The organism is Pseudomonas sp. C 49-2 (assembly GCF_003970195.1).
Taxonomy (GTDB): Bacteria; Pseudomonadota; Gammaproteobacteria; order Pseudomonadales; family Pseudomonadaceae; genus Aquipseudomonas; species Aquipseudomonas canadensis.
Genome location: NZ_RXYG01000002.1, coordinates 345,660 through 461,002 on the forward strand (window position 1 = coordinate 345,660; position 115,343 = coordinate 461,002).

The following is a 115,343-nucleotide window of genomic DNA, read 5'->3' on the forward strand; positions in this document are numbered from 1 at the left end:
TTGCCGGTGAGGCGCTTGTGGTAGGCCGCGATCATGTCGTGGCGCTCTTCCGGCGGGATCGGCGCGAGGTAGTCCTGCCAGTAATCAGGGAACAGGCGGCTTGCCCCTTCCTGATAGAACCAGTGAATGTCCTGCGGACGTGCCAGGAAAATGCCGCGCACAATCAGGCCGAGCACCCGCTCCGGATGGGTTTGCGCGTAGGCCAGGGCCAGGGTCGAGCCCCAGGAGCCGCCGAACAGTACCCACTTGTCGATGCCCAGGTGCTCGCGGATGCGCTCTAGGTCGGCGACCAGGTCCCAGGTGGTGTTGTTTTCCAGGCTGGCGCGCGGGGTGGAGCGCCCGCAACCACGCTGGTCGAAAGTAACGATGCGGTACAGGTTCGGGTCGAAATAGCAGCGGCTCTGGGCATCACAACCGGCACCAGGGCCACCATGGATGAAGACAACGGGCAAACCTTCTGGGGAGCCACTTTCGTCGACGTACAGCGTGTGGGTGTCATCGACAGCCAGATCGTGCCGGGCGTGGGGTTTGATCTGCGGGAACCAAGTCTGCATTGCGCGCTCCGTAAGGGGTCGGGTTCATCCCTGGGGGGACGTCTTTTATTTTGCCGTCTGGCACTATAAACCCGAATTGTGCAATGAGCATGTCCTAGAGCACTTAGACCTGTGTCAGCCCTTCGCCCCCCAGGTAATCCAGCAGGTAATCGTAGAGCCGGTCCACTTCCGGCACCTGCCGCCGCGCCCGCAGGCAGCCGTGCACCAGGCCTTTGCCGGGATACAGCACGGTGGCTACGCCCGCCGCTTGCAGGCGTTCAGCGTAAAGCATGCCGTCGTCGCGCAGCGGGTCGAACTGGGCCACGGCGATGAACGCCTTGGGCAAACCGCTGAAGTCTGCGGCCAGCAGCGGCATGGCGTAGGGCGACGGTTTGCCGCTGCCCTGCAGGTACAGCACCAAGTAGCAGTCGGTGTCGGCGCTGCTGAGCAGGGGCGCGTCCATGCAGTCACGCCGCGATGGCAGGTCGGAGGGGCCGCCCAACCCCGGATATATCAAGACCTGGGCTCGCGGCAACGGTTGCCCGTCGTCACGCAATCCCGTACACAATGCTGCCGCCAAGTTGCCGCCCGCACTGTCGCCCATGACCACCAAACGCTGCACGTCGATGGCATAGGGCGCCTGCCCCGCCTGGATTGCCTGCCACACGGCACGACAATCCTCGTAGGCGGCCGGGAACGGGTGTTCAGGCGCCAGCCGATAATCAATGGCGATCACCAAGACTTGCAAGGCCGTGGCCAGTTCGAAGCAGATGAAATCGTGGGAATCCAGGTCGCCGACCACCCAGCCGCCGCCGTGCATATAAAGGAGGCATGGCCAGCCGTCAGGAGGCATCGGCGCGGCCGGCAGATAACTGCGCACGCCTACGCCGGCCAAGGCGAAGTCCTCGACCTGCAAGCTTTCTGGTTTCGGCGGGGTAAACGCCTGACACATGCGGTCGTAATTTTGACGTAAGCCTGCCAGCGAAGAGTCGTCGCTGGTGAAGGACTCCGTCTTATCCACGAACGCTGCCAACTCAGGCGAAATAGGGTATCGACTCATTTCAAACTCGCCTGGACCGCCGTGGCACCGTCGCTGCCATCAAACGCCTTGACCCCAGCCAGCCAGCGCTGCAAATCCTCGGGATGGTCACGCAACCATTGCTTGGCCACATCCTGCGGCGACTTTCGCTCCATGATCGGCACCATCAACTGGCTTTCCTGGGCGGCGGTGAAGGTGAGGTTCTCCAACAAGCGATTGGCGTTGGGGCAGCGCTCGGCAAAATCCGGCGCGGTGACGGTGGAGACGGTGGCGCGGCCTTCGTCGGGGCCGAACACGTCCTCACTGCCGGTGAGGTACGCCATCTTCATATTGATGTTCATCGGGTGCGGGGTCCAACCGACGAACACTACAAACTCCTTGCGATTCACCGCCCGCTGCACCGCCGCCAGCATTCCGGCTTCACCGGAAGCCACCAGCTTGAAGCCGCCGAGGCCAAAGTGGTTGGTGTCGATCATTTTCTGGATATCGGTATTGGCGCCGCTGCCTGGCTCGATCCCATAGATCTTGCCGCCCAGCTTGTCCTTGAAGCGGGCGATGTCGGCGAAAGTCTTCAAGCCTGCGTCGGCCACGTATTGCGGCACGGCCAGGGTGGCCTGGGCGTCGGCGAGGCTGGGCGTATCGAACACCTTGACCTGCTTGGCCGCCAGGAACGGCGCGATGTTGTTGTCCATCGCCGGCTTCCAGTAACCGAGGAAAATATCCAGGCGCTTGTCGCGGATGCCGGCAAAGATGATCTGCTGCACGGCGCTGGTCTGTTTGCTGTCGTAGCCGAGGCCATTGAGCAACACGTCGGCCATACCGGAGGTGGCGACCACGTCAGTCCAGCTGACCACGCCCATGCGGATGTTCTTGCAGGAGGCCGGCTCAGCGGCCATGGCGTGTGCACTGAACAGTGCGGCGCCGATAAGGCTCAACAAGGTTTTTTGCATGGGGGGTGGTCTCACTTGGCTGTTGTTATTCCACAACCTTAACCAGTGGAGCCTGAGTCAACACGAACTGGGGCGACGGGCAGTTGCACTGGGGCGACTGTGCGGCCGTCATCGCGGGCAAGCCCGCTCCCACATTTTGACCGTGTGAACCCGATTCATTGTGGGAGCTGGCTTGCCTGCGATAGCTATTTCAGCCGTAACGCTGTTGCCCCCAGGCTAACAACCCGTCGAGCAATTGCTTGAGCACCACCCGCGTCGGCTCGGCCAGATCCGGTCGATAACGGAACGGTTCGAACTCTTCCATATAGGCGCTCTGGCACAACTCCAGCTGCACCGCATGGATATCCTGCGCCGGGTCACCGTAATGCCGGGTGATATGGCCGCCCTTGAAACGCCCGTTCAGCACATGGGTGTATTGCGGATGCGCCGCGCAAATGGCCTCCAGTTGGCTGGCCAGCTCCGGATCACAGGCGGCGCCATTGAAAGTGCCGAGGTTGAAGTCCGGCAGCTTGCCTTCGAACAGGTGCGGGATGACCGAACGGATCGAGTGCGCATCGAACAGCAAGGCGTAGCCGAACTCGGCCTTGAGCCGTGCCAGCTCTTCCTGCAGCGTGCGGTGATACGGGCCCCAGACCTTTTGCAGGTAGCTGGCACGTTCGGTCTCGCTGGGTTCCAGGCCTTCCTGGAACAACGGCACGCCGTCGAACAGCGTGGCCGGGTACAGGCCGGTGGTGGCGCCCGCGTACAGCGGCTTGTCGTCGGAGGGACGGTTAAGGTCGATGACGAAGCGCGAGTACTCGGCCGCCAAGGTGCTGGCGCCCAGTTCTTCGGCAAAGTCATACAATGCGGGGATGTGCCAATCGGTGTCCGGCAGGCTTTGCGCCTCGGGGATCAACCCCGCCTCGACAGCAGGCGTCAGGCGCAGACCGGCGTGGGGCATGCTGATCAGCAGCGGCACACGGCCTTGTTTGAAGTTCAGAACCTTATCCACGAGCAGCACTCCTCAAACAGTGACGTCGACGCCATGGCGTACGACGCGTTTATCCAACTCGCCGCCCAGCCAATAGGCCAGGTCGGCGGGACGATCGATCTGCCAGGCGACGAAGTCCGCCACCTTGCCGACTTCCAGGGAGCCGTGGGTGTCGCCCATGCCCAACGCAGTGGCGGCATGTTGCGTGGCGCCGGCCAGGGCTTCTTCCGGGGTCATGCGGAACAGAGTGCAGGCCATGTTCAGCATCAGGCGCACCGACAGCGCTGGCGAGGTGCCGGGGTTGAGGTCGCTGGCGATGGCGATCTTCACGCCGTGCTTGCGCAGGGCGTCCATCGGCGGCAACTGGGTTTCGCGCAGGAAGTAGAACGCGCCCGGCAGCAAGACCGCGACGGTGCCGGAAGCGGCCATGGCGATGGCGTCTTCTTCAGTCATGAACTCCAGGTGGTCCGCCGACAGCGCCTGGTAACGCGCGGCGAGGCTGGAGCCGTGCAGCGACGAGAGTTGCTCGGCATGCAGCTTCACCGGCAGGCCGAGTTGCTGGGCAACTTTGAACACGCGCTCCACCTGCTCGGTGGAAAACGCCAGGTATTCACAAAACGCATCCACCGCGTCCACCAGCCCTTCCGCCGCCAAGGCTGGCAGCATTTCGGCGCAGATGTGCTCGATGTAGTCGTCGGCGCGGTCCTTGTATTCCGGCGGCAACGCGTGGGCCGCCAGGCACGTGGCGCGCACGCTGACCGGCAGCGCTTCACCGAGACGACGGGCTACGCGGAGCATTTTGCGTTCATTGGCCAGGTCCAGGCCGTAGCCGGACTTGATCTCTACGGTGGTCACGCCGTCCCGTAGCAGACTGCGCAGACGCTTTTCAGCGCTGGCAAACAGTTCATCTTCCGTCGCCGCACGGGTGGCACGCACAGTGCTGGCAATACCGCCGCCCTTGGCCGCGATCTCGGCGTAGCTCACGCCTTCGAGGCGCTGCTCGAACTCGCCGCTGCGGTTACCGCCAAACACCGTATGGGTGTGGCAGTCGATCAGGCCGGGGGTCACCCACGCGCCTTGCAGGTCATGCACCTGGGCGTAATCCGCCGTGGGTGCCTGGCTGCGGGGGCCGATCCACTCGATGAGCGAACCGACGGTCACCATGGCGGCATCCTCGATGATCGAGTATTTGCCCTGTGCCATGGTTGCGACGTGGCAGTGTTGCCAAAGCGTTTTCATCAACGCCTCCCTAGATTAACGATGAGACAAAGCCGGATCGTAATGGACCTTGGCCGCTTGCCCGGCAGCGGGCTTGACCCACAGCAGGTAAGCCACTACCAGCAGCACGATCCACACAGCACCGACCAGCAAAGCGGCCTGGGTGTCCGGGAAGTAACCCAGCACGCCAAACACGAACAGCATGAACACAATGGCGGCCGCCGGCGCATAGGGCCAGAACGGCACGGGGAATTTCAGTTCGGCCACCTGCTCTTTAGTCATCGAACGGCGCATGGCGACCTGGGTGAACAGGATCATCAGCCACACCCACACGGTGGCGAAGGTGGCAATCGAGGCGATCAGCAGGAACACGTTTTCCGGGATCAGGTAGTTGAGCACTACGCCGCCGAGCAGCGCTGCGCCCATCACCAGCACGGTCATCCACGGCACGCCGTGTTTGGACAATTGCGCGAAGCCCTTGGGCGCCTGCCCTTGCTGGGCCAAGCCGTACATCATGCGGCCAGCGCCGAAGATGTCGCTGTTGATGGCCGAAACGGCCGCCGAGATCACCACGATATTGAGAATAGTCGCCGCCGAGCCGATGCCCAAGTTGCTAAAGATCTGCACAAACGGGCTGCCTTGGCTGCCGATCTGCGGCCATGGATAGATGGCCATCAGCACAAACAAAGTCAGTACGTAGAACAGCAGGATACGCAGCGGCACCGCGTTGATCGCCTTGGGGATCACGCGTTGCGGGTCCTTGGCTTCGCCGGCGGTGATGCCAATGATTTCGATGCCGCCAAAGGCAAACATCACCACTGCGAACGAGGCGATCAGGCCGCCGACACCATTAGGCATGAAGCCGCCGTGGGCCCACAGGTTGCTAAGGCCGCTGGCCTGGGTTTCACCGGCAGAATGAATACCGAACAGCATGATGCCGAAACCGCCGAGGATCATCGCCACGATGGCGCCTACCTTGAGCAGCGACAGCCAGAACTCCATTTCGCCAAACACTTTGACGTTGCACAGGTTCAGGCCGCCGATCAAAAACACAATGCCGAGCACCCAGACCCAACGCGCGACTTCGGGAAACCAGAAGCCCATGTAGATACCGAAGGCGGTCACATCAGCCAGGCAGACGATGATCATTTCAAACGCGTAGGTCCACCCAAGAATAAACCCGGCCATGGGGCCCAGGTAGGTGCTGGCGTACTGGCCAAAAGAACCAGCCACCGGGTTGTGCACGGCCATTTCGCCGAGGGCACGCATCACCATGAACACGGCGGCGCCGCCGATCAGGTAGGCCAGCAGCACGGCGGGGCCGGCCATCTGGATGGCGGAGGCAGAGCCGTAGAACAGCCCGGTGCCAATCGCAGAACCGAGTGCCATGAAGCGAATATGTCGGGCGCTGAGCCCGCGTTTCAAACCTTTCTCTTGCTGGTGCATTTCTCTTCCCTAGTTATTTTTATCCCGAGAAAAATCCGAATCTGTCACCTGACAACTGTAGTGAGCGGGCTTGCCCCGCGCCGGGCTGCGAAGCGGCCCTGAAGTTGCCACCGCATTTCTTCAGGCGGAACGCGGCGGCAGTTTTTGGGGCTGCTGCGCAGCCCAGCGCGGGGCAAGCCCGCTCACTACAGAATGTTGCGGTCACAGGCTCGGCAGCAACTTGGCCGGCACCAGCTCATTCAGGCAGCGGCTGGCCAACAGCTCGCTGGCGGCGTTGATGTCTGGTGCGAAGAAACGGTCCTTCTCATAGAACGCCACTTTGTCACGCAGAATCCCACGTGCCTTTTCAAGCGCAGGCGAAGTTTTCAGGCCGTCGCGCAGGTCCAGGCCCTGGCACGCGGCCAGCCATTCCACGGCGAGAACGCCACGGGTGTTTTCAGCCATTTCCCACAGGCGCTTGCCCGCAGCCGGGGCCATGGACACATGGTCTTCCTGGTTGGCCGAGGTCGGCAGGCTGTCGACGCTATGGGGATGGGCCAGCGCCTTGTTTTCGCTGGCGAGCGCGGCGGCGGTAACTTGGGCGATCATGAAGCCGGAGTTCACGCCACCATTGCCCACCAGGAACGGCGGCAGTTGCGACATGTGCTTGTCCATCATCAACGAGATACGGCGTTCGCTGAGGGAACCGATTTCAGCGATGGCCAGCGCCATGTTGTCGGCGGCCATGGCCACCGGTTCGGCGTGGAAGTTACCACCGGAAATCACGTCACCTTCGGCGGCAAAGACCAGCGGGTTATCCGACACGGCGTTGGCCTCTACCACCAGCACCTCGGCGGCCTGGCGGAACTGGGTCAGGCACGCGCCCATGACTTGCGGCTGGCAACGCAGGGAGTATGGGTCCTGCACCTTGTCGCAGTTCTGGTGCGACTGGGACACCTGACTGCTTTCACCCAGCAGGTGACGATAGGCCGCTGCCGAATCGATCTGCCCACGCTGGCCGCGTGCGGCATGAATGCGTGCGTCGAAGGGTGAGCGCGAACCCAGCACCGCTTCCACGGTGAGTGCGCCACACGCCAGGGCGCCGGCGAACAGGTCTTCACCTTCGAACAGGCCACGCAGGGCGTACGCGGTGGACACCTGGGTGCCGTTGAGCAGCGCCAGGCCTTCTTTGGCGGCGAGGGTCAACGGCGTGAGGCCGGCGACCTTCAGCGCTTCGGTGGCTTCCAGCCATTCGCCCTTGTAGCGTGCCTTGCCTTCGCCCAGCAGCACCAAAGACATGTGCGCCAAGGGCGCCAAGTCGCCGGAGGCACCGACCGAGCCCTTCAACGGAATATGCGGGTACACCTCGGCGTTGATCAGCGCGATCAGCGCGTCGATCACCTGGCGGCGGATCCCGGAGAACCCACGGCTGAGGCTGTTGACCTTGAGCACCATGACCAGCCGCACCAGCGCATCGCTGATCGGCTCACCTACACCGGCAGCATGGGACAGCACCAGGGAACGCTGGAGGTTTTCCAGGTCTTCGCTGGCGATGCGGGTCGAGGCCAACAGGCCAAAACCGGTGTTGATGCCATAGGCGGTGCGGTTCTCGGCGAGAATCTGCTCCACGCAGGCGACACTGGCTTCGATCTGCGCCGTGGCGCTGTCATCCAGACTGAGGGTTACCGGCTGCTGGTAGATGGCTCGCAGTTGGGCAAGGCTCAGTTGGCCTGGAATCAGGTTTAGCGCAGTCACATTCATACTCCTTTTGAATTGTTCTTTTGAATAAGTCTTCAGTGGAAATTCGGTAAGTCGGTGTCTTTGAGCAGCTGGGCGGTGGCCGCAATGTCCGGCGCCAGCCAGCGATCCTGCTCGTAGGCCGGCACTACTTCACGCAGCAAGCGCCAGGCGCGGCCGGTGCCGGCGCCAAAGCGTTGTTCTTTGAGAAACTCGAACGCCTGGGCCGCCAGCAAGTACTCGATGGCGAGGATCTGCGTCACGTTGGCCAACACCTGGTGCAGCTTGAGCGCGGCATTGGTGCCCATGCTCAGGTGGTCTTCCTGCAGGCCCGAGGTGACGAAGTTGTCGAGCACCGCCGGTTGCGCCAACTGGCGGTTTTGCCCACACAGCGAGGCGGCGACGTACTGCACGATCATCATCCCGGAGTTGACCCCGGGGTTGCTCACCAGGAACGCCGGCAAGCCGCTGACGTGCGGGTTGATCAGGCGATCCAGGCGACGTTCGGCCACCGAGCCGATTTCGGCCATGGCAATCGCGAGCATGTCCGCCGCCAATGCCACGGATTGTCCGTGGGGGTTGGCCTGGGACACTACGCGGTAATTGTCTGGCGTACCGAGTACCAGCGGGTTATCGGTGGCGCTGTTGAGTTCGGTCTCGATCTGGCGGGTGGCGTGTTCTACCTGGTCGCGAGCCGCGCCATGGATCTGCGGGATCGAGCGAATGCTTAACGCATCCTGTGTGCGAATGCCCTTGCTGCTGGCGATCACTTCGCTGCCATCAAGCAGGGCGCGCAGGTTGATACCCACTTGCTGCATGCCGGGGTGCGGCTTGAGGGCGATGATCTCTTCGTCAAACGCGTCGATCTGGCCGCGCTGGGCTTCGAAACTCATGGCTCCAATCACGTCGGCCCATTGCAGCAGGTGATGCGCATCGGCCAGGGCCAGGCAGCTCAGGCCGGTCATGCACGGCGTGCCGTTGACCAGGCACAGCCCGTCCTTGGCGCCGAGCACTACCGGGTGCAAACCTTCAGCGCTTAAGGCCTCTTGAGCCGGAACGATGCGGCCTCGGTAACTCACATTGCCCACGCCCAACAAGGCCACGCCCACATGGGCCATATGGGTCAGGTAACCCACCGAACCCTGGGACGGCACTTGCGGTGTGATGCCGTGGTTGAGCAGCGCCAGCAACGAATGCACCACCTGCGGATGCAGGCCGGATTTGCCGTGGCTGTAGTTGATGATCGCCGCGCAGATGATCGCGCGGGTCTGCTCGTCGCTCAGCGCCGGGCCGACGCCGCAGGCATGGCTCAGCAAGGTGTTGCGCGACAGTTGGCTGAGTTGTTCGCCCTTGAGCGACACATTGCACAGCGCACCCAGGCCGGTGTTCACGCCATACGCGCGCTCACCGCTGGTGACGATGCGTTGCACGATGGCCTGGGCATTGTCGATGCGCGCCCAGGCCTGGCCCGAGAGTTCAAGCACCGCGCCGTGGCGGGCCACGGCGACAACGTCCTGCCAGCGCAGCGGGGCGTTGGCGATGATGATTTTTGTTGGCTGGGACATCTTCATACCTTCTTCAATTCTTGTGCAGCCTTGCCGGCCTCATCGCGGGCAAGCCCGGCTCCCACATTTGAGCTGTGTGAACTCGATCAAATGTGGGAGCTGGCTTGTCGAATCGTCGCACCGCTGCGATAGCGCCAGCCGGTTCACCACATAATCCGGGTCAGACCACCGCCGCCCGCCGCTGAACAAACCGATCCACATATTCATCCGCCGGCGAATGCAGGATCTCCCGAGGGGTGCCGACTTGGATCAGCTTGCCATCCTTGAGGATCGCAATGCGGTTGCCGATGCGCACGGCCTCGTCGAGGTCGTGGGTGATGAACACGATGGTTTTGTGCAGGGTCTTTTGCAGCTCCAGCAACTGGTCCTGCATCTCGGCGCGGATCAGTGGGTCGAGAGCACTGAAAGCCTCGTCCATCAGGATGATGTCGGTGTCCGCCGCCAAGGCACGGGCCAGGCCGACGCGCTGGCGCATGCCACCGGAGAGCTGGTGCGGGTATTTGTTTTCGTAGCCCTTGAGGCCCACGGTTTCGATCCAGTGCAGGGCGCGTTCGGCGCAGACCTGCTTGGTTTCGCCACGTACCTTCAGGCCGTAGGCGACGTTGTCGAGCACGCTCTTGTGGGGCAGCAGGCCGAAGCTCTGGAACACCATGCTGATCTTGTGCCGACGGAATTGGCGCAGGGCTTCCATGTCCAGTTGCAGGATGTCTTCGCCGTCCACCAGGATCGCACCGCTGGTGGGGTCGATCAGGCGGTTGAAGTGACGCACCAACGTGGACTTGCCAGAACCCGACAGGCCCATGATCACGAAGATCTCGCCGGTGCCGATGCTCAGGGACAAGTCGTTCACGCCGACCACGCAGCCGGTCTCGGCCAGCACCTGGTCCTTGGTCTTGCCCTGGCCGATCAGCGACAGCGCGTCCTTGGAGCGCGCGCCGAAGATCTTGAAGACGTTTTTAACTTCGATTTTGCTGACAGTAGTCATTTGCTCGCCTCATGCCGTGGACGACCATAGGCCTGGGTAATGCGGTCGATGACCACTGCGAGAATCACGATCGCCAGTCCGGCTTCGAGGCCACGGCCGACGTTGAGGGTCTGGATGCCGACGAGGACGTCTTCACCCAAGCCACGGGCGCCGATCATCGAGGCGATCACCACCATCGACAGCGCCATCATGGTGGTCTGGTTGATACCGGCCATGATGCTCGGCAACGCCAGCGGCAGTTGCACGCCGAACAGTTGCTGCCAGCGGTTGGCACCAAAGGCGTTGATGGCTTCCATGACTTCGCCGTCGACCTGGCGAATGCCTAGGTCAGTGAGACGGATCAGCGGTGGCGCGGCGTAGATCACCGTGGCGAAAATCGCCGGGACCTTGCCCAGGCCGAACAGCATCAGCACCGGAATCAGGTACACGAAGCTCGGCATGGTCTGCATGATGTCGAGCAGCGGCATCAGCACCGAACGCAGGCGATTGCTGCGTGCGGACAGAATGCCCAGCGGAATACCGATCAGCACCGAGATCACCGTGGCGACCATCATCAAGGCCAGGGTCTGCATCAGCTTGTCCCACAGGCCAACCGCGCCTACCAGGAACAGCAAACCGACGATCACCGCCGTGGTCACCACCTTGCGGGTGGCATGCCAGGCGACGCCGCCGACGATGGCCAGCATCAGCCACCAGGGCGCTGCGCGCAGCAACCCTTCCAGGTTGACGATGGCCCATAGCAGGGTGTCGGAAATGTGTCGGAACACATCGCCGTAGTTGGTGACCAGTGAATCCACCCAACCGTTGACCCAGTCGGCGATGGAAAACGTAAAACTCTCAGGAAACATATCGTGCTCTCGATCCAGTGGGTTGTGGCTGGGCGTCCGGTTGCCGGTGAAGGCAACCGGAAACGCTCAACCTACAAGGCCGCGTCGATTTTCTTGGCTGCGTCGTCGCTCACCCATGCGTGCCAGACTTCAGGATGTTCCTTGAGGAAGATTTTCGCCAGTTTTGGCGACTCAATTCGCTCCTTGGCCATGCGACCCAGGTTCTGGTTCAGCAGGTCGATCGGCAGGTTGACCTTTTCCAGCACGGCCACCAGTTCCGGGGCTTGTTCGTGGAAGGTCTTGGACAGGCCGACCTTGATGCTCACGCTTTTATCCACACCGGGCTTCTCTTCCAGCTTGACCAGGTCGACCTGGCCCATCAGCGGGGTTGGCGACCAGTAGTAGAACAGGATCGGCTCGCCACGCTTGTAGCTCGACAGCACCGCCGCATCCAGCGCCGGGCCGGTGCCTGGGCGGAAGTTGGTGTAGGCATTTTCCAGGCCGTAGCTTTTCAGCATTTCGCTGTTGTCCAGCTCACAGGTCCAGCCAGCCGGGCAGTTGTAGAAACGGCCCTTGGAGGGCTCTTCCTGGTCCTTGAACACCGCGGCGTACTTGGCCAGGTCAGCGATATTTTTCAGGTCGGGTGCCTTGGCTTCCAGCTTGCGTTTGGCATCGCCTTCGATCACATAACGCGGCACGTACCAGCCTTCGATGGCACCCACCACCGGGGCGCCGACGCCGACGACTTTGCCGGCCTTCTCGGCCTTGTTCCAGACCTCACTGCGACCGACCCACTCTTCGGCAAACACTTGGATGTCGTTGCTGCTCAGGGCATTTTCCATGGTGATGGAGTTGCCCGGCAGGCTGTCGGTTTTGCAGTCGTAGCCTTTTTCCAGCACGATTTGCAGGATGTCGGTGAGCAGCATGCCGCTTTCCCAGTTCAGGCCTGCGAATTTCACCGGCTTGCCGGATTCGCACCAGCCGGCAGCCTGGGCGCCGACGCTCGCCAGCAAGCCCGCAGAGAACAGTGTGGCCATCAGGGTCTTATGCATTTTCATTGTTGTGACGCTCCCAATCTTGAAATGGATTACGGCAGTCAGTAGGCATCCTGCCCTGTCCACGTCCCATCAGGCTTGTGCAGCCAGCCCGTTTGTTCTTGGTATAGCGCCCTGCTCTGTTGGCAGGATCAGTCGATCGGGCACCGTGCCGTGCCATTTTTTCGCACATAGGTAGTACAGCGCTGCCGGCAGGACCAGACCGATGATCCAGGAAATGTCGACATCACCCAGCGCAGCTACCAAAGGGCCGGTGTAGAACTTGGTGGAGATGAACGGCAATTGCACCAACACGCCGAAGACGTACACGCTGATCCCCAGCAGGTTCCAGCGACCGTAGCGACCGTTCGGATCGGCCAGCGCCGGCACGTCATAGCGGTCGCGGGTGATGCAGTAGTAATCCACCAGGTTGATCGCGCTCCAGGGCGTGAAGAACGCCAGCAGGAACAGGATGAAAGACTTGAACGCGCCGAGGAACGAATGCTGGCCGAGCAAGGCGATCAAAGTCGCGGTGCCGACAATCACCAGCACGAACACCAAGCGTTGCAAGCGCGTGACCTCCAGGCGGCCACGGAAGCCGCTGATGATGGTCGCGATGCACATGAAGCTGCCGTAGGAGTTGAGCGTAGAGATGGTGACCTTGCCGAACGCGATGCTGAAGTACAGCAGCGCGGCGGTAGCCCCCGTGCCACTCAAGCCCACGATATAGGCCACTTCGTGACCGGCGAATTGCCCGTTGGACATGGCCGCGGCAAACACGCCGAGGACCATCGCCACCTGGGCGCCAATCACCGAACCTGCGCCAGCGGCGAGGAAGGTTTTCACCGACGAGGTGTTGCTCGGCAAGTAACGTGAGTAGTCCGCCACGTACGGGCCGAAAGCGATCTGCCAAGAGGCCGCGAGCGACACCGCCAGCAGGAAGCTGCTCCAGCTGAAGTGGCGGATCTGCAGGAGTGCGCCAACGTCGGTCTGGCTCATCAAGCGGCTGAACAGGTAGACAAAGGCGATCACGCCAATGACGCTGGCGACACGACCGATGAAGTGGATCACCCGATAACCGAGCACCGTGACCAGCACGATGACACTGGCGAAGATCAGGATGCCGACGCTATCGCTGACCCCGAACAACTGGCCCAGCGCCTGACCGGACAATACCGTGCCGGTGGCGGTGAAGCCGAGGTACATCAGGCACACCAGCACGATAGGAATGGCCGCGCCATACACCCCGAACTGCACCCGGCTGGAGATCATCTGCGGCAGGCCCAGCTTGGGCCCTTGCGCCGCATGCAACGCCATGACGCCGCCGCCCAACAGTTGGCCGATAAACAGGCCGATCAACGACCAGAACACATCACCGCCCAGCACCACGGCCAGGGCCCCGGTGACAATCGCGGTGATCTGCAGGTTGGCCCCCATCCACAGGGTGAACTGGCTCAATAGACGACCGTGTCTTTCCGCTTCCGGGATGTAGTCGATCGAACGCCTTTCGATCAACGGGGTGGTGTCATTTGCAGCCATGTCGGTTCAACCTCTGATGGATTGCTCATAAAGCCTGTGTAAAACCGCTTTTCTGTGGGAGCTGGCTTGCCTGCGATGCGGGCGACTCGGTCTATCAGTAGAACCGAGGGGATGCCATCGCAGGCAAGCCAGCTCCCACATGGGTTATTTGATCATCGGGAGATTGAGGCCCTGCTCCTTGGCGCAGTCGATCGCGATCTGGTAACCGGCGTCTGCGTGACGCATCACACCGGTGGCCGGGTCATTGTGCAGTACACGGGCAATTCGCTCAGCCGCTTCGTCGGTGCCGTCGCAGACGATCACCATGCCGGAGTGCTGGGAGAAGCCCATGCCCACACCGCCGCCGTGGTGCAGCGAAACCCAGGTCGCGCCGCTGGCGGTGTTGAGCAAGGCGTTGAGCAGTGGCCAGTCGGACACGGCGTCGGAACCGTCCTGCATGGCTTCGGTTTCGCGGTTCGGGCTGGATACCGAGCCGGAGTCCAGATGGTCACGGCCAATCACCACCGGCGCCGACAGCTCGCCGCTGCGTACCATTTCGTTGAATGCCAGACCGAGCTTGGCGCGCTGGCCCAGGCCCACCCAGCAGATACGCGCCGGCAGGCCCTGGAAGCTGATGCGCTCGCGCGCCATGTCCAACCAGTTGTGCAGGTGGGCGTCGTCCGGGATCAGCTCTTTGACTTTGGCGTCGGTCTTGTAGATGTCTTGCGGGTCGCCCGACAGTGCCGCCCAGCGGAACGGGCCAATGCCACGGCAGAACAGTGGGCGGATGTAGGCCGGTACGAAACCCGGGAAGTCGAAGGCGTTTTCCACGCCTTCTTCCTGGGCCATCTGGCGGATGTTGTTGCCGTAGTCGAAGGTCGGGATGCCTTGTTTCTGGAATTCCAGCATGGCTTTGACGTGCACGGCCATCGACTGCTTGGCCGCCTTGATCACGGCAGCCGGCTCGGTCTTGGCGCGGGCGCGGTATTCGTCCCAGGTCCAGCCGGCTGGCAGGTAGCCGTTGAGCGGGTCGTGGGCGCTGGTCTGGTCGGTGACCATGTCTGGGCGCACGCCGCGCTTGACCAGTTCCGGCAGGATTTCCGCCGCGTTACCCAGCAGGGCAATGGAGATAGCCTTGCCTTCCTTGGTGTACTTGGCGATGCGCGCCAAGGCGTCGTCGAGGTCGGTGGCTTGTTCGTCGACATAGCGGCTGTTCAGACGGAAGTCGATGCTGACTTGTTGGCATTCAATGTTCAGCGAGCAGGCACCGGCCAGGGTTGCGGCCAAAGGTTGCGCGCCGCCCATGCCGCCGAGACCGGCGGTGAGCACCCAACGGCCAGTCAGGTCACTGTTGTAATGCTGGCGACCCGCTTCGACGAAGGTTTCGTAGGTGCCTTGGACGATGCCCTGGCTGCCGATGTAGATCCAGCTGCCGGCGGTCATCTGGCCGTACATGGCAAGGCCCTTGGCATCCAGTTCGTTGAAGTGTTCCCAGCTGGCCCAGTGCGGCACCAGGTTGGAGTTGGCGATCAATACACGTGGGGCGTTGCTGTGGGTCTTGAATACGCCCACCGGCTTGCCGGATTGCACCAGCAGGGTTTCGTCGTCATTCAGGTTAGTGAGGCTCTCGACGATCTGGTCGTAGCACTCCCAGTTGCGCGCCGCACGGCCGATACCGCCGTACACCACCAATTCTTTCGGGTTCTCGGCCACTTGCGGGTCGAGGTTGTTCATCAGCATGCGCAACGGCGCTTCAGTCAGCCAGCTTTTGGCGGTGAGCTTGTTACCGTGGGCGGCACGGATTTCGACGTCACGGTATTTTGTAGGCCTGGCTTTAGAAAAATCGGTCACGACTGGACTCCTCGGCATGATGCGCGAACATGGATGGTGCGAAGGAGAGTCTTACGCACACATCTTTACTTGTACATACAAGCATATGCAATCAAGCGGCCAACTTGCTGAGGGTGCTGTTGAGATTTTTTCGGAAAGGACGCGCAAGCCTTGGAAATTAAGGCTTGGAGACTTAATGAAATTTCTTACGGAGGATTTTTACAGCAAGGGAGGTTTGGCGCGATGGCGTGGTTTTGCGCCACGTTGGGGCATTCGGTAACAAAGTGGTGCGAGGGTTGGAAACAGTTCTGTTGCTCACCACAAAACAAATGTGGGAGCGGGCTTGCCCGCGAATGCAGTGGGTCAGCCAGCCTCTCTGGTACTGATACACCGCATTCGCGGGCAAGCCCGCTCCCACAGTTTTTAATCGCGAGCAGTCAGTTCGATAATGCAGCTGCGGCCGCTGACGGAGATATCCAGCAGGCCAGTGTTACCGTCCACTTGCAGGCAGTCGTGATGCCCCAGCTTGTGGTCCAGCACTTTCACTTCATCGGCCACACTGAAGACCAGCACCGTCTGCGCCGTGCTGAAAAAGCGCTGCTCACCATCAATCCATTGCAGCCGCGCGTGGTAACGCTGGGGCGAGTAGATCAGGTTGAAGTCGCGAATCGGCCCAGTGATCAAACGGCATGAAACCTGGCTGTCACCCTTGAACGCAAAGGCTTGCAGCGGTAACAACCCGCGCTGTTCCTCGCCGTCTACGGTCAACGCCATGCCGGCGCCCTGGATCACGGTGATCACGCGCTGGTAGCCGGCGAAGGTGGAAAACCCGCCCGACTCTGCGATATCCGCAATCGACAAACGCCAGCCAAAGCCGTCCAGCCCTGCGCCGGCATCTCGGGTGATTTCTTCAGTGCTTCCGCCGCCGTTTTTCCACGGCATGCGGACGTACTCAGCGGCGCGCCAGACTTTTACGCTACTCATTTACTGAAACGTCCTTCAAGGCTGTGACGGGAACCGGGGTGGATCAAACGCGCAGCGGTCACCGGCTGGCGGCCCGACCAGGTGCGTCGGCGAATCAACAAGCACGGCTCGGTAGGTTCGATCTGCAGCAGCTTGCACTCGGCAGCGTCGGCAAGAATGGCTTCGACCACGTGCTCGCCTTCGGTCAGCGGCGCCACCTGGTTCAGGTAGGCATACGGCGTTTGCTGGGTGAAATCCTGCTGCAGGTATTCCGGCGCGACCAGGGCATTGACGAAGCGGTCTTCGATTTGCACGGGAATGTCGTTTTCGAAGTGCACGATCAACGAATGGAAAACACGCCCGCCTTCACGCATCTCCAACGCGACAGCACGCTCGGAACCGGCGGCCTCTTCGCCGAGGTGGATGACCTGGCAGGTATGTCGATGACCGCGCGAGGCGATCTCATCGGCAATGTTGTGCACTTCGAACAGGGCCGACTGGCTCTTGGGCTCGGCGACAAAGGTGCCGACGCCTTGCATGCGAACCAGCAACCCTTCGGCGGTGAGTTCACGCAGGGCGCGGTTGATGGTCATGCGGCTGAAACCCAGCTGGCTGACCAGTTCGCTCTCGGACGGCACGCGGTAATGGGGTGGCCAGTTGCCGTTGAGAATCTGCTGGCTGATCATCTGTTTGACGCGGGCATACAAGGGCGCCGGACTTTCGTCCATGTGGGCAGCCAGCGAAGACTTGGCAGGCGGAGTCGGCACAGGGAATCCTTGCAGGGGGAAAAGATGCATAGATTGCCGGAGTTTACCGAGCAGGCAAACGTCTGTATATGTATATACAAATAAACACACGACCGGGGTGCCTTGATCATGTCCGCTTTCTTTGCCGAACGCGCGCTGCTGCCTAATGGATGGGCCAATGATGTACGTCTTGAAGTCAGCGCTGAGGGCCTGCTGACAAAGGTTGAGGCCAATACCAGCGCAGAGGGTGCCGAACGGCTGAGAGGCCCGGTATTGGCGGGCATGCCGAACCTGCACTCCCATGCATTCCAGCGCGCCATGGCCGGTTTGGCCGAAGTGGCGGGCAATCCGAATGACAGCTTCTGGACCTGGCGCGACCTGATGTACCGCATGGTCGGCAAGATCAGCCCGGAACAATTGCAGGTGATCGCGCAACAGCTGTATATCGAGATGCTCAAGGCCGGCTACACCTCAGTGGCCGAATTTCACTATGTGCATCACGACGTCAGCGGCCAGCCGTATGCCGATCGCACGGAACTGTCACGGCAGATCAGCCAGGCGGCGGCCAGCAGCGGGATTGGCCTGACACTGCTGCCTGTGCTTTACACCCACTCCGGTTTTGGCGGCCAGGCGCCGAATGAAGGCCAGCGGCGGTTTATCAACAGCACCGAGCAATACCTAGACCTGCAGGCGCAGCTCAAACCCATCCTCGCCGCACAAACGGCGCAGCAGTTGGGGCTGTGTTTCCACTCGTTGCGCGCGGTGACGCCACAGCAAATCAATGACGTGCTGGCCGCCAGCGACAAGGCGTGCCCGGTGCATATCCACATCGCCGAACAGCAGAAGGAAGTCGAAGACTGCCTGGCCTGGAGCGGCAAACGCCCGCTGCAATGGCTGTATGACAACGTTGAAGTGGATGAGCGCTGGTGCCTGGTGCATGCCACTCATGCCGATGCGGATGAAGTCGCACGCATGGCCAAGAGCCGCGCGATTGCCGGCTTGTGCCTGACCACCGAGGCTAACCTGGGTGATGGGATTTTCCCGGCGGTGGATTTTCTGGCCCAAGGCGGACGCATGGGCATCGGGTCCGACAGCCATGTGTCATTGAGCGTGGTGGAGGAGTTGCGTTGGTTGGAATATGGCCAGCGCCTGCGCGATCAGCGGCGTAATCGTTTGTATCGCAGTGATCAGCCGATGGTCGGCCGTACGCTGTTTGATGCCGCGCTGGACGGCGGCGCCCAAGCGTTGGGGCAACCGATTGGTCGGCTGGAAGTGGGCAAGCGTGCGGATTGGATTGTGCTGGATGGCAATGATCCATACCTGGCGACGGCAACAGAGGATGGGATTCTGAATCGCTGGCTGTTTGCGGGTGGGGATCGGCAGGTGCGGGATGTGCTGGTGAATGGAAAGTGGGTGGTGCGCGATGGGCATCATGCCGGCGAAGAAGAAAGCAGCCGGGCGTTCACGCAAGTCTTGAGAGCGCTACTGGGCTAACACGCGACACATAATAAATGTGGGAGCTGGCTTGCCTGCGATACAAGCACCAAGGTGTATCAGTTACACCGTGGCGATGCTATCGCAGGCAAGCCAGCTCCCACATTTTTTGATCGGCGGTGGCCCAGGGTTATTGTGAGGTCTTTGCCATCTGCTTGTCGGACGTACGCCAGATCAATCGCGTGGTGTCATACCCCTGCTGCCGCGCCCTGCTCAACAGGTCTTCGCGGGTGTCCGCACTGACCGTCGGTGTGCGCGACAGGATCCACATATAACGCCGGCTCGGGCTGCCCACAATCGCGGTCTTGTAGTCATCGCTGACATACAACACCCAGTAATCGCCCTTGGCGACGCCCGGCAACAGCGCGGTGAACCAGTTATTGAATTCCACCCAGAGCTTGTCGGTTTTGCCCGGCACTTGCGGGGTGGCGGTGCCCTTGGCTTCTTCCCACTTCCATTCGGTCGTCAGGCAGCGGTTGAACACCGACATGTCGCCATCGGGCAACAGGGTGTAGCGGGCTTCGGACTGCGCGCAGTTGCGCTGGAAGTACATCGGCAATCGGGCCAACTCATACCAGGTGCCCTGGTAACGCTTGAGGTTGACGTTGCTCGCTGTCTTGGGTTGCAGATCATCGCCAGAATGGCTGGCGCAGCCCGCCAAAAACAGGCTGGCACAAAGGAACAAAACAAAACGCATCATTCTTCTTCTCCCGCAGGCTCTCGCCCCGGTTTACTTCAGGCCTTGCCCGGAAAACATCAGAACTTTGTCACCGGCATATTGAACGCTGATAAAGCTGGTTTTATCGCCCCAGGTGCAACTGGACATACCCAGCGCGCCGGAACAATCGGTCGGCTTACCCAGCAACGACTCCACTTCAGCCTTGGCCATGCCAGCCGACAACTTCGCGTAGTTTTCTTGATTGACCTTGCTGCAAGCGCCCAACAACACGCAAAAAGCCAGCAAAGCGAGACGGCGTAACGACATGGAAAAACTCCTGGAGGGACTAAGCAGCGTGGGTATCTGCCAGAAGCTTAGAAGGGAAAAGAGGTGTCTGGTTCCCGATGAGCGAAAACAAAAAAGCCCCGAAAACGCTGAAACGTTTCGGGGCTTCTTCAAGGGTGAACCGGCTCACAACAACGCCGCTCACTTATCGCATCAACTTACTTCTTGTGATACGCCGTCACACGCTCAACTTCTTCCTTCGAACCCAGGAACACCGCCACACGCTGGTGCAGGCCTTCAGGCTGGATGTCGAGGATACGCTGGTGGCCGTCGGTGGACGCGCCGCCCGCTTGCTCAACCAGGAAGGACATCGGGTTGGCTTCGTACATCAGGCGCAGTTTGCCTGGCTTGGACGGCTCGCGGCTGTCGCGTGGGTACATGAACAGGCCACCACGGGTCAGGATACGGTGCACGTCGGCAACCATTGCGGCCACCCAGCGCATGTTGAAGTTTTTCTTCAACGGGCCTTCTTCGCCGGCCATCAACTCGCCCACGTAGCGGGTCACAGGTTCTTCCCAGTGACGCTGGTTGGACATGTTGATCGCAAATTCCTGGGTGGACGCAGGAATGGTGATGTCTTCGTGGGTCAGTACGAAGCTGCCCATCTCGCGATCCAGGGTGAAGCCTTTGACGCCGTCGCCCAGGGTCAGCACCAGCATGGTCTGTGGGCCGTAGATGGCGTAACCGGCAGCAACCTGCTCGGTGCCCGGCTGCAGGAAGGCCTTTTCGTTCAGGGCTTCGTTCTGGCTCAGGTATTCGTTCGGGCAACGCAGTACCGAGAAGATGGTGCCGACCGGGGCGTTGATGTCGATGTTGGACGAACCGTCCAGTGGGTCGAACACCAGCAGGTAGGCGCCTTTCGGGTATTTACCGGGGATCTGGTAGGCATTGTCCATTTCTTCGGACGCCATGCCGGCCAGGTGACCGCCCCATTCGTTGGCTTCGAGCAGAATCTCGTTGGAGATCACGTCGAGTTTCTTCTGCACTTCGCCCTGCACGTTTTCAGTGCCCATGCTGCCCAGGACACCACCCAGTGCGCCTTTGGACACGGCGTGGCTGATTTCCTTGCAAGCACGCGCCACCACTTCGATAAGGAAGCGCAGATCGGCAGGCGTGTTGTTGCTGCGGGTCTGCTCAATCAAATAGCGACTCAAGGTAACGCGGGACATGTAAGGCTCCGGAAAATGGGGGGCTTGAAAACCCGCGCAGTTTAACGCGAGTCGGGGCGTATTTCCTCCTATCAGAGGATTTAAACCCAATAGAGTTCATGGACTTTATTCAACGTGCCACCGGCGGCTTGCGCAGCAGACTGTAGGCCATGGCACCCAGTGCCGCTACGCCGAGCAGCAACACGGCCCACAGGCCGAGTTTCTTCCAGTCGGTGCCGTCTTCGGGCAAGGCGGCAATCGCAGGCGGTTTGACCGCGATTTCTCCCACCAAGGTAGCCTGGCCCAGCGCCTTCAAACGCTCGGGACTGTAATCGGGAATCAGCGTCGAGAGTGGCAAGCTCGCGGTTTTCACGGATGCGTTCCCCAGCGCCAGGCTGAAGGGCGGCTCACCCCGCGCCAGGAACACCAGTTGCGTGGCACGCACGGCCACGCGTAAGGCGGGGGCTTCAACGCCCAGTCCACCGCCCCGCTCGTCCACTTGCAACTTCAACTGGGCAACCGTCTGGCCCGGCAACTGCAATTCATCCTGCACCACGTCCTTGCCGTTCTGGGTCAGGCGGTACAGCAGGCCATTGCTCAACGGCTGCCAGGTCTGCTTGGCGTCACTTCGACCCGACAACGTCACCGGCGCCAGCGTATTGGGCTGCTTCAACTCGACCCGCAAGCGCTCGACATTCAGCCCCGTCGGCAATTGCCAACTGTACTCTCCCGCCTTGAGCCGCTCCCCTGGAAAGGCCTGCGACCACACCAACGGCATCGGCAAGGTGCTGCTGGTGGCGCTCTCCAGCTTGGCCGACGTCAACAACGGCGCCGCCTGGCCTTGCCACACCAGCCGCAAATAACGCGCCGATTGCCCCGGCAAGTTCACGTCATGCTGCTCGACCCGGTCATCGGCAAATGACAAGCGCGCCACTTGCCCATCGCCCCAGGCTTTCCAGTGCTGCAAATCATCACTGGCTTCAATACTGAAACGCTGGAAGCCCTCCTGCTCGCGACTCCAGTCCAGGCTCAATTGCTGCAGGGGCGCCTTGATTGCACTGGCGTCCAATACCCAGCCCCGCAGCACTTGCTTGCCGGGCTTGGGGGCTGTGGACGGTTTGATTTCCACCAGGGTGCCGGAAGTGGTGGCCTTCATTACCACGTCTGGCAGGGCTTGCTGGGTATCGGCGGCGTACAGCGGGAACCACTTCACCGCCGTAACGTTGCGACTTTCGCTGCGCTGCGAGGCCTGACGCGATAACGCATAGGCCTGCGGCTCGCCGGCGGCGTTGAACACGCGCACATCGCCAAGATCGGCCTGGCGCGCGTTCAATTGAACCGCCAGCGGCAGTTCCAGGCGGTACCAAGGGCCGCTGCCGCTGACGTTCAGCGGCACGTGGGAGGTGAAGTCGGCCGGCGTTTCCTGCGCCCACACAGACAAGGTCGTACACAGGCCCAGCACGGCCACGCTCAACTTACCGATCAAGAGGATGCTCCTTCAGTGTCCGACACCGGTTCGGCGCGCTTGGGTGGCAGCGGTGCGAAGTAACCCACCACCAGCAACAGCCCACCCACACCTATAAACGACACGATCCGCGCCAGACCGCCGCGGTTGCTCAGTTCGACAAAGAACAACTTGGCGACCACCACCGCAATCAACACTGCACCGATCAGCCACACCTCGCGGCGATGGCGCAGGTGGCCGCCGATCATCAGGCCGAGAGCGATCAGGGTCCAGACAATCGACAGGCCGGCCTGTACCAGCATGGATTCGAGCAACGCATCCAGTTGAAACGGCACGCCGCCCCAATGGTGGGCAGTGCGCATCACCAGCGCAGTGAAGAAGGCAAACAGCGAAACACCCACGACACCTTGGGCGACAAGCTCGGTACGCGGCCCCCGTAGCGGCGCGACACTTCGCGCGCACCAATACACACCCAGCAGCGCAAAGAGCAGGCCCAGGTCCAGCGGGTTGACCAGCGGCACATAGGGCAGCGGTTTGGCCGTGCCGTCGCTGAAGCTGTTCGCCAGCCAGAACCAGCCAAGCATCAGCACCGCCAATGGCACGGCCGCCAACACCCGATATTCCCTTGGATACGCCGCCACCGGCCATGGCCAACGACGTGGCGAAGCGGCCAGCACGAGATAGAGACTTGGCAGGATCGCCCAGCCCAGCCAGCGCCAGGCGTTGTACTCGGCAGTAAACCTCAGAAGACCGTAGCGCAACTCCAGCGCCAATATGCCGATCAGCATCCAGCAGCCGAGTACGTGGGCCACGCTCAACGCCTTGGCGGGCACAATCACCGCCAGGCGTCGCAGCGAGATGAAATGCACCACAAATACCGCCGACCACGCCAGCCAGCCGTACTCCGCCGCGGGGTGGTAATAAGTATGCCCGTACACCAGCAACACCAAGCCCACCGCTGGCATCAGCAGGGTGGACAACACCCCCAGCGACACCCACTTCAGGCGCGCAGCCAGCAGCATCCAGATCGCGACGCTGATTGCCGCGCACCCCAGCAGGAATGCCCCCTGCAATTCCTGTGGAATAAACCGCAACACTTCGCCGATCAGCGCCAACGTCCACCAAGCCGCGCCCCAGACCAACAGCAAGTCGCAAAGGCGTTGCAGCTTCAACACGGCAAACACCGGCGCATGGGGTTCGCGCTGCAAGCGCCAGGCGCCGACCAGCGCAGCCAGGCCCAGCACCATCGGCGTCCAGAAACCGCTGTGGGCCAACGGACGCAGCCCCTCGCTGGTCAGTGGCCCGAGCAACTCCGGTACCGCCAGCAGGAAAGAACCGCCCCCCACCAATTGCAGCAGCAAGCCGAACACAAAACTGACCCGCTGTTGCAGGTACAGGCTCAGCCAGATGACCAACAGGCCACTGGCCGCCCACACGCCACTGGCACTTTCCCACGGCAGCACGAACAGCACCGCAAGGTTGATCAATACGAGGCCCGCCAACAGCACCACCGACAACCCGCGCAGCAGCCGCACATCGCTGCGCACGATGTCGTCACGCGCCGCCAACAACATGCCGCCGATCAAGGCCAAGCCAATCAACGACGCCGTGAGCAAACCGCTCCAACCGGCATTGAACACCGCTGCGCCGTCGCCACCTTGCAATCGCAGCAGGAACACCGCGCCACCCAGCAATTGCACAGCGAATGCAGTGAACAGGAAGGTACGCGAGCCGATGCGCAGGCCTATAAGCAGCGTCACCAGGCCAGCGATTGCCCAACTCACAGCGGTGCCTTGGGTATCCAGCAACAAGGGCGCGAGCAGGTACAAAAAGCTCAAGCCAAGGCTCGCCAACACCGGGAGGCCTTTGCGCTCCCAGTCTGAGGACTGCTCCTCGGATGCCTTGCGCAACTGGTCAAAGCTGAACAATAACGCAGCGCCCAGCAGCAGCGCGCCCAGCGGCGCGCCACTGAGCAAGGTGTGCTCACCGGAACGCAATTCACTGAGGAACGCCAGCGCCGAACCCACTTGCAGCAACAGGCCAAATGCGCGCGCCAACGGCCGATGCTGACGCAAGCCGAGCCAGAAAATGCCGGCGCCTTCCACCGCCCAGGCCGCCGCCGTCCAACGCGCGTCGAGGCCCAGGGGGATGGCCAGGCTGGCAAAGATCACCCCCAAGGCCAGGCAGGTTTCCGCCAGCAGCAAGGCGCGCCCACCGCTCAGCAGTCGTGCCAGGCCCATGTAGACGATGCCCAGGCCCAAGGCGCTGAACGCTGCGGCAAACTCCAGGTGCTGCACCAGCGCAAACTGCAAGCCGAAACCCACCAGCGGCGGGCCGAACAGCATGCTGCCGTCGACATAATCACCTTTGGCCGCCGACCAGCGCAGCAGTGCGCCACGGCTGTCATCCTCGGGCGCGTCGCGCATCTCCAGCAATTTACGCCGGGCGAACAGCAGGCCGATAGCCAGGTACATCAGGAAAAACAGCATCAGGAACGGTTCGGTACTCCACAGCAATTCCGGCGTGTAGGAGCGCATGCCCCAGGCGAAGCCGATCCCAAAGGTGCCGACAAAACCGATCAGGTTGAGCAGGCGCCAGGCCTTGAACCAGGCGATGGCGAGAATGCCCGCGTTGAGCAAGGCAAAGTAACTGAATAGCGCCACATGGTTGCCGGCGCCGGTGGACGTGAGGATCGGCGCCGCAAAACCGCCGAGCGCCGCTGCACAGGCCAGTCCCAGCGCATCCTGGGTGATTGCCAGGATCGCCGAAAACACCGTGACCGCCACCAGCAAGCCCAGGGCCGCACCGGGATCGATCAACGGGTGCAGGCGCATCGCGGCAAACACCGTGAGGTACAGCACCGCGATCCCGGTGCCTTGCAGCATCAGACCATAGTTGCTGTTGCGCAGCCGCAGCCACCAGCCCAACCCCAGCAGGCCCAATGCAGCAGCAGCCACCCCGGCGTAACGTAATTCGATCGGCACCACCATGCCTTCGGTGGCATAGCGCAACAGGAACGCCAGACCGAGGAACAACAGCACCACGCCGACACGCAGCACGGTGTTGCCGCCGAACAACCAATTGCGCGCGCCACTAATGGCGCGCTCGATCAAGTTGGGGCCACGGGGGATGGCAGGTTCTTTAGGTTCTGTTATCGGGACGGGCGCCCATACATCAGCCGGCAGCGGCTGGCTTGGTTCGGCAACGATGGCAACCGGCGCCAATTCGGCCGGCAGCTCCCAAACCAGATCGGGCGCTTTGGCAACAGGTGTGGGTTCAGGGATTGGGGCTTCGCCGTCGATATTGCTCGGCGGCGTGGGCACTTCCATCTGCCGCAGACGATCACCCAGCGCAATCAGCGCCTTCTGCGTGGTTTCCAACTGACGCGCCTGTTGGTCCGCCTGAGTCGCCAGCTTTGACAGGCGAATCGCCTGGCCAATGCCCAAGCCCAACAGCGCACCGATGCCCGCGTCACTGAACGACTCATCGAGCGTCCAGCCGAGCACCAGGCCAATCAGCATGAAAATCCATTGCATGGTCGATATCCCTAAGCAGCCCGAGGCAGGCAAACTGGCGCCTAGTATATCGACGCAGACCCCATGTGGAAGCAAGCTTATGTGGGGACCGGGCTTGCCCGCGATGTAGACACCTCGGTGTATCTGTCACACCGAGGTGATGCTATCGCAGGCAAGCCAGCTCCCACATAAGCCCGCACACATGTGCAGGCCAGCGATGTTTAGTCGAGGGCTTTCCAGATCTCTGTCGCGTACTCCCTGATGGTCCGGTCCGAACTGAACCAGCCCATGCGCGAGGTATTCAGCACCGCCGAACGCCACCACGCCTTGGAGTCATGCCAATGCGCCTCGACCCGCGCCTGAGCGTCCCAGTACGAATCGAAGTCGGCACACACCAGGAAACGGTCGTAGTCGATCAGCCCATCGATCAGCCCCACGTACCGGCCCGGATCATCCGGCGAGAACACCCCGCCCCGAATCGCTTGCAGCACATCATTCAACCGATGGGACGCTGCAATGTCGGCCCCGGCGTTGAATTCACCGGCGTGTTTGCGCGCTTCCACCTGCTGCGCACTGAGGCCAAAGATAAACATATGCTCGGCACCGACGCGTTCGTGCATCTCGACGTTGGCGCCGTCCATGGTGCCGATGGTCAGCGCGCCATTGAGGCCGAACTTCATGTTGCTGGTGCCCGAGGCTTCAAAGCCGGCGGTGGAGATTTGCTCCGACAAGTCCGCTGCCGGGATGATGCTTTCCGCCAGGCTCACGTTGTAGTTGGGCAGAAACACCACCTTGAGCAATCCGCGCACCGTCGGGTCGTTATTGACCGTGCGGGCGATGTCGTTGGTCAGCTTGATGATCAGTTTGGCCTGGTGATAACTGGCCGCCGCCTTGCCCGAGAAGATTTTCACACGCGGCACCCAATCGGTGCCCGGCTCGGCGCGGATCGCCTGGTACAGCGCCACGGTGTGCAGAAGGTTGAGCAACTGGCGCTTGTATTCGTGGATGCGCTTGACCTGCACGTCGAACATCGCCGCCGGGTTGACTGCAATGCCCAGGCGCTCATGAATGATGTCCGCCAGCGCACGCTTACTGTGCAGACGCTGCTCGGCGAATGCCTTGCGGAACGTCTGTTTTTCGGCAAACGGCTCAAGCTCCACCAGCCGCTCTTCGGGCTTGTCGAGAATATCCCGGCCGAGCGCTTCCACCAGCATGGACGTGAGCTTGGGGTTGGCCTGGTACAACCAGCGACGGAAGGTAATACCGTTGGTTTTGTTATTGATGCGCTCCGGGTACAGCTTGTGCAGCTCGGAGAACACTGTGCTGCGCATCAACTGGGTGTGCAGGCCGGACACGCCATTGACGCTGTGAGAGCCAAGGAACGCCAGGTTGCCCATGCGCACGCGGCGGCCGTTGTCTTCTTCGATCAGCGACACGGCGCGTAGTACGTCAAAGTCGTGGATACCTTTGGCGCGCAGCGAATCGATGTGCTGGGCGTTGATCAGATAGATGATCTGCATGTGCCGGGGCAGCATGCGTTCCATCAAGCCGACCGGCCAGGTTTCCAATGCCTCGGGCAACAGCGTGTGGTTGGTGTACGACAGGGTTTCGACCGTCACATCCCACGCGGCTTCCCACGGAATGTCATGCAGGTCGACCAACTGACGCATCAACTCGGCCACGGCGATGGACGGGTGGGTGTCGTTGAGTTGGATCGCCGCGTGTTCGCCCAGGCTGAGTACCGAGCCATGCATGTTCTTGTGGCGACGCAGCAGGTCTTGCAGGGAGGCGGCGACGAAGAAGTATTCCTGGCGCAGGCGCAATTCCTGCCCCGCTTCGGTGCTGTCGGCCGGGTAAAGCACTCGGGAGATGCTTTCGGCACGTGCTACTTCGGCGACGGCGCCCAGGTGATCACCGGCGTTGAAACGTTCCAGGTGCAAGTCTTCCACTGCGCGAGCACGCCACAGGCGCAAGGTGTTGACGCTGGCGCCGCGCCAGCCGACGACCGGAGTGTCATAGGCAATGGCGCGCACAGTTTCGTTCGGCGTCCACCGCTGAATCATCTTGCCGGTGCCGTCATCCAGGGTTTCAACACTGCCACCGAAGCCGATCGGGTAAACCACTTCAGGGCGTTCGAATTCCCAGGGGTTGCCGAAATCCAGCCAGTGTTCGGTCTGCTCCTGCTGCCAACCATCGACAATCGCCTGGCGGAACAGGCCGTGTTCATAACGGATGCCATAGCCATGGCCGGCAATGCCCAACGTCGACATGCTTTCCATAAAGCACGCCGCCAGGCGGCCCAGACCACCGTTGCCCAGCGCCGCATCGGGCTCCAGCAGGCGGATGCGCTCCAGGTCGACGCCCAGCTCCGACAGCGCTTCGCGCGCAATCTCCAGCACGCCCAGGTTGCTCAGGCTGTCATAGAGCAAGCGGCCGATGAGGAACTCCAGGGAAAGGTAATAAACCCGCTTCTGGCCTTTGCGGTAGATGCGCCGCGTGTGGTCCATCCAGTGATCGACCATCTGGTCGCGTGCGGCCAGGGCAATGGCTTCGAACCAGTCGTGGTCGAAGGCGTGATCCGGGTCCTTGCCCACCGCGTAGGTGAGTTTGGTCAAGACGGCATCGCGGAATGCGGCTACCTCTGCTTCTCGTGCAAGTGGTTCCTGAGACATCAATTGCGACCTCGGGCGAGATAGAAGGAGTTGCTAGAGCCTAGACGGTCTGACAGACGGTAGACGCTCTGGTTCGGCAGTTTTTTAACGCATTTACCTTTGCAGGGTTTTGATGCATTGGCCGTGCCTGCTTTTGGCAAACGCGCACCTTCTGGCCGAAACCCACAAAATATTGTTCAAAAAATCACCAATCCCGGTATGATCGCGCGCCCGGATACAGCCCCACCTTTTGGAACCCTGATGAAGCCTCAATTGATCGCCGCCGCGGAACTCGACCGTCTCGAAACGTGGCAGAAATATTCCGCGCACATGTGCGGTGGTTGCGTGTCCAGCTGCTGCACGCTGCCGGTCGAAGTGAAGATCAAGGACCTGATCCGCATCGGTATCGTCGATGAGTTCGAGCGCGGCGACCCGCCGAAGAACATCGCCAAGCGGCTGCAAAAAGAAGGCATCGTCGAGCGCTTCAATTCCAAATCCGAGATTTTTACCCTGCAGCGCATGAGCAACAACGATTGCCTGTACCTGGATCGTAAGACGCGCTTCTGCACTATTTATGACAAGCGCCCGGATACTTGCCGCAACCACCCGAAAATCGGGCCGCGGCCAGGGTATTGCGCGTACAAGCCGAAGGAAGTGGTGCGCGAGACCAAGTTCAAGACGCTCGATAAGTTCTGATCCAGATTTTTGCAGGGTTCTTGAGGGCCCTATCGCAGGCAAGCCAGCTCCCACAGTTGGAATGCATTCCAATGTGGGAGCCGGGCTTGCCCGCGATGAGGCCAGCACAGTAAACGCAAAATCCCAGGCATAAAAAAACGCCCCCGGTCTTTCGACCGGGGGCGTTTTTCATTCAGCCTGAGTTAACTCAGTTCTTGGCTTTCTTGGCAGCGCGGGTACGCTCGCCTTCGTCCAGGATCTTCTTACGCAGGCGGATCGACTTAGGCGTGACTTCGCACAGCTCGTCGTCCTGGATGAATTCCAGGGCCTGTTCCAGGGTGAAGCGAACAGGTGGGACCAGAGCGATGGTTTCGTCTTTGCCCGAAGCACGCATGTTGTCGAGCTTCTTGCCTTTGGTTGGGTTGACGCCCATGTCGTTGTCACGGCTGTTCAGACCAACGATCTGACCGTTGTAGATCTCTTGACCGTGTTCAACGAACAGCTTGCCACGCGCCTGGAGGGTTTCCAGGGAGTAGGTCAGTGCCTTGCCGGTTTCTACCGATACCAGAACACCGTTCTGACGGCCGGACATGTCGCCGGACTTCATGGTGTCGTAGCGATCGAAGATCGAGGTCAGGATGCCAGCACCGTTGGTCAGGGTCAGGAACTGGTTACGGAAACCGATCAGACCACGCGCAGGGATGTTGTATTCCAGACGCACACGGCCTTTGCCATCCGGCACCATGTTGGTCAGGTCGCCTTTACGCAGACCCATCTCTTCCATCACCTTGCCCTGGGATTCTTCCGGGGTGTCGATGGTGACGTTTTCGAACGGTTCCTGCTTCACGCCGTCAACCTGACGGATGATCACTTCTGGACGACCAACGCCCATTTCGAAGCCTTCGCGACGCATGGTTTCGATCAGTACCGAGAGGTGCAGCTCACCACGGCCGGATACCTTGAACTTGTCAGCCGAGTCGCCTTCTTCAACGCGCAGTGCAACGTTGTACAGCAGCTCTTTGTCCAGACGTTCCTTGATGTTACGGGAAGTCACGAACTTGCCTTCTTTACCGCAGAAAGGCGAGTCGTTTACCTGGAAGGTCATGGAAACGGTTGGCTCGTCAACGGTCAGAGGCTTCATCGCCTCGACGTTGTCTGGCTGGCACAGGGTGTCGGAGATGAACAGCGAGTCCATACCGCTTACGCACACGATGTCGCCGGCGAAAGCTTCTTCAACGTCGATACGGTGCAGACCGTGGTGACCCATCAGCTTCAGGATACGACCGTTACGCTTCTTGCCGTCGGCGCCGATTGCAACAACCGGGGTGTTCGGCTTGACGCTACCACGAGCGATACGGCCAACGCCGATAACACCCAGGAAGCTGTTGTAGTCCAGTGCCGAGATTTGCATCTGGAACGGGCCATCACGGTCAACTTTTGGAGCCGGTACGTTGTCGACGATCGACTGGTACAGCGGGGTCATGTCTTCAGCCATGTCGGTGTGTTCCAGACCGGCAATGCCGTTCAGGGCCGAGGCGTAGACGACTTTGAAGTCCAGCTGTTCTTCGGTAGCACCCAGGTTGTCGAACAGGTCGAAGATCTGGTCCAGAACCCAGTCCGGACGCGCGCCTGGACGGTCAACCTTGTTGATGCACACGATCGGACGCAGGCCGGCTTCGAAAGCCTTCTTGGTCACGAAACGGGTTTGCGGCATAGGGCCGTCTTGAGCGTCAACCAGCAGCAGAACGGAGTCAACCATCGACATTACGCGTTCTACTTCGCCGCCGAAGTCGGCGTGGCCCGGGGTATCCACGATGTTGATGTGGTAGCCGTTCCAGTTGATAGCGGTGTTTTTAGCCAGGATGGTAATACCGCGCTCTTTTTCCTGGTCGTTGGAGTCCATCACGCGCTCGTCGTTGAGCTCGTTGCGCTCCAGGGTGCCGGATTGACGCAGGAGTTTGTCTACCAGGGTGGTTTTACCATGGTCAACGTGAGCAATGATGGCGATGTTACGTAGATTTTCGATCACTTGTGTATCTCGATCAGAGGATTCGGTGTGCTGACAGGTCGTGGCAGCGATTAACAGTAGAGTCAGGCCTTGCCGTTACAGCTTGACGGCAGAGTCGGGGGGCCGGTGACGCAGGCCACAGGCAAACAGCCCCGGGCTCTTAGCTCGGTCGATAAACGCGCACATTGGCATGCCCCTCACTGAGCAAATGGTGGGCATGCAGGCGACTCATCACGCCTTTGTCGCAATACAGCAGGTACTGACGGCTGTTATCCAGTTCCTTGAAACGCGCGTTCAATGCATAAAACGGCAGCGTTTGTACGTCGATGCCAGGAATTTCCAGCGGCTCATCTTCAGCGGCATCCGGGTGACGGATGTCGACGACGATCTGGCCGGCCAGGGCTTCGCTGACTTCTTCGATCTTCACATCCTGGCCCAGTTCGTCGATCACGCGATCGATCGGGACCAGTTTGGCATTCTCGAGCGCACGCTCCAGAATCGCCATGTCGAATTCTTTCTCTTCATGCTCCACGCGATGACGCTTGGCGTGGGTCTTGGGGTTCACCGAGATGACCCCGCAGTACTCAGGCATGTGCTTGGCGAAGTCGGCGGTGCCGATTTCTTCTGCCAGGTCGATGATGTCCTGCTTGTGGCTGGCGATCAGTGGGCGCAACACCAGCTTCTCGGTGACGCAGTCGATGATCGACAGGTTCGGCAGCGTCTGGCTGGACACCTGGGAGATCGCCTCGCCGGTCACCAGCGCGTCGATCTGCAAGCGGTCGGCAATCTGCGACGCGGCGCGCAACATCATACGCTTCAATACCACGCCCATATGACCGTTATCGACTTTGCCGAGAATTTCGCCCAGCACTTCTTCGAACGGCACACTCACAAATAGCACGCGTTGGGAGCTGCCGTACTTCTTCCAGATAAAGTGCGCAACTTCCATCACGCCCAATTCGTGTGCACGTCCACCCAGGTTAAAGAAGCAGAAGTGGCTCATCAGGCCACGGCGCATGATCTGGTAAGCGGCAACCGTGGAATCGAAACCACCGGACATCAAGACCAGGGTCTGTTCCAGGGCGCCCAACGGGTAGCCGCCGATACTGTTGTGCTGGCTGTGGATCACAAACAACCGTTGGTCGCGAATTTCCATGCGCACTTCAATTTGCGGCGCTTTCAGGGAAATTCCAGCTGCGCCGCACTCGCGACGCAGCTTGCTGCCGACGTATTTCTCGACATCCATGGAGCTGAAAGTGTGCTTGCCGGCACGCTTGCAGCGCACCGAAAAGATCTTGCCTTCAAGCTCACTGCCGTAGTGCTGTTTGCACTTCTCGGTGATGTCGTCGAAGTCGCCCAGCGGGTACTCATCCACCTGCAGGAAATGCGCGATGCCCGGCATGCAGCTCAGGCGCTCGGTCATGTCCTTCAAGGCTTTGGGCTCGGTGACACGGGTTTCCAGCTCGAGGTTGTCCCACACGCCGCTCACCACCACAGCCGGGTCCAGATCGCGGAGCACGGCACGGATGTTCTTGGCCAACTGACGGATGAAACGCGTCCGTACCGGTCGGCTCTTGATGGTGATCTCGGGGAAGACTTTAACGATTAATTTCATGGAAACAGCGCGCGCCGGGCCTGCTGAAAAAGGGGGGCGCGGATTATAGCGGAAATCGCTCAAGGTTTAACCAGTTAATATGCATCGCAAGCGCAACGCACTAAGGAGGTGCATTTATGCGCCTTTGCGCTACATTGCGGTGCGCTATTTTTGGGCGTTTGTCGCAATGCACCTTTATAGGGGCGTTTTTGGAGCAGAAAACCCATGTTGGCGCACTGGCATGCAATTTGCTCTCTTGTGAGGCAGGTTGCCATGGCGGACTATCCGCGCCGGCATCACCCACATTCTAAGGGCTAACTCCACTACCCCAGCCCGAAGCCACCCGGAGGACACTATGTCGAAGTCGGTTCAACTCATCAAAGATCATGACGTTAAATGGATTGATCTGCGCTTCACGGACACCAAAGGCACTCAGCACCACGTGACCATGCCGGCTCGCGACGCGCTGGATGAAGCTTTCTTCGAAGAAGGCAAAATGTTCGACGGTTCCTCCATCGCTGGCTGGAAAGGCATCGAAGCCTCCGACATGATCCTGATGCCGGACGACAGCACTGCCGTACTCGACCCGTTCACCGAAGAGCCGACCCTGATCCTGGTCTGCGACGTGATCGAGCCTTCGACCATGCAAGGCTACGACCGCGACCCACGTGCGATCGCCAAGCGTGCCGAGGAATACCTGAAGTCCACCGGTATCGGTGACACCGTATTCGTAGGCCCAGAGCCAGAATTCTTCATCTTCGACCAAGTGAAGTTCAAGTCCGACATCTCCGGCTCCATGTTCAAGATCTACTCCGAACAAGGCTCCTGGATGTCCGACCAAGACGTGGAAGGCGGCAACCATGGCCACCGTCCAGGTATCAAAGGTGGCTACTTCCCAGTTCCGCCGTTCGACCACGACCACGAAATCCGTACCTCCATGTGCAACGCCATGGAAGACATGGGCCTGGTCATCGAAGTGCACCACCACGAAGTGGCCACTGCCGGTCAGAACGAAATCGGTGTGAAGTTCAACACCCTGGTTGCCAAGGCTGACGAAGTACAGACCCTGAAGTACTGCGTACACAACACTGCAGTCGCTTACGGCCGTACCGCTACCTTCATGCCTAAGCCACTGTACGGCGATAACGGTTCGGGTATGCACGTTCACCTGTCCATCGCCAAAGATGGCAAGAACACCTTCGCTGGCGAAGGTTATGCCGGCCTGTCCGACACTGCCCTGTACTTCATCGGCGGTATCATCAAGCACGGTAAGGCCCTGAACGGCTTCACCAACCCGTCGACCAACTCCTACAAGCGTCTGGTCCCAGGTTTCGAAGCACCGGTCATGCTGGCCTACTCGGCGCGCAACCGTTCCGCTTCGATCCGTATTCCTTACGTGTCCAGCCCTCGCGCTCGTCGTATCGAAGCCCGCTTCCCGGATCCAGCAGCCAACCCGTACCTGGCCTTCGCTGCCCTGGTAATGGCCGGCCTGGACGGTATCCAGAACAAGATCCACCCAGGCGACGCCGCCGACAAAAACTTGTACGACCTGCCGCCTGAAGAGGCCAAAGAGATCCCACAAGTGTGCGGCAGCCTGAAAGAAGCCCTGGAAGAGCTGGACAAGGGCCGTGCGTTCCTGACCAAAGGCGGCGTGTTCAGCGACGACTTCATCGACGCTTACATCGGCCTGAAAAGCGAAGAAGAAATCAAGGTTCGCACCTTCGTACACCCACTGGAATACGAGCTGTACTACAGCTGCTGATCCGGTAGCGCTGCTTCCTTGAGAGCGGCGTGACGAAAAAGACCTCCTTCGGGAGGTCTTTTTTTTGCCTGACATAAAAGCCTGGCACCTTCACTATTGAGGCCTCGCCCAACCGCCCGACAAGGAAACCGACCTTGAACCTCCGAATCGCCTTTGCCCTGCTATTGATCAGCACCAACGCCTCTGCGGCGCCCGCCACGCTCGCCCCGCTGCTCAACAGCATCGCCGAACGCCTGGAGATCGCCGACCAGGTAGCCCTGAGCAAATGGGACAGCCACAAGCCGGTAGAGGACAAAAAGCGCGAACAGGAAGTGATCGCCAGCGTCGTCGCCCAGGCACCGAGCTACAAATTGGCGCCTGCCGCCGTCGAGCAGTTTTTCTCGGCGCAGATCGAGGCGAACAAACTGGTGCAGTACACCCATCTGTCAGACTGGCAGTTCCAGGGCAAGGCACCTGACGATCCGCGCCCGGACCTAGTGAAACAGATCCGCCCGCAGTTGGACGAATTGCAAAAACGCCTGCTGCAGCAATTGGCTGACTTCACCCCGCAGCGCACCGATCCACAGTGCACACAATGGCTGGCCGAAGCCGTGCATGAGCCGCTGAACGATCCGCTGCGTCAACTGGCGATGATCCGTGCCACGGCCGAGCTCTGCGTTCGACCTACCTGATTTGAGGAACCGTCCTGCATCGTCACCTGGGCCGACAGCCATAGCCTGAGCGTTCACTCAATGAACAGGATGGAACCATGGACACCTTCAAGGGCTTGATTGCTGCTGCGGTAGGTTTGTCGTTGCTGGGCTGCGGCACGCAGGCAAAGGATGCGGCACAGATCGAGAAAGAGGTTTTGCTTGAACGCAGCGAGTCGTGGGATGGCACACCCTACAAAGCCTACCCCTCCGGCCCGCCGCAGCTCACGCTGATTCGCCTGAAGATCCCTGCGCGCACGCAACTGCCATGGCACACCCACCCCATGCCCAACGCCGCCTATATCGTTTCGGGTGAGTTGACCGTCGAGGCCCGCAGCAGTGGGGCTACGCGCACCTTGAGGCAAGGCCAACCCCTGGCCGAGATGGTGGGCACCGAGCATCGCGGCGTCACCGGAGACACCCCGGTGGAGCTTCTGGTGTTTTATGCGGGCACACCGGGCATGCCGCTGTCAGAGCAACACTGACCCCCACGGACCGTTTTCACCCGCTTTGAAAACGGTCCGCTTACTACTTCCTGAACAACCTTCACAAAACCGCACTATATTGGTGCGACAGACTGCACCCTACCCACCTTCCCAGCCCATTTTGGTTCGAAACTTCCCGAGCGAGCCGGCAGAACGCCACAGTTTCGCGCCTAAAACCCCCATTTCAGGGCTTGGACGCTTCTTTTCGGAGCCTTGGTTTGGTTTTTGCATTTTCCTTGTATCAGCGTGTGCCTCAAGCCCGCGCCTTGCTCCAAAAGAGGTCCTGATGACCATCAGCGATGCACTGCACCGATTGCTTCTCGACAACCTGACCACCGCGACCATCCTGCTCAATGACGACCTGCGTCTTGAGTACATGAACCCGGCGGCGGAGATGCTCCTGGCCATCAGCGGCCAGCGCAGCCATGGGCAGTTCATCAGCGAATTGTTCACCGAGTCGGCCGAAGCCTTGAGTTCGTTGCGCCAGGCGGTGGAGCAGGCGCACCCGTTCACCAAGCGCGAAGCGATGCTCACGGCGCTTACGGGCCAGACGCTGACCGTCGATTACGCCGTGACCCCGATCCTGAGCAACGGCGCCACCCTGCTGTTGCTGGAAGTGCATCCCCGCGACCGCCTGCTGCGCATCACCAAGGAGGAAGCGCAGCTGTCCAAGCAGGAGACCAGCAAGATGCTGGTGCGCGGGCTGGCCCATGAGATCAAGAACCCACTCGGCGGCATCCGTGGCGCGGCCCAATTGCTGGCCCGCGAGCTGCCGGACGAGAATCTCAAGGACTACACCAACGTCATCATCGAAGAGGCCGACCGCCTGCGTAACTTGGTGGACCGCATGCTCGGCTCCAACAAGCTGCCGTCGCTGGCGATGACCAACGTGCACGAAGTGCTGGAGCGTGTCTGCCAACTGGTCGAGGCGGAAAGCCAAGGCTGCATCACCTTGGTGCGCGACTACGACCCAAGCATTCCCGATGTATTGATCGACCGCGAACAGATGATCCAGGCGGTACTCAATATCGTGCGCAACGCCATGCAGGCCATCAGCAGCCAGAACGAGCTGCGTCTGGGCCGCATCAGCCTGCGCACCCGCGCCCTGCGCCAGTTCACCATTGGCCACGTGCGCCATCGCCTGGTGACCAAGGTCGAGATCATCGACAACGGTCCGGGCATTCCTGCGGAACTCCAGGAAACCATTTTCTTTCCCATGGTCAGTGGCCGCCCGGACGGTACCGGGCTGGGCCTGGCCATTACCCAGAACATCATCAGCCAGCATCAGGGCCTGATCGAATGTGAGAGCCATCCTGGCCACACCACCTTCTCGATCTTTCTGCCACTGGAACAAGGAGCCCCATCGACATGAGCCGTAGTGAAACTGTCTGGATCGTCGATGACGACCGTTCTATCCGCTGGGTCCTCGAGAAAGCCTTGCAACAGGAAGGCATGACCACCCAGAGTTTCGACAGCGCCGACGGCGTGATGAGCCGCCTGGCGCGCCAGCAGCCCGACGTGATCATCTCCGACATCCGCATGCCCGGCGCCAGTGGCCTGGACCTGCTGGCGCGCATCCGCGAACAGCACCCGCGCCTGCCGGTGATCATCATGACCGCGCACTCGGACCTGGACAGCGCTGTCGCGTCCTATCAGGGCGGTGCCTTTGAATACCTGCCCAAGCCGTTCGACGTGGACGAGGCGGTGGCGCTGGTCAAGCGCGCCAACCAGCACGCCCAGGAACAGCAGAACCAGGAAGCCCCGCCGGCCCTGACCCGTACCCCGGAAATCATCGGCGAAGCGCCGGCGATGCAGGAAGTGTTTCGCGCCATCGGGCGCTTGAGCCATTCCAACATCACCGTGCTGATCAACGGCGAATCGGGCACCGGTAAAGAACTGGTCGCCCATGCACTGCACCGCCACAGCCCACGGGCGGCCTCGCCGTTCATTGCGCTGAACATGGCGGCGATTCCCAAGGACCTGATGGAGTCCGAGCTGTTCGGCCATGAAAAAGGCGCGTTCACTGGCGCAGCCAACCTGCGCCGCGGCCGCTTTGAACAGGCGGACGGCGGCACGCTTTTCCTCGATGAAATCGGCGACATGCCGGCCGACACCCAAACCCGCTTGCTGCGGGTGCTGGCGGACGGTGAGTTCTATCGCGTGGGCGGGCACACGCCGGTCAAGGTGGATGTGCGCATCATTGCGGCGACCCACCAGAATCTGGAAACCCTGGTCCACGCGGGTAAATTCCGTGAGGACTTGTTCCATCGCCTCAACGTAATCCGCATTCACATTCCACGGATGTCAGACCGTCGCGAAGACATTCCGACCCTGGCCCGCCATTTCCTCAGCCGCGCTGCCCAGGAGCTGGCGGTCGAGCCGAAACTGCTGAAAAGCGAGACCGAGGAATACCTGAAGAACCTGCCGTGGCCGGGCAACGTGCGCCAACTGGAGAACACCTGCCGCTGGATCACGGTGATGGCGTCCGGGCGCGAAGTGCACATCAGCGACCTGCCGCCGGAGCTGCTGAGCCTGCCGCAGGACTCCGCCCCTGTGACCAACTGGGAGCAGGCTTTGCGCCAATGGGCCGACCAGGCACTGGCACGCGGTCAGTCGAACCTGCTAGACAGCGCCGTGCCGGCGTTCGAGCGGATCATGATCGAAACCGCCCTCAAGCACACCGCTGGCCGCCGTCGCGACGCCGCCGTGCTGCTGGGCTGGGGCCGCAATACCTTGACCCGCAAGATCAAGGAATTGGGGATGAAGGTCGACGGTGGTGATGACGACGAAGGTGATGAGGGCTAAACCCAACTTCTGAATCGCTGAAAATCTAATGTGGGAGCCGGGCTTGCCCGCGATGGCGGAGCGTCAGTCACCGAAAAGGTTGGCTGATACACCGCCATCGCAGGCAAGCCAGCTCCCACATTTGTTTTGTGCTGAGCCAAAGACTGTGCACTGCTTCAATGCACCATGAACCGGCATTGGGCATGGATCCAATGCTCGAAACCTCAGACGCACAGATATAAAGATAAACACCGAAAACACCAAAACCCCGTATTCCGGGGCTTTGCGCTTTCTGTATAAATTTTTTGGCACACTTTGGCGACTCTGGCACGCGCCCTGCAACAACCCTTGCACTACCCAGTTTCGGGGACCTTGGTACAGGCAGGCCGAGAATCCCCTCTTTACACCCGGGGTGCTTGATGCGAACAGCGTCGCGCTCCACACCGTTTTGGGGAACCTCGGTACAGGCAGGCCGGGGATTCCCTCTTTAACACTGAAGCCCTCAAGGCTTCACCCCGTTTTGGGAGCCCTGGTACAGGCAGGCCGGGAACTCCCTCTTTTATTGCTCTTGGAGATGGATCTCCAGCCGCCAGCGGCCGTCAGCCTCCTCTCCTTTCCATTCCCCACGCAACGGCCGAGCCGCCACCAGGTTTAACAACAGGCCGCCGTCGGTCTTGCGCACGCGCCAGTTCACATCCTTTTCATTGACCTTGAGTTGCCCACTGGCTGCCTTGCCTTGCGCGTCGAACAGCAGCGCCACGGTGCCGTCGATATGCTCGCCGTGCAGCTTGGGTTCGCTGTTGAACCACACCACCACGCCGTCCGCCGCGGTCTCGACCAGTTGCAATTCGACCGGGTCCGGGGTGGTCAGTCGGCCGATCATCAGGCCCACCATCAAGCCAACAATTGCCAAAGAGCCCATGACCCGCGGCATAAGCTTCGGCCTTGGGTCCTCTTCGGGGGTAGAATGCAGCGCATCTTTGCCTTCGGAGCCGTGCATGTTTCACGTCATCCTTTTTCAACCAGAAATTCCGCCGAATACCGGCAACGTTATCAGGCTGTGCGCCAACAGTGGCTGCCACCTGCATTTGATCGAGCCTTTGGGCTTCGACATGGACGACAAGCGCCTGCGCCGTGCCGGTTTGGACTACCACGAGTACGCCACGCTCAAGCGCCACGCCGACCTGGCCAGCTGCCTGGAAAGCCTGGGGCACCCGCGGCTGTTCGCGTTCACCACCAAGGGCTCGCAGCCGTTCCATGATGTCAGCTTTGCCGAAGGCGACGCCTTCCTGTTCGGCCCGGAAAGCCGGGGCCTGCCGGCCGAGGTGCTTGACGCCCTGCCCGATGGCCATCGCCTGCGTTTGCCGATGCGCGAGGGCTGCCGCAGCCTGAACCTGTCCAACACCGTGGCCGTTGCCGTCTACGAAGGCTGGCGCCAACTCGGCTTCAAATAACACACATAACAAATGTGGGAGGGGGCTTGCCCCCGATGACGGAGTGCCAGTCGACATCTATGTGACTGATACGCCGCTATCGGGGGCAAGCCCCCTCCCACATTTTTACCACGTCGACTTATTGAACCGTCGACGAACCTTCCTGTTGCATGCGCTGCAGCTCTTGGGCGTACAGGGCATCGAAGTTCACCGGAGCCAGCATCAGCGCAGGGAACGAGCCACGGGTGACCAGGCTGTCCAGGGTCTCACGGGCATACGGGAACAGGATGTTCGGGCAGAACGCGCCCAGGGTGTGGCTCATGGACGCTTCGTCCAGGCCCTGGATCAGGAAGATACCGGCCTGTTGCACTTCAGCGATGAAGGCCACTTCTTCGCCGTTCTTGACGGTCACAGACAGGGTCAGCACCACTTCGTGGAAGTCGCCTTCCAGGGCTTTTTGGCGGGTGTTCAGGTCCAACGCAACGCTTGGGGTCCATTCCTGGCGGAAGATGGCCGGGCTTTTCGGCGCTTCGAACGACAGGTCACGCACGTAGATGCGCTGCAGCGAGAACTGTGGCGCTTGGGCTTCTGCAGCTTCGGTGTTCTGTTGGTCAGTCATCGCAGATCCTTGTGATCTTGGGGTCTTTTAGGGTTTAGGAGTCAGACGAGCAGCAGCGCATCGAGTTTACCGGCGCGCTCAAGGGCGAACAGGTCGTCGCAACCACCGATGTGCTTGGCGCCGATCCAGATCTGCGGCACGGACGTGCGCCCCGCCTTCTGGGCCATTTCGGCGCGCACCTGGGGTTTGCCGTCGACCTTGATTTCTTCGAAGGCAACGCCCTTTTTCTCAAGCAGGGCCTTGGCCCGCATGCAGTAAGGGCACCAATCGCTGGAATACACGACAACCTGGGTCATATCACTTCACCAGCGGCAGGTTATCGGCGCGCCAGCTGCTGATGCCACCGGACAGCTTGGCAGCGGTGAAACCGGTCTTGAGCATTTCGCGGGCGTGGGTGCCGGCGTGCTGGCCTTGGGCATCGACCAGGATGATGGTCTTGGCCTTGTGCTTTTCCAGCTCGGCCAGGCGCGCGATCAGCTTGTCCTGCGGAATGTTCAGGGCACCGACGATGTGGCCGGCGGCGAAATCCTTGGCTGGGCGGATGTCCACGACAACGGCCTCGTCCTTGTTGACCAGCGCGGTCAGCTCCGCCGTGCTCAGGCTGCGGCCACCGCGGCTCAATTCGTGAGCGATCAGCAGCGCCAGCAGGATGACGAAGGCACCCACAAGCAGATAGTGGGCAGTGGCAAATGCAATCAGGTGATCAACCATCAAGGAGGTTCCAGGGCGTTAAAATGGCGGTAAGTATACACAGCCGTCAGGGGGGGCCAACCCCCGTAAAGCGGTGACGTGGTCGGAACTTCGCTTTAAACTGCCACTCCCTTTTCAATTGTCTTCCTTTATTACCGCCGCGAGAGGATCTATGACTACTACGCCTAAACCTTTGGTCCTGATAATTCTCGATGGCTTCGGACACAGTGAAAGCCACCACGACAACGCGGTATACGCGGCCAAGAAGCCGGTACTCGACCGCCTGACCGCCACCGTACCCAACGGCCTGATCTCCGGCTCGGGCATGGATGTGGGCTTGCCGGACGGCCAGATGGGCAACTCGGAAGTCGGCCACATGAACCTCGGCGCCGGACGAGTGGTATATCAAGACTTCACCCGTGTGACCAAAGCGATCCGCGATGGCGAGTTCTTCGAGAACCCAACCATCTGCGCCGCGGTAGATAAAGCAGTAGCCGCTGGCAAGGCCGTGCACTTCATGGGCTTGCTGTCCGATGGCGGCGTCCACAGCCACCAGGATCACTTGGTCGCCATGGCCGAACTGGCCTTCAAGCGCGGCGCCGACAAGATCTACCTGCACGCCTTCCTCGACGGCCGTGACACCCCGCCAAAAAGCGCGCAGTCGTCCATCGAACTGCTCGATGCCACTTTCGCCGCCCTCGGCAAAGGCCGCATCGCCAGCCTGGTGGGCCGTTACTTCGCCATGGACCGCGACAACCGCTGGGACCGCGTCGCCCAGGCCTACAACCTGATCGTCGACGGCCAGGCCGAATTCCACGCCGCCACCGCCCAGGAAGGCCTGGAAGCCGCCTACGCCCGTGGCGAGAGCGATGAATTCGTCAAAGCCACCACCATTGGTGAGCCGGTGAAAGTAGAAGACGGTGACGCCGTAGTGTTCATGAACTTCCGCGCCGACCGCGCCCGCGAGCTGAGCCGCGTGTTTGTCGAAGACGGTTTCAAGGAGTTCGAACGCGCCCGCCAGCCGAAAGTGCAGTACGTGGGCCTGACCCAGTACGCCGCCAGCATCCCGGCCCCCGCCGCCTTTGCAGCAGGCACCTTGGATAACGTGCTGGGCGACTACCTGGCAAAAAACGGCAAGACCCAGCTGCGCATTGCCGAAACCGAAAAATACGCCCACGTGACCTTCTTCTTCTCCGGCGGCCGCGAAGAGCCGTTCCCGGGCGAAGAACGCATCCTGATCCCATCGCCAAAGGTCGCCACCTACGACCTGCAGCCGGAAATGAGCGCACCGGAAGTCACCGACAAGATCGTCGACGCCATCGAACACCAGCGTTACGACGTGATCGTGGTCAACTACGCCAACGGCGACATGGTCGGCCACAGCGGCAACCTGGAAGCCGCAACCAAGGCCGTGGAATGCCTGGACCTGTGCGTCGGCCGCATCGTCGATGCCCTGGAAAAGGTCGGCGGCGAAGCACTGATCACTGCAGACCACGGCAACTGCGAGCAGATGTCCGACGAATCCACCGGCCAGGCTCACACCGCTCACACTACCGAACCGGTACCGTTCATCTATGTCGGCAAGCGTGATTTCAAGGTGCGTGATGGCGGCGTGCTGGCGGATGTGGCGCCGACCATGCTGAAACTGATGGGGCTGGAGAAACCGGTGGAGATGACGGGGACTTCGATATTGGTTTAAACCTCTAAACCAACCGATTAAATCGCCCTAAACGGCTTTTTATGACGAACGCCTCAAAGCAGTTGGCTTTGAGGCGTTTTTTTTGCTGCGCTTGGCGGGCATACTAGGCCGTCCATTTCCCTGGTGTCGCCCGCCTCTATGCTTCGCGCCTTGATTAACCTTGCTCTTGTCTGCCTGCTCCAACCGGCGTTTGCCGATGAGCGCGCACAAACCCAACAACAGTTGGACGCTACGCGTCAGGACATTACCGAGCTGAAAAAACTGCTCGGCAAGCTCCAGGAAGAGAAATCCGGGGTGCAGAAAGACCTGCGCGGCACGGAAACCGAGATGGGCAAGCTGGAAAAGCAGGTCCAGGAGTTGCAAAAAGAATTAAAGAAGAGCGAGTCGGAACTGGAGCGACTCGACGCTGAGAAAAAAAAACTCCAGAGCGCACGCGTTGAACAGCAACGCCTGATCGCGATCCAGGCCCGTGCTGCCTACCAGAACGGCCGCCAGGAATACCTCAAGCTGCTGCTCAACCAGCAGAATCCTGAGAAATTCGCGCGCACCCTGACCTACTACGACTACCTGAGCAAGGCCCGCCTGGAGCAACTGAAAAGCTTCAATGAGACCCTGCGCCAGTTGGTCAACGTCGAACAGGAAATCGGCAACCAGCAATCCCAGCTGCAAGACCAGAAAGTCGCCCTCGACACCCAGCGCAACGAATTGGACAAGGTCCGCAAGGAACGCCAACTGGCCTTGGCCAAACTCAATGACGACGTAAAGGCCCGTGACGCCAAGCTGCAGGCCCGCGAGCAGGACCAGGCCGACCTGGCCAAAGTGCTCAAGACCATCGAAGAAACCCTGGCCCGCCAGGCACGCGAGGCCGAAGAAGCGCGGCAGAAAGCGCTGATCGCCCAGCAGGAAGCCGAAAAAAAGCGTCAGCGTGAAGCTGAGCTGGCTGCCAGCTCGGACGCTCCGGCCCCGCGTAAACCGGCACATGCAGCCCCTGGCCCGCTGGTTTCCAGCGCCGGTGAGAACTTCGGCGGCCCTTTTGCTTCAGCTCGCGGCAAACTTCCATGGCCCGTTGATGGTCGATTACTGGCACGCTTTGGGGAAACCCGCGGCGATGACACCCGCGCGAAGTGGGATGGCGTGATGATCAGCGCCTCCGCCGGCAGCCAGGTGCACGCCGTCCACGGTGGGCGCGTGGTGTTTGCCGATTGGCTGCGCGGCGCCGGTTTGTTGGTGATTCTTGACCACGGTAATGGCTATTTGAGCCTTTACGGCCACAATCAGACTTTACTCAAGTCGGCAGGTGACGTTGTAAAAGCCGGTGAATCCATCTCCACTGTCGGTAACAGTGGTGGCCAGGACACGCCGGCGCTGTACTTCGCTATTCGTCAGCAGGGTCGCCCGAGCGATCCTGCACAATGGTGCCGTTCCCAAGGATAGGGCTGCATCTACATTAGGAGTTCGTTCGACATGCTGCATTTGTCCCGCCTCACTTCGCTGGCCCTGACGATCGCCCTGGTGATCGGCGCGCCTCTGGCATTTGCCGACCAGGCTGCACCCGCCACAGCCGCGACCTCTGCCGCAACCACTAAGGCGCCGTTGCCGCTGGACGAGCTGCGCACCTTTGCCGAGGTCATGGACCGGATCAAAGCCGCCTATGTCGAACCCGTAGATGACAAGACCCTGCTGGAAAATGCCATCAAGGGCATGCTCAGCAACCTCGACCCGCACTCCGCCTACCTGGGCCCGGAAGATTTCGCCGAGCTGCAGGAAAGCACCAGCGGTGAGTTCGGCGGGCTGGGTATTGAAGTCGGTTCCGAAGACGGCAACGTCAAGGTGGTCTCGCCGATCGATGACACTCCGGCGTCCAAGGCCGGCATCCAGGCCGGCGACTTCATCGTGAAGATCAACGGCCAGCCGACCCGTGGCCAGACCATGACCGAAGCCGTCGACAAGATGCGCGGCAAGATCGGCCAGAAAATCACCCTGACCCTGGTACGCGACGGCGGCAACCCGTTCGACGTGACGTTGACCCGCGCGACCATTGTGGTCAAGAGCGTGAAGAGCCAGCTGCTGGAGTCGGGCTACGGTTACATCCGCATCACCCAGTTCCAGGTCAAGACCGGCGACGAAGTGGCCAAGGCCCTGGCCAAGCTGCGCAAGGATAACGGCAAGAAGCTCAACGGCATCGTGCTCGACCTGCGTAACAACCCAGGCGGCGTATTGCAGTCGGCGGTGGAAGTGGTCGACCACTTCATCACCAAGGGCCTGATCGTCTACACCAAGGGCCGTATTGCCAACTCCGAACTGCGCTTCTCGGCTACCGGCAACGACCTCAGCGAAAACGTGCCATTGGCCGTGCTGATCAACGGCGGCAGCGCCTCGGCCTCGGAGATCGTCGCCGGCGCCCTGCAAGACCAGAAACGCGGTGTATTGATGGGTACCACCAGCTTCGGCAAGGGCTCGGTACAAACCGTGCTGCCGCTGAACAACGAGCGCGCGCTGAAAATCACCACCGCACTGTACTACACGCCGAACGGTCGCTCGATCCAGGCCCAGGGCATCGTGCCGGACATCGAGGTGCGCAAGGCCAAGATCACCAACGAGATCGACAGCGAGTACTACAAAGAGGCAGACCTGCAAGGTCACTTGGGCAATGGCAACGGTGGCGCCGACCAGCCAACCGGCAGCAGCAAGAAAGCCAAGCCGATGCCGCAGGATGACGACTACCAATTGGCCCAGGCGTTGAGCCTGCTCAAAGGCCTGAGCATCACACGCAGCCGTTGATATGCGCTTTGCCCTGATCATCGCTGTGCTGTGCAGCCTGGCCGGGGTCGCCCAAGCGACCTCAGCCGGCGAGCCTCACAAAGCCTACCTGACGCTCATCATCGACGACCTCGGGCAAAACCTGCCCCGGGACCGTCGCGTGCTGGCCCTGCCTGGGCCTGTCACGACGGCGATCATGCCCGACACGCCCCACGCCGCCGAATTTGCCCGCGAAGCTCACAAGGCCGGCAAGATCGTGATCCTGCACATGCCCATGGACCCAGCCACCGGTCCGTTCGCCTGGCACCCCGAGTTGACCATCGAAGAACTGGGCAAGCGCCTGGACGCCGCTTTCAAGGCAGTGCCCTACACCGCCGGTATCAACAACCACATGGGCAGCCGCATGACCGCACAACCGGCTGCCATGGCCTGGCTGATGGCCGAGCTGCAACGGCGCAACAAGTTCTTTGTCGACAGCCGCACCAGCGCACAGACCGTCGCGGCGGCCGAAGCGCAGAAGATCGGCCTGGCCCACGTCTCGCGGGATGTGTTCCTGGATGACGAGCGCACCGAAGCAGCGATCACTACGCAATTGCAGACCGCAATCAAACTGGCGCACAAGCAGGGTTCAGCGGTGATGATCGGCCACCCTTATCCACAAACCCTGGCGGTGCTGGAGCGCGAGCTGCCCAAGCTCAAGGCCCAGGGCGTCGACTGGATTGATATCAAGTTGATGATCAGCGTGCGCAGCAATCGCGCCATGGCCGGTCACGGCAAAGATGGCATCTATCGCTAGATAGTTACCACTCACGCAGTTCCATATTCCCGAATAGTGCGCGTACATGTGGCAAGAACGCCACGTCACGACAGTGCACTTTTGGCATCGGGAAAACCTATGGAACCGCTTAAGTACAAAGACCTGCTGATCAGCTTCACCACGGAATTCACCCAACTTTGGAATGACAAAGGCACTCGCGCCAAGCAGGCCGTGACCTTTTGGCGACCGAGCACGAGCACCGACCACCTGACCGCGTTTTATTCCCTGGGCGACGTGGCGGTGGGTGACTACCAAAATATCAACCAGCACAAAATCGTCGCGGTAGTCAGCGAAGTGGACAAGGACAACGGCACGGCACTGCGCATGCCCGATGATTTCGAGTTGGTCTGGAAGCATTCGGGGCCAAGGGTAACGACTGCCTGCTCGGTCTGGCGGCCGATTGCACCCAATGGGTATGTGGCGATGGGGCTGGTGTGCGGTGTTGGCAATGACAAGCCGCCGCGCAGCACCCTGCGCTGTATCCGCGAAGATCTCGTGGTCGAATCCCAGGCTGATGCCTTGATCTGGAACGACAAGGGCAGTGGCGCTCTCACATCCTTCAGCGCCTGGACGGTTGCTCCCCCGCTGGCCTCTCCCGGAGAGGCGCTGCTTGCCCCCGGCACCTTTGCCGGGGCAGGTTCCTATACAAAACCGCGTTTACAACCAACGGCTTACGCCCTACGTATTGCGCTGACACTGCATTATCCCGCCTTACCGCCGGAGCCGGCACACTGGCGTCCAGGGCCGGAGAGTGCACCCAGCGCTTATGAACTGCCATGGTTTACGGTAAAGGACGCTGAACTGAGCCCCGTGGAGCAACTGCAAAGCTCCCCGATCTACCGGCTGGAGAGGACCGACCAGCATGCCTTATTCGCCAGCGAGCGCAACGAAACAGACAGCAGCAAAATCGTCAATTGGCAGAGCCCAAAGGGGGAAAACTATAATTATTCATTGCAACTCAAGACCCTGACCGGTATCGAGATATCCGGTGAATGGGCCGCGAATACCCCAGCATCCGCACTGAGTTTCTCTGCAAGGCTCGACAGCGAGTTCACCCACGGGTCATCGACTCACGGCTGGGGAAATCTGACCATAGCGGAGGTCATCGTCCATGTGCCCGCCAACCAATATGTCGATGCCTACATCACCAAGAGCAACTACACGTTGCTACGAAAGGACGGTAGCCAGTCAGGCCCCGAGCTGGGCTACTTCAGCGAGGTGAAGCTGCACTTTCACGAGCCTGCCGAACAGGTGCCCGCCGAGACTGTGGAGCCCGAGGCCTTGCCACCTGCCGCTGAAACCACCTTAGAGGTAGCGGCCCATGATGTCAGCGACAACACCCTCGTCCCGTAACTGATCCAGGGCCGCCTGTAGCTTGGCCACCAGTTCATCCGACACGTTCTTGTTCAGTGCCAGGTAAAGCTCGGCACTGTTGAAGCGCAGCACGGTCTTGAGCCCGGTCACGCCCACCTGGCGCGCCAGGTAGCGGCCCGCGGGATCTCCGGTAGCCCAGAGGTCGATCTGGCCATCCAGCAGTTTTTGCGCGTTGTCTTGATCGCGCAGAACCACCATTGGCTTGAGACCCTGTTTTTCAAGGGTCTCGGCAATGGCATCGCCTTTGTAGGCGCCGATCTTGTAGCGGCGCGCCTGTTCGAGGTCGTCGAGCTGGATCTTGCTGTCAGCCTTGGCCAGCAGCACCCAATCGTCCGGGCCGATGGGGCCGACCCATTTGAACAGGGCTTCACGGTCCGGTAGGCGGGCCATCACGAACACGCCATAACCCGGTTTTTCCAGGGCGAGCTTGTAGATGCGCTCCCAAGGAAATCGCAGGGTGAGGTTGTAGGAAATGCCGGCGCGCTTGAAGGTTTCGCGCACGATGTCCACGGCGATGCCTTCGATGTTGTCTTCCTTGGCGAAGTTCTTGCCGTTTTTCGCCATGTTGTACGGCGGGAAGTTTTCCGTCAGCAACACCAGGGAAGTGTCAGACAGTTCCTCGGCGTGGGCTGGGCCCGCCAAAAGGATGGACGTACTGGCGAGGGCAAGCAGAAGATGTCTGAACATGAAGGGCTACCGGAATCCATGGCAAGCGCAAAGAGTGCCGCGCACTTGCCATGGTGTCCAGCAGCATTCAGCGAACGACGATACCGCGCGCAGCCATGTAGGCTTTTGCCTCGGGAACGGTGTATTCGCCAAAGTGGAAAATACTCGCCGCCAGCACCGCGCTGGCGTGGCCTTCGATCACGCCATCGGCCAAATGCTGCAGGTTGCCGACGCCACCGGAGGCGATCACTGGGATGCCCAAGGCGTCGCTGATAGCGCGGGTTACACCCAAGTCGAAGCCGTTTTTCATGCCGTCCTGGTCCATGCTGGTCAGCAGGATTTCACCCGCGCCCAGGCCTTCCATCTTCATCGCCCACTCCACCGCATCCAGGCCGGTCGGCTTGCGCCCGCCGTGGGTGAAGATCTCCCAACGCGGGGTTTCGCCCGGGCCAGAGACTTTCTTGGCGTCGATGGCAACCACGATGCATTGCGAACCGAAGTGTTGCGCGGCTTCGCCGACAAACTCCGGGTTGAACACGGCGGCGGTATTGATCGAGACCTTGTCCGCGCCGGCATTGAGCAGGTTGCGGATGTCTTGCACGCTACGCACGCCACCGCCCACGGTCAGCGGGATGAACACCTGGCTGGCCATGCGCTCGACGGTATGCAGCGTGGTGTCACGGCCGTCGACGCTGGCGGTGATGTCGAGAAAGGTAATCTCGTCGGCACCTTGCTCATCGTAGCGACGGGCAATTTCCACCGGGTCGCCGGCGTCGCGGATGTTCTCGAACTTGACGCCCTTGACCACGCGACCGTTGTCGACGTCCAGGCAAGGGATGATGCGTTTGGCCAGCGCCATGGTCAGTCCTCAGCCGTTGTAGGCGTCGCAGTAAGCCTGGGCTTCGGCAACGTCCAGGGTCCCTTCGTAGATCGCACGGCCAGTGATTGCGCCGATGATACCGGGGGCCTTGGCGTCCAGCAGCGACTTGATGTCGCCCAGGTTGTGGATACCACCGGAAGCGATCACCGGGATCTTGGTCGCAGCAGCCAGCGCGGCGGTAAACGGCACGTTGCAGCCCTGCATCATGCCGTCTTTGGCGATGTCGGTATAAACGATGGCAGAAACACCGTCAGCTTCGAACTGCTTGGCCAGGTCGATGACCTGCACGGTGCTGATCTCAGCCCAGCCGTCGGTGGCGACGAAGCCATCCTTGGCGTCCAGGCCCACGATCACTTTGCCAGGGAATGCGCGGCAGGCTTCGGCAACGAACGCAGGGTCCTTCACGGCCTTGGTGCCAATGATCACGTAGCTCACGCCGGCCTTGACGTAGTGCTCGATGGTTTCCAGTGAGCGGATTCCGCCGCCGATCTGGATCGGCAGGTTCGGGTAGCGCTTGGCGATCGCGGTGACCACTTCGCCATTGACCGGCTGACCTTCGAAGGCGCCGTTCAAGTCCACCAGATGCAGACGACGGCAGCCCCCTTCTACCCATTTGGCAGCCATGCTCACCGGGTCATCGGAGAACACGGTGGAGTCTTCCATGCGGCCTTGGCGCAGACGGACGCAGGCGCCGTCCTTGAGATCGATAGCGGGGATAATCAGCATCTGGCAAACCTTATTCGATATTCAGCAATGCTTGGGAAATCAGGGTTTCTCAAGCGACCACAGGTCGCTTTCGATGCTTTCGAACCTTTCTTTAAGGAGCGTCTGCGTATCGAAAATCGCCCTGTTGTAATAGTGCGGAGCCACTTCGGTGGTGAACAGCTCAAGAATCTCGGCGACCTCGAACGAGCCCAATTTAAGCTCGAAGCGGTCCTCCATGAAGCGCTTGATCTTGAGGGTGGCCTCACTCTCCTGCTCGGGCGTGAGGTTCAAGATCGGCGGCTTCGGCTTCCTGGCCATTTACCAGCGCCCGTCCCAAGCGGCGAAGTTCTGCAGCAATTGCAGGCCATGGGTATGGCTCTTCTCCGGGTGGAACTGCACGGCAAAGCGCGAACCTTCGGCCAGCGCGGCGGCGAAGTCGACGCCGTAGTGCCCGCCACCCACCACCTGGCCCGGCTTACCGGCAGCGATGTAGTAGCTGTGCACGAAGTAGAAGCGCGCCATGTCCGGCACTTCGTGCCACAGCGGGTGATCCACGGTCTGGCGGACTTCGTTCCAGCCCATGTGCGGGACTTTCAGGTGTTCGCCGTCTTCATGCAGGTCTTTGCCGAAGAACTTCACCTGGCCCGGGAACAGACCGATGCAGTCGACGCCGTCGTTCTCTTCACTGCTGTCGAGCAAGGCTTGCATGCCCACGCAGATGCCGAGAAACGGACGATCCTGGCTGACTTCGCGCACCAGGCTGTCAAAGCCCAGGCGGCGGATTTCGGCCATGCAATCGCGAATCGCACCGACACCGGGAAACACCACCCGGTCAGCTTCGCGAATCACGCTGGCATCGCTGGTGATCAGCACCTTGCCGGCCCCTACGTGCTCGAGGGCCTTGGCCACCGAGTGCAGGTTACCCATGCCGTAATCGATAACCGCGACCGTCTGCATTACAGGACGCCCTTGGTCGAGGGCATTTGCCCGGCCATGCGGTCGTCCAGCTCCACGGCCATGCGCAGCGCGCGGCCAAAAGCCTTGAACACGGTTTCGATCTGGTGGTGGGTATTGGTGCCGCGCAGATTGTCGATGTGCAGGCTGACGAGTGCGTGGTTGACGAAACCCTGGAAGAATTCCTGGAACAGGTCGACGTCAAAGCCGCGGCCCACATTGGCACGGGTGTACGGCACATGCATCTGCAAGCCTGGGCGGCCGGAGAAGTCGATCACCACGCGCGACAGCGCTTCGTCCAGCGGGACATAGGCGTGGCCGTAGCGACGGATGCCTTTTTTGTCGCCGATGGCCTTGGCAAATGCCTGGCCGAGGGTGATGCCCACGTCTTCCACCATGTGGTGGTCGTCGATGTGCAGGTCGCCCTTGCCTTCGATATCCAGGTCGATCAGCCCGTGACGGGCGATCTGGTCCAGCATGTGCTCAAGAAAAGGTACACCGATATCAAATCGGGCCTTTCCGGTGCCATCCAGGTTGATCGAGGCTTTGATCTGGGTTTCCAGAGTGTCGCGCTCGACGGACGCCTTACGTTCGGCCATCACCAGCTCCGCAAAATCATTGGGCGAAAAAGGCAGCCATTATAGGGGCGCGGGCGCTAAACAGAAACATCGAAGGGGATAAGACTGATGGAGTGTCGGGGATAGACATGTGCATACATGTGAGAACCAGCTTTTGTGGAGCTGGCTTGCCTGCGATGCAGGCACCTCGGCTTTTCAGTTGCACCGAGGTGATGCCATCGCGGGCAAGCCCGGCTCCCACAGGAACCGCGCCCACAAAATTTTTGCGGTGTTAGTGGAACAGGACTGCGGTCTTCTGCAGGGTCACCCACACACCCCACGCCAACGGAATACCCACCACCAGCCAGGCGGCAATCGCCAACGGCACGGTGCCAGGAGCAGCTTTCCACTCCAGGGAAGTAGTCGCGTCCGCGCCTTTGTCGTGGCCCAGCGCCTGTTCGGCGGCCAATTCAGCGTCGGTCATGAAGTACTTGTCGGCCACCGGACGAACCAGCAGGTTGCAGATGAAACCCAACACCAGCAGGCCGGCGAGGATGTACAACGTGATGTCGTAGGCCGCGGCGCGTTCAACGCCGATGCTCAGCTGGTATTCGCGAAGGTAGTTCACCAGTACCGGGCCCAGCACGCCAGCTGCAGCCCAGGCGGTCAGCAGGCGACCATGGATTGCACCGACCATTTGCGTACCGAACAGGTCGGCCAGGTAGGCCGGAACGGTCGCAAAACCACCGCCGTACATCGACAGGATGATGCAGAACGCCGCCACGAACAGCGCCACGTTGCCCAGGTGACCCAGGTTCGGGATCAGCGCGTACAGGGCAAAGCCCAGCGCGAAGAACACGAAGTAGGTGTTTTTACGGCCCAGATAGTCGGAGAACGACGCCCAGAAGAACCGGCCACCGATGTTGAACAGGCTCAACAGACCGGTGAAACCCGCCGCAATGGCTGCGATTGAAGCCAATTGGCCCGCATCCAGTTGGCCGAACGGCACATCCACACCCAGCAGCTTGCCGCCGAACACTTCCTGCAGCAGTGGCGAAGCCATGCCGAGGATGCCGATACCGGCGGATACGTTCAGGCACAGCACCAGCCAGACCAAGCGGAATTGCGGGGTTTTCCACGCCACGTTCACGTGCACGTGACGGTGAGTGATCATCGCGTTGCTGGCCTTTTTCGCCGGCGCGGTCCAACCCTCAGGCTTCCAGCCGGTAGGCGGAACGCGGTAGGACAAGGCGCCGCCGATCATGAACACGAAGTAGATCGCAGCCATTACCAGGAAGCTCTGCCACACGCCCACGCTGTCGGGCGTGGCAAAGTGGCCCATCAAGGCTGCTGCCAACGGAGCGCCGACCATCGCGCCGCCGCCGAAGCCCATGATCGCCATGCCGGTCGCCATGCCGCGCTTGTCCGGGAACCACTTGATCAGGGTCGACACGGGCGAGATATAGCCCAGGCCCAGACCGATACCGCCAATGACCCCGGAGCCGATCCACATCAGCCAGATCTGGTGCGTATAGATACCCAACGCCGAGATCAGCAGACCACCGCACCAGCACAATGCCGATACAACACCGGCCTTACGTGGCCCGGCGTGTTCCAGCCAGCCGCCCCAGATCGCTGCCGAGCAGCCCAGGAAGATGAAGAACAGGGTGTAGATCCAGCCCAGCATGGAGATGGGCCAGTCGCATTGGGACGAGAAGACTTGGGTGATGAAGCTCATGTCCGGCGCGCAGGCGACCGGCTTGGTGATGCCCAGTGCCTTGGACAATGGCAGCCAGAACACCGAGAACCCGTAGGCCATGCCGATGCACAGGTGGATGGCCAGGGCGGCCGGTGGAACCAACCAGCGGTTGAAGCCGGGCTTGGCGATGATACGTTCCTTGGACAGGAACGCAGGCTGTGCGGCAGTTGAACCTGCCACAGTGCTAGTGCTCATTGGTGTTTCCCCCAGTTGTTAGTATGTGTCCGTCAGGCGCTCTCTCCCTCGGCCTTGCACGCAAAGCGTTGGCCGTTGTTGTTGAGTAAAGCTCCATTTGAGCGCGACGCTATGTCGCAGAAGGCAGACGAACCTGCGCAGATTAGCACCTGTGGATGACAGAAAAACCAAACTGATATCACCTTTTTCAGGAAATCTGTTTTGTTTGACGCCAAAAACCCGTTTCCCCGTCCCTGGATACAATGTAACGATCGGGGCACTGACGCAGGCCGTCGGGCGTTATACTCTGCGGCTAAATTTTGAAATCGACATACAAGGACTCGCCCATGAAAGCGTTCGGCAAAATCCTGGGTCTGGTACTTCTCGGGCTGTTGCTGATCATTGTGGCTCTAGGCTTTGCCCTGACCCATCTCTTCGATCCCAACGACTATAAAGACGAGATTCGCCAGATTGCCCGCGACAAGGCCCACATCGAGCTGACGCTCAATGGCGATATCGGCTGGAGCCTGTTCCCCTGGCTCGGCCTGGAACTGCACGAAGCCAGCGTGGCGACCCTGACCGCGCCGACCCAGCCATTCGCCGACCTGCAGATGCTCGGTCTCTCTGTACGCGTGCTGCCGCTGCTGCGCCGCGAAGTACAGATGAGCGATGTGCGCGTCGAAGGCCTCAACCTGCGCCTCAACCGTGACAAGCAAGGCCACGGCAACTGGGAAGACATCGGCAAGAACGTGACCGAGGCGACCGTCGGCAGCCCAGGCTCGACCGAGAAACCCTCCGAACCCGAACCGGAAAAACCTTCGAAGCCCATTCGCCTGGACATCGACAGCCTGACGGTCAACAACGCTCGCGTCGAATACAACGACGAGCAGACCGGCAAGCAGTTCAGCGCCGAAAGCATCCAACTGAGCGCCGGTGCCGTGCACGAAGGCGCCAGCATTCCGGTGAAGCTCACTGCGTTCTTCGGCAGCAACCAGCCGGTGATGCGCGTCAAGACCGAACTCAACGGCAACCTGCGCATCCAGCGTGCGCTCAAGCGCTATCAGCTTGAAGACATGAAGATCAGCGGCGAAGCCACGGGCGAGCCGCTGCAAGGCAAGACCGTGACGTTCTCCACCCAGGGCCAATTGCTGGTGGACCAGGCGGCCAATATCGCCGAATGGACCAATATGAAGTTGTCGGCCAATCAACTGCGCGCACTGGGCGAGCTGAAGGTCAACGATCTGGACAAGACTCCGCAGCTCAGCGGCGCGCTGTCCATTGCCCAGTTTGACCTGGCCAAGTTTCTCGACGGTGTTGGCCACCCGCTGCCGCCCATGGCCGAGGGCAGCCTGAGCAAGGTCGAACTGGTCAGCCGCCTCAAGGGCACGCCGAGCAGCCTGGCCCTGGAAGACCTGAACCTGAAACTCGACGGCAGCACCTTCACCGGCCGCCTCGCCGTGGAGGATTTTGCCAAGCAATCCCTGCGCGTCCAGCTCAAGGGCGATACCTTCAACGCCGACAACTACCTGCCGGCCAAGTCTGAATCCGCCAAGGGTGCAGCCGCAGCCCGCCAGGCCGAAGTACAGAACAGCGAAGCCGGTGCCATGGCCGCCGGCGGCACCACACCGCTGCCCGACGCACCGACCAAAGGTGCCTGGAGTACCGACAAACTGCTGCCGCTGGCGCGTCTGCGCACGCTGGATGTGAACGCCGACCTGGCCTTCGGCCAACTGACCTTGAGCAAGCTGCCAATCCAGAATGCGGCGCTCAAGGCGTCGGGCGTCGATGGTCAACTCAAGCTCGATACCCTGAGCGGTGGCCTCTACAACGGTACTTTCCAAGCCAACGGCAGCCTCGATGTGCGCCAGGATATTCCGGTGCTGGCGCTGCAAAGCCATATCAAGCAAGTGCCGGTCGAACGCATCCTGCAAGCCCAAGGGCAAAACCCACCGGTGAAGGGCCAGATCACCCTCGACAGCAACCTCACGGGCCGTGGCAATAGCCAGAAAGCCCTGATCGACAGCCTCAACGGCACCGCCAGCTTTGTGATCAACAACGGCGTGTTGCTCAACGCCAACCTTGAACAGCAACTGTGCACCGGTATTGCCCTGCTCAACCGCAAGACCTTGAGCAGCACACCGCAAGGCAAGGACACGCCGTTCCAGGAGTTGAAGGGCAACCTGACCTTCCGTAACGGCGTAGCCAGCAACCCTGACCTGAAAGTGCGCATCCCCGGCCTGACCGTCAATGGCAACGGCGACATCGACCTGCGTGTGCTGGGCATGGATTACCGCGTAGGCATCATTGTCGAAGGCGACCAGCGTGCAACGCCGGACCCGGCCTGTCAGGTGGGCTCGAACTTCCAGGGTATCGAAGTACCGCTGCGCTGCCGTGGCCCACTGGAGCTGGGCGCCAAGGCCTGCCGCCTGGACAAGGACGGCCTGGGCCAGGTCGCCATCAAGGCGGCTGGCAACCGCCTGAACGAAAAGCTGGAAGAGAAGCTCGACAAGGTTAATCCACAACTCAAAGACGCTTTGAAAGGCCTGTTCAAACGATGAGAAACGAGCAGTTTTCAACGGCGGTGTTGGACTGGTACGACCGCCACGGTCGCCACGATCTGCCCTGGCAACAGGGCATCACGCCTTATCGGGTGTGGGTCTCGGAGATCATGCTGCAGCAGACCCAGGTGAGCACCGTGCTCAACTATTTCGACCGTTTCATGGCTTCGCTGCCAACGGTCGAGGCCTTGGCTGCCGCGCCGGAAGATGAAGTGCTGCATTTGTGGACCGGCCTGGGTTACTACACCCGGGCGCGCAACCTGCAAAAGACCGCGAAGATTGTCGTGGCCGAGTACGGCGGCGAGTTTCCCAAGGATGTCGAGAAGCTCACCGAGCTGCCCGGCATCGGTTTGTCCACGGCCGGTGCGATCGCCAGCCTGAGCATGGGCCTGCGTGCACCGATCCTCGACGGCAACGTCAAACGCGTGCTGGCACGCTTTACCGCGCAAGAGGGCTACCCAGGCGAGCCCAAGGTGGCCAAGCAGCTGTGGGCCACCGCAGAACGCTTCACGCCTCATGATCGGGTCAACGCCTACACCCAGGCGATGATGGACATGGGCGCCACGCTCTGCACCCGCAGCAAACCCAGCTGCCTGCTGTGCCCACTGGAAAAAGGCTGCGAAGCCCACATGCTCGGCCTGGAGACGCGCTACCCAATCCCCAAGCCGCGCAAGACTATCCCGCAGAAGCGCACGCTGATGCCGTTGCTGGCCAATGCAGAGGGCGCGATCCTGCTTTATCGCCGCCCCTCTACAGGTCTGTGGGGCGGCCTGTGGAGTTTGCCGGAGCTGGATGACCTGCAAGACCTGGAACACCTGGCCCACCAGCACGCGCTGGAGCTGGGCAAGCAACAGGCGCTGCCAGGGCTGATCCACACCTTCAGCCACTTCCAACTCGCCATCGAACCCTGGCTGGTCCAGGTCGAGGAATCCGCCCATCACGTGGCCGAGGCAGACTGGCTCTGGTATAACCTCGCCACCCCGCCGCGCCTGGGCCTTGCCGCCCCGGTAAAAAAACTGCTGAAGCGCGCGGCCGACGTATTGAATGCAGGAGTTCCGTCATGACCCGCACCATCATGTGCCGCAAGTACAAAAAAGAATTGCCAGGCCTCGAGCGCCCTCCGTACCCAGGCGCCAAGGGCCAGGACATTTTCGAGCACGTCTCTGCCAAAGCCTGGGCCGACTGGCTGAAACACCAGACCCTGCTGATCAACGAAAAGCGCCTGAACATGATGAACGCCGAAGACCGTAAATACCTGGCAGGCGAGATGGACAAGTTCTTTTCCGGCGAGGAATACGCCAAGGCTGACGGCTACGTGCCGCCTGCTCAATAATTGATCAAAAACCGGGGTCTGCACGTAAGCGACGGTAATAATTAAATATTTTTTGAAAACTTGCTTGACGACCCCCTGAAAAACCCGTTTAATGCGCCCCGTTGCCCAGATAGCTCAGTCGGTAGAGCAGGGGATTGAAAATCCCCGTGTCGGCGGTTCGATTCCGTCTCTGGGCACCACTATTCAGTTTCAGGTGGTGCAAACGTCATCTGAAACACACAAAAAACCCGCCTAGTGCGGGTTTTTTGTTGCCTGGAAGTTGCCTGGAATTTATCGGCCTAGCCTGAGGCGATTCAGCATCACCCCAGAAGACCTTTCACTTTTCATCCCACATCAACGTAAACACCGCCACCCGCTCCTGATCGGAGATCTGAAAGCCCCGCTCCTCGACTCGATCAATCCAACCCTGCGCCGACAGCTTCTCGCCAAACCGCACCAGGCGCCCATAGCGCTTGAAGACAGCTCTCAGCACATTGATCATCGCAGGGTAGCTGCAGCCGCCGTCGAAGCAGATGCTCAACCAGCCAATTCGCGAACGGCCGATCACGTGGCCACAGTCAGGCCGCTTAAAGTCCTTTTTCGTCATATCCATGAGGCTTCCAGTACGGCAATTCCAAAAAACAGCTCAATTGAATGACTGATCGGTCATCCAGTTGGCGAACATACAGCAACTTGCTGAGTCATTTCAGCAAAAACACCATCAGTGGATTGTCGTTCAGCCGCCCCTCAAAGGTCGGCGCCTGACACTCAAGCGGCGTCCCCTGCAGCAGCGCGGTCTCCTTGCGCGACACAATTACCCAGGCGGGCCGAGGCAAGCCCTCCAGCCCCTCGATCTGTTGACCGCCGACAAACAGCGGTTGCTCATCATGGTCCAGGTTCATCATGTAGCGCACCGCCCAGGTGTCTCGCCCCAGATTGATAAACACCAGCGGTCCAGGCGTCTCTGCACGCAGTGCTTCTACCTGACCGACAAACTTGCGGGTATCGAACTGCATATCCTTGGACGGCTCCACCACCGTCACCAACAACAACCATTGCGCCAGCAATGCGATCAGGCTGAGCCACACCAACCGCCCCGCTCGCCGCCAGGCGATCAGCGCCGCCACTTGCAAGACCCCTAACACGCCAATCAGCAACGGCAGCGAAACGTCAGGCCAGTAACCATGCTTTTGCCACGCATGTCGACAGACGAAGACTACAAGCACGCACAACGCCGGTAGTGCCACGACCAGCCCTTCGTAGCATCGGCGCACGCCCGAGAGCCAACTCGGCGCCTGAAGCAGCCCATAGGCCGCGACAGCCGCAAACATCGGTACCATCGGCAGGATGTAATAGGCGCGCTTGAAGTGCGGCACCGACAGCCCGAGCAAGATCATCAAGCCGCAGGCGCCGAGTCGCACCACCAGTTGCATGTCGCCTTCGAACCGCTCGGACCAGCGATGACGCAGCGCAATCAGGGTGGCCAGCGCCAACGGCACCACCGGGAAGTAGCGGTAGAGGCTCAACTGGAAGTAGAAATAAAACGGTTCTCCAGTTTCATCGAGACGACCGCCCACCTGCATCCTGAACACCTCGTCTGCAAAGGCGTCGCCCCCACTGATGCGCGCCAACTTCATCAGCAACCACCAACAGATTGCCAGCAGCACCAGGCCAACAGCGCCGTGAATCAGCACCTGTTTCACTCGCTCCCCTGGACTGCCCAACGCCCAGTACACACAGACCACGCCACAGACTTCGATCAACCCCAGCGGCCCGCGTATCGCAAAGCCCAGGATGAACAACGCAAACACCGCAAGCCGCCTCCAGCGCCCGCCACTGTGCAACAGGTAAAAACTTCCTACACACAACAACGCCACCATCTGATCCAGGCAGACAGAGCGGGATTTTTCGAGCAGCTGGGTGGTAAGCAAGGTCAACAGCACAGTGAGCAGCGCCCACTGGCGATTCGACGGGGCCAGCAAGCGGTAGATCAAGGCAACTACGCCAGCAGAAGCCAGAGCGGTGGGCAGCACATTGGCCAGATGATTGGGCGCACCAAACAGTCGGGCAAACACAAAGCTGAAAAAGGTCGCGGTTCCAGGGTAATCCGCGTAGGGCTGACCATAGGTGGTCGGGAAAAGACTCGCGCCATGGCGAAACATTTCTTGCAGGAACAGCGCCCAGCGTCCGTCAAATCCTTGGGGCTGCTGATCCCAGATCCCCAGGGTGAACAGCAGCAGGGCAAACAGGAAAATGCCCAGGGATTCCAGGCGAAAACGGTTGCGGTGATCCATCGGTTGACCTGTCAGGTAAGGGGCGCCGACTTATGGTGCCGACTGCCCTGCTGAATAGCGCCTGAACAGACCTGAACATTCCCGCGTTTACCGACCTGCGGACCACACCCATTTCGGGATCAACCGAACGTAAATCAGCTCACCAACGAGCTCGACCAGGGTTTGCAGGATCACTGCCGTCGCCGCCAACCCGCGCACGTCCTCAGGCAGCGCCAGCGCCAAGGGCAGTACCACCAGCGAATTGCGCGTCGATGCGCTGAACGTCACCGCCCTGGCCGTAACCGCAGGCAGCGCAAACAGCCGCGATGCCAGCGCGCCCATCAACGGCGCCATCAACAGGAAACCGACGTACACCGGGATCACCGGCAGCAACAGGTTGATATCCCGCACCACCGACGTGATCTGCGAACCGATCACCACAAATAGTACCAATGCCATCGCCGGCACCGGTATCCACGCCCAGCCGCCGTTCCAAGCACTGACGAGTGATGATCGCCGCGCCACTGAAGCCGTGAGAACAGCCAGAACCATGGGCAGCACGATCAACCAGAGGAATGCCTCGATAAACGGCTGCGCCTCAACAACCACTTCGGACTGCGCCCCTAGCATCACGCCCAGATAGATCGGCAAGAGCGCCAACTGCAGCAACAACAGCACCGGCGTCGCCGCCAGCATCAACCGCGAATCACCCTTGCCGATATGAGTAAACACCACCACGTAGTCGATGCACGGGGTCAGTAATACCAGCAACGCCCCTACCAGCAGTGCCGGGCGTCCTGCGAGGCCTTGGGTCAATGCCCACACCAGTAACGGAATGAGGATGAAGTTGGCGAACAGTAACGCTGACAGGAAGCGCTTGTTGGTCAGGCTTTGACGTAGGTCCAGAAAGGGTATTTGCAGGAACATTGCATACATCAGCACTGCGATGGCGGGTGTGATCAGTGTGCTGAGGTGGTGGGCGAATGAGGGGGCGAGCAGACCGAAACCGGCAGCCAGAAGCACGACTACGAAGTACAAAGGGACCTGGTTGCGTTCGAGGGTATCGCGGGTCATGAAAACGCCTTGGTGGATCGCAAAGGTGTAAGCCTATGTATCTATTGGCGCAAGGTCGAGTGGAGCGGAACCAACGGTCATAGCTGGCAGCCTGCTCTTCAGTTTCAAACTCTGAAACGATGGGAGATAGCGGGATGCTCATAGAGACCTCCTCAATGGATGCCTGCCAGACGCGGTGCAACTACTGGCAAACTGGTGAACTGTTACTAAAAAATAAGAAACCTATAAAGGCCGAGAACCCAATGAATTTAAACGACGCCTCTTTGCGATTGCCCTCGGCCTCACCTGCGCGCGACCACCGCGAATCCTTCAAGGAGACCGCCGCCGACGGTCACCTCATCGGCGGCTTCACCTGGCGACACATCAGAACCGATCCAACGCGGCCCGTGGTGATCATCAACGCCGCCACCTCCGTCCGCTGCCGCCACTACGCCCGCTTTGCCGACTACCTGTTCGCCCACGGCGTTGACGTCATCACCTACGACTACCGTGGCATCGGCGAATCTCGCAGCGGCTCGTTACGTGGCTTCAAGGCCTCATGGTCGGATTGGGGCGTGCTGGATTTCGAGGCAATGCTGAAGCGCGCGCAACGGGAGTTTCCGGGGCAGCCGATTGATGTCGTCGGCCATAGCTTCGGTGGCTGCGCGGCAGGGCTCGGGGCGTCGGGCGCGGTCATTCGGCGAATGGTGACCGTAGGCGCACAGTTTGCGTACTGGCGCGACTACGCAGCGAGTGTGCGCTGGCGGATGTTTGCCAAGTGGCATGTGGCAATGCCGTTGCTGACGGCACTGTGCGGGTACTTCCCCGGCAAGCGCCTGGGCTGGCTGGAAGACACACCGGCGGGCGTGGTGCGGGACTGGAGTACACCGACGCCCAGCTACGAAACACGGCCCAGCGGGCGGGCCTTGGGCGAGCTGCCATTCAGTCGTGTAAAGGCGCAGATACTGGCCATCAGCATCACCGACGACCCGTTCGGGACCGTGGCCGCCATCGAGCGATTATTGGGTTACTTCGACGGCAGTGAGCTCACTCATCTGCGGATCGCGCCTGAGGACATTGGTGAAAAGACGGTAGGTCATTTCGCATTTTTTCGCAGCCAGTATCAGGATCGGCTGTGGCCGATTGCATTGGCGTGGCTTCAAAACGGCCAATTGGCTGCAGATACCCTTGGGATTTCCCTCAACCTGCGCTTCAATACCCCATCCCGATCCGAAACCTAGGACGCTGAGCCCATGGCCTCGCCGAACAAGCAGCAAAAACGTGCCCACCGGGCAAAGGCCAAGGCCAAGCAGAACCGTACCCAGCGCGCCGTAGCGACCAAACCGGATGCGTTTGCCGGCGACGACAGCCGCATTGACCTTGAGTCAGTGGATTTGACCGAGCTGTTCGTAGAGATGCGCACCGCAGGTGAGACCAGCCAACAAGCCCTGTGCGCCGTGTTCTTGGCCCACCCGTTGCTGGCACTGGTGCTGGAACAGGAAGGCGAAGAAGAAGCCACCGACTTTATCCTGGCAGCGCTGATCGAGTATCGGCAGTGGGCTACAGATACCGATGATGAAGCCGCAGCACTGGCGTGGATCGAGTCGCCGCAATTCCAGGCGGATTACGTGGCGGCCTCAAAAGAATTGTCACAACCTTGAACCTGTAGGAGCCGGCAAGCCGGCTCCTACAGTCATCGACTCAGTTTAGTTCAGTACCGCAGCGCCTACTCTCTGCGCCTTGCGACGGCTCGCCACAATCAGCCCCGCCACCACCACCAACAAGCTCAGGACACCGGTCGCAATAATCTCGATCCGATGCGCTTCCTGAAACAGCATGATGGTCAGCGTGCCCACGATGAACACCATCACCGCGTAGGTCAGGCCTGGGAACAGCCACATCTTGAAGACAATCTTCTCGCCCGCCGCCGTGCGTTTCTGACGCATGCGCAGTTGCGACACAGCGATGACCAGGTACACCAGCAGCGCAATAGCGCCGGAGCTGGCCAGCAGGAACTCGAACACTGCCGCAGGGGCCACGTAGTTGGCGAATACCGCCAGGAACGCCGCGCCAGTAGACAACAACACCGCCCAGTAAGGCGTGCCGCTCTTGTTGGTGCGCTTGGCCACCGCCGGTGCATCACCGCGACGGCCCAGGGAGAACAGCATGCGCGAGGCGGTGTACAGCGCCGAGTTCAAGCAGCTGGTCACGGCAACCAATACCACCAGGTCGACGATCAGCTTGGCATTCGGGATACCCATGCGCTCCAGCACGGTCTGGTAGGAACCTACGGCAGCCAGGGTCGGATCGTTCCATGGCACCAGGGACACGACGATGAAGATCGACAACAGGTAGAACAAACCAATGCGCCAGATCACCGAGTTGGTGGCCTTGGTAATCTGCTGGCCTGGGTTCTTCGATTCAGCGGCGGCGATGGTGACAATCTCGGTGCCCATGAAGGAGAACATGGTGGTCAGGATCGCAGCCAGTACGGCGCCCATGCCGTTTGGCATAAAGCCCTGGGTATCGAACAGATGGGAAACACCGCTGACCTGGCTGGTCGGCAGGAAACCGAAAATCGCGGCCAGGCCAAGGATCACAAAGCCTACGATCGCCACGACCTTGATCAACGCGAACCAGAACTCGAACTCGCCGTAGTTCTTCACGCTGAACAGGTTGGTCGCCGTCAGCAACAGGGTGATGATCAGGGTAAAGGCCCAAATGGCTACATCCGGGAACCAGGCATGCAGAATGGTCGCAGCCGCGTTGGCTTCCAGCGGAATCACCAACACCCAGAACCACCAGTACAACCAGCCGATGGTGAAACCGGCCCAATGGCCAATTGCCCGGTCGGCGTAGGTGGAGAACGAACCGGTATCCGGCGACGCCACGGCCATTTCGGCCAGCATGCGCATCACCAACACCACCAGCGTGCCCGCAGCGGCATACGCCAGCAGTACGGCCGGGCCGGCGGCAGCAATCGCGTGGCCGGAGCCGACAAACAGACCGGCACCGATGACGCCGGCAATCGACAGCATGGTGACGTGACGCGGTTTTAGCCCCTGTTCGAGGTCATTGGAGCTTTGCGTACTACTCATTGACACACCTTTGCGAGGAATTGCGAAAACGGTCCACCCGGCCCGGGATCTTTCTCGTGAAAAGAAACCAACAGGGCGTTCTTTATTTTTTACGCAAGATTTGCGCCAAAATGTTACAGAGCCGCGATTGACGCGGGCTGTAGGACGTTTCAACATCACTTGCAAGTCATTGAGAACAATGGCATTCCGCTATAGCGTTACCGTGCGACCCACATTGAAGACGAATAAACGCACCATAAACACACACAAAAAGTACGTGACGCCCCACAAAAGGGCTGATATGCACCGTTTGCCCGGTTAACCCTTCCAACACCCGGCCAAAGCTGGCACCATCGCGCCCTTTTTTACGCGAAGCCTGCGGTTTTTCGGGTTCAAACGGATGTTCGGTTGTTGATGGCGCGACACGCTGCTGTGCCGATGCGACACCTTGCCGCACACCACCTGTTTACCGCCGGCCATGCTGTTGGCTGCCATCAAGACGCTATGCTAGCTTGGCGCCTCGCCAGGAAGGCGGCCCAACAGCAGGATTGCAACGAACACAATGAGGACCCCACATGGCCGAGGCCACGCCCGCGCTTGAAATCCGCAACTTGCATAAACGCTATGGTGAGCTGGAGGTACTCAAAGGTATCTCGCTGACCGCTCGCGACGGCGACGTGATCTCGATCCTGGGTTCCTCCGGTTCCGGCAAGTCCACCTTCCTGCGCTGCATCAACCTGCTGGAAAACCCGCATCAGGGCCAGATCCTGGTCGCCGGCGAAGAGCTCAAGCTCAAGGCCGCGAAAAACGGCGAGCTGATGGCCGCCGACGGTAAGCAGATCAATCGCCTGCGCAGCGAAATCGGTTTTGTGTTTCAAAACTTTAACCTGTGGCCGCACATGAGCATCCTCGACAACATCATCGAGGCCCCTCGCCGTGTGCTTGGCCAAAGCAAACGCGACGCCATCGAAACGGCCGAAGCCCTGCTGGCCAAGGTCGGCATTGCTGACAAACGTCACGCCTACCCTGCGCAACTGTCCGGCGGCCAGCAGCAACGGGCGGCCATTGCGCGCACCCTGGCGATGCAGCCTAAAGTCATCCTGTTTGACGAACCCACTTCGGCGCTTGACCCGGAAATGGTTCAGGAAGTACTTAATGTGATCCGCGCGCTGGCCGAAGAAGGCCGCACCATGCTGCTGGTCACCCATGAAATGGGCTTCGCCCGTCAGGTGTCCAGTGAGGTGGTGTTCCTGCACCAGGGCCTGGTCGAAGAGCAAGGATCGCCACAGCAGGTGTTTGAAAACCCGCTTTCGGCGCGCTGCAAACAATTCATGTCCAGCAACCGCTAACGGAGCAACATGCATGCAGAACTATAAAAAATTCCTTCTGGCCGCGGCCGTCTCGATGGCGTTCAGCGCCACGGCCATGGCAGAAACCTTGAAAATGGGGATCGAAGCGGCTTACCCGCCGTTCAACAATAAAGACGCCAGCGGCAACGTCGTCGGCTTCGACAAAGACATCGGCGACGCCCTGTGCGCCAAGATGAAAGTCGAGAAGTGCGAAGTGTATGTGTCCGACTGGGACGGCATCATCCCGGCTCTGAACGCCAAGAAGTTCGACTTCCTGGTGTCCTCGCTGTCGATCACCGATGAGCGCAAGCAGGCCGTCGACTTCACCGACCCGTACTATTCCAACAAGCTGCAGTTCATCGCGCCTAAGGCCACCGCCGACTTCAAGACCGACGCTGCCTACCTCAAGGGCAAGACCATCGGTGCGCAGCGCGCGACCCTGGCTGGCACTTATCTGGAAGACGAACTGCCAGACACCACCGCCAAGCTGTACGACACCCAGGAAAACGCCTACCTCGACCTGACCTCCGGTCGCCTGGACGGTATCCTCGCCGACAAGTACGTGCAGTACGAATGGCTCAAGAGCAAAGACGGTTCGGCCTATGAATTCAAAGGCGACCCGGTGGTAGAAAGCGACAAGATCGGTATCGCCGTACGCAAGGGCGACCCACTGCGCGAGCGCCTGAACAAAGCCCTGGCAGAGATCAAGGCAGACGGCACCTACAAGAAGATCAACGACAAGTACTTCCCTTTCAGCATCGAATGATCTGAACGGTATGCCCGGCGCGCTCACTTGAGCGCGTCGGCTTTTTGCACTGCCTGCCGCGATATGAAAACACCATGAATTTCGATCTCTACGGATTCGGCCCGGCGCTTGCCGCTGGCGCGCTGATGACCGTCAAACTGGCGCTCACGGCCCTGTGCCTGGGGCTGGTGCTCGGCCTGGCCGGGGCCCTGGCCAAGACTTCGCCGTACAAGCCGCTGCAATGGGCGGGCGGTGCTTACTCGACTATCGTTCGTGGCATTCCCGAATTGCTGTGGGTGCTGCTGATTTATTTCGGCACGGTCAACCTGATGCGTGCCCTCGGTGAGTTCTTCGGCAACCCCGACCTTTCCCTTAGCGCCTTTGCCGCCGGGGTTATCGCCCTGGGCCTGTGCTTTGGCGCCTACGCCACGGAAGTGTTCCGTGGCGCGATCCTCGCCATTCCCAAGGGCCACCGCGAAGCCGGCGTGGCATTGGGCCTGTCGAAATTCAGGATCTTCACCCGGTTGATCATGCCGCAGATGTGGCGCATCGCCCTGCCGGGCCTGGGCAACCTGTTCATGATCCTGATGAAAGACACCGCGCTGGTATCGGTGATAGGCCTAGAAGAAATCATGCGCCATGCGCAGATCGGCGTGACCGTCACCAAGCAACCCTTCACCTTCTTTATGGTTGCCGCCTTCATGTACCTGGGCCTGACCGTGCTGGCCATGACCGGCATGCACTTCCTGGAAAAACGCGCCGCCCGCGGCTTTGCAAGGAGCACCCAATGAGCGGCGACTACAGCTGGTTGGCGCATTTCGACCTGGGCCTGAACTGGGCCGTGATCATCAAGTGGCTGCCAAGATTGGCCCAGGGCGCGACCCTGACCCTGGAGCTGGTAGCCATTGCCGTCATCGCCGGGCTGCTGCTGGCAATCCCACTGGGTATCGCCCGCTCATCGCGCCGCTGGTATGTCAGCGCCCTGCCCTATGCCTACATTTTCTTCTTCCGTGGCACGCCCTTGCTGGTGCAGTTGTTCCTCGTCTACTACGGCCTGGCGCAGTTCGACTCCGTGCGTGAGAGCTTCATGTGGCCGTACCTGCGCGATCCGTTCTGGTGCGCCACCGCCACCATGACCCTGCACACTGCGGCCTATATTGCCGAGATCCTGCGCGGCGCGATCCAGGCCATTCCGCCGGGTGAGATTGAAGCGGCGCGTGCGTTGGGCATGTCCAAGCCGAAGACACTCTTCTACATCATCCTGCCACGCGCCTCGCGCATCGGCCTGCCGGCGTACAGCAACGAAGTGATCCTGATGCTCAAGGCCAGCGCCCTGGCCAGTACCGTCACCTTGCTGGAATTGACCGGCATGGCGCGGACCATCATCGCCCGCACCTATTTGCCGGTAGAAATATTCTTCGCAGCCGGGCTGTTCTACCTGCTGATGGCCTACATTCTGGTGCGCGGCTTCAAACTGCTGGAACGCTGGCTACGCGTCGATGCCTGCCAAGGACGTTGAGGCACGCTTCCAGGCGCTGGATGCGTTCCTGATAGAGCATCAAGGGCTGTGGAAACCACGGCCCTTTACTCACCTGCACTTACCTTGGGAAACCGAACATCCGGAACTCACCCAGTGGCTGCGCCAACGCTCGTTGGACGATGCGGAAGCCAGTCACAACCAGCCCTTTGACCTGCCGGCGCCGGCACCTTTTCCACAACTTGCCGTGCAAGCCCGACAGCTCAGTGCTGTGGATAAGTTACCGACGCAGCCCTTGCCCCCGGCTCACCATCGCCTGAACGTCGATGTGCCGGGCCGCAAGTGGGAACAGATCGAAGCCTTCGGCGCGGCGCTGCAGTTTGCACAAACGCCCAAGCATTGGCTGGATTGGTGTGCGGGCAAGGGTCACCTCGGACGCCGCCTGTTACAAGCCGGTCAAACACTGACCTGCCTGGAATACGACCCGGCGCTGATCGCCGCAGGCCAAGCCTTAAGCGACCATCACCGCCTGCCGGTCACCCATCGTCTGCAAGACGTGATGGCCGACGTGGCAATCAACTCAGCACACACGCCCGTCGCCCTGCATGCCTGTGGCGACTTGCATGTGCGGCTGATGCAACTGGCGAGCACGGTCGGCTGCAAACAGCTTGCATTGGCGCCCTGCTGCTACAACCGCATCAACGCCGATTCCTACCAACCACTGTCCAACGCCGGCCGCGCATCACGGCTGCAGTTATCGATCGATGACCTCGGCCTGCCGCTGAGCGAAACCGTCACCGCAGGCAAACGGGTGCGTCTGCAACGGGACACGTCCATGGCGCGGCGCCTGGGTTTCGATCAACTGCAACGTGAACTTCGTGGCGTCGACGAGTACCTGCCTACACCCTCCCTGCCCGCCAGCTGGCTGGACAAACCCTTTGCCGACTATTGCCAGGAACTGGCCAGCCTCAAAGGGTTATCCACAGGCGCACAGGACTGGACGGGCCTGGAGGCGTGCGGCTGGCGCCGCCTGGCGGAGGTCAGAAATCTGGAATTGGTACGCGGTCTATTCCGGCGCCCGCTGGAAGTGTGGCTGGTGCTGGATCGGGCATTATTTCTCGAAGAAAACGGCTACAAGGTCCAGATAGGCACTTTCTGCGAACCCGTACTGACACCGCGCAACTTGATGGTGCTTGCCGAGCGCGAATAAAGGGCAAATTTGTCGCAGCACAGCCTGTGGATAACTCTGTTGATGAAATCTTTACGGAGCCTGTAGCCATCTGCGCTGCAGGTCACAAACCGAGCTGGTCATTTTTTGTTCACAAAATAAAACGCACGCAAAACAGGCAGTTGCGGCGTGATGAGAACAGCTCCACAAAATGGCTGTTTAGTGACAGCTGCATCCAACCGATTGTGCATAAGCATCTGGCGTTCAACGTATAACCAACGCTTCAGTCGCTTGTTTTTAGCGCCTTCAACAACCGGCAAAGATCGTTGATATCGTCAGCTGCCAGCCCCTTCTCCACGCTATCCAATGGGTCGACACCAAACGCCAGTGCTTCGTTGATCGCTATGTCGCGGTGCACTTGCAGCGCCGCTTTCCCCAGCCTTTGCGTGAAGGCCTCGACCATGTCCAGGCTGAAGGCATTCCTTTCATCCACTTGGTTGATGACCACTTGCACGCGAGGCGGGTGTTGACCTTCAAGATGCGGGGCAAGCAGTACATCCAGATGGTCAAGGGTGCCCAGGCATGCCGCATCTGCCTGCACGATGACCAGCACCACATCGGCAACGCTCAGCGCTTGATGGAAGTAGACGTTGTTACCGGCGGGGGTATCGATGATCACCGTATGCCGCGCACTCAAGTCCAGGGACGCGAGGTGTTGAGCCAGCCAGCACGGCTCGTGCTTGAGCCAGCGCTCCAGGTTTTCCTGCTGTGGGGTATCGATTTCGCCAAAGGGGATCACCTGGCAGCCAGCGAAGCTAAGCTGTTGAAGCGGGCTCCATGGCCCATGTTCCAGGCTGGTGCGCCCGATGCCCGGCAACGCCGGACTCACGCCGAAGTGGAGATGCAAGGCGTTCTGCGGGTCTAGGTCCAAAGCCACGACGGACTCGCCCTGGCGTTGCAGGCCGCTGCTCAAGGCGGTGGCCAGGGTGCTACGGCCGACGCCGCCATTGATCGACACCAGCGCCACCACTTTTGGCTTGAGGGGCACGGTGTCTGCGTCCTGGTTGACGGCAACATCATCCGCGCGGGGAATACTGCCGAAGAAATGCAAACGCGACTCCATGCCGCGCTCATCCTGGCAGATGTCCTTGCCGAGCAAGGCTAAAAGACCATCAGTAATGCCCATAACAAACCCCTCATCACGGCGAAGCTCAAAGACGTGAAAAGGTCAGCTGATACGACTGCTTACCGCAGGTCTTTTTGTGGTCGCCCTAGTGCAAGCAGTCTGCTTCAGGAGCGTAAAAGTGTCATTATTTTGATGAGATAGCTGCCTATTTTTTAGACAAACGGCAAATAGTCAAATTACTGACCAATACTGATCACATCGTAGGGTGTTTGCAGATCCCGCTCCGGAATCTCCCAAATCAACAACTTAGGCGGCGTTTGCTTGAACGCCGGGCTTTCAAAATAGGCCTTGGCCGCGCCGGAGAATTCGCCACCGTCTTTGCTGAAATTGCCGACCGGAGCATTCAGGGCCTTCTGCAGGAAGCCAACAAAGTTGGAATTACGCGAAAACGAGGTGCCGATCAGTGCCACATTGGGCAGGCCCGCGTCGCCAAACAGGTCATCAGCATTGCTGGTCGCGCCACCGGTTTCATGGGCGGTGCTGGCGGCAACTGACTCGCCGGCTGGCTGCAACTTGGGCGGCAACCAATCGAGACCTGCCAGGCGTACCAAATCACCGGGGCGCACGGCGAGCGGTGCCTGGGTAATGTCGAAGGTTTGTTCCGGCGTGGCCTTGATGCCGCGTTGCTGGATACGTTGCGCCAGAGCCTGGGCACCGGCGTTGGAGCCGATTTCGCTCCAGTGAGTATCCGTGCGCAGGTAAGCCTCGGCGCCCAGCGGCTTGAGCGTATCGGTCAGGTCCAGCGCGGAAACGCCGGAAGCCTGCAACAACTGGGTCCAGTCCTGGATCCGGCTATCGAGCACCGCCGGGCGATACAGGCCGCAGCGTTGGGCGGCGGCAATGCGGCTCTTGTCCGGCACCACCACCACTTGCAGATCGATACCTTTTTGACTCAGTTGTTTTTTCAGGTCGATCACCGCCTGGGCCTTGGTCTGAGCATTGGCTTCGGCGTGACGGTTGATGCGCAGCTCATCGCTGATAAACAGCCAGCCAGGACACCCCGGACGCACGCGCGGCCCGGTATCGCCAAACGCCAGCCAGCTGCCACCACGCTCCAGGTTCGCGGCCTGGATCGCCATCGGCGCCTTGGCCAGCTCCTTGGCAAAACGGTGGGTCAGGTCGCCGTGCAGCAGCATGTCGCTGTCGACCTTGGCCGGCATATAACTGATCGGCCCCTTCACCATCAGCCAGGCGCAGGAGATCAGTCCCGCCGCCAAAAAGGGCACCAACACCCAGGCCGCCAGGGGGCTGGTGCGAACGGCCAGGTCGCTCGGTGGAGTCGGCGCGGTAGGAGCAGGCATGGTCGGGCGTCCTTAGAACTGAAAGTACAGAAACGGTACGGCGTCGCGGCTGGCAATCAGCGCAAACGACAGCACAAACCCGGCCACCGGCCACAGCGAAGCCGCCACCACAAACCAGGGCTGGGTGCCGAAACGCTGTTCGCAACGCACCTGCCAGATCGGCGCAATGATGCACACCAGGCCCAACAATGCCGCCATGCCATGGGCCGGGCGCATGGCCACGGCCATCGCGTCACCCAGGCCCATGCCGTGCATCCCGAACTGGCCGGCGTACATGGTCAGGGCCGAGTGGAAGTCCGGCGCACGGAACAAGGTCCAGGCCAGGCACACAAACAGCAATGTGAGGATGTGCGACAACACCGGCGGAATGCTCGGCAGGCTCGAACGCGACCACGCACGGTCGACGCACAACGCCACGCCATGGGCCGAACCCCACAACAGGTAGTTCCAGCTATCGCCGCCGTGCCACAACCCGGCAATCGCCATGGTGAGAAACAGGTTGCGATAAGTGCGCCATACGCCGTCGCGGTTACCGCCCAAGGCGATGTACAGGTAGTCGCGCAACCAGCTGGACAACGACAGGTGCCAACGCCGCCAGAAGTCCTGGATGCTGCTGGCCAGGTACGGCCGGTTGAAGTTTTCCGGGAAGTGGAAGCCCAGCATCAGGCCCAGGCCGATGGCCATGGCGCTGTAACCGGCGAAGTCGAAGAACAGTTGCAGCGAGTACGCCAGGCAACCGATCCAGGCGTCCACCAGGCTTGGGTTCTCCAGGTGAAAGGCAATGTCCACCAGCGGCGACAAGGTGTCAGCCACCAACACTTTCATGCCCATGCCGATCATGAAGCGCCGCGCGCCGAGGGAAAAATTCGGCCAGTTGAAATAGCGCTGGTTCAGCTCGCGGCGGACCCAGTCATAACGGATGATCGGACCGGCAATCGAGTGCCCGAACATCGAGATATAGGTGGCGTAGTTGATGAAGCTGCGCTCCACCGGCACCGTATGACGGTGCACATCCACCAGGTAGGAAATCGCCTGCAACACGATGAACGACAGACCGGCCGGTAAAGCCACACGCTGCCAATCAAGCGGCATATAGCCGTACCAGGTGATCACCTCACTCACCGTGCCGGCGACGATGTTGGCGTATTTGTACCAACACAGCACCGCCGTGTTGAACACGATCAACGCGATCAACAGGCGCACCCGGCCCTTGCCATCCTCACGGGAGCGGTCCACCAGCAAGCCGCCGACCCAGGCCACCACGGTCAACACCATGTGCAGGAACAGGAACAACGGGCTCAACCAGCCGTAGAACAACCAGCTGCCGATCAACAGGATGACGTTGCGCCAGCTCGGACGAGCCAGGGCATAGATCAACAGGAAGGCCGGCAGGAACAGCGTGAGGAATTCGAGTGAGGCAAAGACCATGGTGGTGTCGGACCCGATCAGTTAGCGAGTGCGTCAGAGGCGAACAGCAACTTCGAGCCTTTGTCTGAAGGAACGGCCAAAACGCTGTAGCGCTCGCCCGCCTTGAGGGTAAACGTCAGCGGCTGGCCAACCGGCGCACCGGCGCATTTGAGCTGCACCGAGAGTTCCACCGGGTTGATCATGCGACGCTGCACCGCGCCTTCCGCGACCTTTTTGAACAGCTCGGCCTTTTGCGCCACGGCTTCCAGGCTGGCGTCGGCGCAGGTGGCGTCGGCATTGATAAAGGCCAGGGAGGCTTTGAGCGCGTTGAAGTCGTCCGGCACTTCGCGCACCACCAATTGGCGCGTGGCGCCCTTGGCATCGACCAGTGCGACCACCGTGGCGAATTCGCCAGGCGCCACTTTCACGGAGAAATCGGTGTTTTTACCGGCGCTGCTCAACACGCCTTTGATCGGCTTGTCACCGCCGACCACTGGCAAAAAGGCCGAAACGGCTTTGTCGCCATTCAACACCAGGCTGGCCTTGGAACCGTCGGCCACCAGCTTCAACTCGCCAGGCGTGCCGTTGGCAAAACGCAGGAACGCTGCGTCTTGCTCCGGGCCCGTCGGGTACAAAGGGATGTCGGCGCTGTAGGCGCTGACGCTGGCGAGCAAAGTCGCCAGGCCCAGGGTCATCCGTTTCATTATTTGCTTCCTTTACCGTAGGCCGATGGCGGCAGGTCACCCAAGGCAGTACCGATCGCCTTGGCCCACTTCTGATAACCGTCGATGGTGAAGTGCTGGCCGTCGGTGGTGATCCACTCGCCCGGTTTGGAGAACGTCAGCGAATCGATGTAGGTGCACGGCGCCACGTTGCTGGCCAGGAACGACGACATCAGCTTGGTGCGGGTGTCATCCTTCTTGTACTGGGAACCGACTTTGCCCCATGGCGGGCCGACCCACACGCATTTGGTGCCGGTGTCGGTGATGGCTTTGGTCAGCGAGGTCACGCTTTTCCAGGCCCAGGCTTTCGGGAACACCGGGTTGGTGTAAGAGCCCATGGTGTCGCCGATGATCAGCACGACCACGTCGGGCTTGTCCTTGGCGATCAGTTCTTGGATCGGCGTGGTGCTCATGGCGTTCTTGCCATAGATCACGGCCTTGCCGGTGGGCGTGCGTTCGCCACCGCACTCGACTTTTTTCGGGACAACCCAATCCGCCGCACCGGCACCGCACGCACCGATGGAGTGAACCACCGCGCCTTGCTTGGTGAGGTTGTCTTGCAACGGGTTGAGCAACGAATCGGGAAAGCTCATATGACTTTCGCCCAATACCAGCATGGTTAGGCCGGCAATCGCAGAAACAGGCATGAATGACTCCGATTAATCAGTTGGAATAAGGTGAACGGTACGGGCTGACCGGCAGCGGCATAGGCCCGCTCAGGTCTTCGAACAAGTAGCGCAGATAAGCATTACCGGCGTACTGGCGGTAGTCCTGGGCGTTGTCGACACCGATTTCGCCACCCAGGTAGAACCGCGAGCTCAAGCGGTATTCGGCGGCGGCGTTGAAGCTGTAGCCGAGGCCGGTTTTGCTGTCGCTGGCATAGGTGCGATTACCCACGGTCTGGCTGTCTTGAAGATCGTTGTGCCCCGGGAAGTAATCGACGCCATCTTGCTCGATATGCTGCACGCCTACCGAAGTTTTTACTTGATAGCTGAAACGGTCAAAGCTCTGGGCCCAACGGATCGGCACGCCTAGAGAGAAGAAACGTTGCGGACTGAAGTAACCGCCATGACCGTAGGTGTAATAACCCTGGTTTTCCTTGAAGCCCATCACCGAACCACTGATGCCCAAGGTCAGAGTGTCCCGTTGGGTATTACGCAGGTACCAGTAGATACCGCTGCCCAGTTCCAGACGGGTATTGTCCTCTACGTTGTTCCCCAGCATTTCATGCAACGAGGCATAGCCATAAACACCCAGCTTTTGGTTGTCGTAGCTCAACTCGCCACGGCCGCCGTTAGCGGTCACACCGCCCCATTTTTCGCCAGTGCGCTTATCTTCTGAGCCGGCGAACGAGGTCACGCTGTCAGTTACTGGGCGACGAGAAATATTCGCGCCGTAGCGGAAGTTCGAATTCGCCTCAAACGGTCGCGCAACACTCACACCCCCGATCCAGGTCTTGTAGGTGAAACCTATCGGGCTGACCCCGAGATCCGCCTTCAACCCCTGATCAGGATTCTCTACCGCGATGGCAAAACCGACGCCGCTGTCACTTTGCTTGCCCAGCTCATCGTTGGTCCCACCGCCAAAGCGCTGTGCTGCGAAGCCTTTAACCGCACCAGACGTCAAATGCACCGGCGTCACGCGCAGCGCCACCGTGTTATCGCCCACCGGCATCCGCGCTTCAAACGGCGCTTCCACATCGGTGATTTTGCTCAGGCCTTTCTCACCGTTGTTGCTGCGTGCGCTCAAGCCTTGCACCACATAACCGGTACGGTCACGCAGGATGGTATCCAGCGCACGCCGCGCCGGGCTCAGCTCGGGACTGTCGATGGAGGCAATGCTCGATGGCGGCACAAACGGATCGCTCAGGTCGTTGGACGTTGCACTCGCAAACGCGTTGGACGTCACGCTCTTGGTTGGCGCATCGATCGGCGGCGGTACGGCGCCGGCAACGGTCAGGTCGGTGACCTGGCGGCGCTGGCCCGGCAAGCCTACGAACGGGTTATACGAAGTCCCTGGAGCGCCAGCCTGGGCCACTTGGGTCTTGGCCTTCATGGCGTTTTCAATCGCCAGGGCCTTGCGCAGTAACTCGGCAGCTTCGCTGTTCTTGCCCAGCCCTTGGTAAATGCGCGCGGCCGAGGTGAGTGTCTCCGGGTTACCCGGCTCCAGCGCCAGCGCCTTGTCACTGGCGCTCTGCGCCAAGCTGCGGTCATTGCCTTTCAGGGCGATGTCCGCCAGGCCCAGTTGCAGGCGTGCGTTGTTCGGGTTCTGCTGGATCAACGGTGCGTACAACTCCATCGCCTTCTTGCCGTTGCCACTGGCGGCGTACATCCGCGCCAGTGCGCCGACGCCCAGCGCGTCATTGGGACGCTGGGCCAAGGCCGGGGACAGCATGTCATAGGCGGCCACCAGGTCGTTCTTCTCGCGCAGGGCATCCGCCTGTTTGACCCGGTACAGGTAAATCAGATCGTCATAGCGCTGGCGACCGATTTCGCTCAAAGGCTGGCCTTGCACTTCGCGCAGGATCTCGCCCGCCTCACTGTACTTGTTGGCCTTGAGCAACACGTTGGCGTACAGCAGTTTCTGGTCGACCGTCGGGTTGGGGTTGTTCTCCACCACCTTCTGCATCATGTCCAGGCCGTACTGCGCGGCGCCGACTTCTACATAGGCGGCGGCCAGTACGGCCACACGCTCAGGCTTCTGACGGGTCAACGGCTCGGAACGCCCCAGCAATGCCAAGGCTTCCGGGCGCTGGCCACGGCGAGCGGTTTCGATGGCCACGTCGGTCTGCTGGTGCAGCGCGATATCGATCGCCAGCTCGTTCATGTCTGCCGTGCGCTGCGCCGCGGGGATACGCCCCAGGGTCGTCTCGGCCTGTTTCCACTCGCTCAGTTGCGCCGACAACAGCGTGCTGGTGTACAGCGCGTCCGGTTGGTTGGGCTGGGTCTTGAGCAAGCCGTCGATCAACGCACGGGCATTGCGGATCTGGCCGTCGCGCAGGTACATGCGCGCCAGGGCAAAGCGGGTCCACGGGTTTTCAGGGTCAGCGTCGAGAGCCTGGCGATAGGCAGCTTGTGCGCCTTTCACGTCACCGCGTTGCTCCGCCAGTTTGCCGACCTGGGTCGCGCGCAATGCGTTGATTTTCACACTCGGTGCGAACTTGGCGCGCTGCGCCGGCGAGACCGAGTCGATCAGCTTCAAGGCCTCATCTGGTTGACCCGATTGGGACAACACGTTGATCAAGCCACTCAAGGCATCCGGGTCACCGGGATGACGGGCCAACACCTTGCGGTAGCCGGCTTCGGCTTCTTCGAACTGGTTGTCCTGAGACTGGAAACCCGCCAACGCGACCGCCGCGCCAGGCTGGCCTGGGTTCAGGCGCTCGGCCTGGGCCACCAGGTCACGGGCCTGGGCGCTGCGGCCGGCGCGTTGGGCGTCGCGGCTTTGGCTGATCAGGTTCCAGTAGCGTACGTCATTCAGGGCCGACTGCCACGCGGCACCACCGGGCAAGCGGGTGGCTTGGACGAGGTAGTTTTCGGCTTCGCTGTAACGCTCTTGCTGTTGGCGCAATACGCCCATACCACCGAGGGCATCGACGTCATTGGATTTTTGCGCAAGACGCGCGGCCAGCAACGGCTCGGCGGTTTTCAGGTCGCCGTCATCCAGCGCCTTGAAAGCCTTGGTCATCTGCGGGTCACGCTGCCAGGTGCCGCCGCTTTTGCCTTGGGCAATGCCTTTGTTCATCAGCGCGCGGATCTCGGCGTCATCCGGGTGCACGGTGAGGAACTGCTGGAACAGCGACACCTGGTCCGGCTTCGGCGGGCCGAGCCAGATCAGCGCGAAGCGCCAGGTTTCATCGGCATTGCCGCCCACGTCGTTATTCGGTGCCAGTTTAGCCAGGGCACGAATGCCGTCAGGCCGCGTGGCCGGGTTGCGCGCCAGGTGCTTGGCCAGGAACAACGCAACGATCGGATCGTTGGGACGCTCACGGGTCAATCGCTGCAGGCCAGCGATGGCCTCATTGGTGCCCTTGGCGGTGAATCCAAGCGTGTTGTAGTACTCACGGGCGATCAGGCCTTGCGGCTGACGCCCCTGGAAAATCTGGCGATACAACGCCACGGCCTGCTCACGCTCGGCATCCGGCTCGCCCAGTTCGCGCGCCTGCTCCAGCAACTTGGCGTTGTCCGGCACGGCCACGGTGATGTCCTGCTCCAGCTGCAACGCCTGACGCGGCACCGGGCTCAGCGCTTGCAAGCGGGCCAGGTACTTTTGCGCTTCAGCCGGACGGTTCTGTTGCACCTGGATCAAGCCGATACCGTACAGCGCATCCGGTTGCTCAGGAGACAGGCTCAAGAGTTTCTGCCAGGTCTCCAGCGCGCGCTCAGGGTTCTTTTTCGACTGCCAGTAGTAGCCTTGCTCAATCAGCAGGGACTGCGGGTCGCTGGTTTCAGCCACGCTGGCCGTCGAGACCAGGGCAGCGAGAATCGCAATGGCTAGCGTGTGACGGCGCATGCGGCCTCCCAGGATAATTTGACCGTACCGTCTTGTTCAAAACGGTACTTCTGATCGGCAAAGCCCTGGCTGAACAGGCTGAGCATGTAGTCGTAGTAGATCGGCTGCGCACTCTCGGGTGCTGAAGGCGCCAGGGCCTTGGCGAGTGCCTCGTCGACCTTGGCCTTTTGCAACTGCGCCAGGGCGGTTTCGCCGCGGGCCTGGAAGAAGGCAATGGTGGACGCGGAGAAACCCATCGGCGTGTAGCCGTTGTTTTTCTCGGCTTCGCCGGTCAGCACGTGGATTTTTTCCGGCGGGAAGCCGGTGACCGATGCGGCCGTTGCGCGGGAAATACCGCCCAGCGACTTGAGCATCGCCGCCGCCAATGGATCGCCTTTGGCGGTCATGCCGGCCCACATGTAGGTGCGGATCGCGTCGTAGCTGCCCAGGTCATCGGAGAACGGGTCGACCACAAACAGCCCGGCGTTGGCGCTGGTCGCGCGATAGCCGACCCAGTTGGCCGCGAGGCCGTGGGGGTTGCTGGCGGTATCGGCGAGCATACGCGCGTTGCTTTCAGCCACTTCGTTCCAGCCGGCGTTCGGGCGTTCTTTCTGGAAGCGACGCAGTTGTGCAAGCACCTGGTAGCTCGGGTTGAAACGCCACAAGCCGCCCGGATGCACGTAGCCCACCGGCCCCGGCAACAGCATCTTGCCCAGGCCGGGCACACGCACAATCAGGTTGCGCTCAACGTTGGCCAACAACAATTGCGCGTCGGCGCGGTACTGCGGTGCATTCCACACGCGGGCCGCTTCGAGCAAGGCGTAGGCCATCCACAAGTCAGCGTCGCTGGCGGAGTTCGGGTCGATCACACCCCAGGTGTTATCAGCTTTTTTGCCCCACAACCAACCCGGCAGGTTCTGGCCGATGTCGGAGCCCGACATGTTGGCCTTGGTCCAGGTCCACAGCTTGTCGAAGCTCGCACGGTCGTTGCCGACCAACGCAAAGAACATCGCGTAGGACTGCCCTTCCGAACTGCTCTCGGTGGGTTTCATCGACGAGTTCAACACTCGCCCATCGTCCTGCACAAAGCGCTTGGCGTAGTTCTGCCACAGCGGCCAGTCACAGGTTTGCGCCTGCGCGCTACCGGCAAACATCACCGCGCCCAGCGCTGCCAGGGCCATGCGCTTGAGCGGGCTCATGCCAACCGCCGTTTTGCACGTGCACGCAGTGACAGGTAGATCAGGGAAGTAAGCACCGCCAGACCCAGGAAGGTGATCAACAACATCCAGCCCAGGTGCTGCGACAGCTGCCATTGCATGAATTTGAAGTAGTTGAGCTTGCCGACGTAGTACTGCTCGTCACCCACCAGCGAGCTGATAGTCGTGCCCTGCACCACGGCCAGGCTGCCCTGGATCGAGTCTTTGTAATCGTCACCGCCAATCAGCGCCGAGGTGGCTTCCAACAGGCCCTGCGGCTGGTTGCTGGCAATCAGCACCACGCTGCGGCCGCTCTTGAGTGGCGATTGGAAACCGGCCAGCCAGGTGCTGTTGCTCAGGCCTTTGAAGGTAATGCCGGCGTTGGCTGGGTGCTGGTTGGCCGCCGGGTCCGGGCTGACCCAGCTACGCACATAACGTGGCAGGTCAGACAGCAGGAACTGGTGCTGCTCACCATCGCTGGTGGCCGGCAGGTATTGTTGCCACTGCTTGAGCAGCGGTTGGTTGGCGGCGGTGGCGAGCACCAGCAGGTCTTTGTCGGCAACGCTTTGCACGTCCTTGGCCTGCACCACTTTGACGGCGGTGGCCGGGTAGCCGGTGGCTTCGCCGAAGCGGCCCATCACGGTCAGGTAGGCGGTCATCTCGTCGGTGCCGAAGTTATCGGGCATGACCACGGCAGATTCCGACAGGTCAGCCAGACGGGTGAACGGGAAGCCGGAGTCGTTGAATACGCCCAGGTTCGGCATGGCGATGTAATGCTGGTAGCCGGTGACGTCGAGGGTGGAATCCGGGTCGATGGAGCCACGCATGTTGTCGACGATGATGTCGCGGCATTCGCCTTCTTTGATGTAGTCGTACATGAAGCGCAGTTGCAGCTTGGACTTGGGCGATGCCGAGCTGATCGGCAACAGGGTCGTCACTTCGCGCGGCAGGCTTTCGTCTTTCTTCAACTGGTCGAGCAGGGTCTGGCCGCCGCCCAGGTTGGTCACCGACGGCAATGCCACGGATTTCATGAACTGATCATTCAGGCCGATCAGCAGCGACGAGTTGGTCGACACTTGCTGCGGCGTGTAGCGGTATTTGAGCTTGAGCGGCACGCCCTCTTCACGCCAGTTGAACAGGTCCGGCGGCAGGCGCATATCGACGCTGATCGCGCCAGGGTTGTAGCCCGACACGCTGAGTTTCTGCTGTTCGATCAACTCGCCCAGGCGCACCGGGCGGTTGCTTGGCAACCAGTTGGGCGCGTCGTACGGACGGCGCGGTGCCAGGCTGTCGAGCTTGGTGATGACCACGCTATTGCCGGCCAATACCGGGTTACCCAGCACGACCGCGTTGGCGGCGCGCTTGAGTTCTTCGCCGTCACGCCCGGTGACGATCAGCAGTTTGCCGTTGACGTCATTGGGGTTGGCGATGAGGGTCAGGGTCGGACCGGTCGGCTTGGCGACCGCAACACCGTGCACGTCCAGTGCGTCGGCGGTTTGCACCAGTACGATGGCGTTGCCTTTGGCCGGCAGCTCACCGAGAGTGGTCGGGAACGTCGCGCCCCGGTAGCTGGCGAGGCCGCCGATCCATGAAGACAGGGCACCGGCCGCTTCCAGCGCGGCGCTGTCGGGTGCAGTGGCGAACACGAACGGCAGGCTGACCTGACGCGCGTCACGCTTGTCGAAGAATGGCAGCGGCAGCACGGCCAAGTCATCCTTGAGCACGATGGGCTCGACCTGCACTTTGAGCTCGCTGCTGTTGCTGATCTTGGCCCACAGGCTGCTGTGCAGCGGGTCTTCGCAAGACATAGTGTAGTGGCCGATGAACTGCAGGCTCAAGCGGTTGAACTCGGTGATCAGCTTCGGCGGAAGCTGCACCAGTTGCTCCTGCTGGATGCCAGCGCCGTCTTTGGGCAGCGCCAGGCTGGCAGCGACTTCGCCGTTGACCAACACGTTGATCTGCGAGAGGTCGGCCAGCAGCGCCGGCGAGTAGCTGTACTTGAGCAGCAGTTGCGCGCCCTTCACCACTTCATCGGCACGGATATCGAAGTTGACGCTGTCGGACGACTCCACGCCTTGCAGGTTCATGGTGTCGCGACGCCCCAACTGCTTGAGGGTCAGGCTGTAGCCGTTATCGGTTCTTTGTACCGGCACGGTGGTGGCCGCTTGCTCGGCAGCTTGCGCCAGGGTGTTGAGGCCCATCAGCGAGGCGATCATCAGCGCGAGTGCACGGCGCGGATGAGGGCGAGCGAATATCTTCGAGGTCATGGCTTGTCCATCAGCGTATCAAGCGGTTTTGTGGGGGTGCGGCTCAAGGCCAGACGCAGTTCATGTAGGGTGGCGCGGCCCAGGGTGAACAAGCCGCCGATGCCGATGGAGCCCACTTCACGCAGGGCCGCCAGCGGTGTATCCGGCTGGCCGGCGCCCCAACTCGCGGCCCAGGTATCGGCGCGGGAAAAGGTCAGGCGAACCAACTCGCTTTGCTGGCGCAGGCTGAGGGGCTCGAACTGGGCGCCGATCTGCGCGCCCTTGCTGAACACCACGCGGGCATCGAACAGACTGTCCTGGCCGTTGCGCGACAGTACCAATTGCACGCGCTCGCCCTGGGTGATCGAGTGACCATCGGAGAGCATCAAGCCGAAGCCGTTTTGCGAGAAGTCCTGAGTCGTGCCTTCAAGCACACGGCCGTCAGCACAAATGATGCTCACCGGCAGCTTGGCGCTGACACGCGGTTCGGAACGCACTTGGCGCGCTTCCGAAGCCACGGCCACGGCGGCGCTGGTGATGATCAGGTTGTAGAGGGTCCAGGTCAGGTTGATCGCTACCGTCACAGCGGTGGACTCATCGCCCCAGATCAACTGGTGGATACCGAAGCCCAGGCCGACCAGATTCACCGCCAACAACACCAGGTACGGGCGCGCGAGTTTCCAGTCGAAGAACTGCTTGTCGATGATGCCGCCCTTGTCGGTGACGTTGAAGCCACCGGCCTTGGGGTTGACCAGCGCCACCAGCACCGGTGGCAGGATGTACCAGGCCAGTACCGTCTCGTACACCTCGTTCCAGAACGAGTGACGGAAACGCCCCTGGATCCGCGAGTTGGTCAGGCTTGAATGCACCAAGTGAGGCAATACGTAGGCGACGATCATCAGCGCCGACGCGTGGAAAATCTCCGCGCCGAACACCAGGTAGGCCAACGGTGCGGTCAGGAACACCAGGCGCGGCAAACCATAGAAGAAGTGCAGCATGGCGTTGGCGTAGCAAATGCGCTGGCCCCACTTGAGGCCCTTGCCCAGCAGCGGGTTGTCGGTGCGAAAGATCTGCGCCATGCCCCGCGCCCAGCGAATTCGCTGGTTGATGTGGCGCGACAGGCTTTCGGTGGCCAGGCCCGCGGCTTGCGGGATAGCCAGGTAGGCGGTGTTGTAGCCCAGGCGGTTGAGCTTGAGCGCGGTGTGGGCGTCTTCGGTCACGGTCTCGACGGCTACGCCGCCGATTTCCAGCAGCGGCTTACGGCGGATGACCGCACAGGAGCCGCAGAAGAAGGTGGCGTTCCACAGGTCGTTGCCGTCCTGCACCAGGCCGTAGAACAGCTCGCCCTCGTTGGGCACGGCGCGGAAGGTATCGAGGTTCTTTTCGAACGGATCCGGCGAGAAGAAGAAGTGCGGCGTTTGCAGCATCGCCAGCTTCGGATCCTTCAGGAACCAGCCCAGGCTCACTTGCAGGAAGGAGCGCGTCGGCACGTGGTCGGCGTCGAACAGGGCGATGTATTCACCGTCGGTGACCTTCAACGCTTCGTTGAGGTTACCGGCCTTGGCGTGGAAGTTATTGTCGCGGCGAATGTAGTTCACGCCGACCTTGCGGCAGAAGTCACGGAAGTCGTCGCGGCGGCCGTCGTCCAGTACGTGGACGCGCAGCTTGTCCTTGGGCCAGTCCATTGCCTGGGCAGCGAAGATGGTCAGTTTTACGATGCTCAGCGCTTCGTTATAAGTCGGGATGAACACGTCGACCGTCGGCCACTCTTCGGGCTCGGTCTTGAGCCACACCGGCGTACGGCGCAGCGGCCAGGCGGTTTGTACGTAGCCGAAGATCAGGACGATCAGAGCGTAGAACTCGGCCGCGACCAGGCCGTAGCCGAAGAACATATCGATCCAAGTCTCGAACCCGAGGGTGGAGGTGAGCCGCCAGAACATGTAGCGCAACGACGCCACCAGCGACAGCACCACCAGCGCGAGGATCGCCAGGCGTCCGGGAATTTTGCGCAGCACCAGCACCGCCAAGAAGCACACGCCGGCAAACAGGCATTGGCTGTAGAGGTCGAGCGGTGCGCTGATAATACCCAGCAACAGCAGGGCGCCGAGCACGCAACTGGCAACAACCAGCACCGTACGCAGCGCCGCAGGCCACCGATTGAAGCGCGCAATCGCGCCATTTAGGCGCTGTTCAGCGCGCCCTTCGACGAAGGGCGTGGAGGACGTATTGTCGGTCATGGGAGGTCCGAGTCGATGCGTTCGAGCAAGGTGCGGCACAGGGCGTGGACGTCCTGGCTGCCGATACTGTTGACGGTGGGGTCGAGGGGATCGCGACCGTAGGCTTGGGCTTCACTGAACGCGGGGTCGCGGTGAACCGTCCCCAGCAGGGCAGCACCCAGACGGGTCTTGAACACCTCGGCCATGTCCAGGCTGAAGCGGTGGGCCGCGTCCAATTGGTTGATCACGTAGAAGCGCTGTGGCGGTTTTTCGCGAGTGAAGTACGGCGCAAGCACACTGTCCATCTGGTCGAGGGTGCTGAACGAGGCCACATCCGGCTGCACGACTACCAGCACCGCATCGGCCACCGACATGGCCTGGCCGAGGTACACGGTATTGCCGGCCGGGACGTCGATGATCACAGTGTCCTGGCCATTCAATTTAAGGCTGGCCAACCGTTTGCCCAGCCACTCGCTATCCTCACCCAACCAACGGTTCAGACTCTGCTGCTGCTCGTGGCCGGTGCTGCCAAATGCCACCAGCCTGCAACCGGCAAAACCGCGTTCAGGCAGGGCTTCCCAGCTTTCATTGAGCAAGCTGGTCGCGCCGACGCCAGGCATGTCGAGGCCCAGGCACAGGTGATGACGCAAAGCATTCTGCGGGTCCAGGTCCAGGGCGAGCGCCGGGCGACCCTGGCGCTGCAGGCCGCTGGCAATCGCGGCGGTCAGGGTACTGCGACCGACGCCGCCTTTCACCGAGACAACCACCACGACGTTGGGGTTGGATTGCTCCGAATACACTTCACCGTCACGCCCCTCCATCACTTCGGGCGGCCGCAGGTGGTCGGCTTCGCCTTGGCTCAGCTCCTCCAACAGACGCAACAAAGGCGCTGAAGGCGCTTCGATCACAGGCAGGGCTTGAGTGACTGCTGGGGTCTCCAGAACCTCTACATCGTCCTCGATAAACTCATGGACAAAGTCGATCTCGCGGTAGCCACTCGGGTTGGCACCCAGCTTGTTGAATAGTTTTGAAATGTCATCTGCTCGACTCACTCACTGCCCCTCCCCACCTGTTTGCGCTCTAAAGGCGATAAAAAGGTCAGCAATAAGCTGACCTTGTATTTTTCTAGTTATGTGGTGTCGGGTGCATTCTGTGATATCACATTGATGGTGTCAGTATTTTGATGCTTTTAGTTCAAATTAATCCGACGAACGGCATAGCGCCATTTTTATGACTTTTTTGTAATGAAAAGTGCATTCGCTGTAAGAACATGAACTTGCGCTGTTATTTCGCGAAAATTGCTGTCCGGGTGGACAAGAACGGCGCAAAACTGACATACCCATCAATAAATATTCGATTGCCCAACATGGTCTCGAAAAATTACCTACATCAAACCGCGATTAATCTGACGGTTTATATCGCGCAACAGAATACGGAAACCTCACCTGTATTCAAGGGAAAACCAGCCGAGCGGTTGATTCGAATCCCCCGCGAAGCCACGGCCCGTGTATCGGTGCGTACAGGCACCGCCTCGCTGGACAGCGAAGCAAAACCCGCGCCGCATGACTCCCCTAGGGCACTCAATCTGCTAAGCCCGGAGGATACCGCCCATTAACTAAACTAAATTGATCGCAGTCAGCCTGTTGGCTGTTGGCTTTTGCTGTAAATGCCGACAGAGATAGGCAGTGGACTACAAGAAGTTCGGGAAGAACTGTGGGAAGGGGCGTTGATACCCATAACAACCGGGCACCCGAGCGCCCGGTATTGGAGCGGGCCCGCCTTATTGGCGCACGCGGCGCTCGGTGAACGCGTAGTCATCCTGGCAATCGCTGGTAGGGTCCGACGACACACTCACGTAGTGAACGGTGTCGGCGTCGAGCAGCTTATAGGTGTACACATCCGGCGAAAGTACGCCGTCCGTGCGCAACTCATTCTTGCCATTGGCCGCAGACCATGAACCCTGCTCGGTCTGGATCACCTGAGTCTGCTGCGCGTCGCGGTAGAAGGTAATGACGAAGCGACCGTTTCACGTGAGGCGTCCTTTGGATGCGATGAGATTGCACCGGGTTAGACCCTTCGGCGACCCAGGAAGAATCCTACCCTTGCTGATCGGAAAAAGAGGCGCGGATGAAAAAACCTTGGGTTCTGCAAAAATAGTCAGAATTCAGGGGTTTACAGAACCTTTCCAATCGCTATAATCGTCGCCCTAACACGCCGGTATAGCTCAGTTGGTAGAGCAACTGACTTGTAATCAGTAGGTCCCGGGTTCGACTCCTGGTGCCGGCACCACATTAGGCTCCATTGCATTCTACTGAATGCTCTGGAAGCCCCGAAAACCCGCCCTTTGGCGGGTTTTTTCGTTCCAGGACCCTCTGTCGGGATCCAACAAAACCCCCCTTCCCCGAGGGTATGTTAGGGGTACTGCGATTTCCCGGTCAGGAGCGCGTACCCCTATGCCACGTCTAGCGATCCCCCTCAGCGACCTGCAATGCCGCACGGCCAAAACCCGCGAGCGCGCTTACAAACTGTTCGACGGTGGCGGCATGTACCTTTTCGTCAAACCCAATGGCGTGAAGACCTGGCGCTTGAAGTACACCAAGCCCAACGGCAAGGAAGGTACGCTCATCATCGGCAATTACCCCATAGTTACCCTTTCCGTCGCACGACGTAAGCGAGACGAAGCCAAGGCGTTGCTGCTCGACAACCTCGACCCAATGGAAGAAAAGAAGAAGGCCAAAATCGTGGCCCAGCGGGCGGCACTGCTTTTCGAAACCGTTGCCCTGGAGTGGCACGCTGATATGTCCCGCCGCTGGACCGAAGGACACGCGAAAACCGTAATGAGCCGACTGCGCACCCACGTCTTCCCGCTGATCGGCCAACGACCCATCGCTGAACTCGATACCCATGACCTGCTAGAGATCACCCAGCGCATCAAGGAACGCGGCACCATGGATGTGGCGTTACGGGTACAGAACTACTTATCCACCATCATGCGCGGGGCCAAAAGGGCTCGGCAGATCACCATGAATCCTGCACTGGATCTGGCAGGCTCGCTTCACGCGCCGCGCACAGTCCATCGCCCGGCCCTCTCCCTCAACCGCCTACCCGAACTGCTACACCGTATCGACAACTACAACGGCCGCGAACTGACTCGCCTTGCCGTGCTGCTCACGCTGCATGTATTCGTCCGCTCCAGCGAACTGCGCTTCGCGCGATGGAGGGAGTTCGACCTCCAACGCGCCATGTGGGAAATCCCCGATACGCGCGCACCGATTGAAGGGGTACGCAACTCCACGCGCGGGACCAAGATGAACGGCGACATTCAAATGGTTCCGCTATCGCCGCAGGTCATCGAAATACTGGAGCGCCTGCGCAGCCTCAGTCGCTTTTCAGAGTTGGTGCTACCGGGCGACCACAAGTACTGGAAGCCCATGTCCGAGAACACGGTGAACACCATGCTCCGCAACGTCGGCTATGACACCAGCAAGGACGTGTGCGGCCACGGCTTCAGGACCATGGCCTGTAGCGCCCTGCTGGAGTCCGGGTTATGGACCGACGCAGCCATCGAAAGACAAATGAGCCATAAGGAACGCAACCGCGTGCGCGCCGCGTATATCCACAAAGCTGAATTTCTGGAGCAGCGCCGGCTGATCATGGCGTGGTGGAGCAACTACATCGACGCCAACCGCCATGGGCATGTGACGCCTCACGAATTCGCTCACCCAGTCGGTGACAACATCACTGCCCTGCAAAAAAGCCGTGGCGCATTCAAACGTGGGTAAACGTGTGAAATCACCGCAGTCCGCCCTTCCATGCGGGTCCATCCAAGCAGGGCTGCAAAGCCGCCCTGTTTGGATGGACCTCATTTAAAAAATCTAAAGCCCACGCAAACTGTCTGTGGAAAACTACTGATTTCCACCGGTGGATAATTTCATCCACAGCCGCAGAACTCCCGATAATTCGAGCCTTGACCCAAATTATCCACAGGCGTAGAAAAGATCGGGCAAGCGCTGTCGTTGACAGCAACCCAGGTAGCCAGAACCTTTAAGGCTACGCCACACCATGGTGGTTCCCCCAAAGTGCGATTAGCGTCCGGCGGCTCGCACGGTCACAGCGATGTGATGGATGCCTACTTTTACCAGTGTGCCCACTGCGGCAACTCCCCCCCCCTTCGTAGCTGTCTTGCAGCAACCTATCCGCTTGGCCATTTCCTTGCGCCAACCTGCGCCCGTCTCTTTCTCCCGGAAAGAGACGGGCGCTCGTACCGCTGCTGCAGCCCATCTCGTACAAGGCTTTGCGGCATTCCCCCTCGTGACAATCGGCGTGACAAACACCGAAGTCACCAGCAACAGCGATGCAGATGATGGTGCCGCAGCCCAGGGAATGGACTGCACCTGACTGACAGTCAGGTATGCCCCGGTCATCGCTTCACTGCCTTCACCCGACTCAGGATCCCGCGGCGCAGGTCTCGTCAGCCAGCGCAGCCTCCACCCGCCCACTTCTTCGGAAGTGTTCAGGAGACCAGATCATGAGATGCCCAAGCTCCCGGCCGTAAGGAGCCGCCGGTCCCGCGTAAGTGGACAACCCTCACAGGTCGCAGGGGCCTTGATCCCTGATAACACTCAACATTCGTGGCGGGATGACGTGGGGAAGGTTTTAAAAGTTTTGGCTTCGAGAGGAGTTTGATCATGGCACTGGTGGGCAGGCGAGATGGGCGCAATTTTGGCTATGGTCGGCAACTGAGCTACGCAGGACCGCAGGCATTGAAAGACCTGTTTGGCGGTGGGCATTACGGGACGGTCAAGGCACACAGTGATCGCTGGCTGGCGTTTGTGCGCTGGTGTCGGTCAGAGGATGGGCCGGGGCTAAATGATGCGCGGCAGATAGATCGGCAGACCTTGTTGGATTACGTCAGCCATCTCCGAAACCAAGTCGAACAAGGTGCTCTAGATATCGCGACCGCGCAAAACCGGTTGTCCAGCGTCAACCGGACCATGGCCGCGCTTCGCGGTGATCAGTATGTGAAAGTGCCGAGCCCGAGCAAGGCGCTGGGAATGCGGCGCACCAGTGTTCGTCGTTCGGTGCCGCAAGGCCAAGACCGCGAACACGTGAAGCGGATCGTAGGGGTGCTTTGCGCACACCAGCAGCCGCGTGCCGCGGCCATCGCTCAGTTAGCGCGAGCCACCGGCATGCGTCTACGTGAGGCCATTTTAGCCGACCTTCCGCGCCTGAAGCGTGAGGCCGAACACTACGGCAAGATCAACATCCAGGACGGCACCAAAGGTGGCCGCTCGGGCGCGTCAGCTCCTCGTTGGATTACGGTAGATGATCATATTCGTGATGCGCTGAGGTTTGCCGATCAGGTCTCGCCTGACGGTAGCCGCAACCTGTTAGCTCCGCACGAAAGCTACCGCGATTTCCAACAGGTACTCGTTCGCCCCGCACGGGAGATTCTCCATACGCACAACCTCAAAGGCTTTCATGAACTACGGGCGGCCTTTGCATGCGAACGCTATAAGCAAATCACCCAGCATCCTGCGCCCATCAACGGTGGCAGTTGCTACCAGCTCGACCGACACCTCGATAAGGAGGCCCGAGCACAAATCAGCTATGAGCTGGGGCACAGTCGTATCGACGTAGTTTCGTCGTACATCGGCGGTCGGGTATGAGTAAACCATTCGATATGGAGCTGTTCCTGGCCGGCGTCCTGACTGGATCTCATGCCACACGCCAACGCCACCTGCGTCAGGCGAAGGCTATCCAAACAGCAATCGCTGAGCGCTGGCAACGCGACAACCCATGGACTTGGCAGAGAAAACACCTTGCGTGGTTTTTGAATCACCACCTAAACCAGCACACTGAATCGACGCGCTATTACTATTTGCTGACCATGCAATTACTCACTCATCGCTTAGGAAAACCTTGGCAGTTCAACCGCTAAACGAAGGCAGAAAACGGCCAATGCAGTCATTGGGCGTCTACGAAACTAGTGACAATTCACAGGTGTGATTGATCAGATGCAACAAGAGAGTGTTAGCACTTGTTGCGATCAACATGTTTCGTGGGTGAGATAACTTTGTAATTTGTGAAGATTTCGTCGTATTTACAGTGTTTTAGGAACTCAATGATCCCGCAAGTGCTCTCCATTTGCTTTTCTGGAATCATGTTGTAATAAAAGCCCCACTCATTACCTATGAAACCGCCCTGTTCGACGAAAGCGGTCCTAAGCTTTCCTTCAAAATTATAGATGATTGCATACAGTACGTTGTCGTTGTATGCAAAACCATTGAGCTTTCTGGTGCTTGCTGTAGCTACTGAGTAATGCTTAAACTCATGATACGACTCTATTGAGTGTGAATTCGTAAGCTTGCATTTTATAGGGCGGCCAATGCTGGTGACGTATAGCTCTATTTTCTGCGGCGACATAAAGCTTGGCTCGTATTCGTCGGCGCCAATGTAATAGTTTGACACCGGCGAAGTTTCGATACTCAAGCTTTCAAGGCCTTTGAGGATTATTGGCGGGTTGAATTCCTCTACTTTAATTGAAATATGGCGATCAATTATTGCGTAGACGGAAAAAATGGGAACAGGTTTATCTTTAAGGTTGCTAAATACAACATTGCCGATTCTTGTAGCTGATGTTCGACTATGGTAGGTGGAGAAGGACACTAAGATTTTGTTGTTTATTTTCTTCCATGCTAGGTATCCGGTGAGCGGGAGAAGTATTAAGCCTGGAGCAATTTTCAAGAATTCTTTAACTGCTCCGAAGAACTCCGGCAGAAGAATCATACGTTCATAACCTTATTGTTGGTAAGTGAAACGCCAGTTCTGCGAGCACATTTAGCAGAGTGAGGCAGATAAAACTAACAGAGCTAAGGTGAATCTTCGACGTCTTCATTCAATCGTATCGACCTCTGCCAGATTCGCGCGCTGGCATGAATCAAAGATGAAGTTAAAACGAAATTTGCATCTAGCTACTGGATTTAGCATCCGATATGAATCTATTCATTTTCTTCCAGTGTGGACGCAGCTGTTTCCTTATAGATTTAGAGTTCATAATCTTTGCAGCCCTAAATCCATAAGTAATAAAATTCCTACGCCCCAGGCAGCTGTAGCCTTTATAGATTGCTCGAAGAAACAAATCTTTAGGAGTCTCCCCCCTCTTAGCCCTCAAGCCATTGCAGCGATCCATAGCCTTTTTTGTAAGCCATATTCTTTTACGCATCTTTTTATAATAACGAGTGATAGACGAAGAGCGAATATGCTCATTCTGCCCATCGAATGAAAACCCTAAATAGTGAATTGGCTTATCAGCCCTGAGTTTTCCTGACGCATCATATGTAAAATGAGATATCTCAGTCTTCTTATGTTGCAAACTAAGGTGCAACCCTCTGATCTTCATTTCTACAAAATCGTGAACCGCCAACTCCTGCTCTAAATTGCAGATTATAAGTAAGTCGTCACAATACCTATAAAATACTGACTCGGTATATAATAGAAAATCGAGCAATGCAAGGTCAAATTCCATCATGTAAATATTGGACAGCAGGGCGCTTATCGGTGAGCCTTGTGGAATTCCCCGACCCTCTGGATTAGAACTTAAAAGCCCTCCCCCTCTAACCTCATCACGAAATTGCTTTGCGGAACATAGGCGGGCATCATTAACATTCGGATTATGTAGCGATATACCCAATTTTTTATAGAGACTAATCTTGTCAACTCGAGCACTTTTGGTGAGGGACTTATAAACCGAGAAATGGTCATCGGGTAGATATTTTTCACCGAGCAACTTTGCCCAGGCCTGCTTCAGTGTAGGGTGATCGAGACGATCGAAGAATTTTTCAACATCAAAGGCAAGAACGCAGCACTCCCCTCTTGCCTTTATTTCCTCAAACGCATCGTGTGCAAAGTGAATATTGTTCTTAGAATCAATAGACCGAAACGCCAAAACCGAAGTATGAAGCCCTCGCTTATTTAACTCAGCCTCGTACTTTTCGCTCAATAGAAAGCAATAGTACGCATAAATGTGCGAATCCAAATGTGCTGCATAGCTGATAGGTCTCGCTTTGGGTGTTTTAACAAAAAACCCACGATCATTATCGAAGCGATATTTTAAAACTTGGGATGTATACGTTATGAAGGGATAAAATGAATGCTGCGCGACTTTTTTAGGCGTAGTGACGTAATCGTAGGCGGCCTTTTGACCAAGCGGTCGGTCAAAGTGAAGATACTTTCTAGACTTGTACCACGGAAGATCTTCCATGCTTCCTACATCCTGATAAGCCAACCGGTGGAGCTAGGATGGCGGCAATCCCGAACCGCCCCACCGGCTAAACTTAATGCTCTAAACATTATCCATCTTTTCAGACTAGGCCGCGTATTGCTAGAGATGACTTATAATGTCAGTATCACGATTACGTTTGGAGGTTCTCAATGAAGAGATTCCGCACGCTGCTGTTAGCCGTGTGTATCGCCGTGGTAAATAACCATGCGCGGCTTGACAACTTGTGATCCACCTTGTGGCCAATTGCCACAAGCGATGTTGAATCTACCACACCACTATTTCCCCGTATAGATAGCATTCATCACTTTTCAAAAAAGGCAACCTCGCCATTGCTAGAAATAAGCAGCGAAGTCGCATAGGTGCTTGAATTTACGCATTAAAACCGCCTGGGTAAGCCAATACTTGCCGGAGCTGCTGACCAGGCTGCAATCGCTCCTGTTGTAAACCTCAGTGTTTCCACAATAAATCTAGGGCTAGATGCTGCGGGGTTCACCTTGGTGGAACTGCGATGGCTTCATGCGTTGGGTGGCTGCGTTGGCCAGATGCGCCCCCCATAGAGCATCCACTATTGGCCGACAGTGAACCTGATCCGAACGTCCGTTTTTGACCGGAAGCGAACCTAGGGCGAACGTTCGCTTTTGGCTGTGGATTCAACCGGTCAGCCAGGGCAGCAATCGACCCAGGCTGTGTGAAAACGCATGCACCGTTTTGAAGTCTTCGTTTCTACGTAAAATCTGCCAGCGTTTGGTTAGTCGGCCAGACCTGAAATTTGCGTAGGAACGCGACTTTCGTTCCGATTCTGACCGTCAAACTTGCTCTAAAACGTTTTCACAAAGCCTGGACCCATTGCAGACACTCATATCATGGAGTCTTCATCCACACCGTGCAGTGTCAGAACGTACTATTGAAACCATTACTATCGGTTAAAAAATGGTGGTCGCCATAAGTAACGGGCTCACGAGAAAGGTTTACGAATCTGCGTGCTACCGGAGTGTCCTGAAGCAGCTTGATCATGCTATACAGCCGATCATATTGGTTTTTCGCGATGTGAGGCTGCCTTTTCGCGAACACACCTAGAGGTTTCATTGTCAAAAAAACTTTGACTAGTCTCTGCGGTTTTTGCGGTGACCGGTTTTAGTTATAAACATTCTAGAGCATTTTGCTTTATGTGATTTTAAGTTGCCAAACGGGGACGCCATGCAGGTCGCAAAGATTCTAGAAACACAAACGGTTATAACTGCGCAACAAGCTTGTGGGCTAAATGGTGCAGAAAAGTACTCCTGTCCTTCCTGCGGGGTGGAGCTTATCCTTTGCTCGGTAACGAGTCCAACCCGGGTTCCGTTCTTTCGCACCACGATAAGAAGCCCGCACCATCCAGAGTGCCAGTTCAATGCACAGGGAGGAGGGAGCTTAAGGGGGATGGAGTTTGAACGCTTTCTGGTAAGTGTTTTGAAAGAACACAGTTCATATTTGCACGTAGAGCAGGATGCATTGCTCGGTCGGGATATGCGCTACAGAATTGATATTCTAGCCAGTCGAAAAGTAGGAGGAAGTACTGAGAGCCTAATAATCGAATGCAAGGTGTCCCCGCCTAATAGTCCTGGGCAGCTTGAGAGGTTGTTAGGGGTTTTCGCTAGGTATAGAGAGGTCAATAAAGAGAGTAAGCTGGTTCTTGCAATTCCGGCAACATTGTCTGAGTACTCGCTAGAGGCTTTAAGGGCTGCGAGTGTTGAAGTTTGGGACTTGGACTTTCTGTCGGGCGAATTTTTCGACGTCATTGATAGAGTCCCAGAAAGTATTTTCAAGATTGTCATTGCGTCTCATACGGCTCGAACAGGTGTCTCTACCATAGAGGAGGGTTTTATTTCCAGTATAAAGTCTTGTGCTCCAGGGAAGCAGGACTGCTATGTTTATCAGAAACTAGTAGGCGAAATATTGGCTCATTTGTTTTCGCCTCCTTTGATTGAGCCAATTCCCGAGTTGTCTGATAATTCTAAGGCCAATCGACGGGATTTTATAATGCCTAACTATGCAGATAGCGGGTTTTGGGCCTTTTTAAGAGAAAGATACTCAGCAGATTACATTATAGTTGATGCAAAAAATTACACAAAAAAAGTTGGGAAGAAAGATATTTTGCAGATTTCAAACTATCTGAAGTCGCATGGTGCAGGTTTATTTGGATTGATTTTTTCTAGAAGTGGTGGTGATTTGTCAGGATGTGAAGTTACTTTGCGAGAACAGTGGCTTGTTCATCAAAAAATGATCGTTGTCCTGGATGACGAGGATGTCATATCAATGCTCCTGGCGAAGTCAGATGGGCGACCGCCAGAGCAGATACTTGGAAATAAGATCGAGCAGTTTAGATTGTCGATGTGATAAACCGCAACGGCGTTCGCACATAGCGCACTTCAAAGCAAATGCTCTGAAGGTTAAGGAATCTTGAAAGAAGCAGTTTTATCGCAAATCGACTATTCTCAATAAACCCCACGAGTTGTGTACCCCTTTCGGTAGAGTGAAAATGTTCGAAGCGATTACATACAGAAATGCAATAGGACCAGGCCCCCTAATTGACATTGGCGCACTCGCTGAAGGGCTAATTTTCTATGGGAGGGTGGTGGTTGCTGCCAACAGCGCTACTCTCGCGGATCTGCTCTCGAGTATTCCCCCCTTCATACTCTTGTCCCTCCTTCGCGATGGAAGACTGGAGATCCATTACATGGAGGACAACACTGCGGTCTCAACTGATACGCTTAGCAACGGTCGCTCGCTACACAGCCTGATCAGATTTTCCTCTCCTGATCATGCACTTGAAAAAGTAGGGCCGCAAAAGTTTCGGGACGCTGCAGGTAGCACCAGCCAAGCCAAAATAGGTGCAAGCCAGTTCACAAAACTTCTTATACCTCTGAGTCAAAGTGGTTTTGATCAAGAATCCTTGCTTCAAACCTTTTCGCATGGCGACACGATCCAAGAAACGGTCAAAGCTCTCATTCATGAGGTAGCACCTAACTTTTCGTGCCCAAGTGATTTTCGGTTTAAGGTTGAGCGGGAGCGGAATGGGCACTTCTCAGTTGATACAAACATCGACTTCACTGGTCTTAACAAAATTTACCATCAGGTAATACCTCCAGAGCACTCGACCGTCACAGAAGCGTACATTTTAGCGATAGTCCAAGGGGCATACCAAGCCACCTTTCTAGCAGCTTCACTGAATACAGAAATCGCAGTGCACCCCATTGAAAAGGTTGTGCAAGCAAGTGCTATAGAGGCAGTAGTCAGGAAATATGAACAAAGCCAGCGTTCGCTAGAGAGCTTCAAAGACTTGACGCTATCGGGAAGCCATGCGATTCGAGAAGCGGTCAATTCGGGTAAAGTTCCATTCGCAGCGGTAGTCAAGCTACTCGATTCCGCAGATAAGTTTCGACATTGGTTACATCAACAGCCGGCAGACGTAAATCTCGTCAGAGCCTACTACCAAGAAACAATCAAGGACTCTTGGGTCGAAAAGCTTCCGGGGAAAAGTATGAGGTGGACGATTTTCACCGGTCTCGGTCTAGGAATTGACGCGCTTGGTGCTGGCGGGCTCGGCACTGCAGCAGGGGTTACCGTTGGGGCAATTGACACGTTTCTCGCTGACAAGCTTGTCGGTGGATGGAAACCTCATCAATTTGTCGAACGAGACCTTAAGTCTCTCTTTGATCCAACAGGGAAAGGTAAATAGTAATAGATAGTTTATTCAGCATCTGGATTCTATTACAGCCGTTATCGTTGCAAACAGGCGCGCTATCCGCGTAAAGCGCAAACCGAGTAGCCGATGAGTTCGTGGTGCCTGGTGGTGATCCATCCGGTGATTAGCCGCCTGAGGCGGAGTCACCAATGACAGTTTCTGATCGATATCCGCCTTAGGCGAAGGACCTCTTTTGGCCGTCTGCTGCCTGTCGCCACGGCAGCTTTTGGCGGAGACTGAGTAAAAACTCTTTCGGGCAGTCGTAGCAGTCAAAATCGGCGCAAAAATCACGCTCCTACGCAAAATCCAGGTTTGCTGCCTAACCGAACGCTTGCAGATTTAACGTAGACGCGAGGACTTGAAAACGGCCTCTGCGTTTTTACACAGCCTGGGCGGATTCCTGCCTATTCTCTACGGAGGGGATGATCGACAACGTTCGAACTTAGGAGGTTTACCATTCCGTATGCGGCTCTGAATGACTTGCAGACCGACAATGTGCTGACATCTCAAACATCCCGAGTTCGATTCCACCGAATGCCATAACTAGCTGATTTATTTATAGTTACTAGTTGGGGTACGCCGATTTTTCCAGCGAACTCCAGACGCCCGAAAAACCTAGCCCCGCAGAAACATACCGTTCGTCTGGTGCCGCACCATATCTCGAAGCCCCGCAATGCGGGGCTTTGTGGTTTCTGGGGTTTGGAACATCACTCTTTCTGAAACCACTAACCCCCCTTCAGTCCAAGATTCGTCCAATTTCATTTTAGGGACGCCTCGGCATCACGCACCTAAAAACCCTTGTGCTGTACGAGTCACCTTCACCGCCCCCTCATCCAGAAACACCCAAGCCGTGGCAAACACGTGAGGGCTTGGGTGTTTTTGAGGTGTCCTAGCGAAAACCATGCTGTCCAGACAGGACGCTCGTATCGGCGAAATTGGCTTTGCGATTGGCTATGAGTCCGAGGCGGCGTTCAGCCGCGCCTACAAAGCCTTTTTTGGTCGCCCGCCACGGGAGGACAACGCCCGGCCGGGGTAGGCCGGGACGTGTTCATCTATGACCCGCGCTTTGCCCACCGTCGACATGCAGAATCTCGCCGGTGACAAACCCAGCGCGCTCCAGATAGACGATCGCCTGGGCGATGTCACTCACCTCCCCCATATGCCCGACCGGATGCAATTGCCCGAGCGCCGCGTGGGTTTCTTCGCTGTGCATCGGCGTCTTGATGATCCCTGGGCTCACCGCGTTCACCCGGATGCCACGCTTGGCGTACTCGATCGCCAGGGACTTGGTCGCTGAATTCAGCCCACCTTTGGTGAGGTTGGCGAGTACCGATGGCACGCCGTCGATGGCGTGGTCCGCCAGGCTGGTGGTGACGTTGACGATATGGCCAGCGTTGTTCTTTTCCATCTCGGCAATGGCGAGTTGGGTGATGTAGAAGAAGCCGTTGAGGTTCACCGCGAGCACATTGGCGTAGTCCTCCTGGGTGTAGGCCGTGAAGGGCTTGGCGATAAAAATACCGGCGTTGTTGATCAGGCTGTCGATGCGCCCGAAGGTGGCCAGGGTTTCGCGGATGACGCGCTGGGCGGTGGCCGGGTCAGCGATGTCGCCGGCGACGGTAAGGATGTCCGGGTCGGTGGACGGTTGGATCGAGCGCGAAGTGGCGACGACCCGGTAATCCAAAGCGCGGTAGGCCTGGACCACGGCGGCGCCGATACCTTGCGACGCGCCGGTGATGATGACGACTTTTTTCATGAGAGTTCTCCGGTAGGGATTCAGGCTTGGGATTTGCGGTATTCGGTGGTGGTGATGCCGGCGTAGCCCCAGTTATCGGTATCGACTTCTTCGATGACGATGTGGGTCAGGTCCGGGCGTTTGTGCAGGACGCGTTCGAGGGTTTCGGTGAACTCGGCGATGACCTGGGCTTTTTGCTCCGGGGTAACGCCGTCACGGGTGATGCGCAGGCTGACAAAGGGCATGACAATGACTCCAGTGGCCGGCCATCGGGGTGATGGGCGGGCAGTGGGGTCAATTTAGGCTTGCGCCGGAAGGGGATAAAGGCGGGGCCGGGTACTTCATTCGTACTGCGGTGTAACAATACAGCGCTGGAATGCCAGGCATAAAAAAACCCCGAACCAGTCGGGGTTTTTTATCGCCCGAAATCAGGCGCGACGTTGGATCAATTAGAAAACGTTGATCGGGTAGTCGGCGAACAGACGGATTTCGTTACCGCCTACGTTGTAGTTGCTGGCGTTGTTGGAAACGCGCAACCACGACGCACGCGCACGCAGGCTCAGGTCTTTGGCCGGGCCGCTCTGAACCACGTACTTGAACTGGTTCCAGATTTCACGCTCGGTGCCGTCGCCGCGGTTGGTACCGTCGTCGATGTTGGTACCGCGAACGTAGGCAACGTTGTAGGTCAGGCCTGGTACGCCGAAGGTGGCGAAGTCGATGCCGTAGCCAAGCTGCCACGAACGCTCGTCCTTGCCGTTGAAGTCGGACCAGTAGGAGTTAGCCAGCAAGATGGTGTTACCACCGTCGCCGATGCCGCCAGCGTTGCGGTAGCCGCCGTAGAGGTAACCGGTGTCGCCGGTGCTGCGCTGGTGAGCGACGGTGAAGCTGTGCGGGCCGACAGCCCACGTAGCGCCCAGGCTCCAGATCTTGTTGTCACGGGCGTCAGCGTCTTTCTGGTTTTCCAGGGCGAAGCTGCGGTCCAGCTTGGTTTTGTAGCCGTTGAAGTCAAAGGTCAGCGACTGCTTCTCTGGCAGGGCCAGCACGTAGTTGACGTTGACGTATTGCTTCTTCAGCACGTCCTGCATGTCGGAGGCGTACAGCGCGGCCGACAGGCTCTCGGTGAATTTGTAGCTACCACCGATGTAGTCGATGCTTTTCAGGCGACCGCTGTCGGTGCCTTCCATGCTCTTGCGGGCTTCTTTGGTGAAGTGACCCGCGTCCAGTTGCAGACCGGCGATCTCTTTGGAAACGATCGAGGTACCGGTGTAGGTTTCCGACAACAGACGGGAGTTGTCGTACTGCAGCACAGGCACGGCCGGGAACTGATCACCGTACTTGAGCACGGTGTTGGAAACGCGGAACTTCACGGCAGCGCCGCCCTTGGCCAGGTCGTGTGGTGCCGAGCCAGGGTTGTTCGAGCCATCAGGGTTGGTGGTGCCATTGCCCTGTTTGAAGAAGTCGATACCGCCAGCGCCGGCACGGCCTTTACCGCCGTCCAGACGAGTAGCGTATTGGCCGATCACGTCCACACCCACACCGACGGTGCCTTGGGTGAAGCCGGACTCGAGCTTGCCGATGAAGCCTTGGCCCCACTCGGCTTTGTCTTGCTTGCCGTTCTTGTAGTCACGGCTGATGTAGGCGTTACGTGCGGCGATGTTCAGGTGGCTGTCTTCGATAAAACCCTTGGACTGATCCTGGTCGTTTGCCATTGCTGTCGATGCGCTCAAAATCCCCAGAGCGATCAGACTCATCCGTTGCTTCAACATTTTCTTGTATTCCTTATTCCTGGTTGAGTACGCGCTGTGACACCAGGCTCCGTGTCGCTTTTTCTGGTGTCGACTGATTCCGGAAAAAAGAAGGCCCGCGGACGACTTAACAGGCCGCGGGCCTTTTTTATTGGATGAGTCATGGCGGTTAGCCACAGGCGTTGGGCGCAATCCTAGTCGCGCCCGGAACTATGTGTCAATTTCGCGAATCGTCTGTATTTAGGCGAAATAATTCTAAGGAAGCGCCTACAGCAGTCCTGTAAGCGACAAAAAACCGCACGCAAAACGGCAAAAAACACATCTCGTAACACATTTCAAAGCCGATACGTTTGGCAATGGATAACGCGCGCAAATGCAAAGCATTACCATTAACGTGCAGTTTTCCTCCCTAACAATTCGGATACATTCCTCCATGCCTGCCCCTCGCCTAACGCCCATCACCCTTGGGCTTTCCGTTCTGCTGTCTGCCGGTTTTGCCTGTGCGGCCACGACCTTGCCCGAAACGTCGATCAGCGCCGAAGCTGACGAAGACGATCCGCGCATCAAGGAAACCAGCACCGCCACCCGCACCGCCACACCTGTGCGGTATGTGCCCCAGGCGATCGACTCCGTGAAAACCGAAAGCCTGCGCTCCTACGGCACCAATGACCTGGGTCAGGCATTGAGCGGCATCCCTAACGTCAGCAGCGGCGCCGACACGCGCTTCGACAGCTTGCGCATCCGCGGTTTCGACGCGAGCAATGACTTCTATCTGGATGGCATTCGCGACGACAGCCAATATGTGCGCGACTTGCACAACATCGAGCGCATCGAAGTGCTCAAGGGGCCGGCAGCCGTACTCTACGGGCGAGGCGGTCAGGGAGGGATCGTCAACCGCGTGAGCAAACTGCCTGTGGCCGGGCATAAATCGAGTATCGAGGCGCAGGGCGGCAGCAACGATCTGCGTAGCTTGTATGCCGACCTCAGCACCGACCCCACCGATAACATCAGCCTGCGCCTGAACATGGGCAACCAGGACAACAACAGCTTTCGCGACGGCGTCAGCGGCAATCGCCAGCTGTTCGCACCGTCCATGAGTTGGCAGCTCACGCCGGACCTTAACTGGCTGGTGCAATACGAATACAGCCGCTACAACCGCACGCCGGACCGTGGCATTCCGGGGGTTAACGGCCGACCAGCCGATGTGAGCCGCAGCACCACCTATTTTGATAACCGCGACTACATCGACGACAAATCCCAGTCGCTGCGCTCCAAGCTGGCCTATGAGCTCAACGACAACTGGCAACTGCGCCAGACACTCGGTGTGTTCAAGCTCGACAGTGATTTCGACAATACCTACCAAACCGCCTACGTGCCGTCGAACAACAGCGTCACACGCCAACGCTGGCAGCAAGACCTGAACACCCTCAACATCTTCAACAACGTCGAGCTGGAAGGTGGCTTCAGCACCTACGGCCTGGAACACCGCCTGCTTACCGGCCTCGAACTGGGCAGCCAGCGCCGCGATCCCAAGCTGTACACCGCCACTGCCGTCAGTAGAGGCGGTCAGGCCGTGCCGAGCCTGGACCTCAACCAACCCAACCGTAACCTCAGCCACACCGGCCGTATGAGCGTGTCGAGTAACAACCACACCGAAGTCGAAAGCCGTGCCCTTTATGTGCAGGATCAACTGCGCCTGAATGATCAATGGCAAGTCCTGGCGGGCCTGCGTTACGACCGCTTTGAAGTGGACACCAAAAACAAACTGCTCAATACCCAACAGGACGTCAAAAGCCACAGCACCAGCCCGCGCTTTGGCCTGGTCTGGACGCCGCTGGAGCATCACTCGTTCTACGCATCGTGGAGCAAGACATTTTCGCCTGCGGGCGGTGGCTTGATCGGTATCACCCCCAACGCTGCCGGCAGCGTCAACGACCTGAGCCCGGAGCTGACCAAGCAGAAGGAAATCGGGGTCAAGAGCGACTGGCTCGACGACCGCCTGAGCACCACCCTGGCGGTGTACGAGCTGGAACTCTACAACCGCCGCACCAGCGACCCGCTGGACCGTACCATCACCCTGCTCAGCGGCTTGCAGCGCTCACGTGGCGTGGAGCTGACCGCCACCGGCAAGATCGTCGGCAATTGGTATGTGCGCGGCGGTGTCGGCCTGCAGGATGCCAAGGTCGAGAAGGACAACAACGGCTTCGAAGGCAAACGCGTCAGCGACGTGGCAAAGCGCAATGCCAGTGTGTTCATCACCTGGAAGCCAGAGATGGGCTGGTACGCAGAAACCGGCCTGACGCTGGTGGGCGACCGTTACGCCGACAGCCTCAACACCGTCGTATTGCCGGGTTATGGTCGTTGGGATGCGTTGGCCGGGTTTCGTCAGAAGGAATGGGATGTGAGGGCGGCGCTGAACAACATCGCGGATAAAACCTACTACGCGTCGGCGACCAGTGTGGCGCAGATTCAGCCAGGGGAACCGCGCAGTGTGGTGGTGACAGGCACCTACAGCTTCTAAAAGTCTTCCTGTAGGAGCGAGCTTGCTCGCGAAAAACCCGAGAGCGCCGCGATTAACCAGGATCGCTGCGTTATCGTTGGCGACCTTCGCGAGCAAGCTCGCTCCTACAAGTGCATCAGTTCATCAACTCGCACAACGCGTGCACTTCATCCTCACTGAACAACCCCGCCGGGTAACGTTCACTCATCACGCAGCGCAAGTCAGGCTGTTGCCTGATCTGTCGCGAGCCGTTTTCCTTCAACCAGAGCGCCAGCGCATGGATCGCATCGCCGTTGACCCGCGAAGGGTGAAACGTGCGCGTGTACATCAGGTTGATATCGGCATTCATTTCAGCGCTCTCTCCTACTGCGTGAGCGGCTAACTTACTCAAGGTTTATGACAGAACTGCGCAGTCATCGCCTTGGGCCACTGTGACAACGGCGATACAAGAGCTATGCCAATGTCTCGTGCCCATAGGCGTTTGGACACAAAAAAGCCCGCGACCTGTCTGGGTCGCGGGCTTGTTGTGGAGGACTGAACCGATCCACGCCGGTTCATCCTCATAGCGCTGTTACAACTGCACTCAATTTTTGTGTGGGGCCGGCTGTTGTTGGGTCAGGCAGTGGATGTTGCCGCCGCCCAGTAACAGTTCGCGGCCCGGCACCATCACCACTTCATGCTGCGGGAACAGCTCCTGCAGGATGGATTTGGCCTGGCTGTCCAGCGGGTCGTCGAAGCTTGGCGCGATGATGCCACCGTTGACGATCAGGAAGTTGACGTAGGAACCCGCCAACCGCACGGTCGGATTACGTTCCTGGGTACCGTCAACCGGGTCAACGCCGGCGCATTCTTCTTCGGTCGCATACAGCGGGCCTGGGATCGGCATTTTATGCACTGTGAACGAGCGACCCTGTGCGTCGGTGCTGCTTTGCAGCACCTCCATGGCAGCGTGGCAGCGCGCATAGTTCGGGTCTTGCGGGTCGTCGGTCCAGGCCAGCAGCACTTCGCCTGGGCGCACGTAGCAGCAGAAGTTATCCACATGGCCGTCGGTTTCGTCGTTGAACAGGCCGTCCGGCAACCAGATGATCTTATCCACAGCCAGGTTAGCGCTCAGCACCGCTTCGATCTCGGCACGGTCGAGGTGCGGGTTGCGATTGCGGTTGAGCAGGCATTCCTCAGTGGTGATCAGGGTGCCTTCGCCGTCGACATGGATCGAGCCGCCTTCCAGCACAAAACCTTCGATGCGATAGCGCGAGGCGCGTTCGATTTCGAGAATCTTGCCGCCGACCTGGGAGTCGCGATTCCATGGCGAATACAGACCGCCGTCAAAACCACCCCAGGCGTTGAAGTCCCAGTTCACGCCGCGCACTTCGCCGCTGTTGTTGATCACGAAGGTCGGGCCGGTATCGCGTACCCAGGCGTCATCGCTGGACATCTCCACCACGCGGATATTCGGCACATCCAGGCGCGCGCGAGCGTTTTCGTACTGGCCAGCGGAAACCGCCACGGTGACTGGCTCAAAACGCGCAATGGCCTTGGCCACCGCCACATGAGCGGCTTGCGCGGGTTTGCCACCCAGGCGCCAGTTATCCGGGCGCTCCGGCCAGATCATCCAGGTCTGGGTCTGTGGCGCCCATTCGGCAGGCATATGAAAGCCATCGGCGCGGGGGGTGCTGTGCAGGGTGGTCATGGCGATCAGGACTCCGAATGGGGGTGAAGGCCGACTTTATAATGGATAAAAATCGGCCTTAATAGCGACACAGGATAATAGCGGGAAAATATTACAACATTTAACCGATAACAATCGGCAAATTACAAATGCTCATCGAGCACCTTCGACAGCATGTCGACGAAAAAATCCACGCTACGCCGGGACGTGACCATCGGCGGCTTGATCTTGAGGATGTTCAGATAGTCACCGGTGGGCTGCATGAAAATACCCAGCTCGCGCAGGCGATCACACAGCAAGGTAGTTTCTTCGGTGGCAGGCTCCAGAGTCTGGCGGTCGCGCACCAACTCCAGCCCGAGATAAAACCCCGAGCCATGAACAGCCCCCACTAACGGATGACGGTCAATCAGTTCCTCCAATCTTGCCTTGAAATGCCCGCCAACCACCTGGGCGTTTTCCCACAGTTTTTCCTCCTCCATCACGTCCAGCACGGCCATGCCAATGCGGCAACTGACCGGACTGCCTCCCGACGACGAGAAAAAGTAACCCTCGGCCTCCAGCGCTTCGGCGATTTCCCGGCGGGTAATCACCGCGCCCAGCGGCTGGCCATTGCCCATGCCCTTGGCCATGGTGATGATGTCGGGTACCACGCCCTGCTCTTCAAAGCCCCAGAAGAAATGCCCCATGCGGCCGTAACCCACCTGCACTTCATCGGCGATACACACGCCGCCCTGGGCACGAACGAGTCCATACACCTGCTGCAAATAGCCCGGCGGCAATGAGATGCCACCGGCATTCCCATACACCGGCTCGCAGATGAAACCCGCCAGTTGGCGTTGGCTCGCGGCGATTTTCGCCAGGTTGTGTTCCACGCTTCGTACGTAGTCCGGCGCACTGTCCTGCCCACGGAACTCGCCGCGATAGGTATTGGGCGCGGTCACCGGGTGTACCCAGTCCGGGCGACTGCTTAATGCCTGAGGGTTGTCGGCAATCGACGTGGACACCGCATCTGCCGCCACCGACCAGCCGTGATAGGCCTCCAGCACGCTGAGCATGTCGCGCCCGCCGCTGAAGGCCCAGGCCAGGCGGATCGCCAAGTCATTGGCCTCGGTGCCGCTGTTGACCAGGAATACCCGGTCCATGCCTTCTGGCGCCAGCGACAGCAAACGTTCGGAAAATTCGGCAATCGCCGCGTAGTGGAAGCGCGAGTTGGTATTGAGCAGCGACCACTGCCGCGCGGCCACCGCCGCCATGCGCGGATGGCCATGGCCCAGCACAGCGACGTTATTGAGCATGTCCAGGTAGGAACGGCCCTGCATGTCGATCAGGTGGTTGCGCCAGCCACGCTCGATACGCGGCGGGTCAACGTAATAGTGCTTTTGCGAACGGGCGAAACTGGCGTCGCGGCGGGCCAGCAGAGCCTCGGGGTCCAACTCGGGTTCGGCGTCGCAGGCAAGGCCCAACAGCGCGGCCGGCGACGGACACAGCGACTGCCATGCCTGTGCCCGTGATGGCGTGCAAAACAACGGTGCGGGTACGTCAGCACGGCATAGTTGCACGGTGAGCGGGCCTTCGACCTCACCGATCACCTGGCCCTTGAGCACTGCGGCACCTGGCTGCAACTGTACTTTAACGCCCCATAGCCAAACGCTTGCCTCGCTGCTGTGCACCTGAAGCTCACCGTTGGCGCCCCGTCGCACAACACCCGCAAACGGCGCTTCAACCGATGTACCCGACGGCACGTGCAGTTCGACATGCAACGGGAACGTCTCTGGCTCATTCGCGCTGTCGGGCTGGGTACGCGACAAACGGTATTGCCCATAACGACTCGCCGCCAGGCCATGCACCGCCGCCGCCTCCTGCAACAAGTGTTGATCGACGCCGGGTTGTTCCCAGTTACCGGCCTCGAAATGTGGGCTGAGCACGCCCAGGTCGATCAACGCAAACTCACGCCCAACCAACCCTGGCAGCAACGGCGCAAAGCCCTGGCTGGCGATGGGTGCGGGCGCCTGCCCGACGCCCCCCAGAATGGCCGCCTCCATTAATTCAAACGGCACTGACGTCGCTACATGGAAGATTTCCCACTCATGTTCAGCGTTTTTCAGCAGGTAACTGTTATCCGGATCCAGGCGTTGCTGCTGCTCGCTGCTCAACACCAGCACCGCCGCACGGGCGACGATCAACGGCCACAGCGCCCGCAATTCTTCGTGCTGCAACGGCGTCACCGCGTGACACGCTTGAATCGCCGGCAAGATCGCAAAGGGATCGCCCTCGGCATGGTGCAGCAGCGCGGCGCAGGTCACCGACAGGTCGGCAATGCGCCAGGTATGCACCAGGTCGCCGAAGTCGATCACGCCCTGAACCTGCCAGTGCCGTTGCGCATCGCGCTGCCACACCACGTTGTCGTCGGTGATGTCCATATGCACCGCCTGCCACGGCAAGTGATCGGCCAGGGGGCGGATACGCTCCTCGACCTGCTCAGCCACTTGCTCCAGTGCCGCGCGATGCGGGAGGTTTTCCAGCGTCGCCAGCAGATGCTTGATCAATGCCTGGGCATGGCGCGGGTCCCACTGCAGCGTGCGCGCAAGGCCCGGATGCTCAAACCGCGCCAGCGCCTGGCTCATCCGCCCACACAGGTCACCAAACCCTGCGATCACCCCACGCCCCAAGTGAGGCTGATGGGTCAACGGCTGGCCATCGATGTAATCCAGTACCCGCACGTGCAGGGCTTGGCCGTCGAGGGTCAGGGTCAACAACTCTTCCCCCGTCAAAGACTTGATGACCTTGGGTACGCGCACAGCCTGCAGGCTGTTGAGCGCCGCGTGCTGGGCGTGCAGCTCAACAGCGTCGTAGTCGCCCCGGCAGATTTTCAGAACAAACCGGCCGCGGGGGCTGTCGACTTTATAGTTGAGGTCTTGCTGGCTGCCCAATGATTGCAAGGTGCCAGTGAGGTCGTAATGTTGCTTGAGCAGGTGAGCCGCCTGATCGGAGCCCACTTGCGGGCAGGGTAGGCTGGCGCGATGGACCAGAGTGGCGAGCGGCATTGTGACGACCTCGATTTTTTTAGGCGTCTATATCGCCATTGTTCTGGTGGATAACGCAACCCCTACGCATACCGCGCTTGCACCACCTCGCCACACAACTCAAGCTATGCTCCATTCGCTTAATGTCCGTATAAGGAAAAGGCCCTCCGACATGCGCATTCTCATCACCGGTGGTGCCGGTTTTATTGGCTCTGCCCTGATCCGACACCTGATTCAACACACTGAGCACGAAGTCCTCAACCTGGACAAACTCACCTATGCGGGCAATCTGGAGTCGCTGACCAGCATCGCGTCCAACAGCCGTTATGAGTTTGTCCAGGCCGATATCATCGATCAGGCCACTGTCAGCGCTGTACTGGAGCGCTTCGAGCCCCAGGCGATCATGCACCTGGCGGCAGAGTCCCATGTGGACCGCTCGATTGATGGCCCCTCGGATTTCATTCAAACCAATATCGTCGGCACCTACAGCCTGCTGGAAGCCGCTCGCGCCTACTGGCAGAAATTGGCCGAGCCCGCCAAAGGCAGCTTCCGTTTTCATCACATTTCCACTGACGAAGTGTACGGTGACCTGCACGGTGTGGATGACCTGTTCACCGAAACCACGCCCTATGCGCCCAGCTCGCCGTACTCTGCGAGCAAGGCCGCGTCCGACCACCTGGTACGCGCATGGCAACGCACCTATGGCCTGCCGGTGCTGCTTACGAACTGTTCGAACAACTATGGGCCGTTCCATTTTCCCGAGAAGCTCATCCCCCTGGTGATCCTCAACGCACTCGCGGGCAAGCCATTGCCGGTCTACGGTGATGGCTTACAAGTACGTGACTGGCTGTTCGTCGAGGACCATGCCCGCGCGCTGCTGAAAGTGGTAACCGAGGGTGTCGTCGGCGAAACCTATAATATCGGCGGCCACAATGAGCAAAAAAACATCGATGTCGTGCGTGGCATCTGCCAATTGCTGGAAGAGTTGGCACCCCAACGCCCCAGCGGCGTCGAAAAATTCGTCGACCTGATCACGTTCGTCAAAGACCGCCCCGGCCACGATCAGCGTTATGCGATCGACGCCAGCAAGATTGAACGCGAGCTAGGCTGGGTTCCTGAAGAAACCTTCGAAACCGGTTTGCGCAAAACCGTGCAGTGGTACCTCGATAACCTGGAATGGTGCCGTAGGGTCCAGGATGGCAGCTATCAGGGCGAACGTTTAGGCAACACCGACTTTAAGGATTTGATCGCATGATGAAGGGAATCGTATTGGCCGGCGGTTCCGGCACCCGTTTGCACCCCATTACCCTGGGTGTGTCCAAACAACTGTTGCCGGTGTATGACAAGCCGATGATCTACTACCCGATCTCGGTGTTGATGCTGGCGGGTATCAAGGAAATCCTGGTGATTTCCACACCCGTGGACCTGCCGCAATACCGCAATCTGCTCGGCGATGGCAGCCAGTTTGGCGTGCGTTTCAGCTACGCCGAGCAGCCCACCCCGGATGGCCTGGCCCAGGCGTTCATCATCGGCGAGGAATTCATTGGCAATGACCCTGTGTGCCTGATCCTGGGCGACAATATCTTCCATGGTCAGCATTTCGGCGAACAACTGCTTGGGGCGGCCAAACGGCCTTCTGGCGCTACCGTTTTCGGTTACTGGGTCAAGGACCCTGAGCGCTTTGGCGTGATCGATTTCGACAGCGCGGGCCGTGCCCTCTCCATCGAAGAAAAGCCGGCGAAGCCAAAATCCAGCTACGCGGTGACCGGCCTGTATTTCTACGACAACGACGTGATCAAGATCGCCAAGGCGGTCAAGCCTTCGCCTCGAGGGGAGCTTGAGATTACCGACGTCAACAACGCCTACCTCAAGCGCGGTGACCTGCATGTAGAGCGTTTTGGCCGTGGGTTTGCCTGGCTCGACACAGGCACCCATGACAGCTTGCTGGAAGCCTCGCAGTACGTGCAGACCATCGAGCACCGCCAAGGCCTGAAAGTCGCCTGCCTCGAAGAAATCGCCTATGAAAACGGCTGGATCGACCGCGACCACCTGCTGGAACGTGCCAAGTACTTCGGCAAGACCGGTTATGGTCAATACCTGTACTCGCTGGCCGGAGAAAACCAGTGAACGTCATTGAAACCTCACTGCCCGGCGTACTGATCATCGAACCCAAAGTGTTCGGTGATGAGCGTGGCTTCTTCTACGAAAGCTTCAACGCCCGGGCTTTTGAAGAGGCAACGGGTCTCAAGCGTCACTTTGTGCAGGACAATCACTCGCGCTCGCAAAAAGGCGTGTTGCGCGGCCTGCATTACCAACTCGAACACACCCAGGGCAAACTGGTGCGTGTAACCGCCGGTGAAGTGTTGGACGTAGCCGTCGATATCCGCCGAAGCTCGCCGAATTTCGGCCAGTGGGTAGGTGTGCGCTTATCGGCCCAGAACCACCGCCAACTCTGGGTGCCGGAAGGTTTCGCCCATGGATTCGTGGTACTGAGTGAACACGCCGAATTCCTGTACAAAACCACGGACTACTACCAGCCCAGTGCCGAACGCTGCATCCTGTGGAATGACCCGACACTGGCCATCGACTGGGAGCTGAGCGAGGCGCCACAGTTGTCCGCCAAGGACCAGGCGGGTAAACCCTTGCTGGAAGCCGACCTGTTCCCATGAAGATCTTGATCACCGGCCAACATGGCCAAGTCTCCCGCGAACTGCAACTGCGCCTCCAAGACCTGGGCGAGCTTATCGTCCTGGGACGCGACCAGCTTGACCTGGCTGACGCAGACCAGATCCGCCAGCACGTGCGAGCCCATCGCCCAGGCTTGATCATCAACGCAGCAGCCCACACTGCCGTCGATCTGGCCGAAAGCGAACCGGACGCTGCGTTTGCCATTAACGCCATCGCCCCGGGCATTCTCGCTGAGGAAGCCAAGGCGCTGGGCATCCCGCTGATCCACTATTCCACCGACTACGTGTTCGACGGCAGCAAACCTGCGCCTTACACCGAAACCGACACGCCCAACCCGCTGGGCGTCTACGGCCAAAGCAAATTGGCGGGCGAGCAGGCGATTACGGCCGTCGGTGGCGAACATCTCATTCTGCGCACCAGTTGGGTCTACTCCAACCACGGCAAGAACTTCCTGCTGACCATGCAGCGCCTGCTGCAAGAGAAACCGCAGATGCGCATCGTCGCCGACCAGATCGGCGCGCCAACGTGGGCCGGCAGCATTGCCAACAGCACGCGTGCGTTGATCGAGCGCTGGCAAGCAGGCGAACCGGGGGAATGGGGCATTTACCACCTGACCGCCGGAGGGGAAACCTCATGGTTCGGTTTTGCCCAGGCCATTGGCAAGCACCTGCGCGAACAGGACAAAGCCTGCGCCGAACTGGAGCCCATCCCTTCCAGCGCTTATCCGACACCCGCCCAGCGTCCGCTGAACTCGCGCCTGGACTGCAGCCGCCTGCTGCAGCAATGGCACGTTAGCCAGCCACACTGGCAAGACGCATTGCGCGAGTGTCTTGCACAGCAGCACTAGGCATAATGCGCCTGTACCCACAGGCGCACGACTCCCATGACTCCACCCCTCCCGCGTAGACCCCGCTGGCGCAGCCTCGCCTTGTTGGCGTTGTGCCTGGCACCGCTGCTGTGGCCGCTGGAGCACCTGGCCGAGCGTTATTACCGCAGCGAACTGGCCGGCCAGAACCGCCAGACCCTCGACCTGTACGTGGCCAACCTGCTCGGGACCCTGCACCGTTATGAAGTGCTGCCGCAGATCCTCGGCGACTTGCCGGCCTTGCGCACCGCGCTGGATGCGCCTGGGGTAAGCACCAACCTGGTCAACGCCAACCTGCTGCTCAAGGACGTCGCCGCCCAGGCCGGGGTGGAGGTGATGTACCTGATGGACACCACCGGCAAGACCCTCGCCGCGTCCAACTGGGATAAACAAGACAGCTTCGTCGGGCGCAACTTCTCGTTTCGGCCTTATTTCAGCGAAGCCATGGACGGGCGCCTGGGGCGGTTTTTCGGGTTGGGCACCACCTCGGCCAAGCGCGGTTACTTCTTCGCCGCGGCCGTGCGCGATGGCGATACGATCATCGGCGTGCTGGTAGTCAAGGTCGACCTGGACCACACCGAAAGCCTTTGGGGTAACACGCCGGAACAACTGCTGGTCACCGACCACAATGGCGTGGTGATCCTGACCTCGCGCCCGCAATGGCGATTCCGCGCCACCCGGCCACTGACCGCTGAAGAGCGCCAGGCCATCATCGCCATCCAGCCCTACCCGACTCGCGACCCGCAGCCGCTGAGCCTGAGCAACACCGCCTGGCTGCGCCAATCCACGGCCATCGCCGAGACCGGGTGGAACGTGGAGATCCTCGCGCCGCGCTCACTGATCAACCGCCCCGTGCGCACGGTGGTTGCAGTCGGCGGCGCCACGCTGTTGGTGTTGATGTTGCTGCTCGGCCTGATGATGCAACGTCGCCGCCATTACCTGGAACGCATTGCGTTCGAAGCCAAGGCCCGTCGCGAGCTGGAAGCGCGTGTGGTCGAGCGGACCAGTGATCTGGAAGGCCTCAACCGGCGCCTGAAGCAGGAAGTGCTGGAACGTGAACACGCCCAGCAGGAGTTGGTACGCGCCCAGGATGACCTGGTGCAGGCAGGCAAGTTGTCGGCACTGGGCACCATGTCGGCGAGCATCAGTCATGAACTCAACCAGCCTCTGGCGGCGATTCGCAGCTATGCAGAGAACGCTGAAATCCTGCTCGACCATGAGCGCACCACCGATGCACGGGGCAACCTCAAGCTGATCAGCGAACTGACCGGTCGCATGGCCTCGATCATCGCCCACCTGCGCGCCTTTGCCCGCCGCGACCGCCATGCGCCCGAGAGCGTGGCGCTGCAACCGGCGCTGGACGATGCACTGGCGTTGCTCGCCAAGCGGCGGCGGTCGATGGAGGTGGAGCTGATTCGCGATTTGCCCGAAGCAACCTTGTGGGTACAGGCCGGTGAAACCCGCCTGCGCCAGGTGCTGGGCAACCTGCTGGCCAACGCCCTCGACGCCCTCACTGAAAAAGGCCCGCCGCGTAAACTCTGGCTGAGTGCCGAAACCACCGAACAGGGCGTCAACCTGTACATTCGCGACAACGGCCCGGGTTTTTGCATGGAAGCCCTCGGCCGCGCCAGCGAGCCGTTCTACACCACCAAGACCCGCACTCAGGGCCTGGGGTTGGGGCTGGCGATCTGTGACACCCTGATGCGTGCCTTTGGCGGCGAACTGCTGTTCGCCAACCACAAGGAAGGCGGCGCGCTGTTAACCTTGAAATTGCGTGCCGGTGCGCCGGGCGTCAGTCTGCAACCGTCCGAGGACCGCAGTGTATGAGTATCGATAACCAGATTCAGGTGGTGTTGATCGACGACGATCCACACCTGCGTCAGGCCCTGTGCCAGACCCTGGACCTGGCCGGGCTGAAAGTCCTGACCCTGGGTGAAGCCACTGGCCTCACTGCGCGCCTGTCGCGGGACTGGCCGGGCGTGGTGGTCAGCGACATCCGCATGCCCGGTATGGACGGCCTGGAGCTCCTCGCCGAACTGCACGGCCAGGACCCGGACCTGCCTGTGCTGCTGATCACCGGCCACGGCGACGTACCACTGGCGGTACAGGCCATGCGCGCCGGGGCCTATGACTTCCTGGAAAAACCGTTCGCCAGTGACGCCCTGCTCGACAGTGTGCGCCGCGCACTGGCCCTGCGCCGCCTGGTGCTGGACAACCGCAGCCTGCGCCTGGCCCTCAGCGACCGTCAGCAACTGAGCACGCGCCTGGTCGGCCACTCGCCGCAAATGCTGCGCCTGCGCGAGCAGATCGGCGCACTGGCCGCGACCAAGGCCGATGTGCTGATCCTCGGCGAAACCGGTGCCGGCAAAGAGGTGGTAGCGCGCGCGCTGCATGATTTGTCGAGCCGTCGCAGTGGCCCGTTTGTAGCGATCAACGCCGGGGCATTGGCCGAGTCGGTAGTGGAGAGCGAACTGTTCGGCCACGAGCCCGGCGCCTTCACCGGCGCGCAGAAACGCCGTATCGGCAAGTTCGAATTCGCCAACGGCGGCACCTTGTTCCTGGATGAAATCGAAAGCATGAGCCTGGATGTGCAGGTCAAGCTGTTGCGCCTGTTGCAGGAGCGGGTGGTGGAACGCCTAGGCGGTAATCAACTGATCCCGCTGGATATCCGCATCATCGCCGCCACCAAGGAAGACCTGCGCCAGTCCGCCGACCAGGGCCGCTTCCGTGCCGACCTGTATTACCGCCTCAACGTCGCGCCGCTGCGTATTCCGCCGCTGCGCGAGCGCGGGGAAGATGCCTTGATGCTGTTCCAGCACTTCGCCGATGAAGCCAGCAGCCGTCACGGTTTGCCGCTGCACGAACTGCAACCGGGCCAGCGCGCACTGCTGTTGCGCCATAGCTGGCCGGGCAATGTGCGTGAGCTACAGAATGCGGCAGAACGTTTCGCGCTGGGCCTGGAGCTGGCGCTGGATAACACGCCGGACAATCCATCAACTGGCGTACTGACCTCTACGCCCGGAGGCCTGAGCGAGCAAGTCGAGCAGTTCGAAAAAAGCCTGATCGCCGCCGAACTGACCCGTCCCCACAGCTCCATGCGCAGCCTCGCCGAAGCCCTGGGTGTACCGCGCAAGACCCTGCACGACAAGCTGCGCAAGCATGGCCTGAACTTCGCCAACCAAAGCAGCGACGATGAATGACAGCCCCCACCCGCCAAGAGGCCCCCATGAGCCGCGACAGCCGTTACCTGGAATCCATCCTGCACCACGACATCCCCCTCACCCGGGAAATGGGCCTCAAGGTGCTCGACTGGCAACAGGGGCGGCTGGAACTGCATTTGCCCTTGCAGGCCAACATCAACCACAAGAGCACCATGTTCGGCGGCAGCCTGTACTGCGGCGCAGTGCTGGCGGGATGGGGCTGGCTGCACTTGCAATTGCGTGAAGAAGGGATTGAAGACGGGCATATCGTGATTCAGGAAGGGAAGATCAGTTATCCGCTACCGGTCACGCGGGATGCGATCGCTATTTGCGCGGCGCCGGAGGAGAAGGTGTGGAAGCGGTTTGTGGCGACGTACAAGCGTTATGGCCGCGCGCGGCTGACGCTGGAGACCTGGATTGTGAATGAGGGGAGTGAGGAAAGAGCAGTGGCTTTCACCGGTCAATACGTCCTGCACCGGTAGCCGCCACTGCACAAAACCAAATGTGGGAGCGGGCTTGCTCGCGAAGGCGGTGTGTCAGATACATTCAGTGACTGACACTCCGCCTTCGCGAGCAAGCCCGCTCCCACAGTTTGATCTGCTGGGGCCTTAAGAGCGAGCCAGGGTCAGCAACCGCTCACGCCATGCAGCCTTGGCCGGCAACGCCAGGAAGAACGGGTTCAACAACGATGCCCGCGCCGGATAGCTGAACGGTTCACCGCTCAACTCCAACACCTCGCCCCCCGCCCCTTCCAGCACGCCCTGGGCGGCGGCGGTATCCCACTGTGACGTCGGCGCCAGTCGCGGGTAGCAATCCGCACTGCCTTCGGCCAGGAGGCAGAACTTCAACGAGCTGCCGATATTCGCCAGCTTCAATGCGCCCAGACCTTCGCTCAAACCGTCCAACAGACGCTCCTGCTCGGGGCTGGAATGCCGACGGCTGGCCACTACCGTAAACGACTCGCCCGCTGCCGGTGCCTGGCGCACCTGGATCTGCTTGGGTGCCTCATTCACATCCGAACGCCAGGCGCCCAGGCCGGCGCCACCAAAATAGCAACGACCGCTGGTGGGCATCGACACTACGCCGAACACCACGCGGCCCTGTTCGATCAGGGCGATGTTCACGGTGAATTCTTCGCTGCCGGCGATAAATTCCTTGGTGCCGTCCAATGGGTCCACCAACCACCAGCGCTGCCAGCCAGCGCGCACGCTCTGGTCGATGTCGGCGTCTTCCTCGGACAGCACCGGAATACTTGGGTCCAGCGCGGTCAGACCCGCCAGGATCAGGTGATGAGCGGCCAGGTCCGCTGCCGTCACGGGCGAATCGTCGGCTTTGGAGGTCACGGCTACGTCGGCACGCCAGAACGGCAAAATCACTTCACCGGCCTGACGAGCCAGTTCGATCACAGGGGCAATAAACGGGTGGCCTAAAAACAGTTCGCTCATGCGGTAAACGCTCCACGCTGGGTCAACAGGTCTCGTACCAGGTACAGCGCGGCCAGGGCGCGGCCTTCGCTGAATTGCTCGTTTTGCGCAAGCATCGACAGCTCACGCAGGTTGACCCGGTCCACACGCATCGGCTCAGGTTCATCGCCTTCCAGGCGTTCTTCATAGAGATCGGTGGCCAATACCACCTGGATTTTCTGGCTCATGTAGCCAGGCGACAGCGACAGTTCGGTGAGGTGTTCCAACTGCCGCGCGCCATAGCCAGCCTCTTCCTTGAGCTCGCGGTTGGCGGCGGCCAATACGTCTTCGCCGGGCTCGATCAAGCCCTTGGGCAAGGACAATTCATATTCGTCGGTGCCACCGCAGTATTCTTCCACCAGCAACGCATGGTCCGCGTCGATCATCGCCACGATCATCACCGCGCCGTAACCGGCACCGCGGCCCACCAGACGCTCGTAGGTCCGTTCAACGCCATTGGAAAAGCGCAGTTGCACTTCCTCCACGCGGAACAAACGGCTACTGGCGACTATTTCGCGGGCGAGGACGGTGGGTTTCTGGCGCATGAGCGGCTCCTTGGCGTGATCGGGTTACTATACCGTGGCTTTTCCGATTGTCTGTGTCGGATATCTTTACTTACATGAGAACGCCCCATGCCCTCTTTGCCCTGGCACGCCATCGACACTGTCCTGCTGGACATGGACGGCACCTTGCTCGACCTGCATTTCGACAACCACTTCTGGATGGAGCACTTGCCTCAACGCTACGCCGAACTGCACGGGGTGAGCCGGGCCATGGCGGAGATGGAGTTGCAGCCCCTGTTCGAGCGTAACGCCGGACAGTTGCAATGGTACTGCCTGGATTTCTGGAGTGCGGAACTGAAGATCCCGGTACGCGAACTCAAGCTGGAAACCGCCCACCTGATTGCCCTGCGCCCGGATGCGGACACCTTTCTGGCGGCGATCAAACAGGCCGGCAAACGTGTGATCCTGAT

General features: G+C 59.7%; 98 protein-coding genes and 2 tRNA genes (2 of these 100 cut by a window edge). 41 read left to right on the forward strand and 59 right to left on the reverse strand.

What is annotated here, in order from left to right; genetic code table 11:
- From pip to hutC, 15 genes are all read right to left on the reverse strand, one after another.
- Positions 1–554, reverse strand: partial view of a prolyl aminopeptidase gene (gene pip / locus EJ576_RS05085; RefSeq protein WP_123475232.1) — the 5' portion only. The gene continues 418 nt to the left of window position 1, outside the view; only the first 554 of its 972 coding nucleotides appear in the window; the start codon lies at positions 552–554; the stop codon falls past the left edge of the window.
- A gap of 103 nt (positions 555–657) precedes the next feature.
- The gene (locus tag EJ576_RS05090; RefSeq protein ID WP_126569681.1) at positions 658–1,593 is read right to left on the reverse strand and encodes an alpha/beta hydrolase; all 936 of its coding nucleotides are present in this window, start codon (positions 1,591–1,593) and stop codon (positions 658–660) included.
- Complete coding sequence (locus EJ576_RS05095) at positions 1,590–2,522, reverse strand: choline ABC transporter substrate-binding protein (RefSeq protein WP_122730427.1); 933 nt, start codon at positions 2,520–2,522, stop codon at positions 1,590–1,592. The genes EJ576_RS05090 and EJ576_RS05095 overlap by 4 nt, the downstream gene beginning before the upstream one ends.
- Positions 2,523–2,712: 190 nt before the next feature.
- A complete protein-coding gene (gene hutG, locus EJ576_RS05100; protein ID WP_122730426.1) occupies positions 2,713–3,513 on the reverse strand; it encodes an N-formylglutamate deformylase in 801 nt (266 codons plus the stop codon).
- A gap of 12 nt (positions 3,514–3,525) precedes the next feature.
- Complete coding sequence (gene hutI / locus EJ576_RS05105) at positions 3,526–4,731, reverse strand: imidazolonepropionase (RefSeq protein WP_126569682.1); 1,206 nt, start codon at positions 4,729–4,731, stop codon at positions 3,526–3,528.
- Positions 4,732–4,746: 15 nt separating this feature from the next.
- Positions 4,747–6,156, reverse strand: a complete 1,410-nt coding sequence (locus EJ576_RS05110) for an amino acid permease (protein ID WP_028615389.1) — start codon at positions 6,154–6,156, stop codon at positions 4,747–4,749.
- A gap of 201 nt (positions 6,157–6,357) precedes the next feature.
- Positions 6,358–7,896, reverse strand: a complete 1,539-nt coding sequence (gene hutH / locus EJ576_RS05115) for a histidine ammonia-lyase (protein WP_122730420.1) — start codon at positions 7,894–7,896, stop codon at positions 6,358–6,360.
- A gap of 32 nt (positions 7,897–7,928) precedes the next feature.
- Entirely contained in the window at positions 7,929–9,437 is a 1,509-nt protein-coding gene (gene hutH / locus EJ576_RS05120; RefSeq protein ID WP_126569683.1) for a histidine ammonia-lyase, read from the reverse strand.
- Between the two features lie 160 nt (positions 9,438–9,597).
- The gene (locus EJ576_RS05125) at positions 9,598–10,422 is read right to left on the reverse strand and encodes a glycine betaine/L-proline ABC transporter ATP-binding protein (RefSeq protein WP_050572407.1); all 825 of its coding nucleotides are present in this window, start codon (positions 10,420–10,422) and stop codon (positions 9,598–9,600) included.
- Positions 10,419–11,270 (reverse strand): proline/glycine betaine ABC transporter permease, encoded by an 852-nt coding sequence (locus EJ576_RS05130; protein ID WP_028615386.1) that lies wholly within the window; start codon positions 11,268–11,270, stop codon positions 10,419–10,421. Before EJ576_RS05130 ends, EJ576_RS05125 begins: the two co-directional genes overlap by 4 nt.
- Before the next feature lie 71 nt (positions 11,271–11,341).
- Complete coding sequence (locus EJ576_RS05135; RefSeq protein ID WP_126569684.1) at positions 11,342–12,307, reverse strand: ABC transporter substrate-binding protein; 966 nt, start codon at positions 12,305–12,307, stop codon at positions 11,342–11,344.
- Positions 12,308–12,376: 69 nt separating this feature from the next.
- Positions 12,377–13,822, reverse strand: coding sequence for a cytosine permease (locus EJ576_RS05140; protein WP_068933863.1), 1,446 nt, complete (start codon positions 13,820–13,822; stop codon positions 12,377–12,379).
- Between the two features lie 144 nt (positions 13,823–13,966).
- A complete protein-coding gene (gene hutU, locus EJ576_RS05145; protein ID WP_256656584.1) occupies positions 13,967–15,652 on the reverse strand; it encodes a urocanate hydratase in 1,686 nt (561 codons plus the stop codon).
- Between the two features lie 402 nt (positions 15,653–16,054).
- Positions 16,055–16,615, reverse strand: a complete 561-nt coding sequence (locus EJ576_RS05150; RefSeq protein ID WP_126569685.1) for a HutD family protein — start codon at positions 16,613–16,615, stop codon at positions 16,055–16,057.
- Positions 16,612–17,322: a histidine utilization repressor gene (gene hutC / locus EJ576_RS05155; protein ID WP_232920667.1), complete on the reverse strand. Its 711-nt coding sequence runs from the start codon at positions 17,320–17,322 to the stop codon at positions 16,612–16,614. Before hutC ends, EJ576_RS05150 begins: the two co-directional genes overlap by 4 nt.
- Before the next feature lie 147 nt (positions 17,323–17,469).
- Here hutC and EJ576_RS05160 point away from each other — a divergent pair, with 147 nt between their 5' ends.
- Positions 17,470–18,834, forward strand: coding sequence for a formimidoylglutamate deiminase (locus EJ576_RS05160; protein WP_126569686.1), 1,365 nt, complete (start codon positions 17,470–17,472; stop codon positions 18,832–18,834).
- Positions 18,835–18,964: 130 nt separating this feature from the next.
- Here the strand turns inward: EJ576_RS05160 and EJ576_RS05165 are convergent, their stop codons facing one another.
- From EJ576_RS05165 to EJ576_RS05190, 6 genes are all read right to left on the reverse strand, one after another.
- Entirely contained in the window at positions 18,965–19,534 is a 570-nt protein-coding gene (locus EJ576_RS05165) for a lipocalin family protein (protein WP_028615380.1), read from the reverse strand.
- A gap of 30 nt (positions 19,535–19,564) precedes the next feature.
- Positions 19,565–19,819 carry a hypothetical protein gene (locus tag EJ576_RS05170; protein ID WP_010213853.1) on the reverse strand — a complete coding sequence of 85 codons (255 nt, stop codon included), beginning with the start codon at positions 19,817–19,819 and terminating at the stop codon, positions 19,565–19,567.
- 176 nt (positions 19,820–19,995) lie between these two features.
- The gene (locus EJ576_RS05175; RefSeq protein ID WP_003237460.1) at positions 19,996–21,006 is read right to left on the reverse strand and encodes a class 1 fructose-bisphosphatase; all 1,011 of its coding nucleotides are present in this window, start codon (positions 21,004–21,006) and stop codon (positions 19,996–19,998) included.
- Between the two features lie 109 nt (positions 21,007–21,115).
- On the reverse strand, positions 21,116–22,468 hold the full coding sequence (locus EJ576_RS05180) for a DUF3999 domain-containing protein (RefSeq protein ID WP_122730740.1): 1,353 nt from the start codon (positions 22,466–22,468) through the stop codon (positions 21,116–21,118).
- Complete coding sequence (locus tag EJ576_RS05185) at positions 22,468–25,986, reverse strand: DUF2339 domain-containing protein (RefSeq protein WP_126569687.1); 3,519 nt, start codon at positions 25,984–25,986, stop codon at positions 22,468–22,470. The genes EJ576_RS05180 and EJ576_RS05185 overlap by 1 nt, the downstream gene beginning before the upstream one ends.
- Before the next feature lie 200 nt (positions 25,987–26,186).
- The gene (locus EJ576_RS05190) at positions 26,187–28,637 is read right to left on the reverse strand and encodes a glycogen/starch/alpha-glucan phosphorylase (RefSeq protein WP_126569688.1); all 2,451 of its coding nucleotides are present in this window, start codon (positions 28,635–28,637) and stop codon (positions 26,187–26,189) included.
- Between the two features lie 240 nt (positions 28,638–28,877).
- Between EJ576_RS05190 and EJ576_RS05195 the strand changes: the two genes are divergently transcribed.
- Positions 28,878–29,312: a YkgJ family cysteine cluster protein gene (locus EJ576_RS05195; RefSeq protein WP_017529542.1), complete on the forward strand. Its 435-nt coding sequence runs from the start codon at positions 28,878–28,880 to the stop codon at positions 29,310–29,312.
- 187 nt (positions 29,313–29,499) lie between these two features.
- Here EJ576_RS05195 and typA read toward each other — a convergent pair whose 3' ends face one another.
- Complete coding sequence (gene typA, locus EJ576_RS05200; RefSeq protein ID WP_032890153.1) at positions 29,500–31,320, reverse strand: translational GTPase TypA; 1,821 nt, start codon at positions 31,318–31,320, stop codon at positions 29,500–29,502.
- Between the two features lie 139 nt (positions 31,321–31,459).
- Positions 31,460–32,914 carry a tRNA uracil 4-sulfurtransferase ThiI gene (thiI, locus tag EJ576_RS05205; protein WP_126569689.1) on the reverse strand — a complete coding sequence of 485 codons (1,455 nt, stop codon included), beginning with the start codon at positions 32,912–32,914 and terminating at the stop codon, positions 31,460–31,462.
- A 334-nt stretch (positions 32,915–33,248) separates the two neighbouring features.
- Here thiI and glnA point away from each other — a divergent pair, with 334 nt between their 5' ends.
- From glnA to ntrC, 5 genes are all read left to right on the forward strand, one after another.
- Positions 33,249–34,655, forward strand: a complete 1,407-nt coding sequence (gene glnA / locus EJ576_RS05215) for a type I glutamate--ammonia ligase (RefSeq protein ID WP_016979133.1) — start codon at positions 33,249–33,251, stop codon at positions 34,653–34,655.
- Positions 34,656–34,789: 134 nt separating this feature from the next.
- Positions 34,790–35,326: a chorismate mutase gene (locus tag EJ576_RS05220; RefSeq protein WP_126569691.1), complete on the forward strand. Its 537-nt coding sequence runs from the start codon at positions 34,790–34,792 to the stop codon at positions 35,324–35,326.
- A gap of 77 nt (positions 35,327–35,403) precedes the next feature.
- Positions 35,404–35,829, forward strand: coding sequence for a cupin domain-containing protein (locus EJ576_RS05225; RefSeq protein ID WP_126569692.1), 426 nt, complete (start codon positions 35,404–35,406; stop codon positions 35,827–35,829).
- A gap of 286 nt (positions 35,830–36,115) precedes the next feature.
- The gene (glnL, locus tag EJ576_RS05230) at positions 36,116–37,201 is read left to right on the forward strand and encodes a nitrogen regulation protein NR(II) (protein WP_016979130.1); all 1,086 of its coding nucleotides are present in this window, start codon (positions 36,116–36,118) and stop codon (positions 37,199–37,201) included.
- Positions 37,198–38,634: a nitrogen regulation protein NR(I) gene (gene ntrC / locus EJ576_RS05235; RefSeq protein ID WP_003218003.1), complete on the forward strand. Its 1,437-nt coding sequence runs from the start codon at positions 37,198–37,200 to the stop codon at positions 38,632–38,634. Before glnL ends, ntrC begins: the two co-directional genes overlap by 4 nt.
- A gap of 538 nt (positions 38,635–39,172) precedes the next feature.
- Here ntrC and EJ576_RS05245 read toward each other — a convergent pair.
- Positions 39,173–39,613, reverse strand: a complete 441-nt coding sequence (locus tag EJ576_RS05245; protein WP_126569693.1) for a hypothetical protein — start codon at positions 39,611–39,613, stop codon at positions 39,173–39,175.
- Between EJ576_RS05245 and EJ576_RS05250 the strand changes: the two genes are divergently transcribed.
- Positions 39,612–40,067 (forward strand): tRNA (cytidine(34)-2'-O)-methyltransferase, encoded by a 456-nt coding sequence (locus EJ576_RS05250; protein WP_010213874.1) that lies wholly within the window; start codon positions 39,612–39,614, stop codon positions 40,065–40,067. The genes EJ576_RS05245 and EJ576_RS05250 overlap by 2 nt on opposite strands.
- Positions 40,068–40,185: 118 nt before the next feature.
- Here the strand turns inward: EJ576_RS05250 and secB are convergent, their stop codons facing one another.
- From secB to EJ576_RS05265, 3 genes are read right to left on the reverse strand one after another with little or no spacing between them, the layout of a single operon-like run.
- Entirely contained in the window at positions 40,186–40,665 is a 480-nt protein-coding gene (gene secB / locus EJ576_RS05255) for a protein-export chaperone SecB (RefSeq protein ID WP_010213875.1), read from the reverse strand.
- A 41-nt stretch (positions 40,666–40,706) separates the two neighbouring features.
- Positions 40,707–40,961, reverse strand: coding sequence for a glutaredoxin 3 (gene grxC, locus EJ576_RS05260; RefSeq protein ID WP_016979125.1), 255 nt, complete (start codon positions 40,959–40,961; stop codon positions 40,707–40,709).
- Position 40,962: 1 nt separating this feature from the next.
- Positions 40,963–41,376: a rhodanese-like domain-containing protein gene (locus EJ576_RS05265; RefSeq protein ID WP_034108758.1), complete on the reverse strand. Its 414-nt coding sequence runs from the start codon at positions 41,374–41,376 to the stop codon at positions 40,963–40,965.
- Between the two features lie 151 nt (positions 41,377–41,527).
- On the opposite strand from EJ576_RS05265, the gene gpmI reads away from it, so the two are divergent.
- From gpmI to EJ576_RS05290, 5 genes are all read left to right on the forward strand, one after another.
- On the forward strand, positions 41,528–43,054 hold the full coding sequence (gene gpmI, locus EJ576_RS05270; RefSeq protein ID WP_122730400.1) for a 2,3-bisphosphoglycerate-independent phosphoglycerate mutase: 1,527 nt from the start codon (positions 41,528–41,530) through the stop codon (positions 43,052–43,054).
- Positions 43,055–43,192: 138 nt separating this feature from the next.
- On the forward strand, positions 43,193–44,488 hold the full coding sequence (locus EJ576_RS05275; protein WP_126569694.1) for a murein hydrolase activator EnvC: 1,296 nt from the start codon (positions 43,193–43,195) through the stop codon (positions 44,486–44,488).
- A 30-nt stretch (positions 44,489–44,518) separates the two neighbouring features.
- Positions 44,519–45,835 (forward strand): S41 family peptidase, encoded by a 1,317-nt coding sequence (locus tag EJ576_RS05280; RefSeq protein WP_028615370.1) that lies wholly within the window; start codon positions 44,519–44,521, stop codon positions 45,833–45,835.
- A gap of 1 nt (position 45,836) precedes the next feature.
- Entirely contained in the window at positions 45,837–46,610 is a 774-nt protein-coding gene (locus tag EJ576_RS05285) for a divergent polysaccharide deacetylase family protein (RefSeq protein WP_068935632.1), read from the forward strand.
- Positions 46,611–46,709: 99 nt separating this feature from the next.
- On the forward strand, positions 46,710–47,984 hold the full coding sequence (locus EJ576_RS05290; RefSeq protein WP_126569695.1) for a Vps62-related protein: 1,275 nt from the start codon (positions 46,710–46,712) through the stop codon (positions 47,982–47,984).
- Here the strand turns inward: EJ576_RS05290 and EJ576_RS05295 are convergent.
- The 7 genes from EJ576_RS05295 to EJ576_RS05325 form a co-directional block, all read right to left on the reverse strand.
- Positions 47,937–48,692, reverse strand: a complete 756-nt coding sequence (locus EJ576_RS05295; RefSeq protein WP_028615367.1) for an ABC transporter substrate-binding protein — start codon at positions 48,690–48,692, stop codon at positions 47,937–47,939. The genes EJ576_RS05290 and EJ576_RS05295 overlap by 48 nt on opposite strands.
- Before the next feature lie 67 nt (positions 48,693–48,759).
- Positions 48,760–49,530: an imidazole glycerol phosphate synthase subunit HisF gene (gene hisF / locus EJ576_RS05300; RefSeq protein ID WP_122730394.1), complete on the reverse strand. Its 771-nt coding sequence runs from the start codon at positions 49,528–49,530 to the stop codon at positions 48,760–48,762.
- Between the two features lie 9 nt (positions 49,531–49,539).
- A complete protein-coding gene (gene hisA, locus EJ576_RS05305) occupies positions 49,540–50,277 on the reverse strand; it encodes a 1-(5-phosphoribosyl)-5-[(5-phosphoribosylamino)methylideneamino]imidazole-4-carboxamide isomerase (RefSeq protein ID WP_003187784.1) in 738 nt (245 codons plus the stop codon).
- A gap of 39 nt (positions 50,278–50,316) precedes the next feature.
- The gene (locus tag EJ576_RS05310; RefSeq protein WP_028615366.1) at positions 50,317–50,574 is read right to left on the reverse strand and encodes a DUF2164 domain-containing protein; all 258 of its coding nucleotides are present in this window, start codon (positions 50,572–50,574) and stop codon (positions 50,317–50,319) included.
- Positions 50,575–51,213: an imidazole glycerol phosphate synthase subunit HisH gene (gene hisH, locus EJ576_RS05315; protein WP_016979116.1), complete on the reverse strand. Its 639-nt coding sequence runs from the start codon at positions 51,211–51,213 to the stop codon at positions 50,575–50,577.
- On the reverse strand, positions 51,213–51,809 hold the full coding sequence (gene hisB / locus EJ576_RS05320; RefSeq protein WP_028615365.1) for an imidazoleglycerol-phosphate dehydratase HisB: 597 nt from the start codon (positions 51,807–51,809) through the stop codon (positions 51,213–51,215). The genes hisH and hisB overlap by 1 nt, the downstream gene beginning before the upstream one ends.
- A gap of 250 nt (positions 51,810–52,059) precedes the next feature.
- Positions 52,060–53,721 carry an OFA family MFS transporter gene (locus tag EJ576_RS05325; RefSeq protein ID WP_028615364.1) on the reverse strand — a complete coding sequence of 554 codons (1,662 nt, stop codon included), beginning with the start codon at positions 53,719–53,721 and terminating at the stop codon, positions 52,060–52,062.
- A gap of 326 nt (positions 53,722–54,047) precedes the next feature.
- On the opposite strand from EJ576_RS05325, the gene EJ576_RS05330 reads away from it, so the two are divergent.
- The 4 genes from EJ576_RS05330 (at position 54,048) to EJ576_RS05345 (ending at position 57,770) form a co-directional block, all read left to right on the forward strand.
- Entirely contained in the window at positions 54,048–56,258 is a 2,211-nt protein-coding gene (locus tag EJ576_RS05330) for an AsmA family protein (RefSeq protein WP_122730393.1), read from the forward strand.
- Positions 56,255–57,322, forward strand: a complete 1,068-nt coding sequence (gene mutY / locus EJ576_RS05335; protein ID WP_122730392.1) for an A/G-specific adenine glycosylase — start codon at positions 56,255–56,257, stop codon at positions 57,320–57,322. Before EJ576_RS05330 ends, mutY begins: the two co-directional genes overlap by 4 nt.
- Positions 57,319–57,591 (forward strand): oxidative damage protection protein, encoded by a 273-nt coding sequence (locus EJ576_RS05340; protein WP_126569696.1) that lies wholly within the window; start codon positions 57,319–57,321, stop codon positions 57,589–57,591. Before mutY ends, EJ576_RS05340 begins: the two co-directional genes overlap by 4 nt.
- Positions 57,592–57,694: 103 nt before the next feature.
- Positions 57,695–57,770 (forward strand) — tRNA-Phe (locus tag EJ576_RS05345).
- Positions 57,771–57,907: 137 nt separating this feature from the next.
- Here the strand turns inward: EJ576_RS05345 and EJ576_RS05350 are convergent.
- The 3 genes from EJ576_RS05350 to EJ576_RS05360 all read right to left on the reverse strand — a co-directional run bounded on the left by EJ576_RS05350 (position 57,908) and on the right by EJ576_RS05360 (position 60,917).
- The gene (locus EJ576_RS05350) at positions 57,908–58,183 is read right to left on the reverse strand and encodes a hypothetical protein (protein WP_126569697.1); all 276 of its coding nucleotides are present in this window, start codon (positions 58,181–58,183) and stop codon (positions 57,908–57,910) included.
- Between the two features lie 88 nt (positions 58,184–58,271).
- On the reverse strand, positions 58,272–59,864 hold the full coding sequence (locus tag EJ576_RS05355; protein ID WP_126569698.1) for a glycosyltransferase family 39 protein: 1,593 nt from the start codon (positions 59,862–59,864) through the stop codon (positions 58,272–58,274).
- Positions 59,865–59,951: 87 nt separating this feature from the next.
- Positions 59,952–60,917 carry an arsenic resistance protein gene (locus tag EJ576_RS05360; RefSeq protein ID WP_126569699.1) on the reverse strand — a complete coding sequence of 322 codons (966 nt, stop codon included), beginning with the start codon at positions 60,915–60,917 and terminating at the stop codon, positions 59,952–59,954.
- 242 nt (positions 60,918–61,159) lie between these two features.
- On the opposite strand from EJ576_RS05360, the gene EJ576_RS05365 reads away from it, so the two are divergent.
- Together EJ576_RS05365 and EJ576_RS05370 are read left to right on the forward strand one after the other, a co-directional pair.
- A complete protein-coding gene (locus EJ576_RS05365; RefSeq protein ID WP_126569700.1) occupies positions 61,160–62,137 on the forward strand; it encodes an alpha/beta fold hydrolase in 978 nt (325 codons plus the stop codon).
- A 12-nt stretch (positions 62,138–62,149) separates the two neighbouring features.
- The gene (locus EJ576_RS05370) at positions 62,150–62,557 is read left to right on the forward strand and encodes a hypothetical protein (protein ID WP_028615356.1); all 408 of its coding nucleotides are present in this window, start codon (positions 62,150–62,152) and stop codon (positions 62,555–62,557) included.
- Positions 62,558–62,602: 45 nt separating this feature from the next.
- Here EJ576_RS05370 and gabP read toward each other — a convergent pair whose 3' ends face one another.
- Positions 62,603–63,994, reverse strand: a complete 1,392-nt coding sequence (gene gabP / locus EJ576_RS05375; RefSeq protein WP_028615355.1) for a GABA permease — start codon at positions 63,992–63,994, stop codon at positions 62,603–62,605.
- 554 nt (positions 63,995–64,548) lie between these two features.
- Here gabP and EJ576_RS05380 point away from each other — a divergent pair.
- The 5 genes from EJ576_RS05380 to EJ576_RS05400 all read left to right on the forward strand — a co-directional run bounded on the left by EJ576_RS05380 (position 64,549) and on the right by EJ576_RS05400 (position 68,754).
- A complete protein-coding gene (locus EJ576_RS05380) occupies positions 64,549–65,322 on the forward strand; it encodes an ABC transporter ATP-binding protein (RefSeq protein WP_028615354.1) in 774 nt (257 codons plus the stop codon).
- Between the two features lie 13 nt (positions 65,323–65,335).
- Positions 65,336–66,088 carry an ABC transporter substrate-binding protein gene (locus EJ576_RS05385; RefSeq protein WP_028615353.1) on the forward strand — a complete coding sequence of 251 codons (753 nt, stop codon included), beginning with the start codon at positions 65,336–65,338 and terminating at the stop codon, positions 66,086–66,088.
- A 74-nt stretch (positions 66,089–66,162) separates the two neighbouring features.
- Entirely contained in the window at positions 66,163–66,858 is a 696-nt protein-coding gene (locus EJ576_RS05390; protein WP_126569701.1) for an ABC transporter permease, read from the forward strand.
- Between the two features lie 38 nt (positions 66,859–66,896).
- Positions 66,897–67,586 (forward strand): ABC transporter permease, encoded by a 690-nt coding sequence (locus EJ576_RS05395; RefSeq protein ID WP_122730738.1) that lies wholly within the window; start codon positions 66,897–66,899, stop codon positions 67,584–67,586.
- Positions 67,567–68,754: a methyltransferase gene (locus EJ576_RS05400; protein WP_126569702.1), complete on the forward strand. Its 1,188-nt coding sequence runs from the start codon at positions 67,567–67,569 to the stop codon at positions 68,752–68,754. The genes EJ576_RS05395 and EJ576_RS05400 overlap by 20 nt, the downstream gene beginning before the upstream one ends.
- Before the next feature lie 241 nt (positions 68,755–68,995).
- Here EJ576_RS05400 and bcsQ (EJ576_RS05405) read toward each other — a convergent pair whose 3' ends face one another.
- The 10 genes from bcsQ (EJ576_RS05405) to bcsQ (EJ576_RS05450) form a co-directional block, all read right to left on the reverse strand.
- Complete coding sequence (gene bcsQ, locus EJ576_RS05405) at positions 68,996–69,898, reverse strand: cellulose biosynthesis protein BcsQ (RefSeq protein WP_126569703.1); 903 nt, start codon at positions 69,896–69,898, stop codon at positions 68,996–68,998.
- A gap of 176 nt (positions 69,899–70,074) precedes the next feature.
- Positions 70,075–71,199 carry a cell division protein FtsQ gene (locus tag EJ576_RS05410; RefSeq protein WP_126569704.1) on the reverse strand — a complete coding sequence of 375 codons (1,125 nt, stop codon included), beginning with the start codon at positions 71,197–71,199 and terminating at the stop codon, positions 70,075–70,077.
- Between the two features lie 12 nt (positions 71,200–71,211).
- Positions 71,212–72,627: an MBOAT family protein gene (locus tag EJ576_RS05415; RefSeq protein WP_123475280.1), complete on the reverse strand. Its 1,416-nt coding sequence runs from the start codon at positions 72,625–72,627 to the stop codon at positions 71,212–71,214.
- Between the two features lie 17 nt (positions 72,628–72,644).
- Positions 72,645–73,310 (reverse strand): cell division protein FtsQ, encoded by a 666-nt coding sequence (locus EJ576_RS05420; protein ID WP_126569705.1) that lies wholly within the window; start codon positions 73,308–73,310, stop codon positions 72,645–72,647.
- Positions 73,310–73,975 (reverse strand): SGNH/GDSL hydrolase family protein, encoded by a 666-nt coding sequence (locus EJ576_RS05425; RefSeq protein ID WP_028615346.1) that lies wholly within the window; start codon positions 73,973–73,975, stop codon positions 73,310–73,312. The genes EJ576_RS05420 and EJ576_RS05425 overlap by 1 nt, the downstream gene beginning before the upstream one ends.
- Positions 73,976–73,991: 16 nt before the next feature.
- Complete coding sequence (locus EJ576_RS05430; protein WP_126569706.1) at positions 73,992–77,840, reverse strand: cellulose biosynthesis protein BcsC; 3,849 nt, start codon at positions 77,838–77,840, stop codon at positions 73,992–73,994.
- The gene (bcsZ, locus tag EJ576_RS05435; protein ID WP_126569707.1) at positions 77,822–79,018 is read right to left on the reverse strand and encodes a cellulose synthase complex periplasmic endoglucanase BcsZ; all 1,197 of its coding nucleotides are present in this window, start codon (positions 79,016–79,018) and stop codon (positions 77,822–77,824) included. The genes EJ576_RS05430 and bcsZ overlap by 19 nt, the downstream gene beginning before the upstream one ends.
- Positions 79,015–81,282 carry a cellulose biosynthesis cyclic di-GMP-binding regulatory protein BcsB gene (bcsB, locus tag EJ576_RS05440; RefSeq protein ID WP_126569708.1) on the reverse strand — a complete coding sequence of 756 codons (2,268 nt, stop codon included), beginning with the start codon at positions 81,280–81,282 and terminating at the stop codon, positions 79,015–79,017. The genes bcsZ and bcsB overlap by 4 nt, the downstream gene beginning before the upstream one ends.
- Positions 81,279–83,498: a UDP-forming cellulose synthase catalytic subunit gene (gene bcsA, locus EJ576_RS05445; protein ID WP_123475286.1), complete on the reverse strand. Its 2,220-nt coding sequence runs from the start codon at positions 83,496–83,498 to the stop codon at positions 81,279–81,281. The genes bcsB and bcsA overlap by 4 nt, the downstream gene beginning before the upstream one ends.
- Positions 83,495–84,529: a cellulose biosynthesis protein BcsQ gene (gene bcsQ / locus EJ576_RS05450; protein WP_256656585.1), complete on the reverse strand. Its 1,035-nt coding sequence runs from the start codon at positions 84,527–84,529 to the stop codon at positions 83,495–83,497. Before bcsQ (EJ576_RS05450) ends, bcsA begins: the two co-directional genes overlap by 4 nt.
- Before the next feature lie 218 nt (positions 84,530–84,747).
- Between bcsQ (EJ576_RS05450) and EJ576_RS05455 the strand changes: the two genes are divergently transcribed.
- A complete protein-coding gene (locus tag EJ576_RS05455) occupies positions 84,748–85,092 on the forward strand; it encodes a hypothetical protein (protein WP_126569709.1) in 345 nt (114 codons plus the stop codon).
- Between the two features lie 165 nt (positions 85,093–85,257).
- Here EJ576_RS05455 and EJ576_RS05460 read toward each other — a convergent pair whose 3' ends face one another.
- Positions 85,258–85,455: a hypothetical protein gene (locus EJ576_RS05460; protein WP_256656586.1), complete on the reverse strand. Its 198-nt coding sequence runs from the start codon at positions 85,453–85,455 to the stop codon at positions 85,258–85,260.
- A 235-nt stretch (positions 85,456–85,690) separates the two neighbouring features.
- Between EJ576_RS05460 and EJ576_RS05465 the strand changes: the two genes are divergently transcribed.
- The 4 genes from EJ576_RS05465 to EJ576_RS05485 all read left to right on the forward strand — a co-directional run bounded on the left by EJ576_RS05465 (position 85,691) and on the right by EJ576_RS05485 (position 89,418).
- Positions 85,691–85,766 (forward strand) — tRNA-Thr (locus tag EJ576_RS05465).
- A gap of 164 nt (positions 85,767–85,930) precedes the next feature.
- Entirely contained in the window at positions 85,931–87,259 is a 1,329-nt protein-coding gene (locus EJ576_RS05470; RefSeq protein ID WP_126569710.1) for an integrase arm-type DNA-binding domain-containing protein, read from the forward strand.
- A 906-nt stretch (positions 87,260–88,165) separates the two neighbouring features.
- Positions 88,166–89,146 carry an integrase domain-containing protein gene (locus EJ576_RS05480; RefSeq protein ID WP_126569711.1) on the forward strand — a complete coding sequence of 327 codons (981 nt, stop codon included), beginning with the start codon at positions 88,166–88,168 and terminating at the stop codon, positions 89,144–89,146.
- Positions 89,143–89,418 (forward strand): hypothetical protein, encoded by a 276-nt coding sequence (locus tag EJ576_RS05485; protein ID WP_126569712.1) that lies wholly within the window; start codon positions 89,143–89,145, stop codon positions 89,416–89,418. The genes EJ576_RS05480 and EJ576_RS05485 overlap by 4 nt, the downstream gene beginning before the upstream one ends.
- A gap of 92 nt (positions 89,419–89,510) precedes the next feature.
- On the opposite strand, the gene EJ576_RS05490 is transcribed toward EJ576_RS05485, so the two are convergent.
- Together EJ576_RS05490 and drt2 are read right to left on the reverse strand one after the other, a co-directional pair.
- Positions 89,511–90,266: a hypothetical protein gene (locus EJ576_RS05490; protein WP_126569713.1), complete on the reverse strand. Its 756-nt coding sequence runs from the start codon at positions 90,264–90,266 to the stop codon at positions 89,511–89,513.
- A 181-nt stretch (positions 90,267–90,447) separates the two neighbouring features.
- Entirely contained in the window at positions 90,448–91,740 is a 1,293-nt protein-coding gene (gene drt2 / locus EJ576_RS05495) for an antiviral reverse transcriptase Drt2 (RefSeq protein WP_126569714.1), read from the reverse strand.
- Between the two features lie 1,218 nt (positions 91,741–92,958).
- On the opposite strand from drt2, the gene EJ576_RS05500 reads away from it, so the two are divergent.
- The 3 genes from EJ576_RS05500 (at position 92,959) to EJ576_RS05510 (ending at position 96,521) form a co-directional block, all read left to right on the forward strand.
- Entirely contained in the window at positions 92,959–94,137 is a 1,179-nt protein-coding gene (locus EJ576_RS05500; protein WP_126569715.1) for an HNH endonuclease, read from the forward strand.
- A 340-nt stretch (positions 94,138–94,477) separates the two neighbouring features.
- Complete coding sequence (locus EJ576_RS05505; protein WP_256656587.1) at positions 94,478–95,479, forward strand: hypothetical protein; 1,002 nt, start codon at positions 94,478–94,480, stop codon at positions 95,477–95,479.
- Positions 95,480–96,386: 907 nt separating this feature from the next.
- Positions 96,387–96,521, forward strand: a complete 135-nt coding sequence (locus EJ576_RS05510) for a helix-turn-helix domain-containing protein (RefSeq protein WP_240037385.1) — start codon at positions 96,387–96,389, stop codon at positions 96,519–96,521.
- Positions 96,522–96,533: 12 nt separating this feature from the next.
- On the opposite strand, the gene EJ576_RS05515 is transcribed toward EJ576_RS05510, so the two are convergent.
- From EJ576_RS05515 to EJ576_RS05525, 3 genes are all read right to left on the reverse strand, one after another.
- Positions 96,534–97,238 carry an SDR family NAD(P)-dependent oxidoreductase gene (locus tag EJ576_RS05515; RefSeq protein ID WP_126569717.1) on the reverse strand — a complete coding sequence of 235 codons (705 nt, stop codon included), beginning with the start codon at positions 97,236–97,238 and terminating at the stop codon, positions 96,534–96,536.
- A gap of 20 nt (positions 97,239–97,258) precedes the next feature.
- Positions 97,259–97,462 carry a 4-oxalocrotonate tautomerase family protein gene (locus tag EJ576_RS05520; protein ID WP_016979078.1) on the reverse strand — a complete coding sequence of 68 codons (204 nt, stop codon included), beginning with the start codon at positions 97,460–97,462 and terminating at the stop codon, positions 97,259–97,261.
- A gap of 204 nt (positions 97,463–97,666) precedes the next feature.
- Positions 97,667–98,983: an OprD family porin gene (locus EJ576_RS05525; RefSeq protein WP_126569718.1), complete on the reverse strand. Its 1,317-nt coding sequence runs from the start codon at positions 98,981–98,983 to the stop codon at positions 97,667–97,669.
- A gap of 412 nt (positions 98,984–99,395) precedes the next feature.
- Here EJ576_RS05525 and EJ576_RS05530 point away from each other — a divergent pair, with 412 nt between their 5' ends.
- On the forward strand, positions 99,396–101,483 hold the full coding sequence (locus EJ576_RS05530; protein ID WP_126569719.1) for a TonB-dependent siderophore receptor: 2,088 nt from the start codon (positions 99,396–99,398) through the stop codon (positions 101,481–101,483).
- Positions 101,484–101,598: 115 nt separating this feature from the next.
- Here EJ576_RS05530 and EJ576_RS05535 read toward each other — a convergent pair whose 3' ends face one another.
- The 3 genes from EJ576_RS05535 to EJ576_RS05545 form a co-directional block, all read right to left on the reverse strand.
- Positions 101,599–101,811, reverse strand: a complete 213-nt coding sequence (locus EJ576_RS05535) for a hypothetical protein (protein WP_126569720.1) — start codon at positions 101,809–101,811, stop codon at positions 101,599–101,601.
- 234 nt (positions 101,812–102,045) lie between these two features.
- The gene (gene aguA, locus EJ576_RS05540; RefSeq protein ID WP_126569721.1) at positions 102,046–103,152 is read right to left on the reverse strand and encodes an agmatine deiminase; all 1,107 of its coding nucleotides are present in this window, start codon (positions 103,150–103,152) and stop codon (positions 102,046–102,048) included.
- Positions 103,153–103,274: 122 nt separating this feature from the next.
- Entirely contained in the window at positions 103,275–106,175 is a 2,901-nt protein-coding gene (locus EJ576_RS05545; RefSeq protein ID WP_126569723.1) for an aminotransferase, read from the reverse strand.
- Between the two features lie 151 nt (positions 106,176–106,326).
- Between EJ576_RS05545 and rfbB the strand changes: the two genes are divergently transcribed.
- The 7 genes from rfbB to EJ576_RS05580 are packed head-to-tail and all read left to right on the forward strand — an operon-like array spanning position 106,327 to position 113,389.
- A complete protein-coding gene (gene rfbB, locus EJ576_RS05550; protein WP_126569725.1) occupies positions 106,327–107,409 on the forward strand; it encodes a dTDP-glucose 4,6-dehydratase in 1,083 nt (360 codons plus the stop codon).
- Positions 107,406–108,281, forward strand: a complete 876-nt coding sequence (gene rfbA / locus EJ576_RS05555) for a glucose-1-phosphate thymidylyltransferase RfbA (protein WP_016979071.1) — start codon at positions 107,406–107,408, stop codon at positions 108,279–108,281. Before rfbB ends, rfbA begins: the two co-directional genes overlap by 4 nt.
- Entirely contained in the window at positions 108,278–108,823 is a 546-nt protein-coding gene (gene rfbC, locus EJ576_RS05560) for a dTDP-4-dehydrorhamnose 3,5-epimerase (RefSeq protein WP_122730345.1), read from the forward strand. Before rfbA ends, rfbC begins: the two co-directional genes overlap by 4 nt.
- Positions 108,820–109,689 carry a dTDP-4-dehydrorhamnose reductase gene (rfbD, locus tag EJ576_RS05565; RefSeq protein ID WP_126569727.1) on the forward strand — a complete coding sequence of 290 codons (870 nt, stop codon included), beginning with the start codon at positions 108,820–108,822 and terminating at the stop codon, positions 109,687–109,689. Before rfbC ends, rfbD begins: the two co-directional genes overlap by 4 nt.
- Positions 109,690–109,725: 36 nt before the next feature.
- Positions 109,726–111,534: an ATP-binding protein gene (locus EJ576_RS05570; RefSeq protein WP_033898706.1), complete on the forward strand. Its 1,809-nt coding sequence runs from the start codon at positions 109,726–109,728 to the stop codon at positions 111,532–111,534.
- The gene (locus tag EJ576_RS05575) at positions 111,531–112,907 is read left to right on the forward strand and encodes a sigma-54 dependent transcriptional regulator (protein WP_126569729.1); all 1,377 of its coding nucleotides are present in this window, start codon (positions 111,531–111,533) and stop codon (positions 112,905–112,907) included. Before EJ576_RS05570 ends, EJ576_RS05575 begins: the two co-directional genes overlap by 4 nt.
- Before the next feature lie 26 nt (positions 112,908–112,933).
- Positions 112,934–113,389, forward strand: a complete 456-nt coding sequence (locus tag EJ576_RS05580) for a YiiD C-terminal domain-containing protein (protein ID WP_126569731.1) — start codon at positions 112,934–112,936, stop codon at positions 113,387–113,389.
- A gap of 126 nt (positions 113,390–113,515) precedes the next feature.
- On the opposite strand, the gene cysQ is transcribed toward EJ576_RS05580, so the two are convergent.
- Complete coding sequence (cysQ, locus tag EJ576_RS05590) at positions 113,516–114,352, reverse strand: 3'(2'),5'-bisphosphate nucleotidase CysQ (protein ID WP_016979065.1); 837 nt, start codon at positions 114,350–114,352, stop codon at positions 113,516–113,518.
- Positions 114,349–114,915: an ADP compounds hydrolase NudE gene (gene nudE, locus EJ576_RS05595; protein ID WP_016979064.1), complete on the reverse strand. Its 567-nt coding sequence runs from the start codon at positions 114,913–114,915 to the stop codon at positions 114,349–114,351. Before nudE ends, cysQ begins: the two co-directional genes overlap by 4 nt.
- 87 nt (positions 114,916–115,002) lie before the next feature.
- Between nudE and yrfG the strand changes: the two genes are divergently transcribed.
- Positions 115,003–115,343, forward strand: the 5' portion of a protein-coding gene (yrfG, locus tag EJ576_RS05600; RefSeq protein ID WP_126569735.1) for a GMP/IMP nucleotidase. Its footprint extends 322 nt past the window's final position; only the first 341 of its 663 coding nucleotides appear in the window; the start codon lies at positions 115,003–115,005; its stop codon lies beyond the right edge, outside the window.

Bases quoted from the DNA above. Each gene is read 5' to 3' on its own strand.
- EJ576_RS05575 (WP_126569729.1), top strand. From the start codon at position 111,531: ATGAGTATCGATAACCAGATTCAGGTGGTGTTGATCGACGACGATCCA.
- gabP (WP_028615355.1), bottom strand. From the start codon at position 63,994: ATGAGTAGTACGCAAAGCTCCAATGACCTCGAACAGGGGCTAAAACCG.
- EJ576_RS05290 (WP_126569695.1), top strand. From the start codon at position 46,710: ATGGAACCGCTTAAGTACAAAGACCTGCTGATCAGCTTCACCACGGAA.
- EJ576_RS05455 (WP_126569709.1), top strand. From the start codon at position 84,748: ATGAACTTGCGCTGTTATTTCGCGAAAATTGCTGTCCGGGTGGACAAG.
- glnL (WP_016979130.1), top strand. From the start codon at position 36,116: ATGACCATCAGCGATGCACTGCACCGATTGCTTCTCGACAACCTGACC.
- bcsQ (WP_126569703.1), bottom strand. From the start codon at position 69,898: ATGGGCATTACTGATGGTCTTTTAGCCTTGCTCGGCAAGGACATCTGC.
- EJ576_RS05415 (WP_123475280.1), bottom strand. From the start codon at position 72,627: ATGGTCTTTGCCTCACTCGAATTCCTCACGCTGTTCCTGCCGGCCTTC.
- aguA (WP_126569721.1), bottom strand. From the start codon at position 103,152: ATGACCACCCTGCACAGCACCCCCCGCGCCGATGGCTTTCATATGCCT.
- EJ576_RS05580 (WP_126569731.1), top strand. From the start codon at position 112,934: ATGAGCCGCGACAGCCGTTACCTGGAATCCATCCTGCACCACGACATC.
- EJ576_RS05500 (WP_126569715.1), top strand. From the start codon at position 92,959: ATGCAGGTCGCAAAGATTCTAGAAACACAAACGGTTATAACTGCGCAA.
- EJ576_RS05160 (WP_126569686.1), top strand. From the start codon at position 17,470: ATGTCCGCTTTCTTTGCCGAACGCGCGCTGCTGCCTAATGGATGGGCC.
- EJ576_RS05350 (WP_126569697.1), bottom strand. From the start codon at position 58,183: ATGGATATGACGAAAAAGGACTTTAAGCGGCCTGACTGTGGCCACGTG.
- EJ576_RS05275 (WP_126569694.1), top strand. From the start codon at position 43,193: ATGCTTCGCGCCTTGATTAACCTTGCTCTTGTCTGCCTGCTCCAACCG.
- EJ576_RS05170 (WP_010213853.1), bottom strand. From the start codon at position 19,819: ATGTCGTTACGCCGTCTCGCTTTGCTGGCTTTTTGCGTGTTGTTGGGC.
- EJ576_RS05355 (WP_126569698.1), bottom strand. From the start codon at position 59,864: ATGGATCACCGCAACCGTTTTCGCCTGGAATCCCTGGGCATTTTCCTG.
- rfbD (WP_126569727.1), top strand. From the start codon at position 108,820: ATGAAGATCTTGATCACCGGCCAACATGGCCAAGTCTCCCGCGAACTG.
- hisA (WP_003187784.1), bottom strand. From the start codon at position 50,277: ATGCTGATTATCCCCGCTATCGATCTCAAGGACGGCGCCTGCGTCCGT.
- EJ576_RS05175 (WP_003237460.1), bottom strand. From the start codon at position 21,006: ATGTCCCGCGTTACCTTGAGTCGCTATTTGATTGAGCAGACCCGCAGC.
- EJ576_RS05515 (WP_126569717.1), bottom strand. From the start codon at position 97,238: ATGAAAAAAGTCGTCATCATCACCGGCGCGTCGCAAGGTATCGGCGCC.
- EJ576_RS05390 (WP_126569701.1), top strand. From the start codon at position 66,163: ATGAATTTCGATCTCTACGGATTCGGCCCGGCGCTTGCCGCTGGCGCG.
- EJ576_RS05410 (WP_126569704.1), bottom strand. From the start codon at position 71,199: ATGCCTGCTCCTACCGCGCCGACTCCACCGAGCGACCTGGCCGTTCGC.
- EJ576_RS05190 (WP_126569688.1), bottom strand. From the start codon at position 28,637: ATGTCTCAGGAACCACTTGCACGAGAAGCAGAGGTAGCCGCATTCCGC.
- EJ576_RS05505 (WP_256656587.1), top strand. From the start codon at position 94,478: ATGGAGGACAACACTGCGGTCTCAACTGATACGCTTAGCAACGGTCGC.
- thiI (WP_126569689.1), bottom strand. From the start codon at position 32,914: ATGAAATTAATCGTTAAAGTCTTCCCCGAGATCACCATCAAGAGCCGA.
- EJ576_RS05265 (WP_034108758.1), bottom strand. From the start codon at position 41,376: ATGGTTGATCACCTGATTGCATTTGCCACTGCCCACTATCTGCTTGTG.
- gpmI (WP_122730400.1), top strand. From the start codon at position 41,528: ATGACTACTACGCCTAAACCTTTGGTCCTGATAATTCTCGATGGCTTC.
- EJ576_RS05130 (WP_028615386.1), bottom strand. From the start codon at position 11,270: ATGTTTCCTGAGAGTTTTACGTTTTCCATCGCCGACTGGGTCAACGGT.
- glnA (WP_016979133.1), top strand. From the start codon at position 33,249: ATGTCGAAGTCGGTTCAACTCATCAAAGATCATGACGTTAAATGGATT.
- nudE (WP_016979064.1), bottom strand. From the start codon at position 114,915: ATGCGCCAGAAACCCACCGTCCTCGCCCGCGAAATAGTCGCCAGTAGC.
- bcsA (WP_123475286.1), bottom strand. From the start codon at position 83,498: ATGACCGACAATACGTCCTCCACGCCCTTCGTCGAAGGGCGCGCTGAA.
- EJ576_RS05385 (WP_028615353.1), top strand. From the start codon at position 65,336: ATGCAGAACTATAAAAAATTCCTTCTGGCCGCGGCCGTCTCGATGGCG.
- EJ576_RS05140 (WP_068933863.1), bottom strand. From the start codon at position 13,822: ATGGCTGCAAATGACACCACCCCGTTGATCGAAAGGCGTTCGATCGAC.
- EJ576_RS05125 (WP_050572407.1), bottom strand. From the start codon at position 10,422: ATGACTACTGTCAGCAAAATCGAAGTTAAAAACGTCTTCAAGATCTTC.
- EJ576_RS05325 (WP_028615364.1), bottom strand. From the start codon at position 53,721: ATGAGCACTAGCACTGTGGCAGGTTCAACTGCCGCACAGCCTGCGTTC.
- EJ576_RS05245 (WP_126569693.1), bottom strand. From the start codon at position 39,613: ATGCACGGCTCCGAAGGCAAAGATGCGCTGCATTCTACCCCCGAAGAG.
- ntrC (WP_003218003.1), top strand. From the start codon at position 37,198: ATGAGCCGTAGTGAAACTGTCTGGATCGTCGATGACGACCGTTCTATC.
- EJ576_RS05250 (WP_010213874.1), top strand. From the start codon at position 39,612: ATGTTTCACGTCATCCTTTTTCAACCAGAAATTCCGCCGAATACCGGC.
- EJ576_RS05340 (WP_126569696.1), top strand. From the start codon at position 57,319: ATGACCCGCACCATCATGTGCCGCAAGTACAAAAAAGAATTGCCAGGC.
- EJ576_RS05110 (WP_028615389.1), bottom strand. From the start codon at position 6,156: ATGCACCAGCAAGAGAAAGGTTTGAAACGCGGGCTCAGCGCCCGACAT.
- EJ576_RS05570 (WP_033898706.1), top strand. From the start codon at position 109,726: ATGACTCCACCCCTCCCGCGTAGACCCCGCTGGCGCAGCCTCGCCTTG.
- EJ576_RS05520 (WP_016979078.1), bottom strand. From the start codon at position 97,462: ATGCCCTTTGTCAGCCTGCGCATCACCCGTGACGGCGTTACCCCGGAG.
- hutH (WP_126569683.1), bottom strand. From the start codon at position 9,437: ATGTCCCAGCCAACAAAAATCATCATCGCCAACGCCCCGCTGCGCTGG.
- rfbA (WP_016979071.1), top strand. From the start codon at position 107,406: ATGATGAAGGGAATCGTATTGGCCGGCGGTTCCGGCACCCGTTTGCAC.
- EJ576_RS05400 (WP_126569702.1), top strand. From the start codon at position 67,567: ATGCCTGCCAAGGACGTTGAGGCACGCTTCCAGGCGCTGGATGCGTTC.
- rfbB (WP_126569725.1), top strand. From the start codon at position 106,327: ATGCGCATTCTCATCACCGGTGGTGCCGGTTTTATTGGCTCTGCCCTG.
- EJ576_RS05525 (WP_126569718.1), bottom strand. From the start codon at position 98,983: ATGTTGAAGCAACGGATGAGTCTGATCGCTCTGGGGATTTTGAGCGCA.
- EJ576_RS05370 (WP_028615356.1), top strand. From the start codon at position 62,150: ATGGCCTCGCCGAACAAGCAGCAAAAACGTGCCCACCGGGCAAAGGCC.
- EJ576_RS05095 (WP_122730427.1), bottom strand. From the start codon at position 2,522: ATGCAAAAAACCTTGTTGAGCCTTATCGGCGCCGCACTGTTCAGTGCA.
- EJ576_RS05330 (WP_122730393.1), top strand. From the start codon at position 54,048: ATGAAAGCGTTCGGCAAAATCCTGGGTCTGGTACTTCTCGGGCTGTTG.
- cysQ (WP_016979065.1), bottom strand. From the start codon at position 114,352: ATGAGCGAACTGTTTTTAGGCCACCCGTTTATTGCCCCTGTGATCGAA.
- EJ576_RS05090 (WP_126569681.1), bottom strand. From the start codon at position 1,593: ATGAGTCGATACCCTATTTCGCCTGAGTTGGCAGCGTTCGTGGATAAG.
- hisH (WP_016979116.1), bottom strand. From the start codon at position 51,213: ATGCAGACGGTCGCGGTTATCGATTACGGCATGGGTAACCTGCACTCG.
- EJ576_RS05165 (WP_028615380.1), bottom strand. From the start codon at position 19,534: ATGATGCGTTTTGTTTTGTTCCTTTGTGCCAGCCTGTTTTTGGCGGGC.
- EJ576_RS05425 (WP_028615346.1), bottom strand. From the start codon at position 73,975: ATGCCTGTTTCTGCGATTGCCGGCCTAACCATGCTGGTATTGGGCGAA.
- EJ576_RS05225 (WP_126569692.1), top strand. From the start codon at position 35,404: ATGGACACCTTCAAGGGCTTGATTGCTGCTGCGGTAGGTTTGTCGTTG.
- EJ576_RS05470 (WP_126569710.1), top strand. From the start codon at position 85,931: ATGCCACGTCTAGCGATCCCCCTCAGCGACCTGCAATGCCGCACGGCC.
- hutC (WP_232920667.1), bottom strand. From the start codon at position 17,322: ATGGACGAAAGTCCGGCGCCCTTGTATGCCCGCGTCAAACAGATGATC.
- hisF (WP_122730394.1), bottom strand. From the start codon at position 49,530: ATGGCGCTGGCCAAACGCATCATCCCTTGCCTGGACGTCGACAACGGT.
- hutH (WP_122730420.1), bottom strand. From the start codon at position 7,896: ATGAATGTGACTGCGCTAAACCTGATTCCAGGCCAACTGAGCCTTGCC.
- EJ576_RS05480 (WP_126569711.1), top strand. From the start codon at position 88,166: ATGGCACTGGTGGGCAGGCGAGATGGGCGCAATTTTGGCTATGGTCGG.
- mutY (WP_122730392.1), top strand. From the start codon at position 56,255: ATGAGAAACGAGCAGTTTTCAACGGCGGTGTTGGACTGGTACGACCGC.
- EJ576_RS05545 (WP_126569723.1), bottom strand. From the start codon at position 106,175: ATGCCGCTCGCCACTCTGGTCCATCGCGCCAGCCTACCCTGCCCGCAA.
- bcsB (WP_126569708.1), bottom strand. From the start codon at position 81,282: ATGACCTCGAAGATATTCGCTCGCCCTCATCCGCGCCGTGCACTCGCG.
- EJ576_RS05185 (WP_126569687.1), bottom strand. From the start codon at position 25,986: ATGCAATGGATTTTCATGCTGATTGGCCTGGTGCTCGGCTGGACGCTC.
- EJ576_RS05310 (WP_028615366.1), bottom strand. From the start codon at position 50,574: ATGGCCAGGAAGCCGAAGCCGCCGATCTTGAACCTCACGCCCGAGCAG.
- bcsZ (WP_126569707.1), bottom strand. From the start codon at position 79,018: ATGAGCCCGCTCAAGCGCATGGCCCTGGCAGCGCTGGGCGCGGTGATG.
- EJ576_RS05490 (WP_126569713.1), bottom strand. From the start codon at position 90,266: ATGATTCTTCTGCCGGAGTTCTTCGGAGCAGTTAAAGAATTCTTGAAA.
- EJ576_RS05535 (WP_126569720.1), bottom strand. From the start codon at position 101,811: ATGAATGCCGATATCAACCTGATGTACACGCGCACGTTTCACCCTTCG.
- EJ576_RS05360 (WP_126569699.1), bottom strand. From the start codon at position 60,917: ATGACCCGCGATACCCTCGAACGCAACCAGGTCCCTTTGTACTTCGTA.
- drt2 (WP_126569714.1), bottom strand. From the start codon at position 91,740: ATGGAAGATCTTCCGTGGTACAAGTCTAGAAAGTATCTTCACTTTGAC.
- EJ576_RS05510 (WP_240037385.1), top strand. From the start codon at position 96,387: ATGCTGTCCAGACAGGACGCTCGTATCGGCGAAATTGGCTTTGCGATT.
- EJ576_RS05150 (WP_126569685.1), bottom strand. From the start codon at position 16,615: ATGAGTAGCGTAAAAGTCTGGCGCGCCGCTGAGTACGTCCGCATGCCG.
- EJ576_RS05135 (WP_126569684.1), bottom strand. From the start codon at position 12,307: ATGAAAATGCATAAGACCCTGATGGCCACACTGTTCTCTGCGGGCTTG.
- EJ576_RS05285 (WP_068935632.1), top strand. From the start codon at position 45,837: ATGCGCTTTGCCCTGATCATCGCTGTGCTGTGCAGCCTGGCCGGGGTC.
- EJ576_RS05195 (WP_017529542.1), top strand. From the start codon at position 28,878: ATGAAGCCTCAATTGATCGCCGCCGCGGAACTCGACCGTCTCGAAACG.
- EJ576_RS05530 (WP_126569719.1), top strand. From the start codon at position 99,396: ATGCCTGCCCCTCGCCTAACGCCCATCACCCTTGGGCTTTCCGTTCTG.
- grxC (WP_016979125.1), bottom strand. From the start codon at position 40,961: ATGACCCAGGTTGTCGTGTATTCCAGCGATTGGTGCCCTTACTGCATG.
- EJ576_RS05420 (WP_126569705.1), bottom strand. From the start codon at position 73,310: ATGAAACGGATGACCCTGGGCCTGGCGACTTTGCTCGCCAGCGTCAGC.
- EJ576_RS05380 (WP_028615354.1), top strand. From the start codon at position 64,549: ATGGCCGAGGCCACGCCCGCGCTTGAAATCCGCAACTTGCATAAACGC.
- EJ576_RS05485 (WP_126569712.1), top strand. From the start codon at position 89,143: ATGAGTAAACCATTCGATATGGAGCTGTTCCTGGCCGGCGTCCTGACT.
- hisB (WP_028615365.1), bottom strand. From the start codon at position 51,809: ATGGCCGAACGTAAGGCGTCCGTCGAGCGCGACACTCTGGAAACCCAG.
- EJ576_RS05280 (WP_028615370.1), top strand. From the start codon at position 44,519: ATGCTGCATTTGTCCCGCCTCACTTCGCTGGCCCTGACGATCGCCCTG.
- EJ576_RS05365 (WP_126569700.1), top strand. From the start codon at position 61,160: ATGAATTTAAACGACGCCTCTTTGCGATTGCCCTCGGCCTCACCTGCG.
- secB (WP_010213875.1), bottom strand. From the start codon at position 40,665: ATGACTGACCAACAGAACACCGAAGCTGCAGAAGCCCAAGCGCCACAG.
- hutI (WP_126569682.1), bottom strand. From the start codon at position 4,731: ATGAAAACGCTTTGGCAACACTGCCACGTCGCAACCATGGCACAGGGC.
- EJ576_RS05430 (WP_126569706.1), bottom strand. From the start codon at position 77,840: ATGCGCCGTCACACGCTAGCCATTGCGATTCTCGCTGCCCTGGTCTCG.
- EJ576_RS05295 (WP_028615367.1), bottom strand. From the start codon at position 48,692: ATGTTCAGACATCTTCTGCTTGCCCTCGCCAGTACGTCCATCCTTTTG.